At 37.6% G+C, this 115343-nt stretch carries 132 protein-coding genes, 1 other RNA gene, 2 pseudogenes and 2 riboswitches (2 of these 137 running past the window's edge); of the genes and pseudogenes, 97 read left to right on the forward strand and 38 right to left on the reverse strand.

All coding sequences use genetic code 11. From position 1 onward, the window contains the following. A protein-coding gene (locus tag BMX40_RS01050) for a catalase (protein WP_090865947.1) crosses the window boundary here: on the forward strand, window positions 1-2001 show its 3' portion. The gene continues 39 nt to the left of window position 1, outside the view; 2001 of the gene's 2040 nt are visible here — the last part of the coding sequence; the start codon falls outside the window, past its left edge; the stop codon is at window positions 1999-2001. A 110-nt stretch (window positions 2002-2111) separates the two neighbouring features. Here the strand turns inward: BMX40_RS01050 and BMX40_RS01055 are convergent, their stop codons facing one another. Further along, window positions 2112-3059 (reverse strand): phosphotransferase enzyme family protein, encoded by a 948-nt coding sequence (locus tag BMX40_RS01055; RefSeq protein WP_090865948.1) that lies wholly within the window; start codon window positions 3057-3059, stop codon window positions 2112-2114. Between the two features lie 277 nt (window positions 3060-3336). On the opposite strand from BMX40_RS01055, the gene BMX40_RS01060 reads away from it, so the two are divergent. Then, window positions 3337-4179: an aldo/keto reductase gene (locus BMX40_RS01060; protein WP_090865949.1), complete on the forward strand. Its 843-nt coding sequence runs from the start codon at window positions 3337-3339 to the stop codon at window positions 4177-4179. Between the two features lie 46 nt (window positions 4180-4225). Here the strand turns inward: BMX40_RS01060 and BMX40_RS20020 are convergent, their stop codons facing one another. After that, window positions 4226-4378 (reverse strand): hypothetical protein, encoded by a 153-nt coding sequence (locus BMX40_RS20020; RefSeq protein ID WP_170840620.1) that lies wholly within the window; start codon window positions 4376-4378, stop codon window positions 4226-4228. 160 nt (window positions 4379-4538) lie between these two features. Between BMX40_RS20020 and BMX40_RS01065 the strand changes: the two genes are divergently transcribed. The 15 genes from BMX40_RS01065 to BMX40_RS01120 all read left to right on the forward strand — a co-directional run bounded on the left by BMX40_RS01065 (window position 4539) and on the right by BMX40_RS01120 (window position 15709). Then, entirely contained in the window at window positions 4539-5075 is a 537-nt protein-coding gene (locus BMX40_RS01065; RefSeq protein ID WP_090865950.1) for an HD domain-containing protein, read from the forward strand. Between the two features lie 64 nt (window positions 5076-5139). Beyond that, entirely contained in the window at window positions 5140-5304 is a 165-nt protein-coding gene (locus BMX40_RS20025) for a hypothetical protein (protein ID WP_170840621.1), read from the forward strand. Between the two features lie 70 nt (window positions 5305-5374). Further along, window positions 5375-6211, forward strand: a complete 837-nt coding sequence (locus tag BMX40_RS01070; protein ID WP_090865951.1) for an alpha/beta fold hydrolase — start codon at window positions 5375-5377, stop codon at window positions 6209-6211. A 47-nt stretch (window positions 6212-6258) separates the two neighbouring features. Beyond that, window positions 6259-6417, forward strand: a complete 159-nt coding sequence (locus BMX40_RS20030; RefSeq protein WP_170840622.1) for a hypothetical protein — start codon at window positions 6259-6261, stop codon at window positions 6415-6417. Between the two features lie 124 nt (window positions 6418-6541). Next, window positions 6542-7102 (forward strand): CBO0543 family protein, encoded by a 561-nt coding sequence (locus tag BMX40_RS01075; protein WP_090865953.1) that lies wholly within the window; start codon window positions 6542-6544, stop codon window positions 7100-7102. A 327-nt stretch (window positions 7103-7429) separates the two neighbouring features. Continuing rightward, window positions 7430-8719: an alpha/beta fold hydrolase gene (locus BMX40_RS01080; protein ID WP_090865956.1), complete on the forward strand. Its 1290-nt coding sequence runs from the start codon at window positions 7430-7432 to the stop codon at window positions 8717-8719. 216 nt (window positions 8720-8935) lie between these two features. Then, window positions 8936-9370 (forward strand): hypothetical protein, encoded by a 435-nt coding sequence (locus tag BMX40_RS01085; protein ID WP_090865958.1) that lies wholly within the window; start codon window positions 8936-8938, stop codon window positions 9368-9370. Then, window positions 9370-9744, forward strand: a complete 375-nt coding sequence (locus tag BMX40_RS01090) for a VOC family protein (protein ID WP_090865960.1) — start codon at window positions 9370-9372, stop codon at window positions 9742-9744. The genes BMX40_RS01085 and BMX40_RS01090 overlap by 1 nt, the downstream gene beginning before the upstream one ends. A gap of 40 nt (window positions 9745-9784) precedes the next feature. Beyond that, window positions 9785-10042, forward strand: a complete 258-nt coding sequence (locus BMX40_RS01095; RefSeq protein WP_090865962.1) for a hypothetical protein — start codon at window positions 9785-9787, stop codon at window positions 10040-10042. A gap of 31 nt (window positions 10043-10073) precedes the next feature. Next, a complete protein-coding gene (locus BMX40_RS01100) occupies window positions 10074-10478 on the forward strand; it encodes a DUF4440 domain-containing protein (protein WP_090865965.1) in 405 nt (134 codons plus the stop codon). A gap of 20 nt (window positions 10479-10498) precedes the next feature. Then, on the forward strand, window positions 10499-11095 hold the full coding sequence (locus BMX40_RS01105) for a hypothetical protein (protein WP_170840623.1): 597 nt from the start codon (window positions 10499-10501) through the stop codon (window positions 11093-11095). A 50-nt stretch (window positions 11096-11145) separates the two neighbouring features. Then, window positions 11146-11613 (forward strand): GNAT family N-acetyltransferase, encoded by a 468-nt coding sequence (locus tag BMX40_RS01110; RefSeq protein ID WP_090866429.1) that lies wholly within the window; start codon window positions 11146-11148, stop codon window positions 11611-11613. Window positions 11614-11651: 38 nt separating this feature from the next. Beyond that, on the forward strand, window positions 11652-11804 hold the full coding sequence (locus BMX40_RS20035) for a hypothetical protein (protein WP_170840624.1): 153 nt from the start codon (window positions 11652-11654) through the stop codon (window positions 11802-11804). A gap of 19 nt (window positions 11805-11823) precedes the next feature. Beyond that, complete coding sequence (locus BMX40_RS01115; protein ID WP_090865969.1) at window positions 11824-12387, forward strand: LOG family protein; 564 nt, start codon at window positions 11824-11826, stop codon at window positions 12385-12387. 280 nt (window positions 12388-12667) lie between these two features. Further along, window positions 12668-15709, forward strand: a complete 3042-nt coding sequence (locus BMX40_RS01120) for an efflux RND transporter permease subunit (RefSeq protein WP_090865971.1) — start codon at window positions 12668-12670, stop codon at window positions 15707-15709. Between the two features lie 348 nt (window positions 15710-16057). Here the strand turns inward: BMX40_RS01120 and BMX40_RS01125 are convergent, their stop codons facing one another. The 3 genes from BMX40_RS01125 to BMX40_RS01135 form a co-directional block, all read right to left on the reverse strand. Continuing rightward, window positions 16058-16618, reverse strand: a complete 561-nt coding sequence (locus tag BMX40_RS01125) for a hypothetical protein (protein ID WP_090865976.1) — start codon at window positions 16616-16618, stop codon at window positions 16058-16060. Between the two features lie 222 nt (window positions 16619-16840). Beyond that, entirely contained in the window at window positions 16841-17494 is a 654-nt protein-coding gene (locus tag BMX40_RS01130; RefSeq protein WP_090865977.1) for a DUF3169 family protein, read from the reverse strand. Next, window positions 17495-17698: a helix-turn-helix transcriptional regulator gene (locus BMX40_RS01135; RefSeq protein WP_090865978.1), complete on the reverse strand. Its 204-nt coding sequence runs from the start codon at window positions 17696-17698 to the stop codon at window positions 17495-17497. Between the two features lie 590 nt (window positions 17699-18288). Here BMX40_RS01135 and BMX40_RS01140 point away from each other — a divergent pair. Then, a complete protein-coding gene (locus BMX40_RS01140) occupies window positions 18289-19737 on the forward strand; it encodes an Msr family ABC-F type ribosomal protection protein (RefSeq protein WP_090865979.1) in 1449 nt (482 codons plus the stop codon). Between the two features lie 108 nt (window positions 19738-19845). On the opposite strand, the gene BMX40_RS01145 is transcribed toward BMX40_RS01140, so the two are convergent. Further along, window positions 19846-20382, reverse strand: coding sequence for a DUF6944 family repetitive protein (locus BMX40_RS01145; protein WP_090865980.1), 537 nt, complete (start codon window positions 20380-20382; stop codon window positions 19846-19848). 220 nt (window positions 20383-20602) lie between these two features. Here BMX40_RS01145 and BMX40_RS01150 point away from each other — a divergent pair, with 220 nt between their 5' ends. From BMX40_RS01150 to chrA, 3 genes are all read left to right on the forward strand, one after another. Continuing rightward, entirely contained in the window at window positions 20603-21163 is a 561-nt protein-coding gene (locus tag BMX40_RS01150; protein ID WP_244513302.1) for a hypothetical protein, read from the forward strand. Window positions 21164-21396: 233 nt separating this feature from the next. Then, a complete protein-coding gene (locus BMX40_RS01155; RefSeq protein WP_090865981.1) occupies window positions 21397-21705 on the forward strand; it encodes a PadR family transcriptional regulator in 309 nt (102 codons plus the stop codon). A 17-nt stretch (window positions 21706-21722) separates the two neighbouring features. Beyond that, entirely contained in the window at window positions 21723-22910 is a 1188-nt protein-coding gene (gene chrA, locus BMX40_RS01160; RefSeq protein WP_090865982.1) for a chromate efflux transporter, read from the forward strand. Between the two features lie 85 nt (window positions 22911-22995). Here the strand turns inward: chrA and BMX40_RS01165 are convergent, their stop codons facing one another. Both BMX40_RS01165 and BMX40_RS01170 read right to left on the reverse strand, forming a co-directional pair. Then, window positions 22996-23604 (reverse strand): CBO0543 family protein, encoded by a 609-nt coding sequence (locus tag BMX40_RS01165; protein ID WP_090865991.1) that lies wholly within the window; start codon window positions 23602-23604, stop codon window positions 22996-22998. A 207-nt stretch (window positions 23605-23811) separates the two neighbouring features. Further along, on the reverse strand, window positions 23812-25044 hold the full coding sequence (locus BMX40_RS01170) for a putative glycoside hydrolase (protein WP_170840625.1): 1233 nt from the start codon (window positions 25042-25044) through the stop codon (window positions 23812-23814). 166 nt (window positions 25045-25210) lie between these two features. On the opposite strand from BMX40_RS01170, the gene BMX40_RS01175 reads away from it, so the two are divergent. The 3 genes from BMX40_RS01175 (at window position 25211) to BMX40_RS01185 (ending at window position 28555) form a co-directional block, all read left to right on the forward strand. Continuing rightward, on the forward strand, window positions 25211-26020 hold the full coding sequence (locus BMX40_RS01175) for a hypothetical protein (RefSeq protein ID WP_090865995.1): 810 nt from the start codon (window positions 25211-25213) through the stop codon (window positions 26018-26020). A 135-nt stretch (window positions 26021-26155) separates the two neighbouring features. Further along, complete coding sequence (locus BMX40_RS01180) at window positions 26156-27820, forward strand: PAS domain S-box protein (protein WP_280139663.1); 1665 nt, start codon at window positions 26156-26158, stop codon at window positions 27818-27820. 96 nt (window positions 27821-27916) lie between these two features. Continuing rightward, the gene (locus BMX40_RS01185) at window positions 27917-28555 is read left to right on the forward strand and encodes a YczE/YyaS/YitT family protein (RefSeq protein WP_090866005.1); all 639 of its coding nucleotides are present in this window, start codon (window positions 27917-27919) and stop codon (window positions 28553-28555) included. Between the two features lie 22 nt (window positions 28556-28577). Here the strand turns inward: BMX40_RS01185 and BMX40_RS20040 are convergent, their stop codons facing one another. After that, a complete protein-coding gene (locus BMX40_RS20040; RefSeq protein ID WP_170840627.1) occupies window positions 28578-28733 on the reverse strand; it encodes a hypothetical protein in 156 nt (51 codons plus the stop codon). A 221-nt stretch (window positions 28734-28954) separates the two neighbouring features. Further along, window positions 28955-30070 (reverse strand): NAD(P)/FAD-dependent oxidoreductase, encoded by a 1116-nt coding sequence (locus BMX40_RS01190; RefSeq protein WP_090866007.1) that lies wholly within the window; start codon window positions 30068-30070, stop codon window positions 28955-28957. Window positions 30071-30204: 134 nt separating this feature from the next. Between BMX40_RS01190 and BMX40_RS01195 the strand changes: the two genes are divergently transcribed. Further along, window positions 30205-30756 (forward strand): hypothetical protein, encoded by a 552-nt coding sequence (locus tag BMX40_RS01195; RefSeq protein WP_090866009.1) that lies wholly within the window; start codon window positions 30205-30207, stop codon window positions 30754-30756. Window positions 30757-30853: 97 nt separating this feature from the next. Continuing rightward, window positions 30854-31786: a manganese-dependent inorganic pyrophosphatase gene (locus BMX40_RS01200; protein WP_090866011.1), complete on the forward strand. Its 933-nt coding sequence runs from the start codon at window positions 30854-30856 to the stop codon at window positions 31784-31786. Between the two features lie 426 nt (window positions 31787-32212). On the opposite strand, the gene BMX40_RS20045 is transcribed toward BMX40_RS01200, so the two are convergent. Further along, window positions 32213-32377: a hypothetical protein gene (locus tag BMX40_RS20045; protein ID WP_170840628.1), complete on the reverse strand. Its 165-nt coding sequence runs from the start codon at window positions 32375-32377 to the stop codon at window positions 32213-32215. 111 nt (window positions 32378-32488) lie between these two features. Beyond that, a complete protein-coding gene (locus BMX40_RS01205) occupies window positions 32489-33076 on the reverse strand; it encodes a hypothetical protein (RefSeq protein ID WP_090866013.1) in 588 nt (195 codons plus the stop codon). A 617-nt stretch (window positions 33077-33693) separates the two neighbouring features. Between BMX40_RS01205 and BMX40_RS01210 the strand changes: the two genes are divergently transcribed. The 11 genes and pseudogenes from BMX40_RS01210 (at window position 33694) to BMX40_RS20595 (ending at window position 41113) form a co-directional block, all read left to right on the forward strand. After that, the gene (locus BMX40_RS01210) at window positions 33694-33846 is read left to right on the forward strand and encodes a small acid-soluble spore protein P (protein WP_090866431.1); all 153 of its coding nucleotides are present in this window, start codon (window positions 33694-33696) and stop codon (window positions 33844-33846) included. Between the two features lie 180 nt (window positions 33847-34026). Further along, a pseudogene (locus BMX40_RS01215) lies at window positions 34027-34815 on the forward strand (MBL fold metallo-hydrolase). A gap of 14 nt (window positions 34816-34829) precedes the next feature. Then, the gene (locus BMX40_RS01220; protein WP_090866015.1) at window positions 34830-35123 is read left to right on the forward strand and encodes a DUF6958 family protein; all 294 of its coding nucleotides are present in this window, start codon (window positions 34830-34832) and stop codon (window positions 35121-35123) included. Window positions 35124-35225: 102 nt separating this feature from the next. After that, entirely contained in the window at window positions 35226-36200 is a 975-nt protein-coding gene (locus BMX40_RS01225; protein ID WP_090866020.1) for an ABC transporter ATP-binding protein, read from the forward strand. Next, entirely contained in the window at window positions 36187-36960 is a 774-nt protein-coding gene (locus BMX40_RS01230; RefSeq protein WP_090866022.1) for an ABC transporter permease, read from the forward strand. The genes BMX40_RS01225 and BMX40_RS01230 overlap by 14 nt, the downstream gene beginning before the upstream one ends. Before the next feature lie 170 nt (window positions 36961-37130). Continuing rightward, entirely contained in the window at window positions 37131-37700 is a 570-nt protein-coding gene (locus BMX40_RS01235) for a hypothetical protein (protein ID WP_090866024.1), read from the forward strand. A gap of 91 nt (window positions 37701-37791) precedes the next feature. Continuing rightward, window positions 37792-38142 carry a CotD family spore coat protein gene (locus tag BMX40_RS01240; RefSeq protein WP_090866026.1) on the forward strand — a complete coding sequence of 117 codons (351 nt, stop codon included), beginning with the start codon at window positions 37792-37794 and terminating at the stop codon, window positions 38140-38142. A 76-nt stretch (window positions 38143-38218) separates the two neighbouring features. Beyond that, complete coding sequence (locus BMX40_RS01245) at window positions 38219-38773, forward strand: SLOG family protein (RefSeq protein WP_090866028.1); 555 nt, start codon at window positions 38219-38221, stop codon at window positions 38771-38773. A gap of 150 nt (window positions 38774-38923) precedes the next feature. Continuing rightward, the gene (locus tag BMX40_RS01250) at window positions 38924-40111 is read left to right on the forward strand and encodes a lactate 2-monooxygenase (RefSeq protein WP_090866030.1); all 1188 of its coding nucleotides are present in this window, start codon (window positions 38924-38926) and stop codon (window positions 40109-40111) included. Between the two features lie 99 nt (window positions 40112-40210). Continuing rightward, window positions 40211-40744 (forward strand): annotated as a pseudogene (locus BMX40_RS20590) (GNAT family N-acetyltransferase); the annotation flags it as partial. A 57-nt stretch (window positions 40745-40801) separates the two neighbouring features. Beyond that, window positions 40802-41113: a DnaJ family domain-containing protein gene (locus BMX40_RS20595; RefSeq protein ID WP_244513319.1), complete on the forward strand. Its 312-nt coding sequence runs from the start codon at window positions 40802-40804 to the stop codon at window positions 41111-41113. Between the two features lie 81 nt (window positions 41114-41194). On the opposite strand, the gene BMX40_RS01260 is transcribed toward BMX40_RS20595, so the two are convergent. From BMX40_RS01260 to BMX40_RS01270, 3 genes are all read right to left on the reverse strand, one after another. Next, on the reverse strand, window positions 41195-41395 hold the full coding sequence (locus BMX40_RS01260; RefSeq protein ID WP_090866034.1) for a zinc ribbon domain-containing protein: 201 nt from the start codon (window positions 41393-41395) through the stop codon (window positions 41195-41197). Between the two features lie 244 nt (window positions 41396-41639). Then, window positions 41640-41867 (reverse strand): hypothetical protein, encoded by a 228-nt coding sequence (locus BMX40_RS01265; RefSeq protein WP_090866035.1) that lies wholly within the window; start codon window positions 41865-41867, stop codon window positions 41640-41642. 161 nt (window positions 41868-42028) lie between these two features. Beyond that, on the reverse strand, window positions 42029-42871 hold the full coding sequence (locus tag BMX40_RS01270; RefSeq protein WP_090866037.1) for a glycoside hydrolase domain-containing protein: 843 nt from the start codon (window positions 42869-42871) through the stop codon (window positions 42029-42031). A gap of 167 nt (window positions 42872-43038) precedes the next feature. On the opposite strand from BMX40_RS01270, the gene BMX40_RS20050 reads away from it, so the two are divergent. From BMX40_RS20050 to BMX40_RS01320, 11 genes are all read left to right on the forward strand, one after another. Further along, entirely contained in the window at window positions 43039-43203 is a 165-nt protein-coding gene (locus tag BMX40_RS20050; protein WP_170840605.1) for a DUF6019 family protein, read from the forward strand. Window positions 43204-43292: 89 nt separating this feature from the next. Continuing rightward, the gene (locus BMX40_RS01275) at window positions 43293-43601 is read left to right on the forward strand and encodes a hypothetical protein (protein ID WP_090866039.1); all 309 of its coding nucleotides are present in this window, start codon (window positions 43293-43295) and stop codon (window positions 43599-43601) included. 12 nt (window positions 43602-43613) lie between these two features. Beyond that, window positions 43614-44162, forward strand: coding sequence for a hypothetical protein (locus BMX40_RS01280; protein ID WP_090866041.1), 549 nt, complete (start codon window positions 43614-43616; stop codon window positions 44160-44162). A gap of 25 nt (window positions 44163-44187) precedes the next feature. Then, window positions 44188-44934, forward strand: coding sequence for a phosphorylase family protein (locus BMX40_RS01285; RefSeq protein WP_090866042.1), 747 nt, complete (start codon window positions 44188-44190; stop codon window positions 44932-44934). Between the two features lie 218 nt (window positions 44935-45152). After that, the gene (locus BMX40_RS01290) at window positions 45153-45482 is read left to right on the forward strand and encodes an HIT domain-containing protein (protein WP_090866044.1); all 330 of its coding nucleotides are present in this window, start codon (window positions 45153-45155) and stop codon (window positions 45480-45482) included. 100 nt (window positions 45483-45582) lie between these two features. Next, a complete protein-coding gene (locus BMX40_RS01295) occupies window positions 45583-46272 on the forward strand; it encodes an aspartate/glutamate racemase family protein (protein WP_090866046.1) in 690 nt (229 codons plus the stop codon). 25 nt (window positions 46273-46297) lie between these two features. Further along, window positions 46298-46930, forward strand: coding sequence for a zinc dependent phospholipase C family protein (locus BMX40_RS01300; protein ID WP_090866048.1), 633 nt, complete (start codon window positions 46298-46300; stop codon window positions 46928-46930). 56 nt (window positions 46931-46986) lie between these two features. Next, a complete protein-coding gene (locus BMX40_RS01305; RefSeq protein WP_090866050.1) occupies window positions 46987-47478 on the forward strand; it encodes an NUDIX hydrolase in 492 nt (163 codons plus the stop codon). A gap of 139 nt (window positions 47479-47617) precedes the next feature. Continuing rightward, a complete protein-coding gene (locus BMX40_RS01310) occupies window positions 47618-48028 on the forward strand; it encodes an NUDIX hydrolase (protein WP_090866052.1) in 411 nt (136 codons plus the stop codon). An 18-nt stretch (window positions 48029-48046) separates the two neighbouring features. Beyond that, window positions 48047-48973: a phosphotransferase gene (locus tag BMX40_RS01315; protein WP_090866054.1), complete on the forward strand. Its 927-nt coding sequence runs from the start codon at window positions 48047-48049 to the stop codon at window positions 48971-48973. A 214-nt stretch (window positions 48974-49187) separates the two neighbouring features. Continuing rightward, the gene (locus tag BMX40_RS01320; RefSeq protein ID WP_090866056.1) at window positions 49188-49730 is read left to right on the forward strand and encodes a hypothetical protein; all 543 of its coding nucleotides are present in this window, start codon (window positions 49188-49190) and stop codon (window positions 49728-49730) included. A 37-nt stretch (window positions 49731-49767) separates the two neighbouring features. Here BMX40_RS01320 and BMX40_RS01325 read toward each other — a convergent pair whose 3' ends face one another. Beyond that, window positions 49768-51300 (reverse strand): DHA2 family efflux MFS transporter permease subunit, encoded by a 1533-nt coding sequence (locus BMX40_RS01325; RefSeq protein WP_090866058.1) that lies wholly within the window; start codon window positions 51298-51300, stop codon window positions 49768-49770. A gap of 166 nt (window positions 51301-51466) precedes the next feature. Between BMX40_RS01325 and BMX40_RS01330 the strand changes: the two genes are divergently transcribed. After that, window positions 51467-52360 carry a TetR/AcrR family transcriptional regulator gene (locus tag BMX40_RS01330; protein ID WP_090866060.1) on the forward strand — a complete coding sequence of 298 codons (894 nt, stop codon included), beginning with the start codon at window positions 51467-51469 and terminating at the stop codon, window positions 52358-52360. Window positions 52361-52471: 111 nt separating this feature from the next. Further along, window positions 52472-53797, forward strand: coding sequence for an amino acid permease (locus tag BMX40_RS01335; RefSeq protein WP_090866064.1), 1326 nt, complete (start codon window positions 52472-52474; stop codon window positions 53795-53797). Here the strand turns inward: BMX40_RS01335 and BMX40_RS01340 are convergent. Together BMX40_RS01340 and BMX40_RS01345 are read right to left on the reverse strand one after the other, a co-directional pair. Beyond that, window positions 53794-54423, reverse strand: a complete 630-nt coding sequence (locus BMX40_RS01340; protein ID WP_090866065.1) for a LysE family transporter — start codon at window positions 54421-54423, stop codon at window positions 53794-53796. The two genes, BMX40_RS01335 and BMX40_RS01340, sit on opposite strands and share 4 nt — an antisense overlap. A gap of 149 nt (window positions 54424-54572) precedes the next feature. After that, window positions 54573-55475, reverse strand: coding sequence for an RpnC/YadD family protein (locus tag BMX40_RS01345; RefSeq protein ID WP_170840629.1), 903 nt, complete (start codon window positions 55473-55475; stop codon window positions 54573-54575). 88 nt (window positions 55476-55563) lie between these two features. Between BMX40_RS01345 and BMX40_RS01350 the strand changes: the two genes are divergently transcribed. The 3 genes from BMX40_RS01350 to BMX40_RS01360 all read left to right on the forward strand — a co-directional run bounded on the left by BMX40_RS01350 (window position 55564) and on the right by BMX40_RS01360 (window position 57257). Further along, the gene (locus BMX40_RS01350) at window positions 55564-56097 is read left to right on the forward strand and encodes a GNAT family N-acetyltransferase (protein WP_342028657.1); all 534 of its coding nucleotides are present in this window, start codon (window positions 55564-55566) and stop codon (window positions 56095-56097) included. After that, window positions 56087-56524, forward strand: coding sequence for a metallothiol transferase FosB (gene fosB, locus BMX40_RS01355; RefSeq protein WP_090866071.1), 438 nt, complete (start codon window positions 56087-56089; stop codon window positions 56522-56524). The genes BMX40_RS01350 and fosB overlap by 11 nt, the downstream gene beginning before the upstream one ends. A gap of 169 nt (window positions 56525-56693) precedes the next feature. Beyond that, window positions 56694-57257 carry a DUF6241 domain-containing protein gene (locus tag BMX40_RS01360; RefSeq protein ID WP_090866073.1) on the forward strand — a complete coding sequence of 188 codons (564 nt, stop codon included), beginning with the start codon at window positions 56694-56696 and terminating at the stop codon, window positions 57255-57257. A gap of 360 nt (window positions 57258-57617) precedes the next feature. Here the strand turns inward: BMX40_RS01360 and BMX40_RS01365 are convergent, their stop codons facing one another. The 6 genes from BMX40_RS01365 to BMX40_RS01390 are packed head-to-tail and all read right to left on the reverse strand — an operon-like array spanning window position 57618 to window position 63481. Then, the gene (locus tag BMX40_RS01365) at window positions 57618-58058 is read right to left on the reverse strand and encodes a hypothetical protein (protein WP_090866076.1); all 441 of its coding nucleotides are present in this window, start codon (window positions 58056-58058) and stop codon (window positions 57618-57620) included. Window positions 58059-58079: 21 nt separating this feature from the next. Then, complete coding sequence (locus BMX40_RS01370; protein WP_090866078.1) at window positions 58080-59606, reverse strand: ABC transporter substrate-binding protein; 1527 nt, start codon at window positions 59604-59606, stop codon at window positions 58080-58082. Further along, entirely contained in the window at window positions 59603-60625 is a 1023-nt protein-coding gene (locus BMX40_RS01375) for an ABC transporter ATP-binding protein (protein ID WP_090866080.1), read from the reverse strand. Before BMX40_RS01375 ends, BMX40_RS01370 begins: the two co-directional genes overlap by 4 nt. Further along, the gene (locus tag BMX40_RS01380) at window positions 60615-61625 is read right to left on the reverse strand and encodes an ABC transporter ATP-binding protein (RefSeq protein ID WP_090866082.1); all 1011 of its coding nucleotides are present in this window, start codon (window positions 61623-61625) and stop codon (window positions 60615-60617) included. Before BMX40_RS01380 ends, BMX40_RS01375 begins: the two co-directional genes overlap by 11 nt. Beyond that, on the reverse strand, window positions 61615-62523 hold the full coding sequence (locus BMX40_RS01385) for an ABC transporter permease (RefSeq protein ID WP_244513304.1): 909 nt from the start codon (window positions 62521-62523) through the stop codon (window positions 61615-61617). Before BMX40_RS01385 ends, BMX40_RS01380 begins: the two co-directional genes overlap by 11 nt. A gap of 43 nt (window positions 62524-62566) precedes the next feature. Then, window positions 62567-63481, reverse strand: coding sequence for an ABC transporter permease (locus tag BMX40_RS01390; RefSeq protein WP_090866084.1), 915 nt, complete (start codon window positions 63479-63481; stop codon window positions 62567-62569). A 394-nt stretch (window positions 63482-63875) separates the two neighbouring features. On the opposite strand from BMX40_RS01390, the gene BMX40_RS01395 reads away from it, so the two are divergent. The 14 genes from BMX40_RS01395 (at window position 63876) to BMX40_RS01465 (ending at window position 81078) form a co-directional block, all read left to right on the forward strand. After that, window positions 63876-64793 carry an aldo/keto reductase gene (locus BMX40_RS01395; protein ID WP_090866086.1) on the forward strand — a complete coding sequence of 306 codons (918 nt, stop codon included), beginning with the start codon at window positions 63876-63878 and terminating at the stop codon, window positions 64791-64793. 89 nt (window positions 64794-64882) lie between these two features. Beyond that, a riboswitch (cobalamin riboswitch) is annotated at window positions 64883-65075 on the forward strand. A gap of 142 nt (window positions 65076-65217) precedes the next feature. Next, complete coding sequence (locus tag BMX40_RS01400) at window positions 65218-67716, forward strand: DUF4430 domain-containing protein (RefSeq protein WP_090866088.1); 2499 nt, start codon at window positions 65218-65220, stop codon at window positions 67714-67716. A 60-nt stretch (window positions 67717-67776) separates the two neighbouring features. Next, window positions 67777-68577 (forward strand): DUF4430 domain-containing protein, encoded by an 801-nt coding sequence (locus BMX40_RS01405; protein ID WP_090866090.1) that lies wholly within the window; start codon window positions 67777-67779, stop codon window positions 68575-68577. Next, the gene (locus tag BMX40_RS01410) at window positions 68577-69464 is read left to right on the forward strand and encodes an energy-coupling factor transporter transmembrane component T (protein ID WP_090866092.1); all 888 of its coding nucleotides are present in this window, start codon (window positions 68577-68579) and stop codon (window positions 69462-69464) included. Before BMX40_RS01405 ends, BMX40_RS01410 begins: the two co-directional genes overlap by 1 nt. Continuing rightward, window positions 69437-71077, forward strand: a complete 1641-nt coding sequence (locus BMX40_RS01415) for an ABC transporter ATP-binding protein (RefSeq protein WP_090866094.1) — start codon at window positions 69437-69439, stop codon at window positions 71075-71077. Before BMX40_RS01410 ends, BMX40_RS01415 begins: the two co-directional genes overlap by 28 nt. Further along, the gene (locus BMX40_RS01420) at window positions 71053-71742 is read left to right on the forward strand and encodes an ECF transporter S component (RefSeq protein WP_425287838.1); all 690 of its coding nucleotides are present in this window, start codon (window positions 71053-71055) and stop codon (window positions 71740-71742) included. The genes BMX40_RS01415 and BMX40_RS01420 overlap by 25 nt, the downstream gene beginning before the upstream one ends. Before the next feature lie 836 nt (window positions 71743-72578). After that, entirely contained in the window at window positions 72579-74081 is a 1503-nt protein-coding gene (locus tag BMX40_RS01425) for a malate:quinone oxidoreductase (RefSeq protein WP_090866098.1), read from the forward strand. A gap of 158 nt (window positions 74082-74239) precedes the next feature. Continuing rightward, window positions 74240-75016 (forward strand): class I SAM-dependent methyltransferase, encoded by a 777-nt coding sequence (locus BMX40_RS01430; RefSeq protein WP_090866102.1) that lies wholly within the window; start codon window positions 74240-74242, stop codon window positions 75014-75016. A 117-nt stretch (window positions 75017-75133) separates the two neighbouring features. After that, window positions 75134-75580 carry a hypothetical protein gene (locus tag BMX40_RS20055; protein ID WP_170840630.1) on the forward strand — a complete coding sequence of 149 codons (447 nt, stop codon included), beginning with the start codon at window positions 75134-75136 and terminating at the stop codon, window positions 75578-75580. Further along, window positions 75577-76107 carry a hypothetical protein gene (locus BMX40_RS01440; protein ID WP_090866106.1) on the forward strand — a complete coding sequence of 177 codons (531 nt, stop codon included), beginning with the start codon at window positions 75577-75579 and terminating at the stop codon, window positions 76105-76107. Before BMX40_RS20055 ends, BMX40_RS01440 begins: the two co-directional genes overlap by 4 nt. Window positions 76108-77497: 1390 nt before the next feature. Then, complete coding sequence (locus BMX40_RS01450) at window positions 77498-78727, forward strand: MFS transporter (protein WP_170840631.1); 1230 nt, start codon at window positions 77498-77500, stop codon at window positions 78725-78727. A gap of 180 nt (window positions 78728-78907) precedes the next feature. Beyond that, on the forward strand, window positions 78908-79369 hold the full coding sequence (locus BMX40_RS01455; RefSeq protein WP_090866112.1) for a GNAT family N-acetyltransferase: 462 nt from the start codon (window positions 78908-78910) through the stop codon (window positions 79367-79369). A gap of 131 nt (window positions 79370-79500) precedes the next feature. Beyond that, the gene (locus BMX40_RS01460) at window positions 79501-80490 is read left to right on the forward strand and encodes a M23 family metallopeptidase (RefSeq protein WP_090866114.1); all 990 of its coding nucleotides are present in this window, start codon (window positions 79501-79503) and stop codon (window positions 80488-80490) included. Window positions 80491-80520: 30 nt separating this feature from the next. Continuing rightward, entirely contained in the window at window positions 80521-81078 is a 558-nt protein-coding gene (locus BMX40_RS01465; RefSeq protein ID WP_090866116.1) for a GNAT family N-acetyltransferase, read from the forward strand. Between the two features lie 45 nt (window positions 81079-81123). Here the strand turns inward: BMX40_RS01465 and BMX40_RS01470 are convergent, their stop codons facing one another. After that, a complete protein-coding gene (locus BMX40_RS01470; protein WP_090866118.1) occupies window positions 81124-82722 on the reverse strand; it encodes a flotillin lipid rafts scaffold protein FloT in 1599 nt (532 codons plus the stop codon). A gap of 70 nt (window positions 82723-82792) precedes the next feature. Then, window positions 82793-83332, reverse strand: coding sequence for an NfeD family membrane protein (locus BMX40_RS01475; protein WP_170840632.1), 540 nt, complete (start codon window positions 83330-83332; stop codon window positions 82793-82795). A 169-nt stretch (window positions 83333-83501) separates the two neighbouring features. On the opposite strand from BMX40_RS01475, the gene csaA reads away from it, so the two are divergent. The 3 genes from csaA to BMX40_RS01490 all read left to right on the forward strand — a co-directional run bounded on the left by csaA (window position 83502) and on the right by BMX40_RS01490 (window position 85616). Further along, complete coding sequence (csaA, locus tag BMX40_RS01480) at window positions 83502-83834, forward strand: chaperone CsaA (protein ID WP_090866122.1); 333 nt, start codon at window positions 83502-83504, stop codon at window positions 83832-83834. Between the two features lie 60 nt (window positions 83835-83894). Then, window positions 83895-84836 carry a glycerophosphodiester phosphodiesterase family protein gene (locus BMX40_RS01485; RefSeq protein ID WP_244513305.1) on the forward strand — a complete coding sequence of 314 codons (942 nt, stop codon included), beginning with the start codon at window positions 83895-83897 and terminating at the stop codon, window positions 84834-84836. Window positions 84837-84923: 87 nt separating this feature from the next. Continuing rightward, on the forward strand, window positions 84924-85616 hold the full coding sequence (locus tag BMX40_RS01490) for a CBS domain-containing protein (RefSeq protein WP_090866124.1): 693 nt from the start codon (window positions 84924-84926) through the stop codon (window positions 85614-85616). Window positions 85617-85756: 140 nt separating this feature from the next. Here BMX40_RS01490 and BMX40_RS01495 read toward each other — a convergent pair whose 3' ends face one another. Then, a complete protein-coding gene (locus BMX40_RS01495; protein WP_090866125.1) occupies window positions 85757-86524 on the reverse strand; it encodes an NRDE family protein in 768 nt (255 codons plus the stop codon). 171 nt (window positions 86525-86695) lie between these two features. Here BMX40_RS01495 and BMX40_RS01500 point away from each other — a divergent pair, with 171 nt between their 5' ends. Then, a complete protein-coding gene (locus tag BMX40_RS01500; protein ID WP_090866127.1) occupies window positions 86696-88132 on the forward strand; it encodes an MDR family MFS transporter in 1437 nt (478 codons plus the stop codon). Between the two features lie 58 nt (window positions 88133-88190). Here BMX40_RS01500 and BMX40_RS01505 read toward each other — a convergent pair whose 3' ends face one another. Next, window positions 88191-89225 carry a TDT family transporter gene (locus tag BMX40_RS01505; protein WP_090866129.1) on the reverse strand — a complete coding sequence of 345 codons (1035 nt, stop codon included), beginning with the start codon at window positions 89223-89225 and terminating at the stop codon, window positions 88191-88193. A 136-nt stretch (window positions 89226-89361) separates the two neighbouring features. Between BMX40_RS01505 and BMX40_RS01510 the strand changes: the two genes are divergently transcribed. Continuing rightward, window positions 89362-90135: a GNAT family N-acetyltransferase gene (locus tag BMX40_RS01510; protein ID WP_090866131.1), complete on the forward strand. Its 774-nt coding sequence runs from the start codon at window positions 89362-89364 to the stop codon at window positions 90133-90135. Window positions 90136-90211: 76 nt separating this feature from the next. Here the strand turns inward: BMX40_RS01510 and BMX40_RS01515 are convergent, their stop codons facing one another. After that, on the reverse strand, window positions 90212-91027 hold the full coding sequence (locus BMX40_RS01515; RefSeq protein ID WP_090866133.1) for a lipid II flippase Amj family protein: 816 nt from the start codon (window positions 91025-91027) through the stop codon (window positions 90212-90214). A 134-nt stretch (window positions 91028-91161) separates the two neighbouring features. Between BMX40_RS01515 and BMX40_RS01520 the strand changes: the two genes are divergently transcribed. Then, window positions 91162-91620 (forward strand): GNAT family N-acetyltransferase, encoded by a 459-nt coding sequence (locus BMX40_RS01520; protein ID WP_090866134.1) that lies wholly within the window; start codon window positions 91162-91164, stop codon window positions 91618-91620. A 62-nt stretch (window positions 91621-91682) separates the two neighbouring features. On the opposite strand, the gene BMX40_RS01525 is transcribed toward BMX40_RS01520, so the two are convergent. Further along, window positions 91683-92231: a GNAT family N-acetyltransferase gene (locus BMX40_RS01525; RefSeq protein ID WP_090866136.1), complete on the reverse strand. Its 549-nt coding sequence runs from the start codon at window positions 92229-92231 to the stop codon at window positions 91683-91685. A gap of 197 nt (window positions 92232-92428) precedes the next feature. On the opposite strand from BMX40_RS01525, the gene BMX40_RS01535 reads away from it, so the two are divergent. The 5 genes from BMX40_RS01535 to BMX40_RS01555 all read left to right on the forward strand — a co-directional run bounded on the left by BMX40_RS01535 (window position 92429) and on the right by BMX40_RS01555 (window position 95365). Beyond that, the gene (locus BMX40_RS01535) at window positions 92429-92899 is read left to right on the forward strand and encodes a hypothetical protein (RefSeq protein ID WP_090866141.1); all 471 of its coding nucleotides are present in this window, start codon (window positions 92429-92431) and stop codon (window positions 92897-92899) included. Window positions 92900-92914: 15 nt separating this feature from the next. Then, a complete protein-coding gene (locus BMX40_RS01540) occupies window positions 92915-93454 on the forward strand; it encodes a GNAT family N-acetyltransferase (protein ID WP_090866143.1) in 540 nt (179 codons plus the stop codon). Between the two features lie 35 nt (window positions 93455-93489). Further along, on the forward strand, window positions 93490-93975 hold the full coding sequence (locus BMX40_RS01545) for an HIT family protein (protein WP_090866145.1): 486 nt from the start codon (window positions 93490-93492) through the stop codon (window positions 93973-93975). A gap of 97 nt (window positions 93976-94072) precedes the next feature. Continuing rightward, complete coding sequence (locus BMX40_RS01550; protein ID WP_090866147.1) at window positions 94073-94573, forward strand: GNAT family N-acetyltransferase; 501 nt, start codon at window positions 94073-94075, stop codon at window positions 94571-94573. A gap of 192 nt (window positions 94574-94765) precedes the next feature. After that, window positions 94766-95365, forward strand: a complete 600-nt coding sequence (locus BMX40_RS01555; protein ID WP_090866149.1) for a short chain dehydrogenase — start codon at window positions 94766-94768, stop codon at window positions 95363-95365. Between the two features lie 179 nt (window positions 95366-95544). Here BMX40_RS01555 and BMX40_RS01560 read toward each other — a convergent pair whose 3' ends face one another. From BMX40_RS01560 to BMX40_RS01575, 4 genes are all read right to left on the reverse strand, one after another. Next, window positions 95545-95733: a hypothetical protein gene (locus BMX40_RS01560; protein ID WP_090866155.1), complete on the reverse strand. Its 189-nt coding sequence runs from the start codon at window positions 95731-95733 to the stop codon at window positions 95545-95547. A gap of 828 nt (window positions 95734-96561) precedes the next feature. Beyond that, window positions 96562-97665, reverse strand: coding sequence for a 5-methyltetrahydropteroyltriglutamate--homocysteine S-methyltransferase (locus tag BMX40_RS01565; RefSeq protein ID WP_090866157.1), 1104 nt, complete (start codon window positions 97663-97665; stop codon window positions 96562-96564). Window positions 97666-97740: 75 nt separating this feature from the next. Further along, window positions 97741-97843: riboswitch (SAM riboswitch) on the reverse strand. A 100-nt stretch (window positions 97844-97943) separates the two neighbouring features. Then, entirely contained in the window at window positions 97944-99500 is a 1557-nt protein-coding gene (locus BMX40_RS01570; RefSeq protein ID WP_244513308.1) for a hypothetical protein, read from the reverse strand. Between the two features lie 70 nt (window positions 99501-99570). Further along, window positions 99571-100365 (reverse strand): ABC transporter ATP-binding protein, encoded by a 795-nt coding sequence (locus BMX40_RS01575; protein WP_090866434.1) that lies wholly within the window; start codon window positions 100363-100365, stop codon window positions 99571-99573. Between the two features lie 135 nt (window positions 100366-100500). Here BMX40_RS01575 and BMX40_RS01580 point away from each other — a divergent pair, with 135 nt between their 5' ends. The 5 genes from BMX40_RS01580 (at window position 100501) to BMX40_RS01600 (ending at window position 103631) form a co-directional block, all read left to right on the forward strand. Continuing rightward, a complete protein-coding gene (locus tag BMX40_RS01580) occupies window positions 100501-101112 on the forward strand; it encodes a 3'-5' exonuclease (RefSeq protein WP_090866160.1) in 612 nt (203 codons plus the stop codon). A 53-nt stretch (window positions 101113-101165) separates the two neighbouring features. Continuing rightward, on the forward strand, window positions 101166-101384 hold the full coding sequence (locus BMX40_RS01585) for a YdbC family protein (protein ID WP_090866161.1): 219 nt from the start codon (window positions 101166-101168) through the stop codon (window positions 101382-101384). A 352-nt stretch (window positions 101385-101736) separates the two neighbouring features. Then, a complete protein-coding gene (locus BMX40_RS20065) occupies window positions 101737-101970 on the forward strand; it encodes a hypothetical protein (protein ID WP_090866163.1) in 234 nt (77 codons plus the stop codon). A gap of 185 nt (window positions 101971-102155) precedes the next feature. Beyond that, window positions 102156-103148 carry a signal peptide peptidase SppA gene (gene sppA, locus BMX40_RS01595; RefSeq protein WP_090866165.1) on the forward strand — a complete coding sequence of 331 codons (993 nt, stop codon included), beginning with the start codon at window positions 102156-102158 and terminating at the stop codon, window positions 103146-103148. A gap of 12 nt (window positions 103149-103160) precedes the next feature. Beyond that, the gene (locus tag BMX40_RS01600; protein ID WP_244513309.1) at window positions 103161-103631 is read left to right on the forward strand and encodes an RDD family protein; all 471 of its coding nucleotides are present in this window, start codon (window positions 103161-103163) and stop codon (window positions 103629-103631) included. A 59-nt stretch (window positions 103632-103690) separates the two neighbouring features. On the opposite strand, the gene BMX40_RS01605 is transcribed toward BMX40_RS01600, so the two are convergent. Both BMX40_RS01605 and BMX40_RS01610 read right to left on the reverse strand, forming a co-directional pair. Continuing rightward, entirely contained in the window at window positions 103691-104194 is a 504-nt protein-coding gene (locus BMX40_RS01605; protein WP_090866169.1) for a spore coat protein, read from the reverse strand. Between the two features lie 379 nt (window positions 104195-104573). Continuing rightward, entirely contained in the window at window positions 104574-105815 is a 1242-nt protein-coding gene (locus tag BMX40_RS01610) for a TraB/GumN family protein (RefSeq protein WP_090866171.1), read from the reverse strand. 120 nt (window positions 105816-105935) lie between these two features. Between BMX40_RS01610 and BMX40_RS19905 the strand changes: the two genes are divergently transcribed. The 6 genes from BMX40_RS19905 to BMX40_RS01635 all read left to right on the forward strand — a co-directional run bounded on the left by BMX40_RS19905 (window position 105936) and on the right by BMX40_RS01635 (window position 109937). Next, entirely contained in the window at window positions 105936-106076 is a 141-nt protein-coding gene (locus BMX40_RS19905; protein WP_139177896.1) for a small, acid-soluble spore protein L, read from the forward strand. Window positions 106077-106117: 41 nt separating this feature from the next. Continuing rightward, window positions 106118-106351 carry a sporulation protein gene (locus BMX40_RS01615; RefSeq protein WP_483143695.1) on the forward strand — a complete coding sequence of 78 codons (234 nt, stop codon included), beginning with the start codon at window positions 106118-106120 and terminating at the stop codon, window positions 106349-106351. 83 nt (window positions 106352-106434) lie between these two features. Further along, a non-coding RNA gene (ssrS, locus tag BMX40_RS01620) (6S RNA) lies at window positions 106435-106619 on the forward strand. A gap of 265 nt (window positions 106620-106884) precedes the next feature. After that, window positions 106885-107256: a VOC family protein gene (locus BMX40_RS01625; RefSeq protein ID WP_090866173.1), complete on the forward strand. Its 372-nt coding sequence runs from the start codon at window positions 106885-106887 to the stop codon at window positions 107254-107256. A gap of 84 nt (window positions 107257-107340) precedes the next feature. Further along, window positions 107341-108291, forward strand: coding sequence for an alpha/beta hydrolase (locus BMX40_RS01630; protein WP_090866175.1), 951 nt, complete (start codon window positions 107341-107343; stop codon window positions 108289-108291). A gap of 203 nt (window positions 108292-108494) precedes the next feature. Then, window positions 108495-109937 (forward strand): MDR family MFS transporter, encoded by a 1443-nt coding sequence (locus BMX40_RS01635; RefSeq protein WP_090866177.1) that lies wholly within the window; start codon window positions 108495-108497, stop codon window positions 109935-109937. 78 nt (window positions 109938-110015) lie between these two features. Here BMX40_RS01635 and BMX40_RS01640 read toward each other — a convergent pair whose 3' ends face one another. Further along, window positions 110016-110594, reverse strand: coding sequence for a nucleoside triphosphate pyrophosphatase (locus BMX40_RS01640; protein WP_170840634.1), 579 nt, complete (start codon window positions 110592-110594; stop codon window positions 110016-110018). Between the two features lie 123 nt (window positions 110595-110717). Here BMX40_RS01640 and BMX40_RS01645 point away from each other — a divergent pair, with 123 nt between their 5' ends. From BMX40_RS01645 to BMX40_RS01660, 4 genes are all read left to right on the forward strand, one after another. Further along, on the forward strand, window positions 110718-111083 hold the full coding sequence (locus tag BMX40_RS01645; protein WP_090866179.1) for a cytochrome-c oxidase: 366 nt from the start codon (window positions 110718-110720) through the stop codon (window positions 111081-111083). Between the two features lie 115 nt (window positions 111084-111198). Continuing rightward, window positions 111199-111753, forward strand: a complete 555-nt coding sequence (locus BMX40_RS01650) for a GrpB family protein (protein ID WP_090866182.1) — start codon at window positions 111199-111201, stop codon at window positions 111751-111753. Continuing rightward, window positions 111726-112007 (forward strand): DUF4190 domain-containing protein, encoded by a 282-nt coding sequence (locus tag BMX40_RS01655; protein ID WP_090866183.1) that lies wholly within the window; start codon window positions 111726-111728, stop codon window positions 112005-112007. The genes BMX40_RS01650 and BMX40_RS01655 overlap by 28 nt, the downstream gene beginning before the upstream one ends. Before the next feature lie 16 nt (window positions 112008-112023). After that, complete coding sequence (locus BMX40_RS01660) at window positions 112024-112875, forward strand: GNAT family N-acetyltransferase (protein WP_244513311.1); 852 nt, start codon at window positions 112024-112026, stop codon at window positions 112873-112875. Here the strand turns inward: BMX40_RS01660 and BMX40_RS01665 are convergent. Further along, the gene (locus BMX40_RS01665; protein ID WP_090866185.1) at window positions 112865-113083 is read right to left on the reverse strand and encodes a hypothetical protein; all 219 of its coding nucleotides are present in this window, start codon (window positions 113081-113083) and stop codon (window positions 112865-112867) included. The two genes, BMX40_RS01660 and BMX40_RS01665, sit on opposite strands and share 11 nt — an antisense overlap. Window positions 113084-113171: 88 nt before the next feature. Between BMX40_RS01665 and BMX40_RS01670 the strand changes: the two genes are divergently transcribed. The 4 genes from BMX40_RS01670 to BMX40_RS01685 all read left to right on the forward strand — a co-directional run. Continuing rightward, window positions 113172-113786: a hypothetical protein gene (locus BMX40_RS01670; protein WP_090866187.1), complete on the forward strand. Its 615-nt coding sequence runs from the start codon at window positions 113172-113174 to the stop codon at window positions 113784-113786. A gap of 100 nt (window positions 113787-113886) precedes the next feature. After that, entirely contained in the window at window positions 113887-114420 is a 534-nt protein-coding gene (locus tag BMX40_RS01675) for a hypothetical protein (protein WP_090866189.1), read from the forward strand. A 38-nt stretch (window positions 114421-114458) separates the two neighbouring features. Next, the gene (locus tag BMX40_RS01680) at window positions 114459-114770 is read left to right on the forward strand and encodes a hypothetical protein (RefSeq protein ID WP_090866191.1); all 312 of its coding nucleotides are present in this window, start codon (window positions 114459-114461) and stop codon (window positions 114768-114770) included. 62 nt (window positions 114771-114832) lie between these two features. Then, window positions 114833-115343, forward strand: the 5' portion of a protein-coding gene (locus BMX40_RS01685; protein WP_170840635.1) for a class I SAM-dependent methyltransferase. It continues 263 nt past the right edge of the window; the window shows 511 of its 774 coding nt (coding positions 1-511); the start codon lies at window positions 114833-114835; its stop codon lies off the right edge, out of view.

Here is a 115343-nt window from a genome sequence, read left to right on the forward strand (position 1 = left end):
AAACAGTTGAACCTCTTTCGTGTGGATGATCGGGGCAAAAAAATGACAACGAATCAAAGTCTCAAGGTATCCGAGGATGAGTTCTCCTTAAAGGCTGGGGAACGTGGCCCAACATTAATGGAGGACTTTCATTTTCGTGAAAAAATGACGCATTTTGATCATGAACGAATTCCTGAGCGAGTTGTTCATGCGCGTGGATTTGCAGCTCATGGGGAATTTCAGGTATATGAAAGCATGCGAAAATATACAAAGGCAAAATTTTTACAGGATCCAACAGTGAAAACACCTGTGTTTGTACGCTTTTCCACTGTCGTTGGGTCGCGCGGATCTGCGGAAACGGTTCGTGATGTGCGTGGGTTTGCGACAAAGTTTTATACCGAAGAAGGAAATTATGATTTAGTTGGAAATAATATTCCGGTCTTTTTTATCCAAGATGCGATTAAGTTTCCAGATCTCGTACATGCGATAAAGCCGGAGCCGCACAATGAAATTCCGCAAGCAGCATCAGCGCATGATACGTTTTGGGATTTTGTTGCGAATAATCAAGAAACTGCACATATGGTCATGTGGCTGATGTCTGATCGAGCAATTCCGAGGAGTTTTCGGATGATGGAAGGGTTTGGGGTACATACCTTCCGACTGGTGAACGAACAAGGAGAAGCATTTTTTGCGAAATTCCATTGGAAGCCAAAACTAGGCACCCACTCGCTTGTCTGGGATGAGGCACAAAAAATAGCTGGAGATGATCCCGATTTCCATCGACGGGATTTGTGGGAGAATATCGAGAAAGGAAATTATCCCGAATTTGAGTTAGGGGTTCAAATCATTCGGGAAGAAGATGAATTTATGTTTGATTTTGATATATTGGATGCAACAAAAATTTGGCCTGAGGAAATTGTTCCCGTCCATCTGATTGGAAAAATGACATTGAATCGGAATGTCGATAATGTCTTTGCGGAAACGGAACAGGTGGCATTTCATCCAGGCCACGTCGTACCCGGTATTGATTTTACCAATGACCCATTGCTACAGGGGCGTTTATTTTCCTATACCGATACCCAGCTTATTCGACTTGGTGGACCGAATTTCCATGAGATCCCAATTAATCGTCCGGTTTGCCCGTTTCATAATAATCAGCGCGATGGGTATCACAGGCAAACGATTAATCAAGGCAAAGTAAGCTATCATCGAAACTCACTAGCAGGAAATACACCAACACCAGTACCTGAAGAAGAAGGTGGATTCAAGCATTACCAGGAAAAAGTCGAAGGGCGAAAAATCCGTAGTCGAAGCGAAAGCTTTAAGGATCATTTCTCACAGGCAACCTTGTTCTGGAATAGCATGACAAAACCGGAAAAAGAACATATTATTGATGCATTTAGCTTCGAGTTAGGGATGGTAAAAAGTGAATCGGTAAGACAGCAGGTAGTGGATATGTTTGCACATGTAAGCCTTCCGTTAGCGACAACCGTAGCAAAAAATATCGGCGTTCGCGCTCCAAAAGGTGGCGGATCCCATGTAACGACATCGTCCCCTGCATTAAGCCAGGAATATACGAAAAAAAGTGCCGCAACTCGTAAAGTTGCAGTGATCATTACCGATGGATTTAATGGATCTGAAGTTGGATTTGTATTGAATGAACTGGTGAAAAGAGGTATGCAGCCTGAAATCATTAGCGAGTCCTTAGGGAAGATACAAGGCTCAGATGGGACATTGCTGGAAGTCAATTATACGTTTTTAACAGCTGATTCGGTTATCTTTGATGCAGTATATGTTGTGAGAGGTAGTAGTAAGCATAAGAAATTTAATAAGGATGCTGGTCTCTTTATCTATGAAGCTTTTTCCCATTACAAGCCGATCGGAGCCACTCATGAAGGGAAACAATGGCTGGAATCAAATGAAATGGGGCAAAGCCCTGGTGTTGTAATGGCAGATAATCTGAATTTGTTTGTTGAGGAATTTACCAAATCCGTTGCCCATCATCGCTTCTGGGAGCGGTAGGGAAGTTATTTTGGTTAAAGAGCGGAAAGAGGATCCACTTCTGTATTGATGTGGGTCCTCTTTTCGTCCAAAATAAGCGACATTCCCCTTTAAACAATCCAATCGATCCATTACAAATGAATAAAGGAGAGGTTCTTTTCAATCCGAATTCGGTAAAGGTTCAGTATTCGGACTTGTTCTTCGGTTAAGTTCGCTTTATCCCAATACATATGCATTAAGCTATAATCAAAAATTTCCTTTAATTTCACAAATAGTGGAAATCGATCTAACATCTCTGGTGATATTGTATTTTCTTCTTCATAACCAGCGAAAATTGCTTTCGTAATAGAACGCCCATAATCATCAATGTTGCCGTTACCAGCAAAGGAAAACTCCATTGCACTATAAATTGGAACAACTAAATCATAGAGATAAAAATGTTTTTCACAATCTTGAAAATCAATCATGGTTAACTTTTGTTCCTCATCTACCAATATGTTTTCTAACCACAGATCACCATGAATCAAACCATAGTTTTCGTTGTCCTTTGGTATTTTTTCAATGGAAGACAATACTTCTCCTGCAAGATCGCGAATTGTCTTTTCTTCCTTTGGAATATATTTAAAAAAGTCGTATTCCTCATTTTTATGCCAATCATGAATATTTTTCACCTGATGCGTGCTTTCGTATTGCTTAGACAAACGATGTAGTTTTCCGATTTGCCGACCTAAATTTTTAAAGATGTTGGCGTTCCATTGCTTCATTGGGGCGTGTATTCCGGGAGCTGCTTGATATAAGACGGTTAGAACTTCCTTATTATTAGGTAGGGGTATCTTCTCGACTAGTTTTCCATTTCGAGAGGGAATCGTTGGGGATACCCCTAATCCGCTGTTGTATAGGAAGTTGGTATAATTTACTTCTTCTACTTGTTCTTCCTCCGTTTTATAGTTTGTTATTCTTGCAAAGTATGTCCCTTGCTTAGCGGTACACCGAAACATTTCATCCGTTACGGGTTCCACTTTCGTAAAATCGACTAGATATTGTTCATTCAATTTTTCTAAAATCTTATTTTCTGCCATTTGATTTCGTCCTTTCGTAATCAAGTGTTTCTAGTTTTCTATGAAAAAAGTACGAAAATGGCTGGTTTATAGTTTAAAGAACATGATACATTCTCCTTTATAGTAAGGTGATGACGCTATCATTTATTCTACCACATTTTTCTTATAATTCATTTGAAATTTCTGAATTATGTTGAGGAAGTCCATTCGCTGACAATTCGGCTTTGTAGAGCGACTTTATTGAACATTAATTCCATGAAGTGATAATCTTAAGATAATAAAAGGGAGGGGTGTTCGAATGCAAAATTCTATACCAGAGGTTACGCTTCATGATGGACTGACAATTCCGAGGGTAGGACTAGGTACATACCAACTGAAAGGGAACGAAGGGGTTCAGGCGATTACGAGTGCCATTGATTCTGGTTACCGTTTGATCGATTCCGCATATAATTATGAAAATGAAGGCACGGTAGGAGAAGCGGTAAGACGTAGCGCGGTGTCGCGTGAAGAATTAAGGATTACTTCCAAGTTGCCAGGGAGGTATCAGACATATGAAAAGGCGATTCCTACGATTCAAGAATCGTTGTATCGCGCTAATTTGGACTACTATGATTTGTATTTGATCCACTGGCCAAATCCAAAGCAAGACCATTATGTAGAAGCATGGCAAGCATTGATTGATGTGAAAAAGTGGGGGCTTATTCGTTCGATTGGGGTGTGTAATTTCTTACCAAAACATATCGAGCGTCTGGAAAAAGAAACTGGTGTAAAACCAACGATTAACCAGATTGAGCTACACCCATTTTTTAATCAGGAAAGCCAACGGAAATGGCATGAGGAAAAGGATATTGTTACCGAGTCTTGGAGTCCGTTACTTCGAGCTAGGGATCTTTTGGAAGATGAAACGATCAAGCAACTAGCTGACCAACATCAGAGATCAGTATCGCAAGTTATTTTGCGCTGGCATTATCAGCTTGGTGCTGTTTCTATTCCAAAATCAGCATCTCCTATGAGGCAAAAGGAAAATATCTCTATCTTTGATTTTTCATTAAACGAAGAGGAGATGCGTATTATTTCAAGCTTAACACGCCCTGATGGTCGTATTAATGATCAGGATCCAGCTGTATACGAGGAATTTTAAGTCAAACGAGGACACGGGGGCGTTTAACAATCCCGTGTCGTCGTTATTAGTATTCAATCTCATCAAAATCCTTCGGTTGAGGAGTTGGACGCTGTTTTTTCACTTCGTTTTCCGTCGATATTTCTTTGTTGATTTCTTGATAAGCCTTTACTTTTCCAAATCGTTCCTTAGCATTGGTCTGTTTCTTTTCTTCACTCATTGGATTCTTCCTTTCCTATTGACTCTCATTATAATTTAGGTTTTGTGATAACCATTTAAATTATTCGGATCTCAATATCCTTCATTTACCTCTAGCATGATGAAGTAAAAAATGATATCCTATTTGATAATTTAATCAAAAATAGATGGGGAGGAACATGATGAGAAGTGTTACTTTATTGAATATATATGATCATCCAATTACCCAAAAATATGTTAGACGTTCAGGGATGGCACATGCAATATCTGTGGCTTATCATGCCTTTCACCTCGCGAAAGAATATCATATTAATCCAGATTCAGCTGCCAAGGCAGGTTTTTTGCACGACATTGGACATTATGAATGGTATCGTAACGGCGAGTGGGATTATGATGACTATCGAGAGTACGATATCCATCCAATAAAAGGAGCGGAACGTGCGCATAAATTACTTGTGCGATTAGGGGAAGACAAACGTGTAGCAAAGGAAATTTCCCATGCCGTTTTGTTTCATACCGATTCTGCGCTTCCAAAGGGGGATTTCCAGTTAAGTACGTTGCAGCATATTGTCCACCTTGCTGATGAAAAAGACAAGCAACCTGGTAATACGCATCATTACCGAGCGATCGATAAGGAAAAAGAACGAAGTCTTGTTATGGAACTTGATCAAAAGATTGAAGCGTTGTTTCAGAAGCAACAGATGACGCGTAAAGGCTGATTGATGATCATGCATATTTCTTTTCTCTATTCCTCAAAATAAAGGGAATGAAGGAGGGAAAAGCATGGCAAAACGAACAAAGAAAAACGATGCAGCCCAAAAGAATAAACAAGGATTTGACGCTAGTAAGCAAGACACTGAGTTTGCAAAAGAATATGGTAGTGCAAAAGCAAACAAAGCACACAAAGAAGAAGCCAAACAAAGAAGAGCAGATAACTGGGAAATATAAATAAAGAAGGTGCCAGGCACTTGTCAATTTTTGACAAGTGCCTGGCACCTATATACAAGGGGGGGCATGGATGCCGTATTGTGAAGTGAGTAAGGCGAAGATTTATTATGAGGTAATTGGGGAAGGAACACCAATGATTATGGTTCATGGATTTGGACTTGACCACCGAATTATGAAAGGGTGCATGGAGCCGATATTCCAGCAAAGATCAGATATACAAAGAATCTACTTTGATCTCCCTGGTATGGGAAAGACGAAAGATTACGATCGAATTCATCATGCAGATGATATGTTAGAAGCGGTTTTAGAATTTATTCATTCCATTATTCCGAATCAGTCTTTTTTACTAGCTGGTGAGTCTTATGGTGGCTATTTGGCAAGAGGGGTAATGGTCAAGCAAAAGGAAAAGGTAGCCGGACTTGCTCTCCTATGTCCAGTCATCAAACCAAAAAAACAGGAAAGAGTTTTACCACCGCATACCATCTTATATAAAGATGAATCGCTCCTATCTCGCCTTTCACAAATGGAAAAGGAAAAGTACCTTTCCGAAAATGTCGTTTTAAATGAAAAAAATTGGCACCGGTATAAAAATGAAGTTTATGTTGGTTTTCAAAAGGCTAATCAAGATTTCCTCACTAGAATCGAAAAAAACTATGGATTAACTTTTTCAGTTGATGAGGGATTTTATGATAAGCCAGTCGTGTTTATAGTAGGAAAGCAGGATTCAGTTGTCGGCTACAAGGATGCTTTTCACATTCTAGATCATTATCCACTAGGAACCTATGCTGTATTGGATCGAGCCGGTCATTACTTGCAAATTGAGCAAGATGAATTATTTGTTAAGCTTATCAATGAGTGGCTGGACCGAATAGAAACTGAGACTAGCAAGTTTTCCAATTCAAAGTAGATAAATGGAATGACAATTGGGTATCTTAAGGATGAAGGAGGGGTACGATGGTTAACCAAGACTTCGACAAGTTCATCAAATACCAAAAGAAAGAAAAAGCGATTTACCCTGGTCATCCGAAGCGTGGGGAAAAAGCAAGTGGAAAAATGTCCGATCGTAAAGTCTCGACCGAGCATCCGGGTGCAACAGGGCGAGATATTGAATAAGAGAAATTGGGTGAGGCGTAAACTCACCCGATTTTTTCATGGAGTTAGAATACATACTTTGGATGTACTGGTTGAATTAGGAAAAGATATAGACATCTAAGTATCCTAGTAGGTGTTATGAAACATGAGTCAGGACATTATTCACTACATCATTTTATTTAGTGCTATTACGATTAATGGAATGGGATGCATGTATATCCTGCGAAAAAACGTCAAGCGATATGGGATGATTTTTTTCTTGAGTATTTTGGCAGCGATAATCTTATGTCTATTGTTTTATTGGATGGGATTTTATCGATATGTATTGCCCATTCAACACGTTTTACCAGCAGTAGCAATAAGTTTTAGCTTTTTGGTTTTACTTGTGATTCGATACCGCCCAAGAAATAATACTTTTCCATTCTTTTTTATCCTAACGACAAGTATTTTTTCGATCGAAGTTCTATTGAAAGATTACGTTGGTTTTATTCACTTTCGAAACGGGTGGGATTATTGGGATTCCTATTCCCTTTACTGGGTATATGCAAGGTTATTTAATCATATCGGTGTCTATCTTGTTCCATTTGAGTTTCGTAATCCGGTAGATCACAACAAAAAGATGTATTGGTGGTTGTTCTATCTTCTAATCGTTTACTTTTGTGTAGGTGTTTATGTATTGCATAAGGGCTGGGATCATTTCTTTTAACTGGTCAGGGATTTCTTCTCGTGGAGGAAGAAGTAATTCCTGACTATTTTTTGCTTATTTCCTATGCGGGTTCACGCATTTAAAGGACGTTATCAGGCAATTACGACCAAGCATCAGGATGTTTCATAGCCGAACGAATTCGATAGATGAACTGAGTTAGTTCGACATTTTTTGAATTCACTTATTATTCTTGAATCTTTTTTCTTTTCCGAATCGTATCCTTTACAGAAGAACTTTGGAAACATATGAGTGAAGGAATACTTGCGTGCTAGTTTAATATGGTTATAGAAACGGATAGTAAATAGGATTGAAAAAGGGGGGGACCTCATGCTAGCTAAATTACAAGTTAGTCCGATTAATTCATATATTGATGAGGAAGTGAACATAAAGGTAATGGGGTGTATGGAAAATACGGAGGTATCTATTTATGCAACAACCTTTGATGAAACACAAAAGAAGTTTACTTCCTACGCAACGTTTATTGTGCCTTCAGATAGAATTGTAGATGTAGCCACGCAAAAGCCTGTTAAAGGTACGTATGACACAGTAGACGCATCGGGTTTGTTTTGGTCAATGATGCATACTGAATCGAAATGGGATGACTATTATGAGAAAAAAAACTCTAATAAAGTATCGATAACACTAGTTCTAAAAGTAAATGGAATAGAACAGGATTCGTTAACCATTCAACGCTTTTTTTATAGGGATGAGGACGTAACCAAGGAAACTGTTGCACATCAAAATATTGTTGGGACAGTTTTTCATCCAAAACAGAAAGGAACTTTTCCAGCAGTTATCGTACTTAGTGGATCAGATGGTGGAATGCAGGAACATGCTGCAGCTTTACTGGCTTCAAAAGGCTACACAGTGTTAGCTCTTCCCTATTTTGGTAGTGAGGAAGGAGTACCAAATAATCTTGAAAATATCCCTTTAGAATACTTTCAAGAAGCAACCGATTGGTTACGAGAGCATCCAGCTGTTAATGGAAACATTAGTTTAATTGGTTATTCAAGAGGTGGAGAACTTGCACTCCTTTTAGGGGCAACATTTGACTCCTATAAATCAATTATTGCTGGAGTTCCGAGTGCTTATATAACAGCCGGAATGAAGAATGGTATATTTGCGCCAGTTCCGTCCTGGGTGTTCCAACAGAAACCATTACCATACCTGAAGTTTACTTATCGTTTCTCATCCATGGTTGCTATCTTAAAGAATTGGATAGTAAGGAGACCAATTTCTTATTTATCAATTTGGGACAATTCCCTCAAGAACGAGGCAGGATTTAGCGAAAACCGCATTGCTGTAGAGGATATTCATGCTCCGTTGCTGTTGATTACTGGCGATGATGATCAACTATGGCCGTCAAGTCTTTATGTCAAGATGATTGAAGACAAATTAAAGCACTCAAAGACTACCCATCAAAATCGTTATCTATATTATGATAATGCTGGCCATTTTTTATCCTTTCCATATAGCTTTGTTAATCTTCCTGCTCAGGTATACATGAATGTTGGAGGCGGAATGACGATGACATTTGGCGGGTCAAAAGCGGCAAATGCAAAAGCTTCTAGAGATTCCTGGCTTAAAATCCTAGATTTTTTGGCTGAAAACGCATAAAGAAATACCACGGATGAAGTGGGAGTTAGAAATTATGAAGCCGATTAATTTTTATATTGGTGCGGGCCTTACAAGATATTTCATCCTTGTTAAATATGATGTTAATTTTTTGGAATATTATGTTACTATTAAATTAGAAATTTAGATTCAGAGAAATGATGAACGATAAGGAGCTTTAAAAGGAACGTATCCTTTTTTCTCAAAGGAGCACATGAGATGGTATATAATGTAAAAATGCCTGGGGCGTTTTTAGTTAACCTCATATTATTTGTAGTGTTATGGAATATATTTGACACGTTTTCTAGTCACTTAGTCATCTTTTTGTCCGCAATGATAATTGCTATATTGTTAGGTTCTATTAGACGCAGATGTGCGATATACGAGAATCAGTTTGTACATGAGATCTTATTTAATAAGAAAGTGATTCTTAAAAGGATAATCGATCCGCAACAGATGAAACAATTAAAATTCATCCGTGTTGGCTGGGCGAAAAAAGGTGTCAAGATCAAAGTTGAAAAGGCTTTTCCTATTAAACTGGAAGAAATGGAGCCTGATAATGGGTATGAACATTTAATGGAATTTGCAAAAGAGAACGGTGTATCAATCGATAAGACACGAGATTATTCCATTTTAGAAAGGATGAATAAGTAATGGTAAATCCAATAAAAAACAAGGTCAACACGATTTTCGTTCATGTAACGGATTTGAAGCGCTCCGTAAAGTGGTATAGTCAATTACTCAATCAGGAAGTGGAGCTGGAAACTGTTTCTAATCCTGTCTATAACATCCCAATGAACCAGTATACCGGATTAACCTTAGATGCAGGTCCTAAAGGGGTTACCAAACAAATTCAACCTTCTAAAAATCCCCTGTTCAATTTTCACACAGACGACATTCAGCAAGCTTATGACTATATTTTAGAATTAGATTATCGAGTGGAATCTGAAATTGTAACGTTTGATGATTTTGCATTTTTTACAATTAGTGACCCAGATGGAAATGTCATTATGATTTGTACGGGATGATTTATTGCGTTATAAACCATGTATAAATGAGGTGTTCAAATTGAAAAAATATATTATTTTTGCTGTTAGTTTTGTTGTGTTGTATGCGTTATTTCAGGTTCTGTCAGGGATGGTTCTAACCTATATATATACACCAGACCTAGAAGAAGCTTGGACTAAGAGTGGAAATCTATCTCAAGAGGCTGTTCTCCTAAGTGATCGTCAATCGTTATTACTTCCATTTATTTTTGCCTTTGTTTCCGCTAGCCTTGCTTATTTCATCCCGCAGAAAACTTCAAAAAACGCTTCAAGCAACTAATTGTTCTCTAAATTAAAGAGGTGAGCTACATATGGGAAAATGGGACGTTCAATTATTGGAATTTACCCAAATGCATGATAACTTCCTATTGGATTGGCAACAGGCAATGGTATCAGGTGATACCACTGCTTTGGAAAGAATGAGTGATGATTATTACGTAGCGTTTTTTAATGGGGGCAACGAGAAACCTTACTTGTTCAATAGGGAGGAAGCGGTGCGTGGAATGCAACAATCTGTAAAACAAGTAATGGGAGCTAAGAAAAAATTCGAAAATAGAATAATTCGTATGAAGGATAGTAAAAGTGCTGTAGTATTTTATGAGCAAGTAATAGAAAAGAATGAACACGTTTTGGCAAGGTTATTTACGATTGAAAGCTGGGAGCTGCAGGCTGGGAAATGGGTGATCGTGAAAGAAGTAGAAGAGCCAATTAGTTAAGGGTATTTCTGGTGAAAACGTTGGGAGCTTTAGTAGGATCATTTAAAAATTTCCATGGAGGGATGGTTATTTTAAAAGGAAAGATTATATTTCTATTCATGTTGTTAAGTCTGGTTGTTTTTGGTTGTTCGCCGGAATCAGGGAATTCTTCAGATGAGAATACTACTATGATAAAGACTGTTTTAACGGAGCAATTAACTGGTCCAGACGAGCGTTTTATCGAACTAGTAGAAGATCCCGCAAATGTTACGGTTATTGGGGAAGGAAAAACATTCGACTCACAAACAAATACAGAACTGGAGCTCTATCTAGAAGAAACTTATAAATCTTATTTTACTGAAAATTTCTATGACACCTTTATTGGTTTGTACGCAATTAATTTCCAAGCAGCATTATTCAACAATAACTATGAAATGAATGTCGAAAGTATTGACACCAAAAAGAATCGTTCAATAGAAGGTGCATACGATTTTACTGTACATGTCACTTACAAACAAAAAGATCAAGAAGCGAAAGACGCAGAATTATCGGGGAGAGCCTATATATACGAAGAAGGTAAAATAGCAGATTTAATGTTTGCAAAAGATAATGATTTACCGGATGAGTTAAAACAATAAATATGAGTGTATTTTAGGGGGATGAAAATTTGAGCTTTAAAATTCGCGACATGAGAAGAGAAGATATAGAAAACGTTCAAGACGTAGCTAAAAAGAGTTGGAATGCAACATATGAAGGGATCATTCCTAATAGGATTCAAGAAAATTTTTTAAACGCTGCCTATAGTGACGAAAGGATGGAACAACGGTTAAGTGGGTCTTATCTATTTGTTGCTGAAGTAGAAAACAAGATTGTTGGTTTTGCTAATTTCTCACCGGTTCAACGCAACGGAAAAGTAGAGTTAGGCGCAATCTATTTATACCCAGAGCACCAAGGCAAGGGGATAGGAAGTGCGTTCTTACAAGAGGGTATTCAGAAGATAGATGGCATTAGAGAAATATATATTAACGTGGAAAGAGATAATACGATAGGAAAAAACTTTTATGAAGCGAAAGGGTTTAAGCTAGTAGAAGAATTCGATGATAACTTTGATGGCCATATATTGAAGACTTTGCGTATGGTTTTAGCTGTTGGTTAGTAGTATGAAACGAAACGCTTTTAGTTTAGGAGGATTTGATGGAGAAGATTATTTATCGGGAAGAAACTAGTTTATTTCCATATATGGTTATTACTTTTCTCTCTATCGTAACGTTTCGAAAAATTGATAGAGTAGAGAAACGAAGAATCGAGCTAAAAGAAGAAATAGATCAAGAAAAAGATAAGGTTTAAGGGGAAAAGGAGAGAACGGATGAAAACAGTTGCTGTTTATTGTGGTTCAAGTACTGGAGTAGATCCAATCTATATGCAGGAAGCGAAACGACTCGGAGAAGTATTGGTGGAAAATGGTCTAGATCTCGTTTATGGAGGTGCTACTGTTGGCTGCATGGGCGCTGTAGCAGATGCAGTGATGGAAGCTGGTGGAAAAGTGATCGGTGTTATTCCAGAGAAGCTTAGAAACGTTGAGATTGCGCACCACGAACTAACGGAGTTACATGTAACGAAAGATATGCATGAGCGAAAGTCATTAATGGCGGAATATGCCGACGGATTCATTGCGATGCCTGGTGGTGCAGGTACTTTAGAGGAATGGTTCGAAGTATTTACTTGGGCACAGCTAGGTTATCATCTCAAACCATGTGCTTTACTAAATATAAATGACTATTATTCTCCACTACTAGCGCTATTAGATCACATGATTGAGCAAGGGTTTATGAAGCCTGCCTATAAAGACCTCATTGTTTTTGAACACGATCCTGTCCTGCTAATTAATCAACTAAAGGATTACAAGGGTGACTATATACATAAGTGGTAATGTGTAGGAATATAAACGGGTAAGGAAAAACGCACTTTTAAAGGTGCGTTTTTTTTTGGCTGCATACGTGTAAGCTTCCTATTTTGCTTAAGTAGAGGAAGGGAACAACTAGATGGGGAATTTCCACTAACTACTGGGACAAGGAACCTGTCCCCACGACCCGTCCGCCCGACCCGTCAAAATCTTTACAATTGTTTACAAAATTAATGTTCATTTATGAAACTTTCTCCTATATAATTCGTAAGTAGGTTGAATACGTTACCAGGGGGAAAGTTTTTTTATGTTGAAATTTATTTTGAAGAGAAAGATCTTAGTTAGTTTGGTTACCGTGTTAATCATTATTTTAGGGGGGTATTCCTTAACAAAGCTTGACCAGGTGTTATTACCAGAGGTTGAGTTTGATCAGGCTTATGCGATTATCAGTGCGGGTGATATGTCGGCAGCGGAAGTTGAACGAACGATCACCAATCCGCTGGAGCAACGCATTCAGGGGATTGATGGAGTAGAGGATATTGACTCAACAACCGCTATTGGACAGAGCTCGATATACATAATGATTGAGTCAGGTCGAGGAGAAGATGTTTCGAAAGAGGTATCTTCTGTTGTGCAATCGGTGACAGCTGATATTTCTGGAATCACAGAAGTATTAACAGATCAAGTGGGTACGACACAGGATTATGAATTTTTCCTAGATATCTCCAACGGTGATATGGATGAAATGACAAAGTTCGCCGAGGAAGTACTAGAACCTCGAATTGAGAACTTGAAAGAAGTTAGTGATGTTTCTTTAATGGGAAACCAGAACTATGAAGTGGCGATAGAATTTGACCGAGAAGCTATTTTGGAACATGCACTTGATGTTTCTCAGGTTGTTTCCGTTATTCAAGAAGCAAATACAGAAGCAACACTTGGAGAATTATCAGAGGAACAAGATGAGCCAACGATAAGATGGCAAAGTCAAGTTGGTTCTGTAGAAGAAGTGGAGAACATTCAGGTCCCAACTCAGACAGGATTTGTAGACCTTGATGAGATTGCTAGTGTCTCATTACAGCCATTAAGTTCTTCATCTTATGTCTGGAAAAATGGAACAAAAGACTTTATTTTTGCCCAAGTGGGACGTTCTTCAAACACCACACAAATTGAATTAGCAGAGGCAATACGTGCAGAGATAGCAGATATCCGGGAAGAAGGGCTTGTCGATGGCTTTCAATTAAATGAGCTAGTGGCACAGGCCGATTATATTGAGGATTCGATAAATGGTGTCACAAAAAATATTATTATTGGTGGGATTTTAGCAATCGTTATCCTATTGCTATTTCTCCGTAATATTCGAGCAACAACCATTATTAGTATTTCCATACCTACATCGATCTTGCTCACATTTATTACGATGTGGCTGCTCGATTATAGCTTTAACATTCTAACCTTAATCGGATTAGGACTTGGGATTGGAATGATGGTAGACTCAGCCATTGTTATTTTGGAGTCGATTTATCGAAAAAAAGAAGAAGGACTCGAAGCAACAAAAGCAGTTATCGAAGGAACCAAGGAAGTTGCAACTGCTGTTATCGCATCCATGCTAACTACGATTGTTGTATTTTTACCGATTGGAATTATGGGGGGAGAAGTTGGCCAGATGATGATCTTGTTATCTGTCGTTGTAGCGACAACACTGATCAGCTCGGTTGTTGTTTCCTTTACACTAATTCCATCCCTATCAGAAAAATTCTTAAAGCTTCGTAACAAGAAAAAGAAAAGAGAGTCTAAGATTATAAGTAGTTATGGGAATTTCGTTGCATGGATTGTGAAGAAAAAGCGTCATAGCTTTGCGGTAATCGGTTTGTTCTTTGTTTTATTGATCGGTTCGCTATTTTTGATACCAAAAATTCCAATGAACATTATGCCAGATATGTTAAATCGCTACTCGGAGCTATTTATAGAAGTGGAACCTGGTTTATCGGTAGAGGAGAGGGAAGAACTAGCGGCATCCATTAACGAGACATTGGTGGATATTGAGGATGTAGAATCCAACCACCTTATAGATGAGAGTGGTTCCTACTTTGCGTTAATCAATATGACCAAGGATGATGACATTACCAGGGAGCAAGAGGAAGTAAATGACGAGATCTTACAATCGTTACGTGATTTATCCGAGGATACCGCAATAACGAATGTTCAAAGTATGATGTCGGTAAGTGCGGGATACCCTGTGCAAATACAAATTTCAGGAGAGGAATTTGATCAACTGCAAACACTTGGTGAAGAGTTTGGCGCAGAGCTAGAACAAATTGATGGCATTGAAGCAGTAACAACATCGATTGATCGTACATCATTTGAAAAAGTCATCCGTCTAAATCATGATGCGATTGAGGAGGCTGGATTGTCTGATAGTCAAATTAGACACTTCGTACATCAAGCATTTTTAGATATGCCAGTCGGAGAAGTAAAAGTCGATGATGACAATATTCCATTAATGGTGAAATGGGATGAACAGACAACAACGGAAGCATCCTTATTAGACTTAGAGGTGCAAACAGCAACTGGTGAAGAGCCATTATCTGAGTTTGTGGAGTTAGAAAGTGTTGCTGTTCCAAATGAAATTTCCCACCATAATGGAGAGCGATATATTACAGTTTCTGCAGATACAAGTGGAACGGACTTAGGAACAGTAAATCGTGACGTACAAAACTTACTAGAGGATTTTGAAACGCCAACTGGATATACGATTGACGTTGCAGGCGATTTAGAAGCACAACAGGAATTAATGATGGATATGGTATTAATCTTGGTTATTTCCATCTTCTTGGTTTACTTAGTAATGGCTGTCCAATTTAATCATTTCTCTCAGCCGTTTATTGTAATGTCGGTTATTCCGATGACAATTGTTGGTGTCATTCTTGGATTGTTCATTACCCAATTAGAGTTAAGTGTCATGTCTGGTATGGGGGTAATCATGTTAATTGGGATTGTGTTGAATAATGCGATCTTACTAATTGATCGAGCCAACCAACTGCGACGAAAAGAGATGGATCTCGTTGCGTCGATTTCAGAGGCAGGGAAAAATCGTATTCGTCCGATATTCATGACAACTCTTACGACAACAGGAGGAATGCTTCCACTTGCACTTGCTTCTGGATCAGCTGGAAATTACCAAGGACCAATGGCAACTGCAATTATCTCTGGCTTGCTATTTGCTACACTAATTACGTTAGTACTTGTCCCAGCTGTATACCGAATTTTCTATAGCTTTGGAAATGGTGTTCGTAACCTGTTTAAACGTAAGAAAAAAGAATCAAAGAAATTAAAGGATTTGGCAGGCTAAATTAGCGGATAATTTGTTGTAAGATAACGGAATACACGGTAGATAAATAATAAGATAAGTAGTTCTACTCCTAGGGAAATCCGAGCGATTCGAAATTTTCAAGTTCGCTTGGATTTTCTTTATGGTTTTCGTAGCATGATGCAACACAGGAATAGCACATGAATGATTCGTAAAGGATTGAGGGAAAAATTATCACGATAGATTCTAAGTATGAAACAGAGAAATGAGCCGAAAGAATATCGGCTCATTTTATCCTTTAATATAGCTTTTTACACACTTACTGGGTAGCCCGCCAATTCGTACAACACACGTCCTAAAGTGGGATTTTTTCAAATCATTCTACCTAAGCTAGTCTCCCGTACCAATTTTTTTCACGAATTTTGTTAGCCAATAAGAGGGAAATACAACTCCAAGATCGATGAGGAATACATAAAACATATTCATGCCATTATTAAATTCAATTAACCCCAAAAAATTCTCTAAGGATGCAAAACCAAATGCGAAGATGGCACTAGCAATGATCGTGTATAGGTAAAAATTCTTCTCATGATTGATACAATATTGATAAATAAGCATAAATCCTACTGGAAGTACAGATGAAGAAATGCTTAAAGCAAATGGAAGAATAGGAATTAAGAAGTATTGATGAACGAACAATGTAGTAGATCCAAGCATAACATCTACATATGTCCACAAGATATGAACCGAAAAACCAAAAAACAACACCTCAAATATCCTTGAACGATCCACAACCATGTAAAGAATGATTAAAGGTATAATTAACAATGCCAACACAAACCAAAATTGCCAGGAATCGAAATTGGAGTATTCTTTCCAATAGGAAATTAATAGTGAATTTAATTCTATACTCGTATCATAAATTTCATTCCAGAATTCGTTATACGACATACTAATTCCTCCAGCTGTCACGGAATAAATGGTTTCCTTTTATTTTGTGACAAGCTGGCCCGTTTATACCAAATTGTTACCATTTTTTACTACAAAGATAAGTTCCAATTGTTTCATAGTAGTACTAACTAATTCTTACTAGGAAACGAAACAAACTCCATACAGAGTTTAAGAGGAAAAAAAGAGCAGTCTTTTGTGACAAGACTACTCTATCTGCTGTCTTTATTTATTCCGAATGACCAATAAGTATTTACTATTCACTACAAGTAATATAACTGCCATAAGAATAATAGAAAAGGTTTGAGATTCTCCATTGTTCATTGAGTAAACAGTAGCTAATGTTATCGCAGCAATTAAAGATATATTTAAGATGCTTTGTGATTTATACAAACCATCTAGGATGACATGCTTTTCACCATCGTCTGCTACATCAAGTATCGATTTAGCGTAATTCGGTTTACGATCTGGGTACATATATTGTATTATTTTTCCCATATAATGGAGTAGGAAAAAGCTAAAAACGAGCAAGATAATCGATACGATCGTCATGCTTAATTGCTCCGTTATAATAAGGCTCAAGCTAAGAGCGAGAATGGATAAATAGAAACTGGAATTTGAAGACAGAGAATAATCGGCAAACAGTTTATATTTTCGATCCTCTACCTCATCTTCTTCATCCCCGGTAACGTTTTGTGTGTTTAGGGCCTTAATCTGTTGGAATCGAAATACACTCATGGTTATTAGAATAAAAGAAATTGCAATTATGCTAATAACGGTTATCTCACCAGCAACATTGACTTCAGAAAAATTCATCAAACCATACACGACAAAGAAACCAGCAACCCCACTAATTAAAAACTGTACTATCGATTTCATTTATAACTCCTCCTCCTCAAATTGGAAAACATTTTCAACAGACTCATTAAAAATACGTGCAATACGAACGGCGATAAGTAGGGAAGGCATATACTCTTCGCGTTCGATCAAGCTAATTGTTTGTCTGGATACTTTTGCGAGCTTGGCAAGTTGAGTTTGATTATAGCCTTCTCTTGCTCGAAGCTCCTTTAAGCGACTTTTCAAACTTCATCACCTTCTATTCTTTTAATCTAATAAACTAAGTGTAGATGATAATAATCATTTTGACAAGTATAATTGTCATTAATAATATGATTTTTGTCAATTGCTTGATCATTTTTCACTTTTGACATTTGCATAGGAAGAAAATATAATGAAGGTGTACGCTAACAGGTTAAGGAGGATTATGAAAAGGTGACACATGCAATGAGACTACGATTCCTAACTTTGAACAAGTAATTAAATAAGTTCAAAGACTCTGTTTTTTGTGATACAGAGTAAACGGGATTAGTCTGCCCTTTTTTAATAATCTTCATTTTTGATAAACGTAAGTAATGTGAAGAAAGGTGGATAGGCTGCCTTTCTTTTTTTATATCATTAGGTTCCGACGACTGCCTTACCTTCAAAGAAACTGGACTTTTCCCTTTACTCTTTTTAATTAATCACAAGCAGATTGCTTGTGATTTTTTAATTATATTTTGGGAGGGATTGACATGATGATGTTGCTATTTTATTGATACGAGTTTCGTGCGCAAATACTCGTATCGATCCTAGCTATCGATACGAAATACAATTACATTTCGGAGGTAGCGAAAATGGAACAAATTTGTTTTGAATTAGAAAATGTAGAGATTTCTTATTTAGATAAGGATATTTTAAAAATTGAACGATTAGCCATTCATCAATTTGATCGAATTGGAATCGTTGGAAAGAATGGTGTGGGTAAAAGTACCCTGTTGAAGTTGCTAGCGGGAGTTATACAACCGACCAAAGGAATGGTGAAGCGCCATGTTGACAGCGGATACCTGCAACAAGTGGAAGCGCCAAACGATTACGATGCAGATCCGGCGTTGAAAGGAAAACTGGCTATCCCTAAGGAATCGGATGTGTTAAGCGGTGGAGAGCAAACAAGACTGAAGCTAGCACAGCTTTTTACCGATTATCATGAAGCACTTCTAATGGATGAGCCGACAACACATTTGGATCAGCAAGGAATTTCTTTTTTGCTGGATGAATTACGTTATTATTACGGTGCGCTCGTACTTATCAGTCATGATCGGAAGGTTTTAGATGAACTGGTTACGACGATTTGGGAGGTACGGGACGGGGAGGTCACCGTATACACAGGGAATTATACCGATTACATGGAGCAGAAAAAGCTAGAGCGTAATCAGCAAATGCAAGCACATGAACACTATATGAAAGAAAAGAATCGTTTGGAGCGAGCGGCACAGGAAAAAATGAAGAAGGCAGAGAAAATCACGCAAGCCAGTGGTAAGCCCAAGAAGGAAGCAAAGGCAAAAGCCAATCGGATGTTTGAGACCAAATCAAAAGGAACGAGCCAAAAAGCAGTCCATCGGGCAGCGAAAGCAATCGAACAGAGAATGGAAAATCTTCAAGAGGCAGATGCTGTACGGGAGGAGAAAAAGCTTGTTTTCCGTCAATCGAAAACCGTGGAATTGCATAATAAATTCCCAATTATGGCCGATAATCTCACCCTTCAAGTAAACGAAAAACTCCTTTTGGAAGATGTAAGATTTCAGCTTCCACTTGGTAAAAATAGTGCGATTACAGGAAATAACGGTACAGGAAAGAGTACCTTGCTTCGGCATATTGCAGGCCGTGGTAGCGAATTGGTAATTTCTCCAAAGGCTAAAATTGGTTATTTCGACCAAATGAGTTATCAATATACGTCGGATGAAACGGTCCTTTCCTTTATGAAAACTCGCTCCGATTACGAGGAAGGTTTTTTACGAAGTGTGTTGCATCACATGCGATTCGAAGGGACGGATTTACAAAAGCATGTAAACGCATTAAGTGGTGGAGAAGCCATTCGCTTACGACTTTGCCAGTTATTTTTAGGGCAATATAATATTTTATTATTGGATGAACCAACAAATTTCTTAGATATTCAAGCGATTGAAGCATTGGAAGATTTTATGAAGGGCTATGAAGGGACAATTGTGTTTGTCTCGCATGATAAAACGTTTATTGAAAAGGTAGCAGATAAGCAGTTTAAGCTAGTGGATAAGAAATTGCTATAAATAGATGAAGAGCAGAGGTTGTGTACTTGGAGCAGGAGAATATAATCTTGGTTACGGTTAAATTCATATGATTGAAGCATTTGAATATTGTACCAAGATTTTACGCCATTACTCCTTGGTCACAACCACTGCATAATAATTAGATCCGATTGCTTGCAGGATAGCTCCAATTGCTCCAATGATCTGTCCTGCTTGATTTCCTTTTAATTCATGGACGCTACCTATTGCTTCTAATCCAGCCCCTAATCCTTGAAGTGCATTTCCGATAGCTAGCTCTTTTTCACCTAATAAATAACTTGCAAATGAACTCATGGACGCTCCAATTGATTGAAAGGATTCTCCCAAAACTTCTAATCGGATAAAATCTGCATCAACGGTTTCATCTAAACCTTGCATATATTCAGCTAGAGAAGTGGCAGCAGCACCAATCGTATCAATCCAGTTTCCTGTGAAGGATAAGTGGTTATCTGTTGTCACACTAGCCATAAATGCTGTTCCAACTGCCTGTAAGCCATCTCCAACTGCAGTAAGTTTATTACTAATACTAGGCGATTCCTCGAAAGCTCTGTTTGAGGCAATAGCTGCGATTATGGTTCCTGCAGCATCGATCCAAGCTCCTGTAACTAATTTTTCCTCATCAGTCATCCCATCACTTCACATCCTACAAGTTTCTCCTAGCATAGTTTATGCGAATAAAAAATTTTTGTATGTTTGCGATAAGAATACTACTACACAGGGGCGTTTCAATGCATGAAGTAAATGTAGCAAAATACTTATAGATAATGGGGAAGATATTATTTTACCAGTAATTATAGAAAGGGAACGACGTTTTAATGGGAGTATCTTATGTTGTGGTATAAATTATTTGTCTGAAAATTTTGGTTTAGTAAAGGAATTTTATGGTACGATGACATTATCAATTGGAGGGTGGATAGGAGTGGGAGTGTCTATGGATGTCGTACCTTTTCTAGTCGTGAGCTTACTATGTTTAGCTGCCGTATTAATTGCATTCGGAATTTGGAAGAGAAAAAGGATAAATCATAAAATTTATGTTTTAGCTTTGTTATTATTCATTTTGGCATTTGGAAGTACGTATATTCCTCATCAAGTGGTGACAATAGATCCAGCAAATGTTTCCATAATAAAGGTGTTTGATGGGAATAGTGGACAGGAAGTAGTGATAAGCGATCATACAGACATCGGTCATATCATCACGAACCTTAATGAACAAACATTTCAAAAAGGGAAACCTTCCTTTGGGTATATGGGCTATCGTTTCCGAACAACGATTTATGATCGGAAAGGGAATGAGGTTAAAACGTTCATCATAAATTCACACGACAGGATAAGGTACAAAGGTTTTTTCTATACTGCAGATGGGTCCATCGATTATGATTATATGGAGAATGTCGTTGAAAAAGAGTAGTGTTGATGGAAAAGTTTATAGCACTACCTAATAGTGCCACGAGACCAGCAAAGACTTGGTTCGTGGCTTTTTTACTGTTATTACGAGCCAAGGGTGTGACTCCCTTTTACAAACAGAATGTAAAGCTTATGTAAAGTTTTAAACGAGCTACTTGAATCGTTCATTCGGTTCTTGTAAACTTTGATATTGAAAGTCGATATAGAATTTCGATATTACGGTTAGGAGGTAATATATTGGAAGATAAAGTACTTCGGAAATTATTTCTAGGATTTATCCACATACATATCCTCCACCATGCGAAGGAACATCCTATTTATGGTGTATGGATGGTAGAGGAATTGAAGGAACATGGCTATAACATAAGCTCTGGTACACTTTATCCAATCCTACACTCGATGGAAGCCGATGGATTATTAAATCGAGAGGACCAAAATGTTGAGGGTAAAATAAGGAAATATTATTCAATAACTGAAAAAGGAAATGAAATTTTAATGGAGGCAAGAAATAAAGCCTATGAGCTTTTCAAGGAAATTAAAGACTAGAAAAGAAGGTGAATGAAATGCAAGAGAAGAAAACAGGATTTAGGGCACTTTTAGAAATTCTTATCATATCCTCAAGACTTGGATTATCTTCTTTTGGTGGACCTGTTGCCCACCTGGGTTATTTTCACAATGAATACATCCGTAGAAGAAAATGGCTGGATGAAAAAAGCTATGCGGATTTAGTTGCGTTATGTCAATGCCTTCCAGGGCCAGCAAGTAGTCAGGTAGGAATCGGAATTGGTGTGATGCGTGCCGGTGTTTTAGGAGGAATCGTATCCTTTATTGGTTTTACATTACCATCTGTAATTGCATTAATTGTATTTGCGTTAATTTTGCAAGGACTTGATGTCGCTGATGCCGGTTGGATCCATGGCTTGAAAATTGTAGCCGTAGCAGTTGTTGCTCATGCGATTTTGGGAATGGCTCAAAAACTGACACCAGATGTAAAACGGAAAACGGTGGCTTTATTAGCTCTTGTTGCTACGCTATTATGGCAAACTGCTTTTACACAGGTTGGAGTAATACTTGCTGCTGCAGTCTTAGGTTTCTTGTTATACAAACAACATCGTGATACAGAAGATGCGGATATCCGTGTTCCAATATCCAAAGGCTTTGCAACCGTTTGCTTATCCTTGTTCTTTGGTTTATTAATCCTTTTACCGATATTAAGGGAAGTTACCGCGATCGACTGGATTGCCATGTTCGATAGCTTTTATCGATCTGGATCATTAGTATTTGGTGGTGGGCATGTTGTCTTGCCATTATTGGAACGTGAATTCGTCCCTACAGGGTGGCTTAGTGAGGAAGCCTTCCTAGCTGGATACGGTGCAGCTCAAGCAGTCCCAGGTCCATTGTTTACCTTTGCTGCTTATCTTGGTGCGGTTATGAATGGCTGGGCAGGTGGCTTACTAGCAACTGCTGCGATATTTTTGCCAGCATTTCTATTGATCTTCGGTGCGCTGCCATTTTGGGATGCATTACGCCGTAATCCGAAAATTAAAGGAGCGCTAATGGGTGTCAATGCTGCTGTTATCGGGATTTTGATATCTGCTTTTTACCACCCGATTTTCACAAGTTCGATTCTTGCTCCAATTGACTTTGCCTTCGCGGCGATTCTGTTTAGTATGCTGGTCTACTGGAAGCTTCCACCATGGATAGTGGTGTTAACTGGTGCGATTGGTGGATCACTAATAGCACTTATCTAAATGTTAAAAGTAGGGAATACAAGTGAATTTCCCTGCTTTTTTTCATACGAAAATTTAATATAGAGTAGCTATGAATTACGCTCATCTAAGGAAAATCATAAGGTTCGCTATTCAATACTCCCAAATAATAACCAGCTAGGAAAATTGTTACAATTAATACAAAGTGAACAAACCCCCAACCAAGTCTGCCGAAATAAAACGTTTCAACTGGAATAGGTCTCCGAATATTATTCGGTATGATCAAATTCCCAACCCATTCGAATAGAAGTAAATAAATCCACCACCATGAATAGGAATCAAATAAATCCCACTTAAACGTATATTGAATCAAATCCGTGCGACTGAGTACGAAGGTTTCGGCAAATACTCCAATATGTACAAGTGTCCAATAGAATGGGATTTTCCATTTCCAAAGTTCAGGACTATAGTGTACCCCAAATAGAACCAAAAAAGGGAATGCTGTACTTACGGTAAGGATAGGCATAGATGTTATGTTTGGAAAAAATCGATTCGGAAATGTATAAAATCCGATAGTTACGAAAATATAACATAATACATTGCCAACAAAAGCGCTCAATACATAAAGTAAACCGTATTTTTTCCAATCCAATCGTAAAATGAAAAAGGAGCCTATTATTGAAAAAAAGATAACTGCTAATGAGATATATAATTCACCATTCCAATTTGTAACCATGAAATAACGTCCTGTTTTATTTAATATAATTGTCTAGCATGCCTTCCACTTCAAGGTGGTGGGAACTGCCAATAAAGATTTGTTCGTTCATACAATCAGTCAGAGATGAAGAATCCCCACTGATGAAACGTTTCCTTTATTATGTGCAACTACTTTTTATCAATTCATCCTTTTAAAAGAAAAACTAACCACTGGTGTATCCAGCGGTTAGTTAAAAGCGGATTCTGTATATTTATTTCCAGCATTCCAAACAAGATATTGCTGGATATCCTGATCTGTTAATGCTTTGATTTGATCTCGCACATCTTTTTCCGTGTACGTTCGTTTTAGGTCAAAATCCTGAATCCATGGTCGTATGGTGGCTGTGCTTTTTCCATTGTTTTTAAGTTGTTTATTCTTTTCGATTGCATCTTCCATGGCCTTTGTCATTAAGTCGTACGGATGATCATTTGGATTGTCGATTCCATAGGAGTTTGGTGCATAGTGGGATGGGTATGTCATTGGAGAAATATAATCAATTAATGGAGAGATTTTTTCCCATTTTTGTCCGATACCCATATCATCACCTGCTGACGTCACTAATCCAAATACATCCGCTGAAACATAAACGGGATGATCCTGCAGTTTCTCATTAGAAAATTCCAAGTAATTGGTTATGAGGTCACTTTTGGAAGTGTTGTTCGGATTATCAAAGGCTACTTCTTGATCCACTTTCTTGGCGTTTTCCGGGAAACGAATATAATCATATTGGATTTCATCGATTCCATGTGCAGATACCTCTGCTGCGATATCTGTAACATACTCCCATACTTCTTTTTTATAGGGGTCAATCCATTTGGTACCGGCTTTGTCTGACCATACGGATCCATCTTTTCGTTTTAATGCGACGTCTGTTTTGTGTTCTGCTAAATATGGGTCTTTAAACGTTACTATACGTGCTATTGTATAAATGTCTTCTTCTTTGAATCGATTTATTAACGCCTCTAAGTCAGAAACACTCGGATTTGTATCGGATCCAATTTCATTGGCAAGGTCAATTTCGGAATCATAAGTGAGTTTTCCATAGTCATCCTTTACATCAATAACAACTGCATTTAAGTTGCTGGATTTTACCATATTAATGAATTTATCTACATTTTCTTCCTTGATGGAATTGCGATTAAGGTAAATTCCTCGAACATCTCTTTTATTAGGTTTTTCTTGTTTCTTAACATCCTTTTTTTCTTCTGTTTCATTTTCTACATTTTCTTGTTCTTCGATTTCGTCTATTTTATCAGCTTCACCAGGTTCATCAGTGTCTCCCTTTGGTTTGTTCGATAAATTGTTTATTTGATTATCGCCATCTTTTTGTGTTGTGTTGTCAAACGAGCTTGGCGTTTTTTCTGATTCATTTTGGGACAGATTGTTTGTACAACCAGTTATTAAAAGCAACGTAACCATGATCATAAAAATGATGTTTTTCAGCTTGGATCCCTCCTTTTTTATTTTTACGTTGTGTCGGAAAACCATATCTATCCCAGTTATTTATTAACAACTCCGACATTAAGCCGGTCTGCATGAGAAGCTAAATAATGGGAATTATAGAGCATGAAAAGAGGTGTTGATTTTGAAACGTTTCTTATTTTTATTCATTACGTTTTTCCCCTTTTTCTTCCTGTCCCTCCATGAAAGCGCTTTGGCTAATGAGGGTGAAGATGACTTGGAAATCGCAAAGCGCTTTTTACCGAAAAATGGGGCGTTAGTCGTTCCATCTCAACCCGAAAATGTCACAGCAATTCAACGATACGATTTTGATAAGGATGATGTGCAAGAAATGATTGTTACCTACAAGGTAAAAGGCAATTCGAAACAAAAAGCAATGGTGTTGAAGAAAGAGAGGGGAAAATGGGAAAAGATATGGGATACTTCGGGCAAAGGTATTGATATTGATTACGCGGGATTAGCGGATATAACTGGAAATGGAACGGACGAGTTCATGATCGGTTGGATGGTAGGTGCATCTGCCGGAAGTGAGTTAGCTATCTTTACTTGGCATGAAAATAAACTGAAGAAATTAGGCGAGAATTATCATTATCATAAACTAGACACGTTAAATCGTGGGAAGCGTACTAGTGTAGTTATCTGGGATCGATTTTGTTGTGACGCGTATCGTGTAAACGTATGGAAATGGACAGATGGCGACATGGTACACGACGAAAATATGTATGAAGCATATTACCCAACAATCGAGGAATTTTATGAGGAAAAATTGGCAGCAATGAAAGCCTGGTATTACTGGTATGGACTTGCGGATGCACAAATAAAGGCAAATCTTTTAGACAAGGCACGGCAATCAATCGAACAGGGGAGAGCCTTGCACAATGGACAAGAAATGTTTGATGACTTAGAAAAAGAACTAGAACATAAAGAACAGTAGAGTTTCGGTTTACGTTGCAAATATTTTCAGAAAATATTTGCAGGTATATATACCTATATGGAGTTGTTTGTGTTATAGTAGTTTTGGTGGAAAAAATATAAGGAACGTGAAAATTTTAATAAAGAGCGTGATATGATGCGTAACACGGAATTATTTTATCGTAATGTCCTTATGAACGGAATAAAAGATATGGTTTACATTATGGAATATCAAAATGGGCGGTTTCTTTATTCGTTTATTAATCAGGCAGTGAAAGATTTGGCTGGTTTTGATGATTCCATTATTGATAAGCCTTTAGATGAAGTTGTACCAAATGAAAAGGCTTCCTTCTTAGCTGAAAAATACAAAAAAGTAGTGGACACACAAGAAATTGTCGTTTATGAGGATGATTATCCTTCTATTTCCGGAGAGATTCGCTATGGTGAAAATAAACTCAGCCCTATTTTTAATGAGGCTAATGTTTGCACTCATGTTGTTGCGGTTGTGAAGGATATTACCGAACAGAAAAAGGCTGAGCAAATAGCGAAGAAATCAAAAGAAATGCTAATAGAAGGAAAAGAACGGTATCAATCCTTGTTTGATTATAATTTAGACGCTGTTATCACGCTAGACTTCAATGGGTTACTCATTACAGGAAATCACGCACTGGAAACAATGTCTGGTTATTCGATACGTGAACTTACAGGGAGATCGTACCTACGTCTTATTAAACCAGGCCATATAAAAAAGGCTAAATTGTATTATGACAAGGCATTAAACGGTGTTCCTGAGGAATTTCGTCTCTCTGTCAAGCATAAGGATCGAAAGCAAGTCGAGATCATAGCGAAGTTCTCACCGATTGTTGTAAGTGATGAAATTGTCGGTGTATATGTGATATGTAAAGATATTACGGAACAAATTAGATTTAGAGAGAAGTTTACCGAAAGTGAAAATATTTTTGAAATTATCACCGAACATTCAAGAGACTTGATTACGATGTTAAATAGTGAAGGGGAATATATTTATGCTTCTCCTTCTTATAAAGAAGTATTGGGATATTATAGTGATGAGTTTTTAGGAAAGAAGTTTTATCATAATATATATCCAGATGATGTCGAGCATTTGAAAAAGACGTTTTATCTGTCCAAGGAAAAAGGGGAACCGTGGAAAGAACAATTTCGCCAAAAACATGAATCCGACGATTATATATGGTCAGAGTTACATGGTTCACCGGTTTATGATGAGGATGGTCAATTTAAACAAATGGTCGTCGTTTCTAGGGATATTTCTACTCTAAAAAACTATGAATCTAAGTTAGAGAATTTTGCTTATCATGATGAACTCACCGGTATATTAAATAGAAGGTACTTTATTGAACATCTTGAAAAAACGTTGAAGTCTAATAAAGGTTTGGGCAATCGTTTTGCTATAATTATGATTGATTTGGATAAATTAAAGCCGATTAATGATACGTTCGGGCATGATGTTGGGGATGCATTCTTGCAGGAGTTTACTACACGTGTGAATCGAGTTATTCGTGAAAGTGACACATTCGCTAGATTAGGAGGGGATGAGTTTGCAATTTTTATCCCGCAAATTGATTCTATTCAAAGTGTTACCAATGTTGCGAAGCGGATCACTTCTGTATTAGATACACCGTGGATGATTGCTGATGAATCCATATCTATTCGTGCTAGTATTGGAATAGCAATTTCGAACCTTAAGACGGAATCAGCGCATCGTTTAATGAAAGCAGCTGATGAAGCGTTATACGAAGTGAAAAATGCGGGTGGAAATAATTATAAGTTGAATTATATTTAATGACGTCATTGCTTCTAGGCATGGCGTCTTTTTCTTGCATATTTCTCATAAATCCCCCATGATTAACAGGAGACCATAGAGAAGGGGAAGAGGAGCATGGGGCTAGTCATACGTTGGGCCTTTTTTATGGGAGGGCTTATATTTTTTAGTTTAGGGATTACGTTTGCGATTAATGTTCAGCATTTAGGTGTTCATCCATGGGATGTGCTTAGTGTTGGTTTATTTGAAAAAATTGGGCTTTCGATCGGTTCATGGACAATCATTATTGGGTTAGTATTAATAAGCGTCACATTTATCCTTGACCGTTCCTATATAAAAATTGGTACGTTTCTAAATGCATTTGTTGTCGGATTATTTGTTGACTTCTTTTTATGGCTGGATTTCTTACCAAAGGCCACACATACATGGACGGATATTCCGATTATGCTCGCTGGTATTATACTAATGGGATTAGCAGGTGGAATATACAACGCGGCAAGAGTAGGATCAGGCCCACGGGATGGGTTTATGCTATCGATTGCGGAGAAACTCGGTGCTCCCATTAGAAGGGTACGAATTATTACGGAGTCTTCGGTCCTAGTCATTGGAATATTTTTGGGAGGGCCTGTATTTTTATTTACTTTTATATTCACATTTATTCAAAGCCCACTGTTTCAGTTTGCTTATTTACGATTTGTTACCTTAATTGATCGACTGATCATGGATAAAGAAATGATTAAATCGAAAGTCGGCTGATTTGATGGAAAGAGGTTGCACCCTATGATGGGTGTAACCTCTTTTCTACTTTAATATTACCTTCACTGACTTCTTCAATGTCATGTTCGATCATGAAATTCTTCATGTAAAGCCAAGCAAATACAACGAAAATGATAGTAACAATAACAACAATTCCAATCAGCAATTTGTCTTTCACGAAATTCCCCCTTAGTGAATCAATAAAACTTCGCTGTGTAAAAATCAAGCTTCTTTTCTCGCTATTTAGGATACTTACTCCCATTGATTAACGAATAATGGATTTACATTGAAGCCAAACACTCATTCCGATAATAGAACTCCCCTGATCTGAGCACAGTCGTTGTCCACTAGTTGTTTATATGACTATACCCAGAAAAACATAGCAAAGCCGATAAATACTTAATCAGCAATTGCTCCTGCAACATCATAATCTTCTAATTGGATATCGATTTCCTTTCCTAAAGCCAATTTGGCCAATTGTAAACCAACAAATGGTCCAGTAGTTAACCCAGAAGCACCGAGTCCATTGGCAAGTATTACTTCTTCATGGCCAGGAAGTGGTCCGACTACTGGTAAAAACCCTGGCGTAAATGGACGGAACGCAACTTTTGCTTGGACAAAGGTACTGTCTGCTAAGCCGGGTGCGAATCGAAAGGCTTTTTCCAACACTTCATGAACGGCACCGGCTGTAACTCGGTGATCGAATCCAACCTCGTCTTCATGGGTAGCTCCGAGTACGATATGATTATCGAAAGGAACAATCGCTTGATCGGATGGTGGCATCACAACCGGCCAATGAGAGGTTTTCCTATTCGGAACTTGTACATAGACAAGCTGGCCACGCTGGGCAGTACCTTGAAACACCACACCTAATGGAGCTAATAAATCGTTCATCCATGCGCCTGTGGTTAGAATGAATCGGTCTGCTTGCATAAATTGATTCGACACGTTAACCCCGGTAACCTTACCATTTTCATGATTTAATGTCGCATCTCCATGTACAATTTCTGCACCATGTTTTTCTGCTGCCTGTAACAGTGCCTTGTTTAGAAGAGCACCATTTACACGTGCGGCTCCACTAATATGGACCGCGCCATATTTTTCATCTAATAATGGGAATAATTCCCGTGTTTGTTCAGGTGTAAGAAGTGTAACGTCACCAATTTCAGGAGCATCTTCACGACGTGCAACTGCCAGTTCTTGCATTTTTCGTAATCGTTCTTCATTATCTCGAATACTTATGGCACCAACTTGAGCATACCCGGTTTCAGACTCGCCATCATCCTGTAACTCCTGAACAAGCTGAGGGTATAATCTAGCACCACTTTTGGCTAAGTGATACCATGCCTTGTTCCGACGTTGAGATAGCCATGGGCAAATGATTCCTGTAGCAGCACTTGTTGCTTGTCCTGCTTCTTGACGATCAATAATTGTAACCTGAGCACCTTGTTTCGTTAGTTGATAAGCAGTTGACGCTCCTAATATTCCTGCACCTATAATAATTACTTTTTTCATATAAAAATCCTTTACTAACTAAATTTATGTTCTAAGCATCTTTACTATATAAAAAATGTGCTGGAATTGTAAATCAAAAAAAGGGAAAATGCTGATTGTTAAAGAATATGTAACAAATAGGGAGGGGTGTTTACATGAAGGAAAATCAAGTTGCAAAAATATTATACATAATCGGGATAGCCCAAATTGGGATTGGATTTGTTTTAGGACTTATTGTAGGGGCAACAGAAACCGTCATCTATGGCCCAAATGGATTTGGCCAGGTCCAATCCGGCTTTAACTTTTCCATCTTTATAACATGGACATTAGGTGGCTTTGTTTCGGGGATGTTATTTATTGGATTCTCAGAAGTAATCAAGCTACTTCATGAAATCAATTGGAAGATGAAAGTACCGGAGTCGGGAAAAGCAGAAGGCTTAATGCTTGATACAAATCAAAAGCAGGTAAATGTAACGGTCAATTGGGAGTTGGAAGAAGCGGAGCTTGAAAAGATTAAGGATTTTTATCAAGAAGAGGAAATCATCGAAATTATTCCAGCAAATATCGAAGGATACTGCGTCGTGAAACTACAGCAAGAAACAGGAAGAATGATTCGAATTGTTGAGGTTTCTGGTTTTGGTGTAGAGGAAATAAACGAGGGGAAAACGAAAAAGAAAATCATTCGTTGGTATAATGAGCTTTCCTAGTAAATTGCTACGCATTTTATGTTTAAATATGTTAATCTTGTTACAGGAAAAAATTATAAATGTAAGTATATGAACCATACATAAAGGAGAAATGAACATGGGAAAAACGTTGATTTTTGGACATAAGAGTCCAGACACAGATACAATTTGCTCTGCACTTGTTTATGCGAATTTAAAGAACAAGTTAGGTTTAGATGCAGAGCCAGCTCGTCTAGGTGAAGTTAACAAAGAAACGCAATTTGCATTGGATTATTTCGGGGTAGATGCACCTCAATTCATCGAAAAAGTAGCTGATGATGTAGAGCGTGTTATTTTAGTTGACCACAACGAATTTCAACAAAGTGTCGATAATATCAAAGATGTTCGTATTGCTGAGGTTATCGATCATCACCGTGTTTCTAATTTCGAAACAAAAGAACCACTATACTTCCGTGCAGAACCAGTAGGGTGTACGGCAACGATTTTAAACAAGCTGTATAAAGAAAATGGTGTAGAGGTGGAAAAGGATATGGCAGGACTACTTCTTTCTGCGATCATCTCTGATTCCTTGCTATTAAAATCACCAACATGCACACAGGAAGATGTAGACGCCGCACATGAATTAGCAAAAAAAGCTGACGTAGACTTAGAAAAATATGGTCTAGAAATGCTTCAAGCTGGTGCTGATTTAAGCGATAAATCACCAGCGGAGTTAATTTCAATGGACGCAAAAGAATTTGCGATGGGAGATGCGAAAGTAGAAATTGCTCAGGTTAATACAGTGGATGCAAGTACGGTTTATGCGTTACAAGCAGAGCTTGAAACAACAATTGACCAAACCATTAATGAAAAAGAGCTTGATTTGTTCCTATTCGTTGTAACGGATATTTTAAACAATGATTCGGAAGTGTTAGCTCGTGGAACAGGAAAAGATAAAGTAGAAACAGCATTCAACGTAGCTTTAGATGATCAAAATCGTGCCTTGTTAAAAGGTGTTGTTTCCCGTAAAAAACAAATTGTTACGGCATTGACAGACGCTTTTACAAAATAAATGGGTTCGTGAAAGCAAGATATTAATACTTAAAGGAATATCCGGATGGTTCAAATTCTTTCGTTAGAATTTGAATGCATCCGTTTTTTTCTTTCTTAGTAGGTGTTTTCAGAGCGAGTAAATAGCATCAATCTATCATTGATCTGAAGGAAAAGCTAAAATGGGGAAGGGGCACCCCATCTCAGCAACTAAATAAATATCCCTATATATGCAGCGCAATCATGACATGGTTGTTCACAATATAATATGGGAAAAAAGGTGGGTTAGTATGGAGCATATACCTAGTTTTCTGAATTTAGGCAAATGTATATCCCGTGCCTCGAAATTGTTCTGGTAATCGAAGGATGTTCCATAGTGTATCCAATAGTTATCAACCATGTAAAAACCCCTCCAACTAGGAGAGGTTTTCAGAAGTATAACTACATGCTACCTATTTCTCAATTGATTAACAAGGCTAGTCAAACGGTTTTGTAAATCTGCATTTTTGGAATTATTTTGGAGTAGATTGGTTAGGTTGTTTTGAACTTGGTTTAAGTTACTTGATAGTTTTTGTGACGCCTCGTTTAGTTTTCTTCTTACATCTTCTTGCATCATCTATCCCCCCTTTCTACTATAGAATATGGTAGAGTTAGAAAGATGCTCGTTATACTTCACCAAAATAATAAAAATTGATTCAACAATCTAGCAAACTAGATTAATAGATTATTTATCCGACTGAAACATTTTTGTCATTAATTCAGTCATTTGCTTGAACTGTTCTTCATCATCCATCATTTGTTTCATCATGTCCATTGCTTGTTGCCTTGTTGATGGATCATTCATCATTGATTTGACAAGGTCTGCAGCTTGATCGTTTGAGCCAAGATTTTGAAGCAGCTCATCGAGGTTTAATTTATCTGACATAATGTTCATCACTCCTTTCCATGGAAGTTTGCGTGCAAGGTTTTTTATCGTATTCATCAGATTTCGAACATATTCGATTCCTTCCTCTCTTTTTAACGCGTTTATTATTCCAAGTAACTTATCTAGTGATTCCGTATTAATTTGTCTACTTTCCCATTCATTTTTTAATTGAAGGAGGAATCTTTCCCCATCCGTTATTGTTTCTTCCTCTACATTGTTTTCTCGAGCTGTCTGAAAAAATCGATTGGCAACTTTAGCAATGTCCTGATCCGGTTCAGGAACATTCACTGGATTGTTCCTTGTTGATGGGTTGCTATTTGATTCTGAACTTTGTCTCATTTGCTTATACCTTCCAGCACCAGTATTTTTATGCCGATTTCTTTTCAACTGTAATTCACCACCCTTACCTTAATACTCTCTATACATGAGTACGTAGGAAACGTATAAATGAAAGTGTGAATGTCTATTATTTGAAAAAATATATGGTTACCTAATAGGTCAACTAGATATATATACTGGTTTTGTCCAACTGCCTAGTTCATGCGGTAAAATCTAGGTTTCTTTTCCTACTAAAAATAACTATTTTTTTATATATCGCAGAATAATGCACCTTTGTCTATACCATTAATCGGTTTCGACATAGCTTATTAATGTGAGATCTCATAGAAACACTCTGGGAGGTGAATAGGAATGATTGCAGCGATCCTTCTATTGTTTTTCTGGTTCTTCATCTTTACGCCAATTATTCTATTGATAGCACTTGTTGCAGCGTTAACTTAATATAGTTAGAATTCACTCCTAACTCTATTTTCTCACCCGAGAGTAGGTATTCCAAAAAAGGGATACCTACTCTTTTTACGTAAAAAATTGGAACGAAATGGCGATTCTAGATTTTTTCATTCAGCTCTACAAATGATCCTAATGTTTTTTCCATTTATTAGGATTGTATAAATCGTTAGGTTTCCCAAAAACTAAGCATGTATGTTGAAAGGAGGTAGTTCATGATGGCAGGAAAACCAAAAGGACCGAAACAACAAAAACAACCTGACTTACCATTAGGCCCGGAGCAACCATATGGTGAGCCAACGAGTGGATCGAAAAAAGTTAAGAACCGAAATCATTCTAGACAAAAGCAGAATCCACATCATGATTTATAGAATAGAGAGAAAAGGTAGTTTTTTAACTACCTTTTCTAGTTTTTGGTAAAAAGTGCTATTAGAGAGCTTTCCAAATATAAATTGCCAAATGCTATTATTTTCCATAAAATAGAATGAAGGTGACAATATTACTAGCATGTGCCTTTTCGATGAATAAATTCTGTTTAAAGGAGGGTTTGTATGAAACAAATTAAAGACGATTGGTTTACGATTCAAGAAATTGATTCACAAACGTATGCAATCAGTGAGTATGGTCACTGGGAAAAGGTACACTCCTTTTTACTTATTGGTGAGGAGTGAGCAGCTTTAATTGATACTGGATTAGGGATAGATAATATTAAACGGATCACGGATCAATTAACGGAATTACCAATTATTGTGATTACAACACATGTTCATGTAGACCATATTGGTAGTCATGGAGAGTTTGACACGATCGTAGTACATGAAGCTGAAAAAGACTGGTTGATGAATGGAATTAAAGAATTGTCCATCGAACAAATACGATTCGATATCGGAAGGGACATTACAAAACCTACACCGGAAACGTTTCACCCGGATACATATACCCCTTTTCAAGGGGAACCAACGGAGACACTATCTGATGGGGACTTAATTGACTTAGGTAACCGTCTATTAACAATTCTTCATACACCAGGTCACTCTCCTGGACATATATGTGTTTTGGACAATTCGAGGGACTTTTTATTTACAGGGGATCTATTATATACAGGAACCCCAATTTATGCATTTTATCCAACGACAGACCCTGAAGATTTGGTGAATTCGTTAGAGAAGATTTCTTATTTAGAAGGAATACAGAAGGTGTTTGGTTCACATAATCAATTAGGGATCGAACCTACGATCTTACAGGAGGTTTTTGAGGCGGTGTATGAACTACGGGGGAAAGACGTTATCCGACATGGAACAGGTATCCATACATTTCCGTCATTTCGTGTAAAATTTTAGAAGGGGTTTTTAACGTGGACCGAATTCAATTGCAGCACCCAGAAGGGAAAAAAGGAAGCAATATTATTAAAAGTAAATACGATGTTATGAAAAAGACAATGCTCGAAACAATGGAGGAATACGGAGAAATTTCGTTTAAAGAACTGACCAAAGCAATAAATGAAAAATTACATGGAAAGTTTGACGGTTCCATTACATGGCATGTAACAGCGGTAAAATTAGATCTAGAAGCACGGGGCTATTTGGTACGGTTTCTAAAGAATAAACAACAATACATCAAACGAACAGAAATTTCAGACAAACCATGACTCCGCCTTAAGTCTGAAACTTTTTCAATCTTCAGATCGTAGATAAGTTCGGTGTTGCTTTGTATGCTATAGATAGAAATAAGAAATGAGGGGATGGGAGAAATGGAATCCATAATTGAAGTACGTAACATTAAAAAAACGTACAAAAAGAGAAAGTCGAAGGAAATTATAACTGCAGTAAATGATATTTCATTCACCGTAAACAAAGGAGAAATACTTGGGTTATTAGGGCCGAATGGTGCTGGTAAAACAACAACCATCAAATTAATCTGTGGGTTACTTATCCCAGATTCTGGATTCATAAAAGTTAATGGCATTGATACACAAGAAAAACGATTGCATGCATTACGACATATTAGTGCTGTGCTGGAAGGAAATCGAAATTTATATTGGCGTTTAACGGTACGCGAGAATTTAGAGTATTTTGCAGGAAACCGAGGAAAGTCACGAAAAGAGGTTGCCTTAGAAATTGATGATTTATTAGAAAAGTTCCGATTGAAAGAGAAAGAAAAGGAATTAGTGAACCGTCTTTCAAGGGGGATGCAGCAAAAGTTAGCCATTGCTGTCGCGATGTTAGCTGATAGTGAAGTAATCCTTCTTGATGAACCAACCTTAGGTCTTGATGTAGAAACAGGCTATGAGGTCCGTGAAATGCTACAAGATATTGTGAAGAATTATAACCGGACGATCATTATTAGCTCGCATGATATGGATGTTATTCAGAATTTATGCGAACGAACGGTAATTATTAACCATGGGGAAATCGTAACAAACGATAAAGTTGATAACCTGTTACGCTTGTTTGATGTTCGTGCGTATACGATTACGCTCGATGGATTTTTAAGTGAACACCAACAACAACTCTTACTTCAAAAGTTTCCGCAGCTAGAATACATTCCAGATACGATTCAATCCACATTAAAGGTAGACCTCACCAAGAGCGAAGAAATTTATGATTTATTCGATGTACTAAAATTGGAGCATACCCCTGTAGAATCAATTGATAAAAAGACAGTGAATTTTGAAGAGGTATTTATGAAGATTGTAAAGGGGGAAAAACAATATGCAATGGTTTAATTTATTCAATGCAAATATTCGAAAAGAATATATCGAATTAAAGCGGTATTTGCCAAATACGCTTGCGATGTTATTTACGTTTTATTTTGTATTCCTAGGAATGTTTTTTGGAATACAAGTGATTGGTGATCCGAGTGTACAGGATATAAATACGCAATATGCAATTGTCAATTATGTATTTTGGTTCCTAACGATCATGGTTATACAAGATATTGGCTGGCAAGTCATTAATGAAGGAATGCGTGATACGCTCGAGCAGCTTTCCATGTCACCGATGGGGATTTGGAAGATTATGACGACACGATTATTAGCCACAACCCTTCTTAACTTTATAATTGTTGTCTTTTTATTATTCTTATCCATGCTGACAACTGGGCAATGGCTTAATATTGACGTTGGGACTCTTTTACCGATCCTACTGTTAACATTGATTAGCATGTTTGGAATTGGCTTTATCATTGCTGGGATTTCAATTGTGCTTAAACAAGTGCAAGCATTTCTACAAATATTACAATTTATTTTAGCAGGTTTAACCTTTGTACCATTAACCGTTGCACCATTTTTAGCGTTTTTTCCTTTTGTCAAAGGGGTAGATCTCGTTCGTAGTGTTATGATTGATGGCGTTACATTAAGTCAAATTCAGGCTACCGACTGGGCTATACTAAGCGTTAATGCGGTTGTTTATTTTGTATTAGGCCTCTTTATTTTCTTATATTGTGAACGATTTGCCATGAAACGAGGGTTATTGGCGCATTATTAATAATGAAAGGATGTCTGAACATAGGGGCATCCTTCTTTTGTTCTGCAAAATTAAGAATAGGAAAACGATTGGATCTTGCAGCTGCTAGTTGTCTTTGGAAATTTTATTATATTGAAATACATTCCTTGTACGTAACGTCTTATTCGTAACAGTAGGTTAGGGGGAGTGTTATGAGATTTTTGAGTACAGTAATCATTATAGCTTTAACCTTTTTGATAATCGTGATGAATCCTATCCCTTCATCAGCTTGTTCGTGTGCCGAGCTTTCAAGTGTTCAGGATGAAGTTGACCGATCCGATGCTGTATTTTCTGGTGAGGTTTTAGAAGTTACAGAAAAGACGAATGGATATGGATATGCTTCTGTTTTACTTGAAGTAGATACTGTATGGAAAGGGATTGATCAAACGCAGGTCATTCTGTCTACTGGCCTAGGCGGTGGAGATTGTGGGATTAAATTTCATCCGGGATTTGACTATTTAGTATATGCTAGCTCTTCATCTATGTATGATGAGAATCATTTAGAGACGACCATATGTGATCGAACAGATCGGTTAAGTGGTGCAGCAGAGGATTTAGATATTCTTGGTGACGGAAAGGAGCCAAGTGAACAGGTTGACTTAAAAAATGGATTAGGAAAAACTAAATTCTTCCCTATTCTTGTGTGGGGAGTACTTGGCTTTTTAGTAATTGGAACTTTAGCTTTTGTCATGCTATATCGTAAAACCAAAATAGATACCTAATAAATTTGCTCAAAGTAGGTTGATGTCTTATACAGATACCCGTCACTTGTCATAGTTTATTAGTGAACTTAACACAAGAAAGGGGATTTTAATGAGACATCGACCGCATTTTTGTAAACCGAAACAAGTGGTTCATCCAACCAAGTGTAATGTCGTAAATACGTGCAGCGAAGAAACCATACAGCATATTCACCCATCACACACTACCGTGATGAATCATCATTTAATTAAAAATGAACATGTGTATCCTCATTCAACTTCATATGGTAATACTGTTAACAGTGTAGATGTATTTGGTGGAGCGTTTAATGTACCTTCTCCAGGCCCTGGAGCACCGGCTGGACCAGGTGCTGGACCGGGATTTGCCCCAGGTGGACCGGGTGTAGGGCCTGCTGGAGCAGCAGGAAGACCTCCTATGCCAGGTGCAAATCCGTGGAGATAACGGCATGAATGGTGATACGATGAAAGAGCTGGCAGGAAAATAGCCAGCTCTTTTACATGGAAAGGTTGATTTACATATGAAAGTGTTGACCGTTACGGGATATAAACCAATGGAGTTAAATATATTTAAAGAGAATGATCCAAAAATTGCTTTTGTAAAAGCGGCTATTACGAAAAAATTAATTGGATTTATTGAAGAAGGTCTAGAATGGGTGCTCGTCAGTGGTCAGATGGGAGTTGAAATGTGGACCGCAGAAGTCGTGTTAGATTTAAAAGAGGAATATGAGATAAACCTAGCTATCATTCCACCGTTTGAAAATCAGGAATCCCGCTGGCCGGAAGAACTACAAATGAAGTATCAAGAGTTAACTATGGTCGCTGATTTTTACCAGCCGATGTATCAAGGGGATTATCGAGGTCCATTTCAATTTGTGGCAAAGAATAAATGGTTGATCGATAAAAGTGATGGTTGTTTATTATTATTGGACGAGGAGCACCCTGGTAGCAATCGTTATTTTCATGAAGAAGCAAGACAGGCAACTAAGGATTACGCAATCTATCTAATTACTCCATTTGATTTAGATGAAGTAGTAGAAGAGATTCGCATGTCGGATCCAGAAAACTGGGGATAAGTATCAGATCCCCAGTTTTTTCATCTGCTAATAAGATTGATTTTTTTAAAAATTCTTGCTACAATTACCATTACTTGCAGTCTACGAATCGAAGGAAGAAGTAATATGAAGTATGAAATCGCTTACTATAATTGATAGGAGGAATTTTATATGAAGAATATCGGAAACAAGATTCAATATCAAATCTATTCAACGATGTCAAACCCCGATCCAAATAGATTACCAGTATCCTATGAAGCATGGGAAGAAAAAGCTCGTGATGTGCTAGAAGATGGTCCCTATTATTATGTAGCCGGTGGTGCTGGTGGGGAAAATACGATGAAAGCAAATCTCGATGCATTTCAGCAACAAAAAATTATCCCGCGAATGCTTCGTAATGTAGAAGAACGAGACCTATCTATCGAGCTGTTTGGTCAAACATATCCATCTCCTGTATTGCAAGCACCTATTGGTGTTCAATCCATTATCCATCCAGAAGGAGAAATCGCATCAGCAAAAGCTTCTGCAGAAATGGGGGTTCCCTACATAGCTAGTTCTGCATCATCCGTTCCAATGGAGAAAATTGCAGAAGAAATGGGGGATGCTCCTCGTTGGTTCCAGTTGTATTGGAGTAAAGATCCTGATATTACAGCTAGCTTTGTACGAAGAGCAGAGCAATCAGGATATTCTGCCATTGTGGTCACATTAGATACGCCAATGATGGCTTGGCGTGAGGATGATTTAAAAAATGTGTATCTACCATTTTTAATTGGTGAAGGGGTTGGAAATTATTTTTCCGATCCAGCATTTCTTTCCAAACTTGAAAAATCACCTAAAGAAGATCCTAATGCCGCTATCATGTATTGGACTCAAATCTTTGGCAACCCGGGACTAACATGGGATGATATCGCCTTCTTAAGGGAACATACTAATCTTCCAATTCTATTAAAAGGGATCCTTCATCCAGAAGATGCAATACTAGCACTAGAATACGGTGTGGATGGCATTATTGTTTCGAATCACGGTGGGCGACAAGTTGACGGAGCACAAGGAGCACTTGATGCACTCCCTCGGGTTTGTGAAGCGATTCATGATCAAATACCAGTCTTAATGGATAGTGGGATTCGACGTGGATCCGATGTAATCAAAGCACTGGCACTTGGGGCAAAGGGGGTTCTGGTAGGTAGACCATGTATGTATGGTCTTGCTGTAGCCGGACAACAAGGTGTAAAAGAAGTTCTACAAAATCTGATTGCCGATTTGGATATAACGTTAGGCCTAACTGGTCATCAGGCTGTTAGCGAAATAGATCGCTCAGCCCTATGTGAAGTGAAAGCTGAAGTGGAACAAATGAAATAATGGTAGAAGGCATCGCCAGTGGGCGGTGCCCTTTGTATGGAAATTTATGATGTTTACCGAAGTAATTGATAATTATTAATTTATAGAGAGGTAATTTCGATGAGACAATTTCCTGTTTTAGAAACAGATCGGCTTAAACTTGTTGAAATGAATCAGCAGTTCAAGGAAAAGTTTTATCGTATTTTGTCCCATGATGAGGTAGCAAGATATGATGGAATGAGTAGATTGGAATCTATTGAAGAAGCAAGTGAAATGATTCAATCGTTTGCTTTCATGTTCAAGCAGCAGCGAGGTATTCGTTGGGGGATTCTATTAAAGGAAACCAATGAATTGATTGGAACAGTAGGCTTAAATAATTTGTTTATGGATGGAAAGCGAGCGGAAATTGGATATGAATTAGATCCTGACTATTGGCAAAAAGGCTATACTTCAGAAGCAATAAAAGAGGTTATGGACTATGCATTTTCTAAACTCAAATTATTCCGTATTGGTGCGATTACATTGCCGAAAAATTACAGATCCATTCAACTATTACAAAAGCTCGGATTCTCGTTAGAAGGAACCTTAAGGGGGTACCTATTTCAAAATGGAAGATCACATGATGCATCCATCTATTCGATTATCAAGCCAGAATGGAGGAAGGAAGAAGATAGCTTTGAAGTGGAGGAAAGGCTCCAATATAAAGACCATATGTCCGAGATTATACGAAAAGCAGAGCAGGATGGCCATTTTGATGACTTGCCTGGAAAGGGAAAACCATTAAAACTTGATCGGAACTATGGAGGTAATCCATACGAAGCACAACTTAATAAAACCTTGAAGGATAATCACGTTCTCCCTAGATGGGTCCAGCTCGGAAATGAAATTGATCAATTAAAAGAAATAATATCGACTCTTGACGGGAAAGAACGGCGTAAAAAAGTGAAAGAGGTGAATAAAAAGATTAAAGAATTTAATTATGCTTGTCCACCATCATTGCAGCGAAATAAAGTGGCGGAGTGAAAAATGGAATCCTTTAACTTTAAAGGATTCTATTTTTCACTAATCCCTTATTCATCATTCATTACTCACTAATCGTGGAAGTTAGGAATCAAGGTTTGCAGGCTTCTCCACATAAAGCTCGAATATATATCCGCAGTTCAAACAAAAATACGAAGTGATTGGTGACGATTGACTTCGCGGATTATCATGGGGAAACATATGAACCGCTGCACCGTTTCCAACTCGAATCGTACCTTTCTTCATTTGATTATGCTCGCATTTTGGACATACTGTATCATTCATACGAATACACTCCAATCTTATTAAAATTTATCCTGCATATAACTGGCAGGCAGACATAAACGCGACGTCCTGTCGCATTGTCGGCACTAGCGCGTCCTGTGCGTCGTAAGACCCCCACTTCAAACCTACGGGGTATAACCAAGCAGGTTAAGTGGGGGATCAACTGAAAGTCAAATGTCCGATTCGTTCATCTAACGATCAGTGGGGGATGAAGAAAACCCACTGATTGAAGATTCACTTTATGTCAGAGATTCATATTCTTAACACCAAGAATAACAGGAAGAAAAAGAACAAGGATACCAATAATGATTATAAAGGTACCGAAAAACTTGAGGGACTTTTTGTCATGATATGTAACTCCTTGCTTGAGAAAATAATCGAGTAAAGTTGGTACTTTACCAGTAAATATTAGCAATCCAAAGTATATAAAAACGAACCCAATGATAAGGACGAAAATTACTTCCATCGGCATTTTAATTCCTCCTTATTTGGAAGGGCAACACTTATTCATACGTTTTCTCTTGCCAAGAGGTTTCAACTAAAATAAGTGCGAATCGTATACCAATTCGCACCCTTTCTCTATATTCCCTAAGTTTTATATAAATGGTTATTTGATGGTAAAAGACCTATTGTCTACCATAAATAATCGATCATTTCTCCTCTAAATAGGTTGGTATCAATGTTACAGGTTTCAGCGTCAATCGCGTATTGCCAGCCATATAATAAGGAATTTTCAGGTCCTTGTGGATCATATTCAGGAGCATTTTCCTTCGTTGTCACTTCTTCTTGAGGATATGCTGTCCAAACAACCATGTCTTCTTGAACCTCTTCCTCCATTGCGTTATACTGTTCGAGTAGTTCACTACCCTCATCAAATACACCGTATACAGCAGGCTCATATTCAGAATCATTTACCCTATCATACCAACCTTCCATAAATGCTGCATCTACTGGATAATCAGGCTCAATATCAACGAATAATCCAACACCTTCAGGGACCTCTAGATTATTTGCGTATTCGATGGCCTGCTCACCATGATCCACACCATGATCATATCCTGTCGCATCATTTACATGGTTATAGATTACTAGAATTTGGATGTCATTTTCGTGTAGGTAGTCAACCTCATCACTATCTAATCCAGCTGATACTCCTTCACGATCCCCCAAATAACGTCCCCATACTTCTGGTTCACCAAAATTGTCAATTACACAGGAATACATGTCTTCATCCGTATAACTAGCGGAGTCTACGCCCCAAACGATCTCTTCGGAATCACCATTTTCAGAGCCTTCCTCATTTTCAGATCCATTCTCGCTATTGGAATCATTACCATTATTATTGTCTCCGTTTTCCTCTTGTGGTGGTTCATCAGAAGATCCATTCTGCTCATCAAAAACTACTAAATTTAAAAAAATCGGGATTGCGATTACTACAGCTAGGCTAATTAGAGTGAAAATCTCATATCTTTTCATAAAGTGCTAAAACACCCTCCTTTCATCCCTATGGCATTGTATTAAGGAAAAGGAGGTTGTGTGTGGGCATTCGCCTATAAATGAATAGATGAGAAATGATTCTATGGACATTGTTTGCTATAATGGAACTCATATAGAAAATGGAACGAACAAAGGAGGGAAATTACATGGGTGAGTTTTTAACATTTTTAATGAACGTATTTATTTATGTCATTCCAATTATCATCTTATATTTTGTAATTCAAGCAGCAGTTCGAAATGGAATTAACCATTCTGAGGTAGGAAAATATATATTAGAAAAGAAAGAAGCCGAAGCAAAAAAGAGGAAATAACAGCTGAGAGAGCATTGTACATCAACAATGCTTTTTTTATATAAATTTTTCTGTCGAACATCATATACTCTAGTAAGGAGATGATTGCATTGTCGGAATGGAAGCTTACTGGAATTGTAATGGTAGAGGTTTTGTTGGCTCTCTTCATTGGACTAGGGTTAACGAACTTTGGACTACTTCCTTTTTATCATCAGCTTGGGATTGTCGTGGGAGGAGATGTTTGGATTGTTTGGTTTGCCGTAGCTACTATTCTTTTTTCGGTTTATACTGTACTGTTTGCTTCAAGGGTACATTATCCGATGAAGAATCGGTTGAAATCGAAGTTGTTTTGGTTATTATGGCTTGCTTCCATTATCGTTGTACTACTCCCATTTATTCAGGGAGAGGTGCTTTTTTAGGAGGGGATGATTATGAAAAAATATGAGACTTTATTAGATCAACGAGAAATTAACATTTTAGAAAACATGGTAGGGAAAAAATTGGAATCTCTCTTAAGTAAATCCCTTAATGGAATGATACCAGAACCGATTTATCAGTTCTATCAACCCATTGTATTGGGGTTTGATAAGCATTATGTAACTGTGGACGTCGAATATATGGAAACGTTGGAAGGCTGGGACGATTACTGGGACTTTTCCCTTCAAGAGCAAGAAACACCAGAACCTATAAATTATAGAGGCGATTCCAAATCTAATAATATGATGTTATATCAGCCTTTGGTATTTTTAGGGGTTTGGTCGGAGATAAAAGGATTTTCCGTCTACACATTAGATTCACATACAGAAACAGAACACATTCATTCTGATGTAGCCATTGTACTTTACTTAGAAAATGAAACAAAACTATGCATCTCTGGAAGAACGGACTGGTCCGCATTGCAGTTAACATGGGATGAAAACAAAATATCAAAGATAATAGATGAAGATTGCTATGAAAGATACGTTGGGGGCAGTAAATGACAACGGAATCTATGGGGGAATAACGATGAAATTATATGGTGATTTTACCAAAGACGATTGGAAACATACATTGAAAATCGAAGAAAGTCGCATTCCGAGTACCTTCATTCTTCATGGAGAATGGGAGCATGAAGGGAACATAAGAACCTGGCAAGAATTACTTGCAAAAGAGCTTTGGCACCCAACGTGGAATACGTTAATTGGAGAATATAACGCGAAGCAGGTCGGATTTTCCAACGTATTTGGTGGTCCGGTTGCTGCGATGATTTCGCATCGATTTGCACTTCTAGGTACGGAGAACTTTATTCAAACAGGCTATTATGGGGGTCTCTCACAAGCGATTCAATATGGCGATATTTTAATCGTTACGAGTGCTTACATGGAAGATGGAGTTTCCCAATGGTATATTCCAGGACAGACCATTGTGGATGCAGATACAGAGCTCGTACAAGCTGCAATAGATTATTGTGAAATGAAAGGATATCGGTATGTTACCGGATCCGTGTTTTCTACGAGTGCAATGCTAATGGAAACGTCGGAACTTGTGCAAAGCTGGGCAGCGGATGGGCATGTCGGAGTGGACATGGAGACAGCAACTACTTTTGCGATTGCAAGAAAGTATAACCGTAAAGCGATCGGATTATTAAATCTATCCGACCATATAATTGAAGGAGATACATTATATTCTGGCAATGAAGAATTCAAAGAAATAGAAGGAGAAATCGATCGTCGAATACGGGAAATTTCTTTATATCTTGCCGAGAAATTCTAGTAAATCGGATGAGTGATTGTATAAATGATCCTCATCCGATTTTGTTTTGGATGGGCGTTTTTTTACGATGTACCGAATGCAGTGAAATATCTCAAAATAACAGCTGTGCTTGCAGTGGAAATTATAAATGTACCGAACTATTTTTTTCTGCTGAATAATCTGTTATTTTATCCCAATCAAATGTTATACTATTTTTAAAATTGCAAAGGGGTATATAAATGTCCAACGATTTTTATTGTGACGAAGTACTGAGCGGAAGGACACAAGTGAAAAAGGTATCGGAGACCGATAATACATTAGCTTATTACCACACCAGACCTTTTTGGGAAGTACATATTGTTGCCATTCCAAAAAAACATATTCCATCTTTAACAACGATCGATCCCCATGATATACCAATACTTCATGAATTAATAGAGACGATTCAACAGGTTGCCTCACAAGTAGAAATAGAGTTTGGTGCATGTAGAGTGATTACCAATCTTGGTGAATACCAAGAGTCTAAGCATTTACACTGGCATATTGTATCAGGAGAAAAAATTAGATAAACAGTTGTGTTTTAATAGATAACGCTGAACGGTCACTACAAGTGCTTACGTACGTATGTTATGAATTTTAGGGAATATCAAAAGGTGGAGGGGATTGCTTATGAAAACAATTGGGCTAATAGGTGGAATGAGTTGGGAGTCTACGGTTGAATACTACCAACAGATTAATAGAGAAGTAAACGCGAGGCTAGGTGAGCTACATTCCGCAAAAATTTTGCTATATAGTGTGGATTTTGCAGAGATTGAGACCTATCAATCATTAGGAGAATGGGAGAAAGCAGGAGAAGTACTGGCGGAAGTAGCAAGTAAGCTAGAAAAAGCAGGTGCGGATTTTCTTGTAATCTGTACCAACACGATGCATAAAGTGATGGAACAAATGAAAGCAAATGTAACTATTCCTATCCTACATATTGCTGATGCGACCGCTAAACAGATCAAGAGCAAGGGGATCCAAACGGTTGGGCTACTAGGTACAAAATATACGATGGAACAGGATTTTTATAAATCTCGAATCATGAACCAAGGAATAGAAGTGATTGTTCCAAATAAAGTTGATAGGGAAATGATAAACAAGGTCATTTTTGAAGAATTATGCCACGGGGAAGTAAAGGCTAACTCGAAAAATGATTACCAACAAGTGATCGCAAGTTTAGTGGAGCAAGGAGCGGAGGGAATTATACTGGGGTGTACGGAAATCGGAATGTTAATCCAAGCTGAAGATGCAACGGTTCCACTTTTTGATACTACAAAAATCCATGCTAAAGAAGCGGTAAATAAAGCATTAGAATAATGATATCTACAAAGGGGGAAACTTTTTGGGTTCAAGAGTGATGCATTTAATTATAGCCAATAAAATAGCGGACCAACTTTCGCTTAAGGATAAGAAAGCATTTCTATTAGGTGGGATTGCACCAGACGCAGTTGCACCGAAAGATCGATCTCATTATTTTGCAGGGAAAATAGAAGACTTCACAAGATATATTGCTTATGAAAAATTCCAAGAAAAATATCAATCATTGAATCAAAACTATATTTTAGGCTATGTTACCCATTTAATTGCCGATGATATCTGGCTGAAAGGTTTCTATTTATCATGGTTGAAAAATCGTATGAACCACGATGAAGGACTTTATCAAAAATACCATGGGGACTTCCGTTTGTTAAATGGAAAACTGCTTGATCATTACAAAGTGAAGATTGATTTACTAGATGATATCGACTCTATTCAATTACCGGATATAGATGAGGTGAAGGCGAAGGATGTAAGGGAGTTTATCCCTTATGTAATCGGGGATTTCGACTATAATAGGCAAGACTTGGAAGCAGATTTAAACGTATTCACGTTTGAACAAATGGTTGGTTATGTGGAAACCTCAGTCGATAAAGGGGTTTTGTATGTAAAAGATCAGCTTTTAAATGCAAAACATGGAGAAACACAATCAACTTAATCTGCTATGAAATAGAAAATTATACTTTAAACGAATTCGTATAAAGGAGATTTATCATGTTAAAATACACAATCGCTTTTATAAAGCGAGGAAATGAAATCCTGTTACTAAATCGGGAAGCCGCCACCTGGATGGGAAGCTGGAATGGTGTAGGTGGGAAACTTGAACCGGGAGAAACGCCAACAGCCTGTATCATGAGAGAAATCTATGAAGAAACAGGAATTAGAGTGAATGAGGTTGTGGACAAAGGAACCGTTACATGGAATGTTAATCGAGCGCATTCCGATAATGGGATGTATGCTTTTGTCGTGGAGTTACCTGACACATATAACTTCAAAACCCCATTAAAAACATCTGAAGGGATCTTAGATTGGAAAAAGATAGATTGGATTTTACACCCTGACAATACGGGTGTTGCTAACTTGCGCTATTTTTTGCCGAAAATGTTAGAGAGTGATGAGCGACAGAATCACCACTTTATATATGAAAACGGACAAGTTAAGGCATTTCAATCATCACCTAATTTGAAGTTTGCTGAAACTTTTTAGAATTGTCAGTCGTATATGAACTAGAGGTGATGGATGATGAATATCGGATCATGGGTGGCAATAGCAATTGCCGTAGCAGTTGCAATTGGACTTTTCAATCAATCTTCTAAAAAGAAAAAATAAGGGGAAAGCGAATTCGATGAAAACATGGTACGGCGCTGCAGGAGTTTGTGTGAATGACCGGAATGAAATACTAATGGTCAAGCAAGGGGCTACAAATGAAGAAAAACGGTGGTCGGTTCCTTCAGGTGAAAAAGAAGCTGGAGAAACATTTGAGGAGTGCTGTGTGCGAGAAATGCAGGAGGAGACAGGATATGAAGTGAAAGTTGTTCGTTTCCTGTTCTCCAAAAAAAGAACGCTAGAAAGCAATCTTATAGAAGTTCATTATTTTGAGGTTGAAGTTTGTGGTGGAGAAGTGAAAATACAAGATCCGGATCAGCTTATTCATGAAGTTGACTGGAAGACGGAAAGAGAAGTAGACATGCTTGATTTAACTTATCCAGATGATCGGGAGAAAATCATAGAGTTGATGACAAAAAAACAAATATAGTAGAGGAATGAGCATTCGATGACAGGGAAGAAAATTATTCAACAGTTTGGATTTGAAGAAGAAGACGAACCGAAAAGTATTTATCCTTTTTCGCCCGTATATAAGGTGAAAGCAGGGGATCAGGATTATATTATTAAACGAACGCAAACGAATTATAAAGGATTAATCAACTATACGAGGATGCTATCATCGGAAGGGATTCCAGTCGTAACACCAGTTTCTTTAACGGAGGATAATCCACAGCTGATAGAGGATGATGCATATGTTGTTTACCCATTTATTCATGGCTCATCTTATGGTGCAAAAAAGGATAAGATTTATGAAGCGGGGAAGTTACTCGGAAAAATTCATGCATTATCACCTGCAGAAAACCAATATGGACTTGGCGAGTATGATGTTTACGATTTTAATGAAGAAGAAGTTACGGAAAGTGTGGAAGCAATAGCAAAACATGCCACAAAGTTTCAAGCTGATATAGATGCAAATAAGCTACAAAAAAAGTTCATACGTATTATGGAAAATCAAAATGCTTTAAAAAATGCAGAATTGCCTCATGTTGCAACGCCGCATGATTATAAGGCGAATAATTTAATATACACCCCATCGCCATATTTGATTGACCCAGATAACGCTACATGGATTCCCAGAATATTTGATCTCGCATTAGCTTTATTATTATTTCATAATGAATTGGAATCTGCACCTGATCGACTATTCACTCCAAGCGAGTGGCGTACGTTTTTATCGGGGTATCAAAGCCATATACAGTTGACAGAGCCAGAAATCCTAGCATGGAAACAAGCGGTTGAGCATGTTTTCTTAGATGAAGTAATGTGGTTGATGGCAGAGTTCGAGGAAGATTGGGAGCAGGAATCTCAACATGGCTTGTTTAAGCAATTAATTGACGTTCTTTATGACAATTCATCCTATACGTTAAGTGAATAATTTATTATTAGGGGTTGTGAAAAAAAAGGTGAATAGGACAGCTTCTAAAAAATAAGTAAATTTTTTCCTTATTTTTGAAACCTTTTGATACGTTCATTCGTCTAATAGTATACACACTTGTTTAGAGTCAAAATGATTTATGGTCTACAATCTACATATCAACGAGGAAAGAAACAGAGAATGGGGTAATTGATAAGTAATTCAGGAGGAGAAAATGAGAAGAGCGCTTTCTATCTTGGTTTTGGTTGGTTTCCTTGTCGGAGGTTGTTCACATGCAACGCTTTTAGAAGCAATTGAAGGTAGTGGTCTTGTTGAACATGATAAACCAGAAATATTATATTCCGATGACGAGGAAGGAATTGTAATCTTTTTAGCAAAAGATTCAGAAGGCAATTATAGACTTTGTCGTGGTTCGTACACCGTATCAAATAATCGCTACAATGTAGAATCGAGTGGTTACTACGCAAAAGAAGTTAATATATTTGGTAAAAGTGATTTTATCGCTGTAGATTCTATAGAAGATGGATCAGATAAGCAGAAACATATTGTCTGGGGTGGAATTTTTCATTATCCAAAGGCTGAAGAGGTTCATTACTTTGTAAAGGATGAAAATGGGGAAGAATTACATCAAAATAAAACGGTAATTACTAGTAAACATATTTTCATTGACGAACTGCCTGCTCATATTGAAGAGCCACATGAAGTTACGTATCAAGTAGTAGATGATGAAGGGAATATTATTGTAGACAAGAGTTAAAAAGCCGCTAGGAGATAAATTCCTAAGCGGCTTTTCTCTATTCTGTTACATATTTCTTGGAGGCTTTAATATTATCTTCCTCCGTTTTATCATTTTCTTGATTAGATTGCTCGGATCTTACTCGACGAATAAAGAAGGCAAGAATAAGAGCGACGACTATAATGATTGTGGAAATGAGGAAGCTTGAATTGATTCCTTCCAGCATGGCCTCATTCAAAATTTGCTGTTCCATTTGAGCCATTTCTTCTGGTGATTGTACTGTACTGGGATCAATTGTAGCGATTGCTTCGGCTGCTTTTGATTCGGTACGTCCGTTCATAATTGTAATCAATAACGCAGACCCAATCGCACCAGATACTTGTTGCAACGTATTATTCATTGCCGTACCGTGTGGATAATCAATTTGCGTTAGCTGATTCAAGCCATTCGTCATAATTGGCATCATAACCATCGACATTCCCAATGCTCGAACGGCAAAAATGATTACAAGCGCTGTATAGGAAATAGTCATATCCAAACGGCTGAATAAGAAGGATGTGACAATTGTTATTAGTAACCCTATTATCGCCAGTGTTTTTGGACCGTATTTGTCAAATAGTCTTCCTGTAATTGGAGACATAATCCCCATTACTAAGGCACCAGGTAACATGAGTAGCCCTGCTTCAAACGGTGAAAAGCCACGTACGGTCTGAACGTATATCGGTAATAAAATCATACCGGAGAATAATGCCATTGCCAGTACGATGGAAATAGTTTGTGATAAAGCAAACATTGGATATTTGAATATCTGGAACTTTAAAAGTGGTTCCTCCAAGCGTAGTTGTCTTAGGATAAGTACAATTAAGGCAATTGCACCAACAATAATTGTTCCGTATACGGTTGGATCTCCCCATCCATTGTCTCCGGCGAAGCTAAACCCATACAATAATCCGCCAAAACCAAGACTAGATAACAAGATAGATAATACATCAAGTTTGATTTCTCGCTGAGGTGTAATATTTTTTAGCTTCCAGACCGCATAAATAAGGGTAAATGCTGCAAAAGGAATAACAATATAAAATAAGGTTCTCCAGTTATAATGCTCTACGATCCACCCAGATAGTGTTGGACCTAGTGCTGGAGCAACAACCATAACGAGACCAAAGAATCCCATCGCTGTTCCTCTTTTTTCAACTGGAAACGATACAAGCATTACATTCATGAGCAACGGCATCATGACAGCAGACCCTGCAGCTTGAATCATTCTTGCTGCAACTAAAACACCAAATGTAGGTGATAGGCCAGCAAGTATTGTACCTACTGTAAAGAGGCCCATCGCTGTAATGAATAAAGAGCGGTTCGTAAAACGTTGGATTAAGAATGCACTTGCAGGAATTAATATCCCGTTTACTAATAAATATCCAGTAGATAACCACTGTACTGCTGTTGGCTTCACCTCAAATTCATTCATAATGGTAGGTAAAGCTACGTTCAGTAATGTTTCGTTTAATATAGCAACAAACGCACCAATAAACAATATTGCTATCATTGCATAAGGTGGTTTGGTTGGGATTTGGTTGGTTTCTCCCATGTTTCATTCCTTCTTTCTACGATATAAGGTAATTTAAATAGCACTTAAGTATTTTATACCCGTAGTCTAAAAAATGCAACACTAATTCTTTACTTTTCAGTGATTAATTGAAATTAACGTATTTTTAAACTAGAATGGTAGTACAAAGTTTAGAAAAGGTGGACCTATGAACAAGAAAAAGAAACAAATTATAGATGCTGCATTACAATTATTTGTTGATAAAGGATTTGCTTTAACATCCATTCAAGATATTATTGATGAAGCAAATGTGGCAAAAGGTACGTTTTATAATTATTTTGCTTCGAAAAATGATTGTCTAATGGCAATTTTGGATTTTGTTCATCAAGAAGCAGATCGCAGACGTCAAGCGGAAGCAATTGGAAAGTCTGTAACGGATGAATCTGTATTGGTGAAACAAATTGCAATTCGGATGAATATAAATCGAGAACACCGTTTAATATCTTTGTTTGAGACAGTTGGTTTTTCAGATGATAAGGAATTAATCGCCTTTATTAAGCAACAGCATATTGATGAGATCGAATGGCTTGCTAAACGGCTAGAGGAGGTATTTTCTCAAGAAACGGCTGATTATGCTTTAGATCAAGCAGTTATTTTATTAGGAATGATTCATCATTTCATGCATGTATGGACGTTAGGGTCGGAAAAGGAGATTACAACAGAGAATATCATTCGATTTGCTTTAAAGCGGTTGAAGCCAATGATATCAGACCAAACAGAAAGGAAAGATGTTTTCTTACCAAGGGGCTGGCTTTCGGGATCAACGAATGAATCGAAAGCAAAGAGAGAATTGGTAGAACTTATCGTTAAAGCGATCCAGCGTTTACAAACGGAGCTGTTAAAAGAAAAGGAAATAAATGTATCAGAGGAGCTTGAATATACTAATTTTCTATTAAAAGAGGTTCAATCCGATCAACCTAGGACATTTTTGTTTGAACGTATTACGGAATCTCTTTCCCAGTTACTTCAAACAAAACCGTTCAATCAACAAACTACACAGTTGTCTCAACAAATTTCAATTCTAACTCAAAAGCTAAAATGATAGCTTGTATAGCTCTCCTACCACGCCGAACGGACTTAGTAAAAATTTCAAATTTATTATTTCTTAAATTGGGGATTTTATAAAGGTGTAGTGTATGAGGAGGTTGCGGCGATGAAACGAGAAAGTAAGCAGTCGAAGAATATGAAATGGTGGCAATTGGCGCTGTTTGGTGTGGGCTGTACAATTGGAACAGGTTTTTTTCTAGGTTCAGCTGTTGGTATTCAATTAGGCGGTCCATCATTGGTTATCGGGATTTTATTAGCTGGATTGACCACCTATATTGTCTTTGATGCCTTAGCACGTTTAACAGCAGAAAAACCCGAAAAAGGAGCCTTTCGCACGTATGCAAAACAAGCATTTGGCCATTGGGCTGGGTTTAGTATTGGCTGGATGTATTGGTTTGCTGAAATATTAATTATGGGTAGTCAGTTGACAGCGCTATCTATTTTTTCTCGCTTTTGGTTTCCTGCTATTCCACTTTGGTTATTTGCATTGGGGTATGCAGTATTAGGAATATTTGTCCTCTTAATCGGAGCAAAGGGATTGAGTAAGATTGAAAATATCTTTGCCGTCTTAAAGCTTGCTGCAATCGTAATGTTTATCGTAATTGCAGCAGCATTTGTGTTTGGTTTTGTTGATGGAGCCAAACAATTAAACATACCAAATTCACTGGGTGATCTATTTCCAACTGGGTTTACCGGTTTTTGGGCTAGTTTAATTTTTGCTTTTTATGCTTTTGGTGGCATTGAAGTAATGGGATTAATGGCAATCCAGCTAAAAGATCCTAAGGAAGCCCCTAAATCTGGTAGAGTAATGGTTTTATCATTGGTTGTTATTTATGTCATATCTCTCGCACTAGCTTTAGTTTTAGTACCTTGGGATGTATTCCAGACAGATGAAAGTCCGTTTATTGTAGCATTTAAGGATTTTGATTTAGGATTTGTACCACATCTATTTAATGGGGCCTTGATTATTGCAGGTTTCTCAACAATGGTCGCATCGTTTTACGGTGTAACAACCATTCTTGTTTCGTTAGCACAGGATAAGGATGCTCCCGCTTTTTTTGCAAAGGAAGGAAGACTAGCTGTTCCTTTTCCATCGTTAGGGATGCTTGTTTTAGGGTTAGCTGCTTCCATTATCATGTCCCTCGCGTTACCAGAAAAAATTTATACCTATATCACTACTGGGGCTGGTTTAATGCTTCTCTATAATTGGCTTTTTATTATCTTGTCTGCAAGAAGATTGCAGAAGGTTACGTTGATGGACAAGGTCAAATACTATCTTGGTATCCTATTCCTGCTAGCAGGTATAAGTGGCACATTACTTGATAAAACCAATCGTCCAGGATTTTTCATCAGTGTTGGTATTTTACTTCTAATTGGAACAGTAGCCTTTTTTATGAATCGTAAATGGAAAAAGGAAGAAAAGAACGCTTAGTGCTGTATCAGTAGTAAAACGCCTTGCCAGCCAAAATAAATTCCAAACCCAATCAGAGCTAGTCCTGATACAATGGCAATGAATGTTAGTATCTGATCATTAAGCAATTTTCGAAAACTACTGGATACAGCGGCCATTGCCACATCCCAAGCTAATAAACCGATAAAGATGGCAATGCTATACATAATCAATGCTTGGTATCCATAATCGGTAGCCGTCTTTGCAAGAACAGATCCATAGATCCCTAACCAAAATAAGATGGTTAATGGATTGGTAATTGACATAATAAACCCTGCAAAAAAAGACTTATACAGTGGTTCGGTATTCCGATCCTGGCTTGCTTTAACTTCGTTTGCACGAATCATGCTTTCAATCCCAGTGTAAATGAGAACAAACCCTCCAAATAACCACAAAAATGTTTTTATAAATGGAGTATCGATGACATGAACTACTCCTAAATAGACGATTAACATATAAAGTCCATCTGCAGTAATTGCCCCTAGCCCTACAAACCATGCTGGAAAAAATCCACCTTTAATCCCTCTGTCTAATTGTGCAGCGTTAACAGGTCCGATCGGTGCCGCGAGCGATAAACCCAATAATATATAACTAATGAAGACGTTCAATATCTACACTCCTTTATTTCTCGATGTAATTATGTCTATTCAAGAAGGAGTGCTTGTACAACTTAATTTACAATTTTTTTTAGCTAACCTCTTTTTGTTGTTCTATTCCTGTTTTTCCACCTTTCCAATATCTCCAATTAATTCCCTAATTAATGTCTATTATCAAGGTAATCCATTAACTCCAGTAAAGTAGGAGCTAGTTTGGATTGATTTGACTTCCATGAGTTTTGATAAATTATGATTTTTTCTTTCTTAAAATAAGTAGCGAGTTCTCTGATTAATTTCTGCTGTAGTTCTTTGGGGAGTGGTAATTGATAATCAATGAAGAAAACTAATGCATGAATATATTTATTATTTCTTTTCGTGTCAATTGGAAAACGCGTAAAGATGTGGATCAATAGATTTCGTTTTAAGGAATATCGTTTTGTTGTGTTGTTCCTAGATGAGTTTGCATATTTCACTGCCAGAACGACCGTTGCAAAGGGGTTTGTTGACTTTTTTAATTCCGTTATACGAACTGCTTCAACGTCATAGGAGTGAAATACGTAAATAAGTGCTGAGTCATAAAAGGAATGGTAATAATAATCGTTACTTTTTGAGCTATTATTCGTTAGAAGAGCGATTGTATAGATTTCTTGATCGTATCTGTCCAATATTTGATAAAAATATTGAAACATTTTCTTATGGAAGTGTTGCGTATCGCTGTCTTGAACACCGATATGAATGAGTATCCATTTTTCATCCCCATTCTGTAGAATTACTTTAACTAAATGATTAACAGCTTGTTGGTCTTTTTTGTTCGCGATTAATTGCTGATATAATTTGTGTTGTAAAAATTCCTTACGCTTCGAAAAATCGATTGCATGATATAACTCAGGAGCAAAGAATTGGATGAATTCCTCAAATAAACCAGCAATTAATTTTTTCCAAAGTGCGTCATAACCCCGGATGAAGTAGGGTTCGTTTTTTTCACATATCAATTGAAAAGTCAACGTTATCACTTCCTTAATTACATTATATAGGAACATATGTTCGATTTCAACAATTTTCATTGTATAATAAAGGAAACCGAAAGAGTATGTAGAATTAATACATAAATGAGGATTTAAAAAGGTTCTGACGGATATAAAAGTTATATGGTTGGAAAATACAACAAAGGAAACGGTGGAGAACATGGACTTAAAGACGAAAAACATGACAGAAAATGACGCAATCGATATATTAACTTGGAAGTACGAGAAGCCTTATGATGTATATAATAATGTGCTTACTGGAGATGCGATTCTCGAACTATTAAACGGGTCTTATAAAATGATCGTTGACCACGAAGATCGTATTATTGGTATTTTTTGTATTGGTGAATCTGCTAAAGTTCCTGCTGGTGAGAAGTTTCATGTTTATGAAGAGGATTGTGTCGATGTTGGGATAGGGATGAATCCTGACTTAACGGGAAAAGGATATGGTTACGAGTACTTTGCCTATATTCTTGAGGAAGTGGCGAAAAAATATTCAAATGATATTCGTTTGTCAGTAGCGACGTTTAATCAACGTGCCATTCACCTTTATGAAAAGTTTGGCTTTAAAAAAGAAAAGATATTTTATAAGGATTCTATGGAATTTATTACCATGGTGAAACGTAGAGATAGGAAAGAGGAGGCGTATTTTGAAAATTAAAGGAATAAACCATCTATTATTTTCTGTTTCTGATCTAGATACATCCATTGCTTTCTACGAGAATGTATTTGATGCGAAACTATTGGTCAAAGGAAGATCAACAGCATATTTTGACCTTAATGGGTTATGGCTAGCTCTAAATGAGGAAAAAAACATACCTCGAAGCGAAGTTCATGAATCGTATACGCATATTGCATTTTCCATTGATGAGGAAGATATAACGGAGGCTTATCAGAAGTTGGAACGATTAAATGTTTCCATTTTAACCGGAAGACCACGTGATCAGCGTGATAAGCAATCTATCTATTTTACGGATCCAGATGGACATAAGTTTGAATTTCATACCGGAACACGAGAGGAACGGATAGAATACTACCGGGAAGCAAAGCCACATATGGATTTCTATTCTGCACGTAATAGGGAGTAGTGTTCACATCAGATTTTGGTGAGTGCTCCACTCTACTAGATATCTGATTCGATCACAGGGGGAGAAGGAAGCTCCAGCGAATTTCACGAATATAGAAGAAGTTGGAATAGGACGACATACGTAAATACATCGAGTGACAGCATCCAAATTGAATTTTGGAGGGGTAGGAATGTATCGAGTAGTGTTAAGTGGACTTGTCTGTATATTAATAGTCTTAATTGGATTTGGAGGCTGGAATGTTTACCAATGGCTTACTAGTGAAGAGCAAAAGAGCGAAAAAGACAGCGATATGGCATCGGCTGAGGTGGAAGAACTAGAAAAGCAGCGAATGGAAATCCAGGGAGAGATTTCTGAAGATGATTTAACACGTTTTGCAGAGGAAGGATTAAATCCTTTTGGTCAATCAACAGCTATGAACGAATTAACAGATACTTTTTATCAAGAATATCTTCATGGGATGTCCCATCAAAAGGTGAAAGCAGATGCAAAATGGGGGTTTTATGAAATACATCCAGAGCGGATTAACTGGTTATTAGCTGGATTAAATGAAGTGGAACTTGAACATGAAGATGTGTACCGCGGTATTTTAGAAAAATGGGATAAAGGGGATTTTACAACTGCTGATTTAGATCATAATGCAATCTGGAGACTTCAAGGCGGTACTATTGGAGAGGCAACCGGTGTTTATAGTCCTGCAGAGGAACAAGCTTACTTGAAAAGTCAGGCAGAATAGAACAGCGCTATTTGAATGATAACATGGTCTTGTTTCTCTTTGGATCAAAGTAGCACCGCATTAGGGGATTGATGCGAAGTGTTTATTCCATTTCATTAAAAAGCCCATCGCATGAATGGAATGCAATGGGCCTCTCAAAATTCTATTTTATCCCGCATATAACTGGCGGGCAGACATAAACGCGACGTCCTATCGCATTGTCGGCACTAGCACGTCCTGTGCGTCGTAAGCCCCCCACTTCAAACCTACGAGGTATAACCAAGGAGGTTAAGTGGGTGCAACTGAAAGTCAAATGTCCGATTCGTTCATCTAACAATTAGTGGGGGGATGAAGAAAACTGCCACTGATTGAAGCTTCACTTTATTGTTGTTCTGTTACATGAATAATATGAACGAAATGATCGTCTTCGTCTGTACGAACATGCTCTACTTTCCAATGGTTTGCTAACATCTGTTTCAATGTGCTTAACTGGTCCTCGGTTACGCGCACGTTGTAAAACGTAGCATCCTCCATTTGGTAGTCGGTACCTTCTTGAAGGGAAAATTTTAGGCCTAATAAACGTTTAATACCAAACTTTGAAACGTATTTAATCGTATAGCCTGATTCAATAGCTTGTTCAATATTGCCAGGAGCCTTTTTACTAGCCTCTATTAAATCCGCATAATCGAAACTATCATCGAAGTTGTTAAGTGCCTCAACATCTTCATTTTTGATAGTTGTGATTAAGGTTTCGCGAGCCATCCCCTTAGCAATAAGGGTTTCAATCATATATGTTTCCCATAAAGAAATTGCTGTAGTCATTTCCATTCCCTCCTATACGGATTACTCACTTAATGTGATTTCATCTACATAATAAAGCTCATCAAGTCTAGGTGTATAGTCAATTCGATCATTCACACCATAACGACCTTCCAATTGGAATAGATAAACAACAGGACGCTCTTCAGCAAAGATTTGTTGAACCTCTTGATATTGTGCAGCGCGTTCTTCTTCGTTCATGTTATAAGCAGCTTCATCAAGTAGTGCTTCTACTTCCTCATTAGAATAGCTCGTTACGTTATCTTCTTTAAATAATTCTAGGATACTACCATCAAACATATCATTACCCCAACCAACAAAGACACCTTCATCTAAATCCTCATTGAAAAGACGATCTGCGAATTGGCTTTGTTCAATTAACTCAATGTCAGCTGTAATTCCAACCTCATCAAGCATCCCTACTACAACTTCAGCCATTTCGGTATAGTAATTGTTTACCGAGATTTCAACGGTAACACCATCTTTATATCCAGCTTCTGCTAGAATTTCCTTCGCACGTTCTGGGTCATAAAGATACGTGTCATAAAGTGATTCATCTGCTCCAAAGTTACCAGGAGTGACATGTGTTCTTGTTGCTGTTGCAGATCCAAGTAAAATTTCGTCGATAATTACTTGGTTGTCTATTGCTAAATCAATTGCTTCACGAACAGCAGGATCAGCGGTTGTTGCACCTTCTTCGGTTGATAACCATAGTTGAATAACACGTTGGATTGGTGCTAATGCGACATGCGTACCTTCGTTTTCATCAATCCGTTCCATATCAGCTGTAGGGATGTTAAATGCTACATCCACTCCATCTGTTAATAGCTCAGATACACGAGTTGAATCCTCTGGTACAACCGCGAAATGAACCGTCTCCCATTTTGGTTCTTCTACAAAGTAATCCTCATATTTCACTAACTCCACATGGTCATCACGTTCCCATGCGCTAAATTGATAAGGACCAGTACCTACTGGGTTATCGAAAAATTCATCTGCTCCAACTTCCTCAAAATGATTAGCTGGGAGAATACTTGCTGCAGGGGTAGATAATCGACTTAATAACTGTGGATCTGGTTCCCCAGTTACAACGCGTACCGTATGCTCGTCTACTACCTCTACATGGTCGATTTCGCGAAATGTTGAATTTTGTTGTAGCGTTGTGTCTGTTGCAACACGTTCTAATGAGAATTTAACATCCTCTGCCGTAAATGCATCCCCATTATGGAAAGTTACATCCTCTTCTAATTCAAATTCCCAGGTTACGTCATCTACTTTTTCCCAATTTGTTGCTAGATCTGGAATGATTTCACCAGATGCGTCACGCTGGATTAATTTACTATACATGTTTACAAGAACAGCAGAAGTAGTAATTACACTGTTATTATGTGGATCAAGCGTCGTAATGTCTGCTGGATTTGCAACGGTTATTAATTCATAGCCAGAAGCTTCTTCCCCTTCTGTTGACGGCTCGTCTGGATCAGAAAAGCTACAAGCTGAGATAAGTAATACTGTGATTAGCAAGATGCTAAGAAAAGATAATTTTTTCATGAATTTCTTCCTCCTATATTTTCTAAGTTGTTTGGTGCTTGTACTGGATGATGACAAGCATAGTGATGATTTACTTCATGCTCCAACAATTCAGGTGCATTTGTGTGACAACCTTCTGTTGCATTTGGACATCTGCTAACAAATGGACAACCACGTGTTGGACTCATTAAGCTTGGTGGCTCCCCCTTAACCAATGTTTTTTCTTTGCGATGACGCGGGTTGGATGGGGGAACCGCATCAAGCAATGCCTTCGTGTAGGGATGTTTCGGATTCGTAAATAATACATCGCGATCAGCAATTTCAACAATCTGCCCAGCGTACATAATCGCAATGCGATCACTTATATGCTTCACAGCTGGGAGCCCATGTGCGATAAAAATAAACGCTATTCCATAGTTCTTTTGTAACTGCTTTAGCAAATTTAGAATTTGTGCTTGAATCGATACATCCAAAGCAGAAACTGCCTCATCACACACAATGAGATTCGGTTTTAGTGCGATGGCGCGCGCGATACTGAGTCGCTGTCTTTGACCACCACTAAATTGGTGCGGATAACGGTTCAGGTGATGTTTGCCAAGTCCTACTTCCTCTAATAGCTCAAGAGCACGCTTATCAAGATCTTCTTTAGACATTTTTTCATGAATCCGTAATGGTTCGGTAACGATTTGTTTTGCCGTCATTCTTGGATTCAAGGAAGCGTACGGATCTTGAAATACCATTTGGATCCGTTTTTGTGTTTGTTTTCGTTGCTTCTTCGTTTGGTTGAAAATATCTTTATCTTGAAAAACAACTTCACCCTCAGTAGGCTGTAGCAATTGCATGATCAGCTTTGCTACGGTTGATTTTCCAGATCCAGATTCCCCAACAATGCCAAGGGTCTCTCCGGCTCGAACGTGAAAGCTAACACCATCCACGGCCTTAACTACCTGTTGCTCCTTTTTGTTTCCCTTCTTCTGAACAGGAAAATGCTTCTTTAATCCTGCCACCTTAAGTAAGACATTCTTTGGATCACTTTTCATGTAGAACACCTTCTTTTACAGGGTGAATGCAACGGACGTCATGTCCTTTTTCTAGTGTTCTTAACTCAGGTACCGCTGTTAAACAGGCTTCCGTTGCAAACGGGCACCTAGGATAAAAGGCACACCCCTCTGGTTTATTTGCAAGATTTGGTGCATTTCCACTTATAGGCTCCAACTCTTCCACCTGTGAATCTAATGTCGGCATTGCTTTCATTAGTCCAATGGTATATGGGTGTTGTGGATGTTCAAATAAGTCATACACAGTTGCAGATTCAACAATCTTTCCGGCATACATCACGAGGACACGGTCTGCAATATCTGCTACCACACTTAAGTCATGCGTTATGAAAATAACACCAGTTCCATTACGTTTATTCAAGTCTTTAATGAGTGCTAGTATTTGTGCTTGTGTTGTGACGTCCAATGCGGTTGTTGGTTCATCTGCAATTAATAGTTTTGGATCACCCGCTAATGCGATGGCGATCATGACACGTTGCCGCATTCCACCAGATAATTGATGGGGAAAACGGTTCGCTACAGCCTCTGCATCTGGAATCTCCACTTGTTTCAGTAAATCAATTGCGTTATCCATAGTCTCTCGTTTTGATTTACTAGGTTGATTGATTCGTAATGCTTCCGCAATTTGACTCTTTATTCGTAGCATTGGATTTAAAGATGACATTGGCTCCTGGAATATCATGGACATTTCTTTTCCGCGTAACTGGCGGCGTTCTTTCTTGGATAGCGTTAATATATTGCTTCCTTGGTAGTGAATCGATCCATTAGTTATCGATCCTCCACTTTTGAGTAGTCCCATTATCGATTGTGAAGTAATACTTTTTCCACTACCAGACTCCCCAACAATTGCAACGATTTCACCAGGATTAACGGTAAAGGAGACATCATCGACGACGGTAATACTTTTATTCCCTTTTGCGGAAAACTCCGTAACCAAATGATCCACGGAAAGAAGGGGAGTATGTTGTTCGTTATTCGTCATCGTCATCGCCTCCTTTTTTCAGCTTAGGATCGAGAATGTCGCGTAACCAATCACCCAAGAAGGTAATCGCTAAGACCGTCACGGTGATCGCTAATCCAGGGAAGGTAGCGATCCACCAGCTTGTTGCAATATAGTTTCTTCCATCGTTTAGCATGCTTCCCCAGGTGATATCAGGTGGCTGAACGCCTAACCCCAGAAAGCTTAGGGATGATTCGGTCATAATCGCTGTTGCAATTCCAATCGTAGCTACTACAATGAACGATGATAGTACATTTGGGAGTATATGCTTGGAAATGATATGTGTATTGCTTGCTCCAAGCGTCTTAGCGGATTGAACGAATTCCCGTTCTTTCACACTTAAGACTTCTCCCCGTACTAATCTTGTATATTGTGCCCAGCTGGTAAGTCCAATTACTAGAATCAACGTTACGAGTCCAGGTTCAAACACGACAATTGCTACTAAAACAAGTAGTAAGGTAGGAATAGCAAGCATGGCATCAACAACCCTCATAATCGATTGATCAATCCATGAGCCCCCAAAATAACCAGATAGGAGCCCTAGAAATAAACCAATGATTCCTGCGATCAGTACCGATAATAATCCAACCAATAAGGAAACACGACTTCCGTAAATTAAACGGCTTAATAAGTCTCTTCCAACATGATCCGTTCCTAAAATATACGTACTAGATCCGCCATCCATCCAAAATGGAGGGGTTAAACGCTTAGTTGCGTCCATTGAAAATGGATCGTGTGGAACAACCCATGGGGCAATGATGGCCAAAATAACAATAATACTAACGGTGATAAGACCAATCATCCCTAGTGGCGTGGATAGTTCCAGTATTCGGGAGCCAATATTCTTTAGTTGTTTGGAAAATGAAATCTTATGTTTCAACGTAAGAAGCTCCTCTTCATCGAATTTCTTTCATTCTATAAACCTAGTTATACTTGATCCTTGGGTCAAGCACACGGTAGATGATATCTGTAACTAAGTTAACAACAATCGTGATCAAGGCAATAACAAATACAATAGCTTGAACAACAGCCATGTCACTTGTTTCAATTGCAGTTAATAACAGCCTCCCAATCCCAGGCCAAGAAAACACGGTTTCTACTACAATGGCTCCACCGATTAGTTGTGGAAATTGCAAACCGATAATTGTAACAACTGGAATAAGGGAATTAAGGAATACATGCTTACCAATAACAATGGATTCCATTTGTCCTTTACTTCTAGCCGTTTGAACATATTCCTGCTCAATTACCTCCAACACACTTGCTCGTACTAGCCGTGTCATTTCTGCTGCTAGTGCGACGCCTAATGTAATGGAAGGAAGAACAAAATGTAAGGGTGAGTCTGCACCAGAAACAGGAAAAATAGGGAACATCACCGCGAAAAATAAAATTAACATAATTCCAATCCAAAAGTTAGGCATTGCCTTTCCTACAACGGATATTCCTGATACAAGAAAGTCGATCACCGTATTTCGTTTAAGTGCAGCTAGAATTCCTAATGGGATCGAAATGAAAATAGCGACGGATAATGCCATTAAGGAAAGTGTTAGCGTTGCAGCTAAACGCTCGGTTACAAGCTCAAGTGCAGGTTCTTGGTATTGGTACGAGGTACCAAAGTCACCACGTATCATATCACCCAAGTATTGAAGGTATTGGATATGGAACGGTTCGTCTAAACCAAGTGCCTCTGTTAATATAGCCCGATCCTCTGCCGTGGCATTTTCTGGTAGCATTTGGGAAACAGGATCCCCAGCAACGTATACCAAAGCAAACACAATAAGTGTCAGGATTAGTAGACTTGGTATGATTTGAAGCAGGGAGCGTTTCAAATAACCCAATCTATCACCTCATTTCATAATTGGTAGAACAGTAGTCTACCATCGTGAAGATAGTTTTCCTTCTATAGCTAAAAATGTATGGTAATTGCCAATTTAGTTTATGTTATTTATTAACCGTCTAACGACTAAAAAATTTCCTGGAAAAAATGGTGTAAATAGGCATTCCAATCGCATTTTTTCAAAAACCAATAATCCCACTATATTTAGTATGAATTAAAAAGTCAAGCAAGGATTACTAGGAATTTAGAACCAATGGGAAGCATTATAAAAAGTAAAATAATTCTTAAGATAAGTGACAATTCCCTCGCCCTAAAATGCTTGTTGTTGCATCCTTCTATAATTAACAAATGGATCGTGCTAAAATGGATGTATTCCTATTAAAGAGGTGTAATAAATGAAAAAAATCAAATTAGGAACAAGTAACTTAAGTGTGTCGAATATATCGCTCGGTTGTATGCGAATGGGCGATTTAACAAAAACAGAAGCAGCAGATGTTATTAATCGTTCATTAGATGTAGGGATTGACTTCTTTGATCACGCCGATATTTATGCTGGTGGTAAGTCAGAGGAGATATTTGCAGAAGCGATTGATAGCAATCCTTCCATCCGTGAAAAAATGGTATTGCAAACAAAAACAGGGATCCGTAAAGGTTTTTTTGACTTTTCGAAAGAGCACATTGTCGGATCTGTGGATAAAAGTCTACAACGGTTAAAGACAGATTATATTGATGTATTATTACTTCATCGCCCAGATACACTCGTTGAGCCAGAAGAGGTGGCGGAAGCATTTACATCATTAAAGGAAAGTGGAAAAGTACGTCACTTTGGAGTAAGTAACCATAATCCAATGCAAATTGAGCTCTTAAAAAAATATGTAGAGCAAGATCTGATTATTAACCAACTACAGCTAAGTATTATGCATACCGGAATGATAGATGCGGGATTAAATGTCAATATGAAGCATGCAGGTGGTGTGGATCGTGATGGCAGTGTTCTTGATTACAGTCGACTTCATGACATGACTATTCAAGCATGGTCGCCGTTTCAATATGGATTTTTTGAAGGAGTCTTTATCGATCATGAAAAGTTCCCTGAGTTAAATGCAAAACTGCAAGAGGTTGCAGAAAAATATGGTGTTAGCAAGTCTGCTATTGCGATTGCATGGATCTTACGCCATCCAGCGAAAATTCAGCCTGTAATCGGTTCGATGAATCCGAGTCGAATCACAGAGATCTCCAAAGCTTCTGACATTGAGCTAACGAGAGAGGAATGGTATGGCATCTACTTAGCAGCAGGTAACGAGTTGCCATAGAAATATGTTTTTTTACCAGACAATATGAACCAAAATGATTCAAAATTTTCATTGACTATGTGTGAGCCCTTAACTACAATAAAGGTAATTGAATACGATAAAAATTAGGTTGGTTTCAAAATAACCATTTTGAAATCATTAAAAGGGAAGTCCGGTGTGAATCCGGCGCGGTCCCGCCACTGTAAATGGGAGTTATCTATTATATTCCACTGTCATTCGATGGGAAGGGAATAGATAATGTAGATCATGAGCCAGGAGACCTGCCTAGTTTTTCGCCATTCAACCTACGAGGATAGGGAGGTGTGCTCGCACATGTTTTATGATAGGTTTGCCTATACATAGCGTCGCTAATCATATAACCTGACATGCACCCTGACTACGGGTGCATTTTTTTATGAATTAATATAGATGGAGGGAATTAGCGATGCAAATAAAATCGAAAAAACTAGCAATATTGTTAACTATTTTACTTGTTCTTAGCAATATCACATTTTTACCTCAACCTACCGTTCATGCGGAAGCATTGGAAGATGCGGTTACAATTCTTGCTCTCGACGAAGAAGGAGAAAGTGTGCTCCCTTTAACTGCTGTATCAATTGATGATGGAGATACAGCCTTCGATGTACTGTTGGAAGCCGGAGAAGAGCATCATGTAGAAATAGCCTATGATGAATATGATTTTGGGAACATGGTTACGGCAATTGGTGATGTACAACAATCAGACCCTTATTATTGGTCCTTTAATGTATACGGACAAGGTCCGGAAATTGGTGCTTCGGCCTATGAAGTGGAGAATGGTGAACACATTCTGTTTACATTAACGGATAACTTTAGCCCGTCGGTTCCCGTTACCGTGTCAGCGATTGATTTAGATGGAAACGCTGTCATTAATGAAACAGAAGTTACCTTAATGGATGGTGCCAGTGCATACGATGCCTTATATCAAGCTGCAGACAAGCATGGGGTAACTGTAGATGCGACCGTTGATGATACGTATTTCACGTTTATCAACAACATTGGGAGTGTAGTGCTTGGGGAAACGGATTACTGGAATATTGCTGTTAATGAAGAAGCGTTAAGCACGAGTGTTGTAGCCCATCAGGTTCAAGCAGGTGATCATCTTCAATTAACTGTAGAAAACTTTGAAGAAGACCCAGAGGATATTCCAAGTGAGGAGGAAAATCCAGAGGAAGAAGAAACACCTAATCTACCAAGCATTTCTAACAAAGATATCCAATCATCAGTTGATGAGATCAAAGGTTATATAACAGAAAATAATATTTCCCTTGCATATGGAAATGAATGGTGGGTATGGGGAGTCGCTCATACCGAACAAGAAATCCCTTCCTCTTATGTTTCTAGTGTCGAACAAAGAGTAAAAGAAATAGATGGGGAATTCCGAAGCATTTTAGATTTGGATAAGGTTATCATTGGTTTAGCTGCAGCGAATACCGATGCTACTGATGTGGCTGGATATAATTTAGTAGAAAAATTAATCAATCACCGAAATTTTTTAAGCTCATCTATTAATATGCCAATCTATGGATTACTAGCACTTGATAGTGGCTCTTACGAAGCACCAAAAGAGACTAGAGATCAATTAATAGATTTTATCTTAGAACAAGAATATGAAGTAGGGGGATGGGCATTATTTGGTGACCGCCCTACAGCAGATATTACGGGAATGGCATTAACTGCACTAGCACCATATCAAGATCGTGCTGATGTTCGTGCGGCCATTGATCGTGCCGTAGAATATTTATCACGAGAGCAGGATGATACGAGTGGATACGCAGAAGAATTCAATGGTGGAGATTCAAGTGAATCCGTTTCTCAGGTTATCATCGGTTTAACTTCAGTCGGCATTGATCCTACTAGTGAAGCATTTACAAAAGATGGTGGTAACCTGGTTCAACATTTGTTGAAGTTTAAGCAGAATGATGGGGGCTATAGCCATATTATTGACGATGATTATTCGATGGCCATGTCGACACAACAAGCACTCTTGGCTTTGGTTGCCTATCAGAAATTTGTTAATGGGGATAAGACAACGGTTTATCAATTTCCGTTAACCGAAGATGATGATGGGAACCAAGACGACGATGATCAGCCAGAAAATCCTTCTAACCCGGACGATGATGATTCAGACCGTGGCCCAGATCATTCAGAAGATCCAACGAAAGAGGAACTAGTGATCACACCAACGATTGAGAATAATAAGGATGAAATGAAAATCACTGTTACGCTCGATGATTTAGAGGAGCTTTCAGGTCATGAATTGGTCGTTATTCAGCCGGATAAGGCTAGGGAACAGCCTTCAATGCGTATAGAATTGGCATATGATGCTCTTAAAAAAATAGTAGATCAAGGAAGCAGTTTAATCGTTGATAAAGGAGATGTTACATTACACATTCCACATGAGATTTTACAGCAGCTTGTAAACGAAGCAAATAATCAGCCAGTCGAAATTATACTCGACAAATTGGAGGATAAGAATGCTGTTGGTTCTGTGTACAACTTTACGATTAAAGGGAACGACCAGGAAATTCATGACTTCAACGGGAATGAGATAACAATGGTATTTGAAGTGGATCCTGATCTTGTCAAAAATCCAGAGAAGGTGAACGTGTTTTACCTTAATGAAGAAACTGACAAATGGGAGGTCATCGAAAATAGCGCCTATGATGCTTCCAATCATATTGTAACAGCAACAACAGACCATTTTAGTACATTTGGTGTTTTTGAAATAGAAGAAATCCAAAGTGGACAAAAGTCCAACGATGAAAAAGAAGGATCAAAAGGTAGTGGAAAGGAATTGCCAAAAACAGCGACAGACATGTACAACTTTTTAATTGCTGGCATGCTTCTCCTCGTTGGTGGTGTCATTTTATTTGTAATCCAACGCAGAAAAGCAAGGGTTTAAAGAGAAGGGTAATCTAGCAATCTGTTAGATTACCCTCATTTTGAAAAAGGAGGATAAGAAATGAAACGCTTTTTGTTCATCGTATTATCCATTTTAGTCACGTTATTTATATCTGCTTGTGAAAAGGATGATGTAATTTCACAAGCAGAGCAAAAGGAGCATACAACTAGAAGCTCTGAAGTTTACGAATCGGATCAGTCGGCAAAAGATGTCATTGAAGTGAATGAATCTAAGGAAACACCGAGAAATGATACCGAGGAAAAAGAAGAAGATTCGAATCAAGACGAAGGACAATCGGATGAAACTGGCTCAGATGAATCAAGAGTGTCTAGTGATCAAGTATCCGAGAATGATTCTAAGAACAAGAAAGAATCAAAGTCTAAAAAAACAAATGATAAAGCATCTGAAAAACACGGATCCAATCAAAGCAAACAGAAGGATTCCAAAGAAAAAGACGAAACGAAACCCAAGGAAAACGAGCAGGAGAAACCAAAGGAAGAAGAACCAAATCAAGATCCCAAAGATACAGTTACGGTTTCCATTACGACAGGAGAAGTCCGTGGAGTAGTCCTGCCGCCAACAACTGTGTTATACCAGGATGGTGATACGGCGTTAGACGCAACTCGTAGAATAACGAAAGAAAAGGGGATTCAAATAAGCGTTCGTGGTTCCGGCGCAACTGCATATGTAGAGGGTATTGATAACCTTTATGAATTTGATGAGGGCCCTTTAAGTGGGTGGTTAATTCGGGTAGACGGCATTCTTATCGATCGAAGTGCAGGTGTTTATCCAATTGAACCGAATCAAACGATCGAATGGACGTATACTACGAACTATCTTGAAGATGGGATGCCAGAATAATGATACGAGGTTTCCGGTCATTTCATCCAATCCTATTATTACTATACTATATCTTTGTGATTACTAGTTTTATGCTTTATCAACATCCATTTTTTCTTCTTGCTGGCATTTGTCTGGTCCTAATGATTAACCTCATTCTTGATGGAGGCGAACAGTTAAAAAAATGGATGTGGATGCTAATAGGGATGAGCAGTTTAATCTTAATATTAACGCCATTATTTAATCGAAGGGGAAACCATATTTTATTTTACTTATTTGAAAACCAAGTAACACTAGAGTCCATCATCCAAGGGATCATGATTGCAGCGACTTTGGTTGGTATATTAGCCACCTTTCTGACATTTAATCTCATACTTACAGCGGATAAGTTTCTGTTTTTATTCGCAAGAGGATTTCCGCAGTGGGCAATCTTAATCATGATTTCGATGCGATTTGTTCCATTGTTAATCCGGCGCTTGAAGGATATTGAACAAGTACAACAGCTCAAGGGACTATCGATTAAGCAAGGAAGTGTGAAACGTCGTGCCCATAATGGAATGTTATTCATCCAAATCCTGTTAACCTCATCCCTAGAAGAGTCGATTCAAACGGCAGATTCGATTGCGGCAAGGGGATATGGATTGCGAAAAAGAAGCAAATATCACCCTTATACGATGAAAGGCACAGATTGGACGGTTCTTACCGCCATGATCGTTTTATTTAGCCTATTAGTATTTGGCTGGTGGTTAGGAGATGGGGTGTTGTTGCTACAGCCCATTCTTGAGTCGGTTTGGTTAAGTGGCAGGGAATGGTTTTATTTTTCTATTTGGCTAGCCTTGATTGGAATACCAATGGTTACTGAAGGAAAGGAAGTACTAAAGTGGAAATACTATCTGCACAAAATGTAACATTTAGCTATCCTGACGCAACAGAGTCTGTTTTGGACGATATTCATTTTACGATCCAGGAAGGAGACTTTGTGTTGTTATGTGGACCGTCGGGGAGTGGAAAGTCCACCTTATTACGTTTACTTAAAGAGGAGATCGCACCACATGGTAATCTGGGAGGAAATATATATTATCGTGGAAGCATGATAAAGGAACAGGATCGGTTTCTTCTTGCAAAAGAAATTGGGATGGTATTCCAGGATCCAGAAAATCAGATCGTGATGGAACGCGTGATGGATGAGCTTTTATTTGGTATGGAAAATATGGGATATACCACAGATAAGATGCGCAAAAAAGTGGCCGAAATGGTTCATTTCTTTGGTTTAAATGATCTGGTTAATAAAAAAACAGCAGAATTATCTGGGGGACAAAAACAGCTTATCAACCTGGCATCGGTTTTACTATTGGAACCAAAGCTACTGTTACTCGATGAACCAACTGCCCAATTAGATCCGATCGCAGCGAAGGAATTTATTCATTTGCTCGAAAGACTAAATGATGAATTCGGTATTACGATTCTTGTTGTAGAACATCGCATGGAAGAGCTTTTCTCTGTAGCGAACAGGGTGATGCTATTAGATAAGGGACACCTTGTTGTGGATCAAAGTCCGAGAAAAGCAGCTCATCAGATGTACCCGGAATTTCAATCCTTTTTACCTAGTACGGCCTTGTGTTACATGGGGATTAGTCAGCAAGCCACTAAACCTGATCAAATACCATTGACGGTGAAAGAAGCAAAGCAATGGATTTCAACTCAGGAACTGAAGCAACCAACACAAGGACACGGGACGATTGTTGAAAAGAGTCCATTAATTGAATTAAAGGCAATTGACTTTCAATACACGAAACATAGTACGCCAGTCTTATATAACTTGTCTTTTTCTATAAACAAGGGAGAGTGGATGGCGCTTGTTGGTGCAAACGGAACAGGGAAAACAACATTGTTAAAATTGATTGGAGGATTGATTAAACCACAGCATGGAACTATGAAATACAATGGGAAAAAGGTAAAAAACATAGATCCACAACAAATAGGCTACTTACCACAAAATCCAAGGATTTTTTTCCTGCATGACACGTTAAAAGAGGAGTACCAAGAGATTGCAAGGAAGCACCAAAAGAGGGAAGAAGAGGTACAGTCATTACTTGAGATTTTCCAATTGGCTGATTTACTTGATCGGCATCCATACGATCTCAGTGGTGGAGAGTTACAAAAGGCAGCATTGGTTGGTATATTGCTAGGAAACCCTTCCATATTGCTAATTGACGAACCTACAAAAGGAATGGATCCAAGCTTCAAAAAGGAATTTGGTTTGTTAGTACAAGGTTTAGTAGAGGAGGGGCTTACAGTTATTATGGTTACCCATGATATAGAATTTGCTGCTAGTTATGCGACTCGATGCAGTATGTTATTTCAAGGGGATATCACCGTAACAGAACCAACAAAACAGTTTTTTCAAGAAAATACGTACTATACAACAATGATGAACCGAATAACCCGTGACTTTCATACGCCAGCCTTAGTAACGTTGGAGGAGGCGATGCTGTTATCACCAAACCATATTGGGTCTTAACGAGCTTAGCAATTATCATATTAGTCGTTCTACTTGCTTTTCCTTTGATTAATCTAGAATACTATTTAATCCTAAGTATATTAATTATGATTGCCTCGTTTCTACCATTTATGATTCGTTTTTCAAGTCAACAGATAACGAGCAGGGAGCTAGTAATGTTAGCGATTTTGGGGGCCATTGCAGCTGTTAGCCGTGTTCCTTTTGCTTCACTACCTAGTGTGCAACCAACATCTTTTGTAATTATTGTTTCAGCCATTGTACTAGGGCCACAGAGTGGATTTGTTATTGGAGTAACTGCTGCGATCGTCTCCAATATTTTTCTCGGCCAAGGTCCATGGACTCCGTGGCAAATGTATGCGTGGGGGATGATTGGACTTTTTGCAGGACTCCTTCGTAATACGTGGTTAATGAAAAATAAGATTGGCAAATCGATGTTTGGATTTATCGTAGGATTCCTGTTTGGTTGGTTTATGAATCTGTGGTTTATTATTGGAGTCATCCAGGAAGTGAACTGGCAATCGATCTTGCTATACAATAGCACTAGTTTCTATTTTGATTTAGCACATGCCCTGTCGAATGTCTTTTTCCTTGTATTATTTAGTGCCTCTTGGATAAAGATACTTCGTCGTTTCAAGTGTAAATATGGGCTGTTCGAGCAAGTTTAGAATGACAGTATATAAAATGCGACGTAGCAGCAGCGTGATTTCCGCTGCGGTCAGATGAGGAGCAGAAACCACGCTCCAGACATGTTGATTCGACCGTTTAGCGGAAAGAGGTTCCACTTCGTCATTGGTGAGGATCGTGGTTCCGTTAAATGATAAAAAATTGCTCAAATCAGGATTACGAGGATCCTCATTCCGCTATTAGACATAAATCAGTTAAAATTGTACAGGGAAATGGTAAATAAAGGAATGAGGATCCTAATTCACGTTCCAGACGGGTTATTTTGACCATTTAACGGAAAGAGGTTCCACTTCGTTTTTGAAGAGGATCGTGGTTCCGTTAAATGGTGAATACTAGAATATTAATTAATTAGTTGTTTCAAAGGCATGATTTTGAAGGCATTTTTTACACTGGATCCCATATAAGAAACATTATACTTTTGCATTTCCATTTGACAAAATTCTTTTTCATTCTTCTTTTTTCAGAAGTTTTTCAACACAATCCCTAGTATTTTGTGTTAATATAGACTAAGTAGATTGGTTTAGGTACATTTCGATATCGTAAGGAACATACGGAGAAATAAAGCGCGTATAATTATTGCCTTAACCCTTGTCACATATGAGGTTAAGGCATTGGTTGTGTTTACCTAAAACCAGGTGGGAAAACTTCTCACTTTTTATCAGCTTTTAAATAACTTATAATTATCTTATAATAGAAATATTTAAGTCTATCGTTTTTTGAGGAGACAGAAAAGATGGGGGGATAAGGTCACACATTCGTAAAAGAATATGTGATCGTGCATCTTTTTTGCAAATTTTAGGGGAAAAGGTTGATAATCATGAGCAACAAAGAAAATAAGTCAGACGTCATATTAATTGGCGCTGGAATCATGAGTGCTACATTAGGAACACTCTTGAAAGAATTAGTACCGGAATGGAATATAAAAGTGTATGAGAAACTTGGAAAATCAGGAGAAGAAAGTTCGAATGAGTGGAACAATGCGGGAACAGGGCATGCAGCATTGTGTGAGTTGAATTATACGGTCGAAAAGCCAGATGGTTCACTAGATATTAGTAAAGCTATAAAAATTAATGAACAGTTTCAGCTTTCAAAGCAATTTTGGTCCTATCTAGTAAACAAAAAATTAATACATAATCCTCAGGAATTTATTATGCCACTACCACATATGAGTATGGTTCAAGGGGAACAAAATGTTAACTTTTTAAAGAAACGTTTTGAAGTGTTATCAAACAATCCTTTATTTAAAGGAATGGAATTTTCCGATGATCCAGAAAAACTGAAGGAATGGATTCCGCTTATTATGCAAGACCGAAAATCAAATGAACCAATAGCGGCTACCAAAATTGATTCTGGAACGGATGTAAACTTTGGCGCTTTAACGCGTAGGTTGTTTAAACAATTAGAGAATAAAAATGTGGATATAAACTACAAGCATAGTGTTCAAGATGTAAAACGTACGAAGGATGGCTTATGGGAAGTGAAAGTACGTAATCTTGATACAGGTGTTGTTGAGAGCCAGACGGCAAAATTTCTCTTCATTGGTGGTGGAGGTGGAAGCCTTCATTTACTACAGAAATCTGGTATTCCTGAAGGGAAGCATATTGGAGGCTTTCCTGTAAGCGGATTATTTATGGTGTGTAATAATCCAAAAGTGGTTGCGAAGCATCATGCAAAAGTATACGGAAAAGCTAAAGTTGGGGCGCCACCAATGTCGGTACCACATCTTGATACAAGGTTTATCGAAAATAAAAAGTCCTTGTTATTTGGGCCGTTTGCAGGATTCTCGCCTAAATTTTTGAAAACGGGTTCTTTACTTGATTTAGTAACTTCCGTGAAGCCACATAACCTTTTTACCATGTTAGCAGCTGGTGCAAAAAACATGGCATTAACCAAATACTTGATCCAGCAAGTGATGCTCTCAAAAGAAAAGCGCATGGAAGAGTTACGCGAATTTATCCCGGACGCTAAAAGTGAGGATTGGGATTTAGTTATAGCTGGTCAACGTGTTCAGGTTATTAAAGATACGGAAGCTGGTGGAAAAGGAACCCTCCAGTTTGGTACCGAAGTAATTACTGGTGCAGATGGATCGGTTGCTGCATTATTAGGGGCATCTCCGGGTGCTTCCACAGCCGTTCACGTAATGCTTGAAGTAATTAATAAATGCTTCCCACAACATATGAAAGAGTGGGAGCCGAAAATCAAAGAAATGATCCCATCCTATGGCGTATCATTAATGGATAATCCAGAACTTCTACATGAAATAAATGTATCAACTGCAGAAGCACTTGACCTCAATGATAATGAGCAAGCATTCTGTTAATTAATATGAAATGAAAGTAAAACCTTTGATCTCGATTTGATCAAAGGTTTTTTCATTTTCTTTCTATCTCTCTGGAGTGGGTGAATTGACTGTATATTAATAATTGTATGATATAATTTACAATATCATTGTTTGAAATAATGCGGGAGGGATGTAAAATGGGAATGGACTTTCATAGTAAGCAAAACCGTTTTTCTTACACAACTCGTACTGCAGATAACTCATGGATTCAAACGATAAAAGACCTTGTACCGATCAAGCAGATTTCCAATGCCATCGATATTGGTTGTGGTGGAGGAATCTATTCGAAAGCACTCTCAGACATGGGTGTAGCCTCCGTTACCGGGGTAGATTTTTCCAAGGAGATTCTTGAGGGAGCGAAAGAAAATTGCAAAGACTACAGTAATATATCTTTTCTACAGGGGAATGCTTTCGATACCGGGGTAGTTGGTGGTAGCTATGATTTCGTATTAGAAAGGGCGTTAATTCATCATATTGACGATTTAGAAAGCTGCTTTGAAGAAGCTTATCGAATTTTAGATTCGGATGGGTACCTTATTATTCAAGATCGTACTCCTGATGACTGCTTTGTAAAAGGGAGCAGTGAACACATCAGGGGATACTTTTTTGAACACTTTCCCAAGTTAGTGGAAATAGAAGCCCAGCGAAGGCATGACAGTAAGTTGATAATGCAGACCTTAAAAGCAATCGGGTTTACTGAAATGGAAGAAGTTACACTATGGGAAACAAGAAAGGTATACGAGAATAAGGAAGCATTATTACTTGAACTGCGTGAGAGAATTGGAAGAAGTATTTTGCATGAATTGACTGATTCGGAGCTGAATCAATTAGTCCACCATATCGATAACTCTATTGCAAAGGAGTCCTTGATCGTTGAGAAAGATAGATGGACGATGTGGAAGGCGGTTAAGTAATATCGACCGATAGTGATGTTTCACGAGTAATTACAGATGATACGGGATATTCTAAGGAAAAAAAGGATAATCGATATGATTACGACACTGTTGGTGGTAATATTGGTTTCATTGTTATTGGGATCATCACTATATTATGTAAAACAGAAATTTATAAAACTAGAGGTCATCATAACGCTATTATTTCTATCCTTTCTATGTCAGCATATCAATTTTAAACTATTTTCCGCATATGAAAGGCTCGCTGTAAAGGAAGACTTGATACCAAGAGTTTTGAGTTATTTGCATTTTGGTATCGTCTTACCCATTTTATTACTTTGGCTACTCTATATATGGAGAAAGAAAATAGCTATTATTTATAAGGTATTATTATCATTTCTTTGGATTGGAATGGATTTGCTTTCCAAACAAGTTTACGTTTCGATTAATGTGTTAACCTCTAACACAGATTCTTGGTATCCAATAATAGATGTATGTATTTCATTGTTCATTCTATTATTGTCACTTTTATTCATGCGGATATTTAGTACCATTCTTGAAAAAGAAAGTGGCGTTTCTCCATGACAACATTTCTATATCTTCTAGAACCACTTACACCTAAATCGTTCGATAAAAATGAACTATATACATTAGTTATTATAGTTGTTGTCTGGGTGTTGTTTATTATTCTACACAAAAAAGAACGCCTGTTAAGCCAAACAGAGATTATTGCTTTATATGTGTTTAATGTTTGGTTTGCGACCGTAGGAGATCGAATGTTGGCAGAACCTCCACTTGATTTTTATGACACGCTTGATTATGCTCACGGAGAATTATTTGATTCTATTCTTCAAGTTGTTGTATATCCAGTTCCTATCATTATTGCGATACACCTTTTCCGAAAATTGAAACCTAATAGAATTTGGTTTATGTTGATTTCGGCTAGTATTTTGAGTGGATTAGAATGGATATCAGAAACGTTTTTCGATGTATTTCAATTTAAAAATTGGCGGACGATGTATTCTTTTGTCTTCTATTTTTTTGTCATCCGAATTAATTTAAGCTACATTCATAAAATCCAAGAATTATTTATGGATAGGAAAAGGAAATAGCAGAATGAGAATCCAATAAAAAAGGGACCATTAATTCGTAACAGGATCCATCATGAGGTGCGTCGTGCTATATCTTATAGTAAATCGCAAAGGAAATCTCAACCAATAACGCAAAAAATTCACATTATAATTCACAAGAAAAGGAGCTTTATTTAAAACAAGCTCCTTTGTTATTGGACAATATTCGCTTCTTCCACTAAAGCACCCTATACTTTAAGTATAATTCTTCACTTTGTTTGCGATCACCTCGTTGGATTCTTGGAAAAATATATTACAGTATTGCTTGTTTACTTTATCAAAGGATTTGTTTGGCTCTTTTCCTTCAACCTATGGAACAACTCCTATAAGAAATTGTGACGATTTGGTGTTTTTTCATTTATAGGTTCAAAAAAATTTTCAATCCATTGATATCTACAATTGTTACCTCTATTTTCTACCGTTACAAAATTCCTTTCTACGAAGAATAGTTGCTACACTGAAATGTTAACACCTCCATTTTTATCTGTAATCTCCATGTTATTATTCCCCCATTCTAGTTTAATTAACATCAACTTAAAATAGATAAAAAGATGACATAGGTACAAAGTTTGGTATATTCGACGCTAATTGTTTTTCAATATAAAAAAGGAAGATTAACACTAAGTGCTAATCTTCCTTTATCTTTTTATTTATTCTCTTTTCTAAGTGTCTTTGTCCCAATATGGATATAAGAATACTAAAGAAATTTAATATCTGAAATAATGTTGTATTGCCATTAGCAATTATAAGCATAACAATTACTAAAGGGACGTATATTTTTATACCAGTTAAAAATCTTTTTGATATACTCACTTTCTTCCCCCTTTGCTTCTTCAACTATTCTGCTACGTTTAAGTACATTTCTTCACAATATCTATACTTATTTTATCATACTATTCATACCAATTTAATTAATTGTTCCAATGGTAATTTGTTTCAGTTAAATTCACAACCTTATTCGCAGAGTTTTCACACGTTGATACACATACCCTACATTATTTATTTCAGTTAATGTAAATGATAATGTGAAATCAGTATATAAAACCATCAAAAACCTTGAATTAACAATAAAATCGCACTGTGAATTTATATGTGAATCACAGTGCGATTTAGTATGTGAATTATAATGTGTGCACCTCTAAACGGAACCTGTTAATAATTCGGGCCCTTTTCTTTTTGTATTGTTTAAATAATTTAAAAATATGATAAAATTAATAAAATGAGTTTACTGAAGATCGATAAAAACCCCATTCTATTGTTTGAAAAGTAAATTAGCTGTTCAGAATTGAAAGTTTTAGAAGGAGAGAAATCCAATGTAAACCAAAATTTTTTTCATCAAATGACTATATCAGAAATAAGGAATGGGGTTTACATGAGTTTATTTAAGAATAAAAATTTTGCAGTCATGTGGTTTGGGCAACTTGCTACGATATTTGGTAATCGTTTTAGTGAAATAGCAATTCCTTTAATTGTACTTCAGTTAACTGGATCGCCATGGCAATCCGCACTGGTTGTTGTTTGTTCCCAAGTAGCACCACTTATTTTGTCTCTTCCAGTCGGTACTTGGATAGAGGGGAAACCTAAAAAGCAAGTTGCCATGGTTGCTGAAATCATTAGCTTTTTAACGATGTCATTATTAGTAATGTTGGTGTGGGCAGACCATTTAACAATATGGATTCTTGCTACAAGTTTGTTTATTTTGGGAGCTACAGGTTTGTTTTTTAAAGTTTCCTTTTCCGCAATGGTACCAGGGGTTGTCGGAAGAAACAGACTGGTTCATGCACATAGCTACTTTGAAGGAGCAGATGCAATCAGTACATTTGTTGGCCCAGTTCTGGCGGGCGTTGTGTTATCAAGTTTTGGAGTCGCGATGGTATTGACAATAGATGCTATGACTTACTTCATCTCCTTTCTTGGTATTCTGTTTCTAACTTTCCACGAAAAAAAATGGAGCGTAAAGCAAGAAAAAATGAGACAAACCTATTTATCATCGATTAAAAATGTAAGGTATTTGTTTACGAATCCGTATCAAACCTTTATTTCCGTGCAACATGTTATTTTGAATTTTAGTACGACCGCTATGACACTGACGATCATTATTTATACGAGTCAAGTTCTCTATTTTAATGAATGGCAAACGGGTATGGTGCTTTCTTCAGCAGGAGTAGGCAACCTAGTTGGTGTATTTTTATTAAATAAGATTAATCATTTCTCATGGAAGTATTTGTATGCTGGTTTAATGGTAGTTTCAAGTGGTGGAATAATACTGATTCTCTGTTCATATGAGCTCGTACTGATCATGGGTGGAATGTTTTTATTTGATGGAGCGCTATCGATGGCTTTTGTAGTAAACGGGTCAGCAAGACAAGCAGTCACTCCTGATGCATATTTAGCACGAATCGGAGGGGGAGGGATTTTATTATCAGGTGTAGTTGCAATGGGGGGAAACCTCTTTGCAGGTGGTGTATCTGAATCGATCAATCCTAATTCTTCTCTTATCTTCTGTGCTGGTGTACTGTTGTTAGCAACTTTTGTATCATTAGTTTTTAAACAAGGGGACAAAAAACTGGATAAACTAGTGCCAATTGAGTTTAAAGAATAATTGGTTTTCATTTTAAGCGAGCAGTTTACTTCCTAAGTTTGGTAAGGAATTCCTTATTGTAAACCGCACCTATACGATCATTATTATTTATATGATTTGATTCGAAATCGGTATTATTTATTTGCTGTTACATTCGTTAAGATTTAGATAGAAATTAACGAAAGCATAAGGGGCAGAAGTATGAAAAACGATGTCATTTATCGAAATGCAACCGAAGAAGATCTGGATCAAATCGTAGCAATGCTTTGGGATGACAAATTAGGAAGAACACGGGAACGTTATGAACAGCCTCTGCCATCAACCTATATCGAAGCATTTAAAGCGATAGAAGCCGATCCAAATAATGAATTGGTGGTAGCTTCGGCTGGTCATAAAATAATTGGAGTACAACAAATTACGTTTACACCCTATATTACCCATCAAGGTAGTTGGCGAGCAACGATCGAGGGAGTGCGGACATCTGCATCTCATCGCGGGAAAGGATTAGGGTCTGGGCTTATTCAATATGCCATTCAACGTGCAAAGAACAGAGGCTGTCATCTAATCCAACTAACAACCGATAAGCAAAGAGATGACGCATTACGATTTTATGAACGGTTAGGCTTTAAAGCGACTCATGAAGGATTAAAAATGAAGCTGTGAATAATAAGTATTTTTAGTGTCATAAGGTACAGTGGAAGTAAAATAGGGAAACTTCGCACTCATTTGTAAAAACTGAATCATTTTACCCCCAGAATCGTATAGATTGTTAGATACCAAAAGGGGGAAAATAAATGAAATTTATCGTAAAGGCTTCGTTCATTATGTTGATAACTATTGTTCTAGCTGCATGTGGAAAAACGGATAACGATAACGATTCATTAGACAAGGAAGCGGATAACCAGAAAAAGTCGTCTGAAGAACCAATTACTCCTGAACAGCTTCCAGAACAGTTTTTGACTAGTAATTTCGAACAGATCTATAACCAAACAAGTGAATCGTTTCAAGAAATGGTTACCTTAAAACAGTTCAAAGATATGGGAAGTGATTTCCAAAAAGGAGTCCAATCCTTTGAGATGGTTACTAAAATGCCAATTCAAGATCTAATGGAGTATCAATGGATAAGTGATGGAGGAGACAAAGGAATACGAGCTTACTTGGCAGATGATAACCAAACGATTGAGGGCTTGCAACTCACCCCTATTACTTCTTATCCAGAAACGGATAATCGGTATACAGAAAATACGTATCGGATGCCAATGATAGGAGAATGGTTCACCTTTTGGGGTGGTACAAATGAACTTGTCAATTACCATTACGCAGTGGAATCCCAACGGTATGCTTATGACCTCGTAATCGTAAAGGATGGTTCTTCGTTTGAGGGAGACCCTACAAAAAATGAAAGCTATTATGCATTTGGAAAAGAAGCAGTAGCGCCAAGTGAAGGTGTTGTAGTAGCAATTGAGAACAACATAAAAGACAATACACCGACTGTTGATACAAATAGGGTAGAACCGCTAGGAAACCATGTGATCCTAGAACATGAAAATAAGGAATATAGTATTATCGCTCATCTGCAAGAAGGATCTGTCCAAGTAAGCGAGGGGGACCAGGTAGATGCTGGTGACCTGCTAGGTTATGTTGGGAATTCTGGTAACTCCAGTGAACCTCATATTCATTTTCATGTTGCTAATCATGTCGATTGGGAGAAAGGAACCTCGATTAGAATAAAACTAGATGGAGGAGAAGATCCTGTACGTGGGGAAGAAGTAACAGGGTTTTAAACGAAACCTGTAAGATATAGGGGGATGGTAATGAACTACGATGAAAAAAATAAGAAAATAATAACAGAAAGACTCGTGCTAAGATTGTTTCAAAAATCGGATGCAGAAGCTGTTACGAAACTCTGTAATAATTATAATATCTTCAAGAATACGTTGTATTTACCTTATCCATACGACATAAACGATGCGTTAACCTGGATGGAACACCATCTTGAAAATTTCCTTGCGAATAAATCCTATGAATTCGCAATTACAGGTAAGGAAAGTGGACAACTATATGGTGCTATTGCATTATCAAATAATCAGGCTTTCCATCATGGGGAAATTGCTTATTGGGTTGGGGAAGAATTTTGGGGGAACGGATATGCTACAGAAGCAGCTAATGCGATCGTTCAATTTGCATTCGATGAAAAGAAATACCATAAAATATTTGCCCGTTTCTTTGGTTCCAATCCAGCCTCGGGTAGGGTTTTGCAGAAGATAGGGATGAAGGAAGAAGGAGTTTTACTTGATCACGTTAGAAAAGAAGATCGGTATGAAGATCTAGTCTACTATGGCATGATTCGTGAGAACGAAATAGATTCATAGGTATAATAAAAAGGAGAAGCAATCACGGTTGCTTCTCCTTAATTATTATTCAACAGATCCCGTTTTAACGGATTGGTCCACTTTCTCTTCTTCAACTTTACTTGCGACCATTTCCTTTTGCGAATTCTCGTTTTCATACCGGATCCTGTCAATGTCAAAGTCATCTGGTAATTTATTTTTACCTACGACATTTTCTAATAGTTCTTTCACATCAATACCGGATGAAGCCTTTAGGGATTCTTGTAGGCTGGCCATTAAGTCGGTTGCATAACCAGATACTTTATTGGCGCCCCCATCACTTCCACTACCACCAGTATCAACAACGGTAATCTTGTCGATGTTAGATAATGGACTAGCTACTTCTTTCGCATAATCAGGAAGCATTCTGACAATCATATCGAGAATTGCCGCTTGACCATATTGATCGAAGGCTTCGGCAATTTTGCGTTTTGCTTCTGCCTCTGCCAAACCTTTCAGGCGAATAACCTCTGCTTCGGATTCCCCTTGTGCTCGTTGAGAGTCGGCTTTGGCAAGACCATCCACTCGAACTTGTTCTGCTTCTGCTTTTGCTTGGGACTCGATACGATATTGATTGGCATCGGCGTCCGCGATTTGTTTTGCTTTTTCCGCAACAGCAGCCTGTTCCACAGCATAACGATCGGCATCCGCTTTCTTCTTAACTTCAGAGTCATACTGTCTTTCACGACGCTGAATTTCTTTTTCTTCTAGTTCAATTTGTTTTTGTCGCTCGATAATTTGAATTTGCATTTGCTGCTCTGTCACAGACTGTTTGGCACGAGCCGTTTCTAGATCATATGCTTGGTCGGCATTTGCTTTTGCAGTATCTTGCTCGCGACGGTATTCGGCTGTTTTTAATTGATTGTGTTTTTCTGCTTCTGCAATTTCTGTTGCTCGTTCTAATTCGGATTTCTTCGCCTCTTTTGCCGCTTCAGCTTGCTTGATGCGTGTTTCCTTATCTGCTTCTGCTGTAGCGATATCTGCATCTCGTTTTACTTGAGCAATACGTGGCTTCCCTAAGGATTCTAAATAACCGTTTTTATCGCGTACATCTTTAATGGTAAACGATACGATGGTTAATCCCATTTTGGCAAGATCCTGGGATGCAACACGTTGTACTTCTTGGGAAAATTTATCTCTGTTTTTATAGATTTCTTCCACGGTCATGGAACCTAGAATCGAACGTAAATGACCCTCTAATACTTCTTTTGCTTCATTTTCTCGATCCTCTTTCGATTTTCCTAGAAATTGTTCTGCTGCTGTAGCAATTTCGCCAATGGAACCACCAATTTTTATGATCGCCGTTCCGTCAGCCATTACCGGAACTCCCTGCTCGGTATAAACCTCTGGAGTAGTAACTTCTAGTTTACTAGATAACAAGCTTAATGGTTCGGCTTGTTGAAAAATTGGAAGAACGAATGTACCTCCACCACGAATGATTTTAATTTTGTTTCCAGACTCATCGGTATGTACATTCTTTCCACCGAGGTAACTTCCTGTTACGATCAGTGATTCATCTGGACCTGCAGTACGGTATTTCTTAACAAAAACAGCTAGTAATGCGATTAATAGAAATACAACAATACCAATAACAATCGAAATACCTGTGACACCATTTTCTAACATGCTTTTCCTCCTTTATATTGTGAAAATTTATAAAAATACGCCTCCATGTGGAATTGTATGATTATTGCGATTACATGCTTTCTGCGTCAAGCGATTCATATGGTGTGACATATAGGACTCCTTCTTTGATATCAAGAACCAATACTTGTGTTCCTTCGCTAATCGCTGTTTTTTCATAGCATGCAGCTGGTTTAGAAATTGTCCCACTCTTGCTTTCGATGACTATTTCCCCAAATCCCTCTTCTGGAATTGGAATAATGATCTTTCCAACTCTGCCTTTCAGGGATTCTTCGGTGTAGCTTAATGATTCCTCTGCAGATGATAAGGGAACTAAAACAAAGAAATGAAGCAGGATATCTAGTAAAAACGAAATGATTATTGCGATCACCGCTATGAATAAACTGGATAGTGGAGTAATCACCTCAAACACATAGGATGTTGCCGAGAAGAAAATAATAAAGGCTAAAATAAGTGCAGGATTTAAGAAAGGAATTCCTTCCCCGATTCCATCAAGTACATCTCCAAAGAAGATATATAAAATCGTGATACATCCTGTAACGATTAGAAGTGTTAAATAAAATGTTTGTATATCCAAACCAAATACAGTCATCTCCATCATCCTCACCTGAAAATCTTGTCGTATTACCATACTATACGACCATCATATACAATAAGTTTCAATAAATCAAAATATTTTTAATTATTTTGGTGCCAGGCACTTGTCGAAAGTCGACAAGTGCCTGGCACCTCGTTATAATTTTTAGAAAGGAGGGATTTATATGGCGACGTTTGATGATTTTATGAAGTTGGACTTGCGGGTTGGAACGGTATTGAAAGCGGGACCCTTTCCAGAAGCGCGGAAACCAGCAATCAAGGTAGAAGTAGATTTTGGTGAAGAAATTGGGATCAAGCAATCCTCCGCTCAAATTACTAAACGGTATGAGCCGGAACAGTTAGTGGGGCGCCAAGTGGTTGGTGTCGTTAACTTTCCGCCGATGCGTATTGCGGGTTTTAAATCGGAAGTACTGATCATCGGTGGCGTTCCTGAAGATGGAGATGTTGTGTTGTTACGCCCGGATGAAGAAGTAGAGAACGGGACGAAAATCTCTTAACAAGCATATACTTCAATCAGATACATAGAGATTTTCGAGGGAAACGAGGAGTTGGACGACGTGAACAATCCGGTAGAAATGCAGCAAGAAATACCTACCAAACGAAAAAAGAAACCTATTATTCGTTATATTGGAATCGGACTAGGGGCTGTCTTAGGCATCTGGGCAGTCCTATATGTTTTACCTGTTCCTAAAGTTGACCAACACCCTTACTTTAAAGGTGATCGACCACTTGTGATTGCCCACCAGGGTGGAGAGCATTTAGCACCATCAAGCACAATGGAAGCATTCAAAAATGCAATGGAACTCGGCGTTGATGTGATTGAATTCGATGTACATATGACAAAGGACGGTCATTTGGTTGCCATTCATGATCCGACAGTTGACCGTACAACAAATGGCCAAGGCAGAGTAAATGATATGACCCTAGAAGAAATTCAATCGTTGGATGCTGCAACGTATTTTAAGGACGAAAATGGGCAAAATAATTACCTCAATCAAGGAGTACATATCCCAACAGTGGAAGAAATTTTCACAGCAATTCCAGACATGCGCTGGAACATTGAAATTAAAGATTCCAATGATCCAAAACTATATCGACCGATAGCAGAAAAACTATGGGTTATGATAAAGAATCATAACGTAGAGGATGATGTTTTAATCGCATCCTTTGACCAAGCTATTATTGATATGGTACAAGAGATTAGTAAGGATGAAGCATTGGTGAGTGGTGGACGAAAGGAAGTAACGAAATTCGTTGGGCTTCACAAATTTTACTTAAATGGTTTATATTGGCCTTCAGTTGAAGCAGTACAAGTGCCTACACAAGAAGGAAGTTTTAATTTAATGGATAAAAAACTTATCCGTGGTGCGAATCAAATTGGAATGGATGTTCACTATTGGACAATAAATGAACCGGAAACAATGCAACAATTAATCGAGCTTGGAGCAGATGGAATTATTACAGACCGTCCCGACTTATTGTTGGAGCTGTTACAGTAAGCTGTGTAAAAAGGAACAAGTAGTATTAGAGCCTCAGGTGAAAAAGTCACATTGGGACTCTATTTTTTTCGAAGGAGAATATGGTCTATGCAAAAGAATTCAGAGAAATTTTTAGCCGCATTTAATCGAATAGAAAAAGCCTTAAAACAAGAAATGAAGAATGGGAAAGGTATTGGTTTTTCCAAATCCGTCAAAATCCTATCAAAATACAATTCCATTATTAGTAAATATAGTGATGATTTATTACAGTATGCTGAACTTCGGAATGCGATTGTTCACGATAAGATCGATACGATGCACGCCATTGCCGAACCACATGATTCTGTAGTGGAAAAAATCGAAGGGATTGAAAAAGAAATCACTCAGCCAAAGCTAGTAGTCCCAATGTTTGAAAGAAAAGTCGTAACCTTTCAAGTTGAGGATTCTCTTTCGAAGGTTTTGTCAGCAATTCATAATAGGGGTTTCTCCAAATTTCCCGTTTATCAGGGGAAGGAATTTAAAGGTCTATTCACAGAAAGCGCCATTACAAAATGGTTAGCTGATAATCATTTTGCCTCAGGTTCAGAAACGTTAATTAAAGAGATTCTGCCATATCAAAAGAATGAAAACTTCAAATTTATTAGTAAGACTGCCACGGTATATGAGGCGATTGGAATTTTTCGGGAACAAATCGGGAAAGGGAATCGGATTGATGCCTTGTTGATTACAGAAAACGGTAAAAACGCTGAAGAACTGTTAGGCATTATTACGTCATGGGATATGATGGGGATTCAGTATTAGATTAGTTTGAATATGATCGAATCCCGTTTATGAGCGAAAAACTAAATACATGATCGGATTGCGGTGATTTATGAGCGAAAAACTAAATATATGATCGGATCCCACCCAACCTTTTAACAAAACCACCAATTCAACCCAATCTATACGATCTGAAATCCAAATTTCTTCTCCCCAACATACTTTCCATCATGGTATGTTCGCTCCACGAACGTTACATAATCCTTATGATCGACGGTGACAACGGTTGAACAACGTGTCCCATACTGAGGGATATGAATAAATAGCGGGGAGAGCTTTCTTTCTAAATCAACTCCGATACCAGTATCCGGTAATTCATCTAGAGGTGCTTGCTCCGCATCTTGTAATAATAGAAAAAGCGAATCGGGATCGATATCAGAAGTTTTCTCTAAATAAGCTTGTAATTGATCTTTCCCCTTCACCACTTTTGGCCAAGGCGTATTTAAAAAATGGTTGCTTAAGCCATAGGTATGCCCTTTTTCTATTTCTGTAATCTCATTCTCTATATTATTATAGTAAAATAGTTCATTCTGACTTCCTACGAGCACATTGAATCCTACGTAATTACCTTTCTCTTCTTGTAAAGCAGTGAGAAACTGTTTTGGGGTATCGCTCCCGGCTAGATAATACCTTACAATTTCACCACGAGAGTTTCTACCAGTCCCCATATGTGCAGGATCCCGATAATTCGTTAGCGCAGCAAATCGTCCTTCTTTTGTTATTCCAAGCCATGTTCCCATTTGTTGTAAATCGCGTCCAGCTAAGATATTCGGATGATCCTCCCAAAAGTGAGCAGCAGCTGTAGGACGGTTATAAAATTCATCCCGATTGGCTGCAATCACTAATTTATAATTTGGGTGATCGTGAAATTGAAAATTGATAAGACACATGAATAGATCCCCTTTTTAAAAATCAATTTCTTTTCGTTCCCTGTTGCGTTGTGTTACAATACAATATTGTTATCACAAAAACTCACAATTTATATCATGATGAGTTGTTCATAAAAATAGGCATGTTGTGGTATCAATATAGTAACAGAAACAATAGAAAGAAGGAACAATATGGTTAAAAGTCACGTTCCTGATCAATCAGGAGATCCAACAACTATCAACAAAATCCCACTGATGGCAGTTTTACTTTCAGGAGCTTTTGTTGCAATTTTAAATCAAACACTTTTAGCCACTGCACTTCCGCATATTATGGACGACTTAGAGTTAACAGAAAATGTTGCTCAATGGCTTCAGTCTATTTTCATGTTAGTTAACGGGATAATGATTCCAATTACAGCCTTCTTAATCGGAAGGTTTACGACAAGAGGGTTATTCCTAACAGCGATGGGATTATTTGCTGTAGGTACTTTTGTTTGTGCAGTGTCACCAAGTTTTAGCATGTTATTAGTTGGTAGAATACTACAAGCATCTGGTGCTGGTATTATGATGCCATTAATGCAAACGATTATGTTTTTGATATTCCCTATTGAAAAACGCGGACAGGCGATGGGGATGTTTGGTCTAATTATATCCTTTGCACCAGCAATCGGGCCGACGTTATCAGGTTATTTAGTAGAACACTTCCCATGGAGAAGTTTGTTCTATGTTATTTTTCCAATTGTTGTGATTGATATTATTGTAGCTATTTTCATACTTAAAAATGTTACGAAGCGTACATTTCCAAAGCTTGATATTTTATCAATCATCTTATCCACATTAGGATTTGGTGGGTTATTGTATGCATTCAGTACAGCAGGTAGCAGTGGCTGGACGAGTATACATGTTGTTATTTCATTAATAATTGGGTCCGTTACGCTTACTTGGTTTATCTTAAGACAATTAAAGCTAGATGAACCGATTTTAGAATTCAGGATTTTTAAATACCCTGTATTTACACTAACAACCCTTTTAGGAATGGTTGTCTTTATTGCCATGATTGGTGGAGCAGTTATCTTGCCAATTTTAATGCAGAATATGTTAGGGTTTACTGCATTTCAATCTGGGCTTATGTTGTTGCCAGGGGCATTAGTAATGGGATTCATGAACCCAGTTACAGGAAAGTTATTTGATAAATTTGGGGCCAAATGGTTATCGATTATTGGGTTTACGATATTATCCATAACCACGTTCCTATTTACGATTATTAACGAAGAAACTACCTTTACGTATTTGGCTGTTGTGAATGCGTTCCGTATGCTTTCTGTGGCAATGGTAATGATGCCAGTGACAACGGCTGGTTTAAATATGCTGCCGACGAAATTACTACCACATGGCACAGCGATGAATAACACGATGCGGCAAATTGCAGGCGCAGTTGGTACAGCATTACTTGTATCAGTAATGACAACTGCTGCAATTCCAGAAGAAGGAATCCAAGGTGCAATACATGGTGTAAATGTATCCTTTATTGTAGCTGGAATCACTGCATTAATCGGATTAGTCATATCAATATTAATTAAATATAAGCAACCAGAAGATGAAGGAAAAGTTCAAACGACTGAATCATAAAAATGAAAAGACATAAGGCGAAAACCTTATGTCTTTTTCTTTTGACACTATCGTGTATTTACATTGCTTGTTTCTTAGGAATCACAATAGCCTTTTCATACTTTGCCTTCACCCACAAGCAAATCTCACCAGCTAGGAAAATCAAAACCACCCACGACCAAATATGCAAAAAAGCCTCCTGAAATCCATATAACGATTGCATATAGTTTGGGTTGGCATGCATCACCATTGTAAATGCATAGAACATACCAAACGTAAAGTTTCGAGACCATTGCGTAATGTGATACGTAAATAATCCATTTTTCCAGCCAATATGTCGTACCCGAAAATAAGCACGAATAATCTCTATCATTTCTACACCAATTAATATTGTAAGCACAGTAAGCCAATAAAACATGATGAAGGGAGCGCTAGTAAGCTGTGCTAATACCATAGCTAGCCCAGTTATGGATAATGCGCCATGAATAATACAATTTGTATTGGTCCAATCCTTTATCAATGTCCAATCGTTTCTTTTAAAATAACGATATCCAATGAAGAATAAGCTTACCGTATAAAAGATAACGCCAACTATGATAACGAAATGAATAAGCGGATCAGGCAATGCCACTAGCTCCATCCACATAATAAGAATAGATTGGGTAGCAACAGTTGATAACAAGAGCACGCCGTTTGGGGAGTGTTGGTTTAAATTCTTCCAGATACGATACAAGCTTTGTATGGCTCCAAACAGAAAAATGAAGAAAAGAATCGTATTTCCCAGTGCGATACAGTGAATGATAGGGTCGAGATTCGGAAAATATTTCATGGTTACATTACAACAAACAGATATACCTGCAACCCAAGTCCCCATAACAAAGAAATTTACAGGATTATTTAGTAGCAGAAGGAATTCCTGTTTCTCCATGAATTGCTTAAATAAGGACTGATAAATGAAAAATCCTACTATAAAAAGGAAAACGACAAGTAATTTACCTAGCACATCGTGAAGGAATGGAAATGCCTCAATGGAACCATATAAGAATATTCCAATAGCCATCACAATAGCACCAGCAGCTGGATTAATAGTTGTCATGTTATTATTTGACTTCATATGTAACACCTAATATTTTTAATATGTATGATTTTTTAGAATCTTTTCTGGAGAGCAACGTGTTATATTATCTAACGAAAAGGTATTAATTGCAAATGAGTTGTTTACAAAATATATTATTAAAGGTTTGATGTAAATGTTCGCTTTAGATGAGAGGGAGTTTCATCGTGTTATCCCATTATTAAGAGAATACAATCATACGTGCCCAACATTTGCTTATTCTGTTGCGGAAAAATTCATTTCAGGAATGATATATGTAGACGATATAAATAGACCTACAACTATATTAGTTAGTACAGAGAACCAGGTGCTTTTTATTGCTGGAAATGAATGGAATGGAGCATTTAATAAGCAACTAATGGAATTTTTATATCTCAATCAACGGTTTACTTTGTTTTCAGCAACAAAAGAATGGGATCATGTTTTTCATGATTATTTAAATGATCAGGTAACGCCTATGATGCGGTATAAATTTTCATTTCATCCGAAAAAGTATCCGCAACAGAAAAAGGAATTACCCCAAAACTTCCTTATAAAAGAGATAAATGAAGAGACAATTGAATTGACATCCCACTTTAACCAGAAGTACTACAACCAGTATTGGGGAAGTGTGGCCAATTTCTTAAATGATGGATTCGGATACTGTATGTTAGATAACGGAAGGATAATTAGTGAATGTACATCCATATTTAGAAGCACATCAATTGCTGAAATTGATATCGTAACGGAAAAGGAATATACAGGGAATGGTTTAGCGTACGTCTTAGGCCTGTATTTCATCAATAAATGTATAGAAGAAGGGCTAACACCTAGCTGGGATTGCGATGCCAATAATATTCCATCTATGAAACTAGCGAAAAAATTGGGGTTTGATCATGCCAAGGAATATTCAATTTTTTTAAAAAAATAGGTGGTTCATGCAAGTTTTTTTCGCTAGAATTTAGATTAGTAAGGAAACGTTTTTAATACATGATAATTGTTCTAGGTTAAGCAATCAACCCTGTAAACCAAGCGATATATTTAGCACCAGGTACAAATAATAATTGTGCGAGTAACGTTCCTAACAATCTAGAAGTAACCATCATAAGTGAGATACTTTTAAGCGTATGGTAGCTTCCTCTTTGATTAACAACATCGTCAGCTACAACGGAGATTTTTGGATCAATGAAAATGACTAAGAGTATTGTCGCTATTCCATTAATTAAGCCAGATGCCATAATTGCAGTTGAAGCTCTCTCAGGGGTTAATAATGCTGCATATAGTGCAGATAACACCCCAATCGTATATATAGCAGTTATAACCGTATTTACGAGTAGTAATTTGAGAGGGATATCTTTTATTTTTGTATCTCTCAAATAAGAAAATTTCGGTAAACTAAAATGCGTAATACCACGCTTTATGTACTGAAATTGAAATATTCTTTTGAATAAAGATGGGATGGACCCTCTCTCTTCAGATAGGTGAATGATTGCTCTTGAAAACAACGCTACAAAAGTAGGAAGTAATAGCATACCAAATACAGTACCAAGGCTCGATGCTCCTATTAAAAAGCGAAATTGTATCCCCACAAATTCTAATGTATTATGTGTCGGTGCTGTATCAATTAAACTACCGGTAAAAGGTTGTTGCATCATATTTGCTAATCTAGAAACTAGAACCATTACATTGAAAAGAGATAAAGCGGAAGCGATCAACTTTACTCTCGCACCAGACAATCGAACCGCATATGCAAGTGTTTCAATAGAATGGATGATAAAAATAAATAAAGCAATGAGTAGTAATTTTTCCGTAACAAATTCCATCTGTGTACCTTCTTTATATATCGTTATTATATATACATCGAATTTCTATGTATATTTTTATCATAATATTTTTACTGTAAATAATCAAACCCCATTTCTACATACTAAAATTTCTAAAAAGGGGAGTCTTGTTAGTGAAGTTAGAAACAAATAGATTGAAAATAGTTCCATGCAATTTTGAGGCAATAAGTGCGGTTCCAGCAATGAATTATGTAGCAGGCCCGCACATAAGTAGGTATTTTGAGCAATTGAGAGAAGATCCATCTCTTTTAGGGTGGGGTGTTTGGTATGTGGTTGAAAAAGAAAGTAATACCATAATTGGTGATATCGGATTTAAAGGAAAACCAGAAGTAGCGCAAACGGTTGAGGTTGGATATGGGATCGTTTCTTCGGCCCAAGGTTATGGGTACGCTACGGAGGCAGTAAAGGCAATTGTAAAATGGGCGTTTTCAACAGGAAAGGTTAATAAAATTGTCGCAGCATGTCATGAAGATAATATTTCCTCCATAAGAGTTCTAGAAAAGCTGAAAATGAAAAAGGTCGCCTTAGAGGATGACATGTGGAAATGGGAATTGCTAAAGTCAAATAGATAAAAGGAAAAGACAAGGTCAGTGAAACATAGGTTGTCTTGTCTTTTCAGGTTCCTCTGTATTTATTAAAGATCACTTATCCATTCTTCCTTCAACAATCCATAAATAACTCTGTCGTGATACACACCATTCAAAAATTCATCATTTCGTATTATTCCCTCTGTTTGGAAGCCTAGTTTTTCAGGAATTGCCCTACTCTTGTTATTGTTGGTTGCAACCTTTATTTCAACCTTATTCAAGTCCAGGTCATGAAAAGCATGGTTTATCATCATCTTAGCAGCTTGTAATGCCAACCCTTTGCCCTTAAAATCATCACCAAGCCAATACCCTATTTCTGTTTTCCCTATCTTCCAATCAATATAAAGGTAACCAACTGACCCGGCAAGTTCTTCTTTATACCAAATCCCTGCCCAATAGCCATTGTGTTCGGAAAGTCTTGTTAAGGATTTTTCTATAAATAAGGCTGAATCCTCAACACAATTTGTTTTCTGTGGAAAGTTGAGCCATTGGGAAATACTATCACGACTTTTATCTACGATCTGAAACAAATCATTTGCGTGCCTTGGTTCTAAAATGGCAAGGTATGTATTTTGATTTATTAATGCTTTGTACATTTGATTCCTCCGACTTTACTGTATTACATGTAAAAATTTTTACTAAAGTGAAATTTTCCATAGACTTACCATCTATTCTATCATATGAATTGCATTTTTCGGAAAATTCATTACATCCATTGCTGTTTGTGTTACCATTTGATTTAGAAGAATTACGAAAGTTAGCAGTCAGCAATACAAGAAAGGATAGTCTATAAATGGAATATAAAAGCTACCTTAAAATAAATGTGAAAATACTAGTCTATCACTTTTGTTTGGTGGTGCTCGGTACTGGGATTATTGGGGTTAATTGGAATGGACCTGTAATAAATGAGACGATGTTACTAACATTTATAGTAATGTTATTCCTCCATTTTGTTGTTGGATTTTTGCTAAGGAATAATCATTCTTGGTTTGTTAATGCAATTTCTGTTTCATTCGTATTGATTATTAATCTGGTTATGTACTTTTACAGCCTCCTTTTTAGTAGTGAACTCCCATCTCTTGTGAACGTTTTAGTCATTATTTTTAAGTTTCCTTTCTTGTATATATTAGGATGGCAGGATATCAATTACCCATTATTAGCAGCAGTTCTTCCTTGTCTATTTCTTTGGTTAGGGTTGGAAACTAGATCAATCGTTCATCGATTAAGCAAAAGGAAAGAATCTAACTCTAGAAATTCAAAATAATAGGAGATATTTTTTATGGAAGAAAATATAGAAATTGTCCGCTTTACTTGTAATGATCCTTCTCTTGATGATATTGCAAAAATCTACTGCAGGACGTTTGTGGGAGAGTACTACTCAGATGCAGAAAAATACAGCGCGATTGAAAACCTAAAAAAGCATGCAAATTATCATGGCTTTAAAGGATTAAAAGCTATCAATGAGGCAGGTATGATTGTAGGTTTTACATATGGATACACAAGCTTACCAGAACAATTTTACCGGAGAAAACTTGCCAGCCAGTTATCGAAAGAAGAAATTAATACCTGGCTTTCAAGTTGTTTTGAATTTGTTGAATTAGCTGTCATTCCTAGCTATAAACGCTTAGGAATTGGTAGTAGATTACACGACGATTTGCTAGAGAATCTCCATCATACTACTTCTATATTAACAACAGATATTGATAATGTCCCTGCAATTAACTTATATAAAACGAAAGGTTGGCAAGTGATTAAAAGCCATTCCCCAGTTATCTCAATAAATAACCTACAAGTAATTATGGGAAAAGGAATTAATTGATGACGGGCTTTGGAGAGTTGGGAGGGAGAAGGTAATTGAGAGAAGTAACTTTGTCGAGTGGTGAAACAGTAGAAGTTGAGTGCCTGAGTTGCGCAATTACGAATGGTTGGATTGAGCCCGAGGGTGGAGTAGTATACGAGACAGATTATTTTCATGCGCATCAAGATGTTGCATATCCAGTAAGAGGATTATTTATCATAGCCTCTAAACGTCACATTAAATCCTTTGATGAACTAACAGAGAAAGAGAGAATTGATTATGTCAATGTTCTAGCAAAAATAAGAAAGACGCAGAGGGATACATTAGGTATTGAATATGTATATTATTTTTACAATGAAGATACGACACATCATTTTCATACCTGGATGGTTCCACGATACGATTGGATGTATGAATTTGTTCGTTCCATTGAATCGGTACGTCCTGTTTTATTTCATGCACGGAATAACATGAACCATAAAGAGAATATGGAAGAAGTGAAAGATGCGATTGATTTACTAAAAAAGGAGTTAAATAAATAAGAAGTGACGGATCTTTTAGAAAACATATAAGTATCATAAGTTGATAAATAGAGATTATTATTTGGTTAAGTAATGATGGAGAAGAGGGGGAATACGAATGAAAGTTAGAAGGTTAAATGAAAACGATGTTAAGCAGTATCATAAAATTAGACTAGAGGCTTTGAAAAATAGCCCCGAAGCTTTTTCGTCCAGCTATCAAGAGGAAATAGAAAAGCCTATTGAAGTCTATCGAAGTAGACTAGCTTCAACTGAAGGCTCTATTACGTTTGGTTACGAAGACAATGATCAAGTTTGTGGTGTCATAACGGTCGTAAAAGAAAACAAAGCAAAACTCAACCATAGAGTCATGATTGTATCTACCTATGTCATTCCTGAAAAAAGAGGCCAGGGTATTGGTAAAGTTCTGGTTCAAGAGGCAATTCAACAAGCGAAAAGGTTAGATGGGATTGAACAGGTTTATTTAACAGTGGCTAATAACAACGAAAAAGCCAAGAAATTATATCGTTACTTTGGTTTCGAATTGTTTGGAACGGAAAAAAAAGCGTTAAAGTTTGAAAATAAATATTTTGATATAGATCATATGGTTTTGTATTTTTAAAGTTCGATGAGAGTATAGGCTTAATAAATAGCGCAGAAAAAGCTGCACAAAGGATAAGATACTTCATTTTAATATTGTATATGTTTCTTTAATTTTTCCTAGCAAATAAATGGCATATGCGTAACGGTGAATGGATATGTTTTTATATAAGGGATTTATAATTATGATACTTCCTAAAGGAGTTGTTTTGCGATGAAAGTACTTCTCATCGGTGCAAGTGGAACGATTGGTAAGGCAATTGCAAATGAATTAGAGAAAGAACACGAGATTATACGTGCAGGAAGAAATGGAGCAGATGTTTCCGTTGATAATACGTCCGTCGAGAGTATAAAAAACATGTATCAGCAAGTAGGCAAAGTGGATGCGGTAGTAAATGCAGCAGGTGGGGCAAATTTTGCATCTGTTTCTGAATTAACGCCAGAGTTAAACGAAAAAGGTATTGAAAGCAAGCTGAAAGGGCAAATAAATCTTGTCTTATTAGGGTTGGATTATGTAAATGATGGGGGGAGCTTCACCTTAACAACAGGTGTTATGATGGATGATCCAATTCCATTAGGATCATCTGCTGCCATGGCCAATGGAGGTGTTAAGGCATTTGTAAAAGCATCATCAATTGAAATGCCACGTGGGATTCGTATAAATAGTGTTAGTCCTAACATTGTTCAAGAATCATGGTCTCGGTTAGGGAAGTTTTTTGCAGGCTTTGATCCCGTACCAGTTGAGCGCGTTGCCCGGGCATATAAAAAGAGTGTTGATGGAGGACAGACAGGTCAAAATTATGAAGTATACTAACTCCCCAGAAAAATCCAGTATCATTTTACTGGAGTCCGTGATATAATAAATTTTGCGATGAGCTGATTTGTGTAAGTCGAAGAATATGCAATCTTGTGTGTGAACCACATGTTTCTTCGCCACAAATACGTAGGAGACGCCTTTTTTAGAAGGCGTCTTTTTATATATTTAGAGAAATACTAGGTTTGCCTCGAATCGTCCCTAACAGGGATATCATCCTCTTTTTTTCTAAGTTTATTAAGTTTATTAATCCACACTTTTATTCTCCATTCTTTCTTTCCATAGGCTATTCGTTTTTCAAAATAATAAATGAGTTCTTCGATAATGATTAATAGAACCATTATGCCAATAATCCAATATAACCACATAACGTATTCTCCTTTTGAAAATTGCTACACTAGCTATTATATACTAAAATATACCATTCATTACGTGGAATACAAGGAAAGTTTATTATCTTCTGAAAAAAGATTAGAATTTCGCTTGGGTTAATCAACGTTTGGGCTGAAAGAATCGACGTTCAGAAGCGAAAATCAACGTTCGGACCCAAAGAATCAACGTTCAAAAGCAGAAATCAACGCTCGGGGCGAAAGAATCAACGTTCAAAAGCAGAAATCAACGCTCCGACCGAAAGAATCAACGTTCAAAAACAAAAATCAACGCTCCGACCGAAAGATTAACGTTCAAAAGCGTAAATCAACGCTCAGACTGAAAGAATCAACGTTCAAAAGCGTAAATCAACGCTCGGACCAAAAGAATCAACGTTCAGAAGCAGAAATCAACGCTCGGACCGAAAGAATCAACGTTCAAAAGCAGAAATCAACGCTCCGGCCGAAAGAATCGACATTCAGAAGCGAAAATCAACGCTCGGACCGAAAGAATCAACCTTCAAAAGTAGAAATCAACGCTCGGGGCGAAAGAATCAACGCTCCAACCGAAAGAATCAACGTTCAGAAGCGTAAATCAACGCTCAGACTGAAAGAATCAACGTTCAAAAGCAGAAATCAACGCTCCAACCCAAAGAATCAACGTTCAAAAACAAAAATCAACGCTCGGACCCAAAGAATCAACGTTCAAAAGTAGAAATTAACGTTCAGCCAAATGTATCAACGCCCACCCCAACAAAAAACCTTCAGAGCCAATTAAATAGCTTGTGAAGGCAAACTACCTCACAAGCTAATAAAAAAACACAATATTTAATTCCATACCTCGTTCGCGATATCTACGACAAATTTTAGTTTTGCCCATTGTTCGTCTTCTGTTAGTTTATTCCCGTGGTGGGTTGATGCAAATCCACATTGTGGGCTTAAACATAATTGTTCTAAAGGAATATAGGTTGCTGCTTCGTTAATTCTTGCCTTAATAGATTCTTTATCCTCCAACTCGCCATTTTTCGATGTAATAAGGCCGAGAACCACACGTGGTCCATCTTCTGGAATATGCTGTAATGGCTCGAATGTTCCAGATCGTTCATCATCGTATTCTAAAAAGAATCCATCTACATTTTCTTTTGCTAATAATGTTGGGGCAATGAGGTTATAACTTCCTTCAAATGCCCAGGTAGATTGGTAGTTTCCTCGACAAAGATGTGTTGTGACAATTAAATCTTCTGGTTTATTTGCTAACGCTCCGTTTGCTACGCGTAATGCTAAGTCGATTAAGTAGTCTCTGGAATAGCTGCCATCGTTAAAAGGGATTTTTGGAGACGATAGACCAGCGATATAGACATCATCTAGCTGCAAATAACGAACACCTACATCATAGAAGGCTTGAATAGCATCTTGATAGGTTTGAATAATATCATTCGCGTATTCTTCAATATCTGTGTAAACCTCTGGGTTAAAGATGCCTTTATTGAATAATTGATTTGGACTTGGAATTGTTTGTTTCGCTATCGCGCGCCCATCAACAATCTCATTTAACTTAATAAAGTCTTGCAGGAACGGATGGTTTTTATTGAACGATATTTTACCGGTGTTTCGAACATCGTATTTTTCGGTTTCCACTCCTTCAAATAGATAACCTTGATCCGGTACATATCCTTCTACACCGTTTAAATGCTCCATAAAGTCCAGGTGAAACCAGGTACGTCGGAATTCACCATCGGTAACAACTTCCAAGCCAATTTCAATTTGTTTATCAACCACGCGCTTAATTTCTTCATTTTCTACTTTTCTTAGGTCGGCAGCTGAAATCTTACCTTCTTTATAGTCTTTTCTTGCCTTATGTAAGGTATCTGGTCGAAGTAAACTTCCTACGTGATCAGCTCGAAATGGTGCTTTTGTTAATGTTTTTGTCATCATACATTTCCCCTTTTTTATATAGTAAAAAACCTCTTCTTGGATAAGAAGAGGTTGGAGTTATACCGTTCGCTCTTCTTATCTTCAAGCATGTAACGCTTCTGGAATTAGCACAGTACTTTTGCAGTCTGTTGCTGAGGTTTCAAAGGGCCAGTCCCTCCACCTCTCTTGATAAGAAATGTTTTTACTATGAATTTGTAATTACTAACATACACCTCTACGAAATGATTGTCAATCATTTTTTAAAATTCTTATATTGATTGTGTTATTGGTGGAATTCATTCTACCGTCTTTTTAAATATCCATTTCCAGGTGAAAAACGTTATAGCCAGCAGAATTACAAGATAAATCAAGACTCCAAAAGTAAATTTCATGGCAAGAAAATGTCCGAAGAAAAAGAACCCTACAACGATCAATAACAAGAAGGTCTTCATCGATTCTCCACCCTGTTGTCCAGTTTCAAAGGGCTCTGAAAAAGGGTACTTGTTATGAGTCATGATTCGGTAACTAATCAAGGTATGCAATATTCCAGTAACCAACATAACCGCCAAATCTGGAACGATTCGTACAGAAAAAATCCCAATGTAAATGATAGACAATAAAAGAAACAATGGAACGTATAATTTTGCTAATACCGCTTTTAATGTAGCACTGTAAACGAGCGATTGCGTTTGAATTGGTGACGTTTGAAAGATCCATGCGCCCTTATACTTTCCGGAAAACCGAAGCATGAAAACTACAATTCCAATCATCACATTACAAAAGTACATGGTGAGATGCATGTTGCTTTGTTGCAATTCGCTAAATGATCCAGTGCTAATAAAATTGAATAAAAAGATAAATGGGAAAACAAATGCGATTCCTAATGAGGGGTATACCCTTAACTTAAAGTCTCTTTCCCGTGCAAGCATGATCGAAGCAAAACGGAAAAACTGTTTTTCCTCCTTCGAGGTACAGATTAATTTTTCCCAAATCGTATTTAGTAGTAAGCGTTTCTTTTTATTACTTCCGTTATTTTCCATCAGTTTTTGTAAATTTCGTTCGAATGATGGCATTAGCTTGTAATACAACATAATCGATAGGAGTGGACCAATAAGTGCTAAAACGGATAGTAGAATTATCGGACCCGAATGATTTCCGTTTAATAACAACTCAAATGGTGCACCAAACCATATTGGTGGAATAAATAAATGCCACCAGCTAAACTCATAAACAAAGTTTAAGTCCACAAATTCAAAAGAACGAACGACAATTTGATAGCCAATAATAATTCCAACAGACAAAAGGATCTGTACGTAATTAATGATATCCTTCAATTTCTCTCCACTGAAAAATTGCAGAATAAAGATGTACACCAATGCTGTTAGCGTCATGATGAACATTAACAATAATAGAATCGCTACAATAAATAAAAGAAAGAAGGCAATTCCTTGTACGCCCAAAATAAAAGCAGAAGGAATTCCGATAAATGCACCCGTTAACAATGCCATGTAAATCATAACATGAACTATTTTTGCCGCATTAATTGTCCTTGTATGGACTGGCTTTGTATTTAAAATTGTTTTATCTCTGACATCTAATAGAACAGTTGAAAAGTCCGATATCATTGATGTCATCAGAATAAACATTGCTATACCAAATATAATGCTTACGAGAAAAATATAGTTATCACCTAGGGAAACAAAGGGAATGATAACAAGTCCATATAGGGCATAAACAAGTAATGATTTTAGATATTGATTGCCTTTCTCTTTATTCTTAGACATATTTGATGCAAAGATCGTAGGGATACGCCGTTGATCCATCGTTAACTTAATTTGTAGTATTTTTCGCATGGTTTCATAATCGATTTGGAATAGCCGAAATAATGGCCGAAAGAAATCAAGGAATTTTAACGAATAGAACTCATTCACGGCCTTCACCATCCGTTACGATATCGACAAATTGTTGTGCCGTTTGTTTATAATCATCAAATCCAGTCAATTGGTTAAAGATTCCCTCCAAGGAACCTTGCTTGTTTTGTTCTTGTAGTGCTTCAAACGTTCCATCTGCTGCAATTTCTCCATCAATCAATAAGACGATTCGGTTACTTATTTTCTCAACGACATCCATAATATGAGAAGAATAGAATATGGTTTTACCTTGTGCAACTAATTGCTCCAGAATGTCTTTGATAACCATCACACTATTGGCATCCAATCCACTTAATGGTTCGTCTAGAAAAATTAAATCAGGGTTATGTAATAAGCTTGAGATGATCAAAATCTTTTGGCGCATCCCTTTGGAAAACGACGCGATTCGGTTATGGAAGACATCTTCCATTTGGAATTGAAGGATTAAATTTTCAGCTTTTTCTTCAGCATCATGGCGGTCCATGCCATATAATTCCCCGATGAATGTTAGATACTCGCAAGCTGTTAGGTTATCGTATAGTTCAGCGTTCTCTGGTACATAGCCGATTTTTCGTTTATAAGAATAATCACTTGCTGCAATATCCTCCCCGAAAACTTCAACAGTACCTTGATAGTCTTCAATCAACCCTAACAAGATTTTTAGCGTTGTACTCTTACCTGCACCATTGGGACCGATGTAACCAATGATTTCCCCACGATGGACGTCTAGATTAATACCATTAAGTACAACGTTGTTCGAATAACGCATCGTAACATTTTTTAATGACAGTATTGGTTCATCATGAATTGTAATCACCTTCTATTGTATTTTCTATTAACATATCAATCTGTTTCATCGTTTGCAACAACAAATTTTAGTAGGGCTGTCACTCGACAGATATGTTATGATAGATGAAAAGATTCGTAAAAGGAATGGATATAATTGAAGTTTATTTCGATAGATTTTGAAACAGCCAATGAAAAACGATTCAGCCCATGTGCCGTGGGGATCGTTGTAGCAGATGAGACAGGAATACGAGATGAATATTATAGCTTAATCCATCCAAAAATGTACTTTAGTTCTTTTAATACACGGATTCACGGGATTACCGAAGCAGATGTCAAAGACGCTCCGACGTTTACGGAAGTATGGCCGACAATACATCAGTATTTGGCTAATAATCTAGCGATTGCTCATAATGCTAGCTTTGATATGAGTGTTATTCGGCAGACGTTGGATTATGTCCAATTGGATTACCCTGAATTGGATTATCTATGCACAGCCAATATTGCCAAACGGGTTTGGCCAGATTTAATGAATCATAAGCTCAATACACTTGCAGCTCATCATGGGATAACTTTTGATCACCACCATGCACTTGAAGATGCCCGCGTTGCAGCGAAAGTCTTTCAAAAAGCATTGGAGACTTATGAAACGGATTCCGTTGATACATTTTTGGAAAGGTGCAACATGACAAAAGGGAGAATTTTTGATCGTGGATATTATCCACCAAAAGCAAAGCGTAAGAAGAAGAGTAAGAAAATATACGTATGATAGAATCGGATGCGTTTGTTTTCCTATAAAAGGTATAGAAAGGAAGGATAGAGATGGCTGAGATTAAATATGAAATCATCGAAACAATCGCTGTTTTGTCCGAGTCACCTAAAGGGTGGACGAAGGAATTGAATTTAGTTAGCTGGAATGGACGGGAGCCAAAATATGATCTAAGAGACTGGGCTCCAGACCATGAAAAAATGGGAAAAGGGATTACTCTTTCTCAGGAAGACGTAAAAAATTTAAAAGCTGCATTAGAGAACGTGAAGTAGTTCGACTTTGAACATGTAAATATAATCATAAGGTAACAGAACAAGTCAATTAACATACCATCGAAGAATGCTCAGGGAATTTTTGAACCTTGAGCATTTTTTTATTGATTATATGAAATTTCATACATTAATTTTTACCACTTAAACTTGAAATGAAGTGACTTATGTAATAAATCAACGATGTAAATGTATGGTTGCTATAGTAGAAACAGAAAGGAGCAACGGGATGAAATTAAACATTGAGATTAGTGACAAGTACGATGAAACCTCGATTTCGATTCATGCAAAAGAATGGACAAAAGAGCTTGAAGAATTGGTTAAAAAGCTAGAACAGTAAGACCCCAAGCGTATAGTGGGATTTGATGAAGAGAAGTCGATTCTTCTTTCCTGGCATGTGGAAATTAATACTTTTCCGAAAATCCTACAACATATCGGGGAATGGTTACCATCCTTCCACTTTGGTAGTGGTGCTTGGAACATTATTCAAGGAAATTCTCCAGATTTGAAAAATTACCTAATCCTACTAGGTTATCTAGTTGTTTTTATACTGGTTGCAACCTATATCAGAGGAAAACAGGAAAATTGAGTAAATAACATTTTTGACAGTGTATCCCTAGGATAAAACTTCTCCAATTCTTTCATTACTGAAAGCATAATTCTACGATGTCTAACCAATAATGGTGGATACGGATTTCTAAATAGAGATATGAATGGAATTAGTGTATCATGATTGTGTAGGATTATATTATGGAAGAATTTGGAGGAGATAGCATGAATGCAAAGCGTTGGTTTGCGCTTCTTGCTGCAGTCGTACTGTTTGTCGTATCCATTGGTTTTCAGCTAATTAGTAGCTTTGCAACGGCAAACTTTGAGCAAATGTTTGCTCTAGAGGACAAGAAATTTGATGAAGAAGTAATCGAAGAAGGTGTAGGTAATAAGATTGTTGTACTCCATTTAGATGGTGTTATTCAAGATACAGCACCAAGTACGTTAATTAATACAACTTCTTATAATCATAAACGCTTCTTAGAAATGCTAGACGAAGCTGGAAAAGATACTAGTGTAGATGGAATTATTTTGCGAGTTAATACACCTGGTGGGGGTGTAGTAGAAAGTGCGGAAATCCACGATAAAATTGTAGAGGTACAGGAGGAGCATGAAAAACCTATTTACGTGTCGATGGGTAATACGGCAGCTTCTGGTGGATATTACATATCAGCTCCAGCCGATAAGGTTGTTGCGCACCCTGCAACGTTAACTGGTTCAATTGGCGTAATTATGGAAGGGTACGATCTTTCTGGATTAGCAGAGGATTTAGGAATTGACTTTAACACGATTAAGAGTGGCGAGTATAAAGATATTATGTCATTTTCTAGAGAAATGACAGATGATGAACGAGACATTTTACAATCGATGGTTGACGATATGTACGCTGACTTTGTTCAAGTTATCGTTGACGGAAGAGGGATGTCGGAGTCATCGGTTCGAGAATTGGGAGATGGCCGTGTTTATACGGGAAAACAAGCACAAGAAAATGGTCTAGTGGATGAATTAGGTTCCATGGATGATACAATTGCAATGATGAAGGAAGACCAAGGTTGGGAGGATGCCCAAGTAGTTACATATAATAATGCTCTTGGTTTTGAGCAATTCCTAGGAATGTCTATGCAAAGTGTGTTTGGGGAAAACACGGAAATGCATCATATGATGGAAGTTATAAGGGAATCCAATGCACCACGTGCAATGTATTTATATTCTAATTAAGGAGGTGCCTGTATGAGTGAAATGAATGAAAATAATATGGCCGTAATTCCATCCGACCCATCCCATCGATATGCAGGATTTTGGATGCGGGTTTGGGCGTATATCATTGACTTAGTTGTCGTTTTTAGTATTAATGGTATCCTCCTTGTACCATTTAAATTTATTAATGATGGTACCGTTATCGATATTGGATTCTGGACATTGACGGGAATCATTGGAGCGGTGATTTTCTATTTATACTTCCTATTAATGACAAGGAGATTTGGGCAAACCATTGGAAAAATGATCCTTGGGATTAAGGTGATCCGAGAGGACAATCAGGCACTGCAATGGAGTGACTTAGTCTTTCGAGAAGTAGTCGGTAGGTTTATTCATCGAGTCTTTTGGTTCCTCAGTCTACTTTATATCGTTGTTGGATTTACAAGAGAGAAACAGGGGCTACATGATATGATTGGCAACACCCGAGTGGTATTTGATGATTAATCTATGGGTATGAGGACACACAGAGGGGATAAATCCTTCTGTGTGTCTTATTATTGTTCTCAATAATCCATTTTTAGTGCTTTATTCGCTAAGTTCATGTCATTTTCTAATAACTTTTTCATATCATAGGCAGGGTAAAGCCCATTTTGGTACATAAAATTAAACACATTCGCATGCGTTCGTATGGCTTTTTGTAAGTGTTTAGCTAATGTTTCACGGACCTCGGGTGTTGCCGTTTCTGTAATGGCAATCGCGTAATTTCGAACCGAGGTTTTCGCTAAAGCTAATAAATCCCCAGCATAAAATCCCTTGTCTAGATCCTTCATGTCGCGGTCGATGTCTTCCCGTGGTGCAAGTGAATAAAATTTTAATAAATCGTTAATATTTGCTTCTAGATCTTTGATCGTTTGCAGATATAATCCTCGCAGTTTATTGTCGTGAACTTCACGAACTGCCTTTTTTAATTTCATTAGTCCTATTGATTGAAATGCAACTAACTCATGTATTTCAAGTGTTTCATGCCAAGCAAGATGACGAGGCTGTCTGTTTTCTATTGCATCCATTATAATCCTCCCAAATATATTAGTCATTTTCACTATATTCGGATGACAATTTTTAGGTACTTGTTCATTTGAAAATAGGCTGTAATCACAAAGAAAGTGGGGGTGGGGAGTTGTAAAAGAGGATAGCTTGTTATGGTACTCTAGATCATAACTAGTAGAACTTAATTTCTTAACTGATAGAAAAAAATCCACTTCAAAGACGAAGTGGATCGTGGTTCCGCAATATGAAGCAGGAGCAAAATCATGTTGCAGTTAAGGTGGATTCTATGCATAATTCAGTAATCACAAAATATCGAAAACGAAAATCCGAGCAATGGAATTTAAATTACCACTCGGATTTCCTTAAGGCTATCATTCATTTTTCTTACTCTTTCCTTCTTTAATGCACACGCTCAACCTCATATCCTGCTTCTTCTAAAATAGAACGAACATGTGGCTCCATTAGTAAATGTAAGCTTCCAACAATTACAAAATAAGTATCTCCGCTATCTTCTTCAAGGAAGTCTTCGATTGTTTCTGCCATCCCGTAATTACGTTCATCGTTCAATGCTTCCATAAATGCTTGTTCTTCCTCACTTACTTCAGCACCTTCCTCTGTTAACGATTCAAGTAGAAGTTCTTCATCTCCCTCTTTATAAAGGTCAAACATTTCTTGCATTTGGGTGTCAAATTCTTCTAAATCAATCAAGGCCTCTTCCAACATCTCGATTTGGTATTCTGGTGATGTTTCTGCAAAAATACGTAACTGTTCTTCGACGGTTTCGAGTCCAATTACTTCTTTCCCATCCTCGTCAGCTCTGGTAAGAAAATATTCATCAACACCCTGTATATAGCCAAGTTGTTGCATCATGAGTTGTTGGATGGTTGAAGAAAGAAACCATGGCTTATAATTTTTTAGCATATCTATCGGCATACCAAGTTCTTTAAGCGTGGAATCCAATTTTTCATATAAATCGGATGGAATATGATCTTCAATTGTTGTTCCATCTTGATATACAGCTAATTCCATCGTGGTTCCTTGAACTTCCATTGGATTTAAATTGACTAAGTCAATCTCTGGAACAATAACATCAGCCTCTGCATAAGCTTTCTCAATTTCTTCATTGAGTGGATAAAAGTCTTCTGTAGCGGTATGTATCGTTCCTTGTAGGTAAACCACTGTCTCACCATTTTCAACTTTCCACAAAAACCCACCAGGACCATTTGGAGTACCTAGTACCTCTACTGCTAATTTTGTAATGACCTCGACGTCTTGATCAGAAAGTTCGCCAAGGAATTCAGCGGTTTCATCATAAGGATTACCAGCAATCGTAACCTTTTGGAGACTCTCCATATCTTCAAGCACGGTAAAGTCGCTTATATTATTATTTTGAAGATAGAGAACTTCAACAGCGTCCAAGTGTTCCAGGCCATCAAGATCCTTTAATTCTAATCCAGAAAGGTCAAGTTCGGTAATCTCATCTAGATCTTCTGCAAAAATTTCTCCTTCTTCCTTATCAATTTCAACACGAATGGATTCTTCTATTGTTTCATTTGAAAAGGAAATTGTTTCCTCTGATTGGCAGCCAATCATAACAACTGCCATTACGATCAAAAATAAATGATAAAGCGTACGTTTCATTCCATCATCTCCTATTTAGATCTAACTCATATACCAAAAAACACCATTAATACCATTATAATTATTTACAAGGATAAAAGGAAATGATTTTGAAATAATAATAAATGGAGGTGGAATTTAATGAGTAAAAAGAACAATAATTGGAGTAAGAAGCGAGATACAACAAGTGTTAATCCACAAGGCTTATCGGAAGATGTAGAAGATCAACAGCCAAGATCACAACTTGAGCAACGCTCGAAAAAGAAAAACACCAAAATATAAGAAAGCGTACAAAGTAGGTGAACATCATCGATCAGACATTATTGTATTTGCGAGAATCGCTGGCAAACTACAGTGAAAATGACCTATGTAAAGGAATATATGAAAAACTTGAAGCAAATCAGTACGAAAGCGAAGAAGAATTTGTGCAAAATCTGTCAGACAAAGAGATGGCTTATTTAGATTCTTTAGTAGAGAGAGAATTGAATTACGCAAAAAATGTTGGTGATGAAACAAGGGTTGATGAATTAACTGAGGTATATGAACTACTTTTTTAAAATATGATAGGTTAAAATTCTTATTTTCCATTACTGGATGGAATTAACATTGATAAATGAATGTCTACGTAGTAATATATAAATACAAGCTACGATGTTCGTATTAAATTAAGTTTTAACCTCTAATGAGATAATAGGGAGTTTTACATTGAAACTCTAATGCCGTGCCGCCATAGAGCGGAAGGCAGGAAGGTTTCTGCAAACACCCACTTAGTGAAGTGGTGGTTTAAAACTTTTTATTTGAAAATACGGCATAGGTGGCTACTCAAATAAGTAAATGGCAGACCAACTTCCCTTGGAAGTTGGTCTTTAATTTTGCAATAATGACAGAGCGTAATTTCCCCGTTCTATAAATGAGCGTGCCGACATAAATGCAGCGACCAATCCTTCATAAGATCCCCAGTAATCGAAGAATCACTTTATGTACGAGGCGATAAGCATAATGATTCACTTTTGATTATAAATTTCTATTATTCATTTTCGTCTGAAACATATATGATAAAGGTAACAATGAACGAGATGGGGGATTTGAGATGATGTTTCATTATGAAAAATTAGACCATGTTCAATTAGCAGCACCAAGAGGAGAAGAAGAAAAAGCGCGTACCTTTTATCAAGAGGTTTTAGGGTTTGATGAGGTTGAGAAGCCCGTTTCCTTACAAAAAAATGGAGGAGTGTGGTTTCAAGCTGGGGCTGTCCAACTACATATCGGAGTTGATGAGCCATTTACACCTGCTAAAAAAGCGCACCCGGCGATCCAAGTAAAGAATATCGAAAAAATGAAGCGGCACTTGGATGAACTTGAAATAAATTATCAAGTCGATAGTAAATTACCAGGTGCAAACCGTTTCTATATCCATGATCCGTTTGGAAATCGGTTGGAATTTTTGGAATGGATACAATAGAATAAACGCTTTCATAGACGCCCGAATTTGGTATGCTGTGATAAAATAGTTGAATATGAATATCATTTAGAATTGGGTGGAGTTATGAAAAAAAGAATATTACTAGGAACTGGAATAATAGTAGGTATTATTATCATAGGTATGATATTTGCAGGAAACTATTTTTACAATGAAGGAATTAAACGTGGTACAGAAGTAGAGTTACATCGTGAATCAGATACTGTTAATGTAATGGCCACAACGGAGGAGCAATCGATCATTAACGAGGCGATAGACTGGTATAATAATCAGGAGCCTGAAGTGTTGGAAATGACTTCGTATGACCAATTGGTGTTAAAAGCAGACTATATTGAGAATGAAGAAAGTAATGGCAAAGCTGTTATACTAGCTCATGGTTATCGAGGACATCGACAGCAAATGGATGATCTGGTGAAATTTTATTATGACCAAGGGTTCTCCATTTTGATGCCGGATGCTAGAGGTCATGGGGAGAGTGAAGGGGATTATATAGGTTATGGATGGCATGATCGATTGGACTACCTTGATTGGATTGATATGCTAGTAAAAGAGTATGGAGCAAAAGACATTATGCTACATGGAAATTCCATGGGGGCATCCCTTGTTCTTATGGTGAGCGGGGAGGATTTACCGAAGGAAGTAAAAGGGATTGTAGCTGATAGTGGGTATACAACTGTGAAAGAAGAACTGAGTCACCAGTTAAAGCACTTGTATAATCTTCCTCCGTTTCCGTTACTGGATATTACTAGTGTGATTACTAAGGTTCGAGCTGGATATACATTTGGGGAAGCATCTGCCATCGATCAGGTAAAGAAGAATACACTTCCGCTATATATTATCCATGGTGATGCGGATGAACTTGTCCCAACAGAAATGGCTCACCGTATCTATGAAGCTGCAGGTGGAACCAAGGAATTGTGGATTGTACCTGATGCAGGTCATACCAAAGCCTATACTGTAGCAACAGAAGAATTTCAAGATCGAATACGTGGATTTATTGATGACATATTCAATTAAAGAAGAAATTTCCCCCCCTGTTCTTACGGGCAGGGGATTTTACTGTCTTATCAGTAGTAGCAGGTTTATTCGTAATACGTTCCATTATCGTATCTCTGAACAAATGTTGTGAAAAAACATAAAAATTTTTATGTTTTCTAAAAACCAAGTGGTATAATAAAGTCTTGATGACTATTTTATATTAAACAGCGTTCGTGAAGGAGATGAAAGTTTTGAAGCAGGATCAGACAGAAGATATTCAACAAATGAGAAAGTTCCCGATCGTTGCTGTATTATTACCTGGCGCTTTTCTAGCTATTTTAAACCAAACGTTATTAGCACCTGCAATACCAGTACTAATGGATGAGTTACATATAACGGAGAACACGGCACAATGGGTTATGACGATATTTATGCTCGTAAACGGAATTATGATCCCAATCACTGCATTTCTAATCGAGACATTTACAACGAGAAGGCTTTTTTTATTTGCCATGACTGTATTTGCAGTAGGGACAGTTATTTGTGCGATTTCACCAAATTTTGGTTTGTTAATGGTTGGTCGGATAATTCAAGCAGCAGGTGCTGGAATTATGATGCCACTAATGATGACGGTCTTTCTTCTCATCTTTCCGATTGAAAAAAGAGGAACAGCAATGGGAACAGTAGGCTTAGTCATTGGCTTTGCACCGGCAATTGGTCCAACATTATCCGGATGGTTATTAGAACAGTATTCCTGGAGAGTATTATTTTATATTGTTTTACCATTGGTGCTCATTGATATCGTAATCGCATATTTTGTGATGAAAAATGTAACAATGAGAACTTTTCCAAAGGTTGATGTGCTATCCATTATTTTATCTACTTTTGGTTTCGGTGGATTATTGTATGGATTTAGTAGTGCAGGAAACTACGGTTGGTCGAGTGTAGCGGTAATTAGTTCGATCCTAATTGGCGTAATATCACTAACGATCTTTATTAGGAGACAATTTACACTGAAACAACCCATACTGGAGTTTCGAGTTTTTAAAAATAAAACATTCCGTATTACAACCGTCATCGGAATGATCGCCTTCTTAGGGTTGATTGCAGCAGAAACCATTTTGCCGATTTACATGCAAAATATGGCGGGATACACACCTCTAGACACGGGGCTAGTACTCATGCCTGGAGCGTTGCTGATGGGGCTGATGTCACCGATTAATGGAAGAATTTTTGATCGGTTTGGAGCACGCTGGTTGGTGATTATCGGATTAACCTTACTAACGGTTACATCCTTCTTATACACACAGTTGACAGCATCCACCTCCTTAACCTATCTAGCTGTGGTATTTGCAGTGCGGATGCTCGGAGTATCGATGGTAATGATGCCAGCAACAACAGCTGGATTGAATCAATTGCCAAATCGATTAATTCCCCATGGAACAGCTATGAATAATACAATGAGGCAAGTTGCAGCATCGATTGGTACCGGCATCTTAGTGACTGTCATGACAAGTGCAGCACTTGCTACAGGTACAGAGGCGACAGTTGGAGATGAAATTCATGGTGTAAATGTCTCTTTCTATGTAGCGACCTTTTTATCCTTAGCTGGGCTTGTCCTCGCCTTTTTTATTAAAGGAACAACACCAGCGGAAGAACGAGCAGCAATGGTCGATGATCAGTAACGAAAATATTTCATCATGCCACCTTTTCACTATTACAGTCGAATTAATCGTAGGAGAGGGTGGCATTTTTGCTTTGGTTTAATTTTTTACCTCAGGGTGAATGGAAAAATCTCTTAGGTCCCGAACAACTGTTGATAAGGGGAGACCAACGACATTAAAATAATCACCTTTGATTTTTTTCACAAACATTGCTCCGATCTGTTGAATTCCATAACCGCCTGCTTTATCATACGGTTCGGTCGTCGAAAGATACCAATTCATTTCCTGCTCCGTTAAATTCCAAAATTCAACCTCTGTCTTTTCAACCCTAATGACATGGTGTTCCGATGATCGAATCATATAACCGGTATAAACCGCATGGGTATTCCCACATAACGTCGAAAGCATGTTATAGGCATCCTCTTGATTTTTTGGTTTTTCGAAAATCTGTTGCTTGTACGATACAACCGTATCTGCACTAAGGATAACTTCATTCTCTTTTAAAAGAGAAACATTTTCCCCTTTCGATTTCGCTAGTTGTTGTACTTTTTCCACGGGATCACTGGTACGAATGAGTGACTCATCGAAAGTTTGTTTTCGAATGGTAAAGGGAATATTTACTTGGTTTAATAGTTCTTGTCTTCTTGGGGAAGAAGAGGCTAGAATTAAACTTTTCATCAGTATATCTCCTCCGTTATATATCCACATATATTCCTATCTTTATTAAAGTTTTTCCAAAAATTAGTCCTTAATAACTGTCCCTTCTCATATACTATTTACAAAAAAATGAGGAGAGGTTAGATGGGGAATACGTTGATAAAAATTGCGATTTGGTATTTTTTAATTGGTGTAACACTAGGTCTCTACATGTCCATGGCACATAATTATAATTTAACAGGTGTTCATGTTCATGTGAACTTACTAGGTTGGGTTTCTCTAGCAATCACTGGAATACTTTATAATCTATATCCGAAGCTTGCGCAAACAACGTCAGCAAAAGTTCATTTTTGGCTTCATAATCTAGGGTTACCTGTAATGATGGGGGCATTAACGCTAGTTATTTTAGGAGCTGGAGAAATCTTTTTAACATTTGTTGCGATAGGTGGAATTGTGACGGTGCTAGGCATTTTCTTCTTTGGTTATAATGTATTGAAACACATAGATTAATAGCTACTGGAGGCCCTTTGAAAGCAAAAGGGCTTTTGTTCTTTAGAAGGAAAATCCGCTAACTATGTCGAAATATTAGAATTACAGAATGTTCTAGGATGAAGGGGGATTTTAGGTGAGAAAAGTAGAGGTAGTGCCATATCAGCCAGCATGGAAAAACGAGTATCTGAAAGAAGCAGAAAAACTAAACGGTATATTTACTTCTCAAGTTATTTCGATTCACCATATTGGTAGTACATCCATTCCAAACCTTAGCGCCAAACCAATTATTGATATCTTGATCGTAGTGAAAGATCTATCCGTTGTGGATGATTATAACATTGAAATGGAGAATCTAGGATACCGTTGCCGTGGAGAAAATGGGATTGTAAACCGAAGATATTTTAGTAAGGGTGGTGATGATCGGACACATCATGTTCACGTTTTTGAGCAAGGGAATCCAGAAATTAACCGTCATCTTGCTTTTCGTGATTACATGATTCATCTTCCAAAGGAAGCAGTTCGGTATGGCCAATTAAAAGAGGAGCTAGCAAGGAAAATTCCTAATGATATCGATCAATATATTGCGGGAAAACATGATTATATCCAAGTGATTGATAAAAAAGCGGAAGCGTGGAAAGATGCAGAGGGGGAGAAACTGACATGCAAGAAACAAATGGAAAAGCGATAGCAGGATTAACTTTGGGAATTCTATCCGTTATTCTTCCGTATATAGGAGTTGTATTAGGGATTATTGGAATTGTTATCGCGAATAAAGGGATAAAGGAAATCGGTGAAACGGCAGGGAATGGGCGTGGAATAGCAATCGCTGGCCGGGTTTGTAGTATCGTCGGTATATGCATTCAATCCCTGCTAATTGCTTTTGCGATACTAGCATTCATTTTGTTTATGAGTGTTGATACGACTTATATTTCCGAGTTTTAATTAGGGGGAGAAATTTTTGGAAATATGTGATGAACGGTATACCAAAAGAATGATGCGTGTTTTTCAATTAGCGATAAAGGAACAACATAATACCGGTAGTACTATGTTACGAGAAGAACATCTATTTCTCGGGTTCCTCCAGGAAAAAACCGGAGCCCTTGGAGAAGTTGCATTGAGAGTTACGATTGATGAAGAAGGTTTAAGAAATTTAGTTACAAACAGACAAGATGAGGGAGTAGTCTATTATGCACCGTTACATGCTACGATAGATGAAAACCTGTTGGCCGTAATTGAAACGGCTAAAAAGTATATGAAACATTACAACCAAAACATAATCAATGAAGGACATATCTTAAGGGCATTGTTGTCTACATCTGTGATAAATGAATACGTAACGGAAGGGCAGAAGGATATGTTCATAGATTTAGGAACAACGGCTAGGGATATGATCACACATCTAGGGGGTTATGAGTTTCCAAGTAATCTATTCAAACAAATTCGGAAAGCTAAAATTTCGGACAAGGATAATCTGCTGCGATTTATAGAAGAAGAATTTTCCAAGGAATGGATGAATACGATAAGGAGCGCTTTCGAGAATCAAGAGCAGCATTCTATTTATATTGCATTGGACAATAAGGGTAATATCATTGGTTTTGCGGGATACGATGTTTTTGAACGAAAGAAGGGTTATTTTGACCCAATGGGGGTTGCTAAATCCAACCGAATAAAAGGAGTCGGGTATTCCTTGCTGCACCACTGCTTGAACGACATGAAAGAAATCGGCTATGAATATGCCATTATTGGAGGAGCAGGACCGATAGAATTTTATGAGAAGTCTTGTCAGGCAGTTGTCATACCTAGAGCATAAATCGTATGGAACATGGGTTATGTAAGATAACATTGATATAGGTAAGAAAAGAATAAATTGTTATACATAGAATTAAGGTTAATATTCCAACCATATACCAAGAAAAGAAGTGCTTTTTATCCTTCCATATTGTCTGTATAAAAACGATGATCGTCATGATTAAAACAATAGCTCCTATGATTGGTAAAAGCAATAATAGAATATTCATTGGGACGTTCCCCTAAGCAAATTCGAAGGTTATTTTAATTTTAACATATAGAGATTTTTTTAGAATTTATATGTGAGGAGGGATACATTTGGGTAGAGCTAAAAACATATTACGATTAACTTATATCACCTTACTGGTTTTGGTTGGCTGTTCTAACCAAAACACAGATGTTGCCACTATTGCTGTGAATTCAGACGCTGAGTATAATTCTACATTCGAAGAACTACATTTAGGTGAACTTTATAATTTTGATTTTTCACTACCCCATGCAGATGAGCGTTGGGTAAGAGTATGGGTTGAAAAGTATATAGATGGGGAGAAACAGGAAGACCCATTAATTGAATTATCTTATGGCATGAGTCCAAACAAGTATGAAGAAGGAAGCTTGGGATTTGGTGTGATAAACCCTCATTCTGATACCCCACTTGGATTTCTTTATGCACCTGGCGTTACCCAAGAGCCTAGAAAGATTGATTTAAATGAAATTAAGGAGGAATTGCCTTTTAATGGAGACTACGCAATTGGTAACGATGTGGAAGAATTACAATTAGGTGAAACGCTCGTATTGGGTGTGTATCGCCGTCCAGCTGACAATTTAATTAAGATGTACGATTATCAGAATGAAGAAGAACTCCTAACAATGATACAGGATGATCATATTGTATTGCTACTAAAGATAAAAGTTGAAGAGGAAAAGGAATAGTCTGATATTTATTATCTAAATATTAATACTATTGAAACCTTTTATTAGGATTGCCCGTAAAACTGTATAGGAAGTTGATTCGAAGGGGGGAAGAGATAAAATGAGCGATAAATTATATGAAACCCGCCATATTTACTTAGCAATTGGTATATGTATTGCAATTTTTTCACCGATCTTGTTAATTTTTGTTCCACAAACTGTTGCACAGATTTTGTATTATAGTGATGATACCTGGTATGTATTTACATCGGGAGAGAATTTTAGTGTTTTTGGAGCTGGTTTTTTCTTTCTTTTCTTTTGGGATATCCGAAAAAAGTCTATTGTATTAAGTGTTGTTTGCCTTCTTTTAGGTCTTTTTTGTTTTGTTGTTGCCTCCCTCAGTTATAAGTCGTTATCAGACGATTCCATTTCATACCGCTCCTTATTGACACTGGAAGTTTCCACATATAGTTGGGAAGAATTAGATTCCATCATATACGAGGAAAATGGAGATGATGGAAATGCGACGTATCAGCTCTTATTTACAGATGGGAACAGCATGAGCCTTAAAAATGATGGGCATTTTAAAGCCATTCGTTATAAATTCTATAATAAATTAGACGAAATTAATAAGATCTTAGAAACAGTTGATTAGGTTTGTTAATCTAGCTGTTTCCCCAAGGAGAGAGTAAAATGAAAGGAAAGAGGTTGTTATGGATAATCGGTGTTACAGTTGCGTTATTTCTATTACTTTTTGGAACGCTTAAGCCATCCCCAATACATAAGTTTCCCATACCATTATTTGCTCAACTAGAAGCCGAACATTCGAAACATAGTAAGTCGTATCGGTTTTATGGGATTAACACGCTATATGAACAGCATGTTAAATTATTTGGCTGGAAAGAAATTGATCGATTAGGTTCAAAAGGCATTTACGAGAAAAATGGCAATACAGTGTCCATTATAACCTATAAAAATGGGTTTCAATTAATAGCAAATGAGTAGAATTATTCCGTATGCTATACTAAATAAAAACAGCGTAAGTTAACTAGATAAGGACGATAACGATGATCATTACAACAGCAGGTAGAGCTACCAAAGAACTAGTAGAAAAAGCAAAAGCACTCTCTACTTCCTATAACATCTTATACAAGGAACGCAAAGGGGTTTCAGTTGAGTCGCTAAAAGAAAGATATCAGGATGATATAGCGGTAGTTGGAAAAAACAGACTTTATGTTACGCCATTACATGGAGAATCGTCGTTGTTTTTCCACCCAAATTTAGCCATGGTTCGAGCGAAGCGGTTTCTAAAAGGAGAAGAGGAACCATTTATATCAACAGCAAAGCTAGAAGAAGGGATGTCATTTCTCGACTGCACCCTTGGTTTGGCATCGGATAGTATAATTGCTAGTCTTGCAGTTGGGAATAAGGGAAGTGTTACAGGAATCGAAGGTAATGAGTTATTACACTTTTTGGCAAAAGAAGGACTCGCAACGGTTCTAACTGAAGTTGAACGCCTCGACCAAGCGATGAGAAGAATAAATGTGGTAAAAGCTAACCATGAATGGTACTTGCGAG

Source organism: Oceanobacillus limi, from assembly GCF_900111445.1.
GTDB lineage: Bacteria > Bacillota > Bacilli > Bacillales > Amphibacillaceae > Ornithinibacillus > Ornithinibacillus limi.

Coding starts and splice junctions, on each gene's coding strand:
- BMX40_RS01055 (WP_090865948.1), bottom strand. CDS start 3,059: ATGGCAGAAAATAAGATTTTAGAAAAATTGAATGAACAATATCTAGTC.
- BMX40_RS01060 (WP_090865949.1), top strand. CDS start 3,337: ATGCAAAATTCTATACCAGAGGTTACGCTTCATGATGGACTGACAATT.
- BMX40_RS20020 (WP_170840620.1), bottom strand. CDS start 4,378: ATGAGTGAAGAAAAGAAACAGACCAATGCTAAGGAACGATTTGGAAAA.
- BMX40_RS01065 (WP_090865950.1), top strand. CDS start 4,539: ATGAGAAGTGTTACTTTATTGAATATATATGATCATCCAATTACCCAA.
- BMX40_RS20025 (WP_170840621.1), top strand. CDS start 5,140: ATGGCAAAACGAACAAAGAAAAACGATGCAGCCCAAAAGAATAAACAA.
- BMX40_RS01070 (WP_090865951.1), top strand. CDS start 5,375: ATGCCGTATTGTGAAGTGAGTAAGGCGAAGATTTATTATGAGGTAATT.
- BMX40_RS20030 (WP_170840622.1), top strand. CDS start 6,259: ATGGTTAACCAAGACTTCGACAAGTTCATCAAATACCAAAAGAAAGAA.
- BMX40_RS01075 (WP_090865953.1), top strand. CDS start 6,542: ATGAGTCAGGACATTATTCACTACATCATTTTATTTAGTGCTATTACG.
- BMX40_RS01080 (WP_090865956.1), top strand. CDS start 7,430: ATGCTAGCTAAATTACAAGTTAGTCCGATTAATTCATATATTGATGAG.
- BMX40_RS01085 (WP_090865958.1), top strand. CDS start 8,936: ATGGTATATAATGTAAAAATGCCTGGGGCGTTTTTAGTTAACCTCATA.
- BMX40_RS01090 (WP_090865960.1), top strand. CDS start 9,370: ATGGTAAATCCAATAAAAAACAAGGTCAACACGATTTTCGTTCATGTA.
- BMX40_RS01100 (WP_090865965.1), top strand. CDS start 10,074: ATGGGAAAATGGGACGTTCAATTATTGGAATTTACCCAAATGCATGAT.
- BMX40_RS01110 (WP_090866429.1), top strand. CDS start 11,146: ATGAGAAGAGAAGATATAGAAAACGTTCAAGACGTAGCTAAAAAGAGT.
- BMX40_RS20035 (WP_170840624.1), top strand. CDS start 11,652: ATGGAGAAGATTATTTATCGGGAAGAAACTAGTTTATTTCCATATATG.
- BMX40_RS01115 (WP_090865969.1), top strand. CDS start 11,824: ATGAAAACAGTTGCTGTTTATTGTGGTTCAAGTACTGGAGTAGATCCA.
- BMX40_RS01120 (WP_090865971.1), top strand. CDS start 12,668: ATGTTGAAATTTATTTTGAAGAGAAAGATCTTAGTTAGTTTGGTTACC.
- BMX40_RS01125 (WP_090865976.1), bottom strand. CDS start 16,618: ATGTCGTATAACGAATTCTGGAATGAAATTTATGATACGAGTATAGAA.
- BMX40_RS01130 (WP_090865977.1), bottom strand. CDS start 17,494: ATGAAATCGATAGTACAGTTTTTAATTAGTGGGGTTGCTGGTTTCTTT.
- BMX40_RS01140 (WP_090865979.1), top strand. CDS start 18,289: ATGGAACAAATTTGTTTTGAATTAGAAAATGTAGAGATTTCTTATTTA.
- BMX40_RS01145 (WP_090865980.1), bottom strand. CDS start 20,382: ATGACTGATGAGGAAAAATTAGTTACAGGAGCTTGGATCGATGCTGCA.
- chrA (WP_090865982.1), top strand. CDS start 21,723: ATGCAAGAGAAGAAAACAGGATTTAGGGCACTTTTAGAAATTCTTATC.
- BMX40_RS01165 (WP_090865991.1), bottom strand. CDS start 23,604: ATGGTTACAAATTGGAATGGTGAATTATATATCTCATTAGCAGTTATC.
- BMX40_RS01170 (WP_170840625.1), bottom strand. CDS start 25,044: ATGGTTACGTTGCTTTTAATAACTGGTTGTACAAACAATCTGTCCCAA.
- BMX40_RS01180 (WP_280139663.1), top strand. CDS start 26,156: ATGCGTAACACGGAATTATTTTATCGTAATGTCCTTATGAACGGAATA.
- BMX40_RS01185 (WP_090866005.1), top strand. CDS start 27,917: ATGGGGCTAGTCATACGTTGGGCCTTTTTTATGGGAGGGCTTATATTT.
- BMX40_RS01190 (WP_090866007.1), bottom strand. CDS start 30,070: ATGAAAAAAGTAATTATTATAGGTGCAGGAATATTAGGAGCGTCAACT.
- BMX40_RS01195 (WP_090866009.1), top strand. CDS start 30,205: ATGAAGGAAAATCAAGTTGCAAAAATATTATACATAATCGGGATAGCC.
- BMX40_RS01200 (WP_090866011.1), top strand. CDS start 30,854: ATGGGAAAAACGTTGATTTTTGGACATAAGAGTCCAGACACAGATACA.
- BMX40_RS20045 (WP_170840628.1), bottom strand. CDS start 32,377: ATGCAAGAAGATGTAAGAAGAAAACTAAACGAGGCGTCACAAAAACTA.
- BMX40_RS01210 (WP_090866431.1), top strand. CDS start 33,694: ATGGCAGGAAAACCAAAAGGACCGAAACAACAAAAACAACCTGACTTA.
- BMX40_RS01225 (WP_090866020.1), top strand. CDS start 35,226: ATGGAATCCATAATTGAAGTACGTAACATTAAAAAAACGTACAAAAAG.
- BMX40_RS01230 (WP_090866022.1), top strand. CDS start 36,187: ATGCAATGGTTTAATTTATTCAATGCAAATATTCGAAAAGAATATATC.
- BMX40_RS01235 (WP_090866024.1), top strand. CDS start 37,131: ATGAGATTTTTGAGTACAGTAATCATTATAGCTTTAACCTTTTTGATA.
- BMX40_RS01240 (WP_090866026.1), top strand. CDS start 37,792: ATGAGACATCGACCGCATTTTTGTAAACCGAAACAAGTGGTTCATCCA.
- BMX40_RS01245 (WP_090866028.1), top strand. CDS start 38,219: ATGAAAGTGTTGACCGTTACGGGATATAAACCAATGGAGTTAAATATA.
- BMX40_RS01250 (WP_090866030.1), top strand. CDS start 38,924: ATGAAGAATATCGGAAACAAGATTCAATATCAAATCTATTCAACGATG.
- BMX40_RS20595 (WP_244513319.1), top strand. CDS start 40,802: ATGTCCGAGATTATACGAAAAGCAGAGCAGGATGGCCATTTTGATGAC.
- BMX40_RS01260 (WP_090866034.1), bottom strand. CDS start 41,395: ATGAATGATACAGTATGTCCAAAATGCGAGCATAATCAAATGAAGAAA.
- BMX40_RS01265 (WP_090866035.1), bottom strand. CDS start 41,867: ATGCCGATGGAAGTAATTTTCGTCCTTATCATTGGGTTCGTTTTTATA.
- BMX40_RS01270 (WP_090866037.1), bottom strand. CDS start 42,871: ATGAAAAGATATGAGATTTTCACTCTAATTAGCCTAGCTGTAGTAATC.
- BMX40_RS20050 (WP_170840605.1), top strand. CDS start 43,039: ATGGGTGAGTTTTTAACATTTTTAATGAACGTATTTATTTATGTCATT.
- BMX40_RS01280 (WP_090866041.1), top strand. CDS start 43,614: ATGAAAAAATATGAGACTTTATTAGATCAACGAGAAATTAACATTTTA.
- BMX40_RS01285 (WP_090866042.1), top strand. CDS start 44,188: ATGAAATTATATGGTGATTTTACCAAAGACGATTGGAAACATACATTG.
- BMX40_RS01290 (WP_090866044.1), top strand. CDS start 45,153: ATGTCCAACGATTTTTATTGTGACGAAGTACTGAGCGGAAGGACACAA.
- BMX40_RS01295 (WP_090866046.1), top strand. CDS start 45,583: ATGAAAACAATTGGGCTAATAGGTGGAATGAGTTGGGAGTCTACGGTT.
- BMX40_RS01305 (WP_090866050.1), top strand. CDS start 46,987: ATGTTAAAATACACAATCGCTTTTATAAAGCGAGGAAATGAAATCCTG.
- BMX40_RS01310 (WP_090866052.1), top strand. CDS start 47,618: ATGAAAACATGGTACGGCGCTGCAGGAGTTTGTGTGAATGACCGGAAT.
- BMX40_RS01315 (WP_090866054.1), top strand. CDS start 48,047: ATGACAGGGAAGAAAATTATTCAACAGTTTGGATTTGAAGAAGAAGAC.
- BMX40_RS01320 (WP_090866056.1), top strand. CDS start 49,188: ATGAGAAGAGCGCTTTCTATCTTGGTTTTGGTTGGTTTCCTTGTCGGA.
- BMX40_RS01325 (WP_090866058.1), bottom strand. CDS start 51,300: ATGGGAGAAACCAACCAAATCCCAACCAAACCACCTTATGCAATGATA.
- BMX40_RS01330 (WP_090866060.1), top strand. CDS start 51,467: ATGAACAAGAAAAAGAAACAAATTATAGATGCTGCATTACAATTATTT.
- BMX40_RS01335 (WP_090866064.1), top strand. CDS start 52,472: ATGAAACGAGAAAGTAAGCAGTCGAAGAATATGAAATGGTGGCAATTG.
- BMX40_RS01345 (WP_170840629.1), bottom strand. CDS start 55,475: ATGAAAATTGTTGAAATCGAACATATGTTCCTATATAATGTAATTAAG.
- BMX40_RS01360 (WP_090866073.1), top strand. CDS start 56,694: ATGTATCGAGTAGTGTTAAGTGGACTTGTCTGTATATTAATAGTCTTA.
- BMX40_RS01365 (WP_090866076.1), bottom strand. CDS start 58,058: ATGACTACAGCAATTTCTTTATGGGAAACATATATGATTGAAACCCTT.
- BMX40_RS01370 (WP_090866078.1), bottom strand. CDS start 59,606: ATGAAAAAATTATCTTTTCTTAGCATCTTGCTAATCACAGTATTACTT.
- BMX40_RS01375 (WP_090866080.1), bottom strand. CDS start 60,625: ATGAAAAGTGATCCAAAGAATGTCTTACTTAAGGTGGCAGGATTAAAG.
- BMX40_RS01380 (WP_090866082.1), bottom strand. CDS start 61,625: ATGACGAATAACGAACAACATACTCCCCTTCTTTCCGTGGATCATTTG.
- BMX40_RS01395 (WP_090866086.1), top strand. CDS start 63,876: ATGAAAAAAATCAAATTAGGAACAAGTAACTTAAGTGTGTCGAATATA.
- BMX40_RS01400 (WP_090866088.1), top strand. CDS start 65,218: ATGCAAATAAAATCGAAAAAACTAGCAATATTGTTAACTATTTTACTT.
- BMX40_RS01405 (WP_090866090.1), top strand. CDS start 67,777: ATGAAACGCTTTTTGTTCATCGTATTATCCATTTTAGTCACGTTATTT.
- BMX40_RS01410 (WP_090866092.1), top strand. CDS start 68,577: ATGATACGAGGTTTCCGGTCATTTCATCCAATCCTATTATTACTATAC.
- BMX40_RS01425 (WP_090866098.1), top strand. CDS start 72,579: ATGAGCAACAAAGAAAATAAGTCAGACGTCATATTAATTGGCGCTGGA.
- BMX40_RS01430 (WP_090866102.1), top strand. CDS start 74,240: ATGGGAATGGACTTTCATAGTAAGCAAAACCGTTTTTCTTACACAACT.
- BMX40_RS01440 (WP_090866106.1), top strand. CDS start 75,577: ATGACAACATTTCTATATCTTCTAGAACCACTTACACCTAAATCGTTC.
- BMX40_RS01450 (WP_170840631.1), top strand. CDS start 77,498: ATGAGTTTATTTAAGAATAAAAATTTTGCAGTCATGTGGTTTGGGCAA.
- BMX40_RS01455 (WP_090866112.1), top strand. CDS start 78,908: ATGAAAAACGATGTCATTTATCGAAATGCAACCGAAGAAGATCTGGAT.
- BMX40_RS01460 (WP_090866114.1), top strand. CDS start 79,501: ATGAAATTTATCGTAAAGGCTTCGTTCATTATGTTGATAACTATTGTT.
- BMX40_RS01465 (WP_090866116.1), top strand. CDS start 80,521: ATGAACTACGATGAAAAAAATAAGAAAATAATAACAGAAAGACTCGTG.
- BMX40_RS01470 (WP_090866118.1), bottom strand. CDS start 82,722: ATGTTAGAAAATGGTGTCACAGGTATTTCGATTGTTATTGGTATTGTT.
- BMX40_RS01475 (WP_170840632.1), bottom strand. CDS start 83,332: ATGACTGTATTTGGTTTGGATATACAAACATTTTATTTAACACTTCTA.
- csaA (WP_090866122.1), top strand. CDS start 83,502: ATGGCGACGTTTGATGATTTTATGAAGTTGGACTTGCGGGTTGGAACG.
- BMX40_RS01490 (WP_090866124.1), top strand. CDS start 84,924: ATGCAAAAGAATTCAGAGAAATTTTTAGCCGCATTTAATCGAATAGAA.
- BMX40_RS01495 (WP_090866125.1), bottom strand. CDS start 86,524: ATGTGTCTTATCAATTTTCAATTTCACGATCACCCAAATTATAAATTA.
- BMX40_RS01500 (WP_090866127.1), top strand. CDS start 86,696: ATGGTTAAAAGTCACGTTCCTGATCAATCAGGAGATCCAACAACTATC.
- BMX40_RS01505 (WP_090866129.1), bottom strand. CDS start 89,225: ATGAAGTCAAATAATAACATGACAACTATTAATCCAGCTGCTGGTGCT.
- BMX40_RS01510 (WP_090866131.1), top strand. CDS start 89,362: ATGTTCGCTTTAGATGAGAGGGAGTTTCATCGTGTTATCCCATTATTA.
- BMX40_RS01515 (WP_090866133.1), bottom strand. CDS start 91,027: ATGGAATTTGTTACGGAAAAATTACTACTCATTGCTTTATTTATTTTT.
- BMX40_RS01525 (WP_090866136.1), bottom strand. CDS start 92,231: ATGTACAAAGCATTAATAAATCAAAATACATACCTTGCCATTTTAGAA.
- BMX40_RS01535 (WP_090866141.1), top strand. CDS start 92,429: ATGGAATATAAAAGCTACCTTAAAATAAATGTGAAAATACTAGTCTAT.
- BMX40_RS01540 (WP_090866143.1), top strand. CDS start 92,915: ATGGAAGAAAATATAGAAATTGTCCGCTTTACTTGTAATGATCCTTCT.
- BMX40_RS01550 (WP_090866147.1), top strand. CDS start 94,073: ATGAAAGTTAGAAGGTTAAATGAAAACGATGTTAAGCAGTATCATAAA.
- BMX40_RS01555 (WP_090866149.1), top strand. CDS start 94,766: ATGAAAGTACTTCTCATCGGTGCAAGTGGAACGATTGGTAAGGCAATT.
- BMX40_RS01560 (WP_090866155.1), bottom strand. CDS start 95,733: ATGTGGTTATATTGGATTATTGGCATAATGGTTCTATTAATCATTATC.
- BMX40_RS01565 (WP_090866157.1), bottom strand. CDS start 97,665: ATGACAAAAACATTAACAAAAGCACCATTTCGAGCTGATCACGTAGGA.
- BMX40_RS01570 (WP_244513308.1), bottom strand. CDS start 99,500: ATGCGAAAAATACTACAAATTAAGTTAACGATGGATCAACGGCGTATC.
- BMX40_RS01585 (WP_090866161.1), top strand. CDS start 101,166: ATGGCTGAGATTAAATATGAAATCATCGAAACAATCGCTGTTTTGTCC.
- sppA (WP_090866165.1), top strand. CDS start 102,156: ATGAATGCAAAGCGTTGGTTTGCGCTTCTTGCTGCAGTCGTACTGTTT.
- BMX40_RS01600 (WP_244513309.1), top strand. CDS start 103,161: ATGAGTGAAATGAATGAAAATAATATGGCCGTAATTCCATCCGACCCA.
- BMX40_RS01605 (WP_090866169.1), bottom strand. CDS start 104,194: ATGGATGCAATAGAAAACAGACAGCCTCGTCATCTTGCTTGGCATGAA.
- BMX40_RS01610 (WP_090866171.1), bottom strand. CDS start 105,815: ATGAAACGTACGCTTTATCATTTATTTTTGATCGTAATGGCAGTTGTT.
- BMX40_RS19905 (WP_139177896.1), top strand. CDS start 105,936: ATGAGTAAAAAGAACAATAATTGGAGTAAGAAGCGAGATACAACAAGT.
- BMX40_RS01625 (WP_090866173.1), top strand. CDS start 106,885: ATGATGTTTCATTATGAAAAATTAGACCATGTTCAATTAGCAGCACCA.
- BMX40_RS01630 (WP_090866175.1), top strand. CDS start 107,341: ATGAAAAAAAGAATATTACTAGGAACTGGAATAATAGTAGGTATTATT.
- BMX40_RS01635 (WP_090866177.1), top strand. CDS start 108,495: ATGAAAGTTTTGAAGCAGGATCAGACAGAAGATATTCAACAAATGAGA.
- BMX40_RS01640 (WP_170840634.1), bottom strand. CDS start 110,594: ATGAAAAGTTTAATTCTAGCCTCTTCTTCCCCAAGAAGACAAGAACTA.
- BMX40_RS01645 (WP_090866179.1), top strand. CDS start 110,718: ATGGGGAATACGTTGATAAAAATTGCGATTTGGTATTTTTTAATTGGT.
- BMX40_RS01655 (WP_090866183.1), top strand. CDS start 111,726: ATGCAAGAAACAAATGGAAAAGCGATAGCAGGATTAACTTTGGGAATT.
- BMX40_RS01665 (WP_090866185.1), bottom strand. CDS start 113,083: ATGAATATTCTATTATTGCTTTTACCAATCATAGGAGCTATTGTTTTA.
- BMX40_RS01675 (WP_090866189.1), top strand. CDS start 113,887: ATGAGCGATAAATTATATGAAACCCGCCATATTTACTTAGCAATTGGT.
- BMX40_RS01680 (WP_090866191.1), top strand. CDS start 114,459: ATGAAAGGAAAGAGGTTGTTATGGATAATCGGTGTTACAGTTGCGTTA.